The sequence below is a fragment of the Porticoccaceae bacterium LTM1 genome, from assembly GCA_030252795.1.
GTDB lineage: Bacteria > Pseudomonadota > Gammaproteobacteria > Pseudomonadales > Porticoccaceae > SCSIO-12696.
In genome coordinates, this window is sequence record CP127080.1 from 380515 (window position 1) to 495857 (window position 115343).

Annotated in this window: 97 protein-coding genes (2 of these 97 only partly in view); 66 read left to right on the forward strand and 31 right to left on the reverse strand. The window is 50.6% G+C overall.

Features of this window, described 5'->3' with window-relative positions; all coding sequences use genetic code 11:
- From mreC to QP938_01865, 12 genes are all read left to right on the forward strand, one after another.
- Positions 1-142 carry the final stretch of a rod shape-determining protein MreC gene (mreC, locus tag QP938_01810; GenBank protein ID WIO74660.1) on the forward strand. Its footprint begins 650 nt before the window's first position, so only the last 142 of its 792 coding nucleotides appear in the window; its start codon lies off the left edge, out of view; it ends in the stop codon at positions 140-142.
- On the forward strand, positions 139-618 hold the full coding sequence (gene mreD, locus QP938_01815) for a rod shape-determining protein MreD (GenBank protein ID WIO74661.1): 480 nt from the start codon (positions 139-141) through the stop codon (positions 616-618). The genes mreC and mreD overlap by 4 nt, the downstream gene beginning before the upstream one ends.
- Positions 619-699: 81 nt before the next feature.
- Complete coding sequence (locus tag QP938_01820) at positions 700-1293, forward strand: Maf family protein (protein WIO74662.1); 594 nt, start codon at positions 700-702, stop codon at positions 1291-1293.
- A 202-nt stretch (positions 1294-1495) separates the two neighbouring features.
- Positions 1496-2968, forward strand: a complete 1473-nt coding sequence (gene rng / locus QP938_01825) for a ribonuclease G (protein ID WIO74663.1) — start codon at positions 1496-1498, stop codon at positions 2966-2968.
- A gap of 228 nt (positions 2969-3196) precedes the next feature.
- Complete coding sequence (locus tag QP938_01830) at positions 3197-7099, forward strand: AsmA-like C-terminal region-containing protein (protein WIO74664.1); 3903 nt, start codon at positions 3197-3199, stop codon at positions 7097-7099.
- Entirely contained in the window at positions 7099-7911 is an 813-nt protein-coding gene (locus QP938_01835) for a carbon-nitrogen hydrolase family protein (GenBank protein ID WIO74665.1), read from the forward strand. The genes QP938_01830 and QP938_01835 overlap by 1 nt, the downstream gene beginning before the upstream one ends.
- Before the next feature lie 115 nt (positions 7912-8026).
- Positions 8027-8485 carry a (2Fe-2S)-binding protein gene (locus QP938_01840; GenBank protein ID WIO74666.1) on the forward strand — a complete coding sequence of 153 codons (459 nt, stop codon included), beginning with the start codon at positions 8027-8029 and terminating at the stop codon, positions 8483-8485.
- Positions 8486-8494: 9 nt separating this feature from the next.
- Positions 8495-10663 carry a xanthine dehydrogenase family protein molybdopterin-binding subunit gene (locus QP938_01845; protein WIO74667.1) on the forward strand — a complete coding sequence of 723 codons (2169 nt, stop codon included), beginning with the start codon at positions 8495-8497 and terminating at the stop codon, positions 10661-10663.
- Between the two features lie 254 nt (positions 10664-10917).
- Entirely contained in the window at positions 10918-11922 is a 1005-nt protein-coding gene (locus tag QP938_01850; protein ID WIO74668.1) for an XdhC family protein, read from the forward strand.
- Between the two features lie 20 nt (positions 11923-11942).
- Positions 11943-12491 carry a nucleotidyltransferase family protein gene (locus QP938_01855; GenBank protein WIO74669.1) on the forward strand — a complete coding sequence of 183 codons (549 nt, stop codon included), beginning with the start codon at positions 11943-11945 and terminating at the stop codon, positions 12489-12491.
- A gap of 297 nt (positions 12492-12788) precedes the next feature.
- On the forward strand, positions 12789-13877 hold the full coding sequence (locus QP938_01860) for an efflux RND transporter periplasmic adaptor subunit (protein ID WIO74670.1): 1089 nt from the start codon (positions 12789-12791) through the stop codon (positions 13875-13877).
- A gap of 6 nt (positions 13878-13883) precedes the next feature.
- On the forward strand, positions 13884-17054 hold the full coding sequence (locus QP938_01865) for an efflux RND transporter permease subunit (protein ID WIO74671.1): 3171 nt from the start codon (positions 13884-13886) through the stop codon (positions 17052-17054).
- A gap of 158 nt (positions 17055-17212) precedes the next feature.
- Here the strand turns inward: QP938_01865 and QP938_01870 are convergent, their stop codons facing one another.
- From QP938_01870 to QP938_01880, 3 genes are all read right to left on the reverse strand, one after another.
- A complete protein-coding gene (locus QP938_01870; protein ID WIO74672.1) occupies positions 17213-17674 on the reverse strand; it encodes a GNAT family N-acetyltransferase in 462 nt (153 codons plus the stop codon).
- A 121-nt stretch (positions 17675-17795) separates the two neighbouring features.
- Positions 17796-18089 (reverse strand): hypothetical protein, encoded by a 294-nt coding sequence (locus tag QP938_01875; protein ID WIO74673.1) that lies wholly within the window; start codon positions 18087-18089, stop codon positions 17796-17798.
- A gap of 194 nt (positions 18090-18283) precedes the next feature.
- Positions 18284-19234: a LysR family transcriptional regulator gene (locus QP938_01880; GenBank protein WIO74674.1), complete on the reverse strand. Its 951-nt coding sequence runs from the start codon at positions 19232-19234 to the stop codon at positions 18284-18286.
- 146 nt (positions 19235-19380) lie between these two features.
- Between QP938_01880 and QP938_01885 the strand changes: the two genes are divergently transcribed.
- From QP938_01885 to QP938_01900, 4 genes are all read left to right on the forward strand, one after another.
- Entirely contained in the window at positions 19381-20796 is a 1416-nt protein-coding gene (locus tag QP938_01885) for an acetyl-CoA carboxylase biotin carboxylase subunit (protein WIO74675.1), read from the forward strand.
- 27 nt (positions 20797-20823) lie between these two features.
- The gene (gene oadA, locus QP938_01890) at positions 20824-22629 is read left to right on the forward strand and encodes a sodium-extruding oxaloacetate decarboxylase subunit alpha (GenBank protein ID WIO74676.1); all 1806 of its coding nucleotides are present in this window, start codon (positions 20824-20826) and stop codon (positions 22627-22629) included.
- A gap of 59 nt (positions 22630-22688) precedes the next feature.
- The gene (locus QP938_01895) at positions 22689-23354 is read left to right on the forward strand and encodes a carbonic anhydrase (protein WIO74677.1); all 666 of its coding nucleotides are present in this window, start codon (positions 22689-22691) and stop codon (positions 23352-23354) included.
- A gap of 616 nt (positions 23355-23970) precedes the next feature.
- Entirely contained in the window at positions 23971-25377 is a 1407-nt protein-coding gene (locus QP938_01900) for an aminotransferase class V-fold PLP-dependent enzyme (protein ID WIO74678.1), read from the forward strand.
- A 234-nt stretch (positions 25378-25611) separates the two neighbouring features.
- Here QP938_01900 and QP938_01905 read toward each other — a convergent pair whose 3' ends face one another.
- The gene (locus tag QP938_01905) at positions 25612-26850 is read right to left on the reverse strand and encodes a S41 family peptidase (GenBank protein WIO74679.1); all 1239 of its coding nucleotides are present in this window, start codon (positions 26848-26850) and stop codon (positions 25612-25614) included.
- 213 nt (positions 26851-27063) lie between these two features.
- On the opposite strand from QP938_01905, the gene QP938_01910 reads away from it, so the two are divergent.
- Both QP938_01910 and QP938_01915 read left to right on the forward strand, forming a co-directional pair.
- Complete coding sequence (locus QP938_01910) at positions 27064-27408, forward strand: HopJ type III effector protein (protein WIO74680.1); 345 nt, start codon at positions 27064-27066, stop codon at positions 27406-27408.
- Between the two features lie 545 nt (positions 27409-27953).
- The gene (locus QP938_01915) at positions 27954-28823 is read left to right on the forward strand and encodes a class I SAM-dependent methyltransferase (protein WIO74681.1); all 870 of its coding nucleotides are present in this window, start codon (positions 27954-27956) and stop codon (positions 28821-28823) included.
- Positions 28824-28905: 82 nt separating this feature from the next.
- Here QP938_01915 and QP938_01920 read toward each other — a convergent pair whose 3' ends face one another.
- The 5 genes from QP938_01920 to htpX all read right to left on the reverse strand — a co-directional run bounded on the left by QP938_01920 (position 28906) and on the right by htpX (position 32126).
- Positions 28906-29196: a helix-hairpin-helix domain-containing protein gene (locus QP938_01920; GenBank protein ID WIO74682.1), complete on the reverse strand. Its 291-nt coding sequence runs from the start codon at positions 29194-29196 to the stop codon at positions 28906-28908.
- 91 nt (positions 29197-29287) lie between these two features.
- Positions 29288-29863 (reverse strand): HutD family protein, encoded by a 576-nt coding sequence (locus QP938_01925; GenBank protein ID WIO74683.1) that lies wholly within the window; start codon positions 29861-29863, stop codon positions 29288-29290.
- 112 nt (positions 29864-29975) lie between these two features.
- Positions 29976-30398, reverse strand: coding sequence for a hypothetical protein (locus QP938_01930; GenBank protein WIO74684.1), 423 nt, complete (start codon positions 30396-30398; stop codon positions 29976-29978).
- Between the two features lie 356 nt (positions 30399-30754).
- Positions 30755-31108: a Rieske (2Fe-2S) protein gene (locus QP938_01935; GenBank protein WIO74685.1), complete on the reverse strand. Its 354-nt coding sequence runs from the start codon at positions 31106-31108 to the stop codon at positions 30755-30757.
- Between the two features lie 109 nt (positions 31109-31217).
- Entirely contained in the window at positions 31218-32126 is a 909-nt protein-coding gene (gene htpX / locus QP938_01940; protein ID WIO74686.1) for a protease HtpX, read from the reverse strand.
- Positions 32127-32246: 120 nt separating this feature from the next.
- Between htpX and QP938_01945 the strand changes: the two genes are divergently transcribed.
- On the forward strand, positions 32247-33152 hold the full coding sequence (locus QP938_01945) for a cation diffusion facilitator family transporter (GenBank protein ID WIO74687.1): 906 nt from the start codon (positions 32247-32249) through the stop codon (positions 33150-33152).
- 4 nt (positions 33153-33156) lie between these two features.
- Positions 33157-33603, forward strand: coding sequence for an LEA type 2 family protein (locus QP938_01950; protein ID WIO74688.1), 447 nt, complete (start codon positions 33157-33159; stop codon positions 33601-33603).
- Between the two features lie 168 nt (positions 33604-33771).
- Here the strand turns inward: QP938_01950 and QP938_01955 are convergent, their stop codons facing one another.
- Entirely contained in the window at positions 33772-34590 is an 819-nt protein-coding gene (locus QP938_01955) for a mechanosensitive ion channel (protein WIO74689.1), read from the reverse strand.
- Positions 34591-34664: 74 nt separating this feature from the next.
- Here QP938_01955 and QP938_01960 point away from each other — a divergent pair, with 74 nt between their 5' ends.
- The 6 genes from QP938_01960 (at position 34665) to QP938_01985 (ending at position 38833) form a co-directional block, all read left to right on the forward strand.
- Entirely contained in the window at positions 34665-35363 is a 699-nt protein-coding gene (locus QP938_01960; GenBank protein WIO74690.1) for a M15 family metallopeptidase, read from the forward strand.
- Between the two features lie 34 nt (positions 35364-35397).
- Positions 35398-35898, forward strand: coding sequence for a diacylglycerol kinase (locus tag QP938_01965; protein WIO74691.1), 501 nt, complete (start codon positions 35398-35400; stop codon positions 35896-35898).
- A gap of 73 nt (positions 35899-35971) precedes the next feature.
- On the forward strand, positions 35972-36481 hold the full coding sequence (locus QP938_01970) for a hypothetical protein (GenBank protein ID WIO74692.1): 510 nt from the start codon (positions 35972-35974) through the stop codon (positions 36479-36481).
- Between the two features lie 83 nt (positions 36482-36564).
- Positions 36565-37164, forward strand: a complete 600-nt coding sequence (gene smrA / locus QP938_01975) for a DNA endonuclease SmrA (GenBank protein WIO74693.1) — start codon at positions 36565-36567, stop codon at positions 37162-37164.
- 230 nt (positions 37165-37394) lie between these two features.
- Positions 37395-38183 (forward strand): protein-disulfide reductase DsbD family protein, encoded by a 789-nt coding sequence (locus QP938_01980; GenBank protein ID WIO74694.1) that lies wholly within the window; start codon positions 37395-37397, stop codon positions 38181-38183.
- Positions 38184-38218: 35 nt separating this feature from the next.
- On the forward strand, positions 38219-38833 hold the full coding sequence (locus QP938_01985) for a redoxin domain-containing protein (GenBank protein WIO74695.1): 615 nt from the start codon (positions 38219-38221) through the stop codon (positions 38831-38833).
- Positions 38834-39040: 207 nt separating this feature from the next.
- Here the strand turns inward: QP938_01985 and QP938_01990 are convergent, their stop codons facing one another.
- The gene (locus QP938_01990; GenBank protein ID WIO74696.1) at positions 39041-39430 is read right to left on the reverse strand and encodes a hypothetical protein; all 390 of its coding nucleotides are present in this window, start codon (positions 39428-39430) and stop codon (positions 39041-39043) included.
- An 18-nt stretch (positions 39431-39448) separates the two neighbouring features.
- Positions 39449-40591 (reverse strand): histidine decarboxylase, encoded by a 1143-nt coding sequence (locus tag QP938_01995; GenBank protein WIO74697.1) that lies wholly within the window; start codon positions 40589-40591, stop codon positions 39449-39451.
- A 167-nt stretch (positions 40592-40758) separates the two neighbouring features.
- On the opposite strand from QP938_01995, the gene QP938_02000 reads away from it, so the two are divergent.
- Together QP938_02000 and QP938_02005 are read left to right on the forward strand one after the other, a co-directional pair.
- Entirely contained in the window at positions 40759-41211 is a 453-nt protein-coding gene (locus QP938_02000; protein WIO74698.1) for a YaiI/YqxD family protein, read from the forward strand.
- Positions 41212-42048: 837 nt separating this feature from the next.
- The gene (locus tag QP938_02005; protein WIO74699.1) at positions 42049-43839 is read left to right on the forward strand and encodes a DEAD/DEAH box helicase; all 1791 of its coding nucleotides are present in this window, start codon (positions 42049-42051) and stop codon (positions 43837-43839) included.
- Positions 43840-43895: 56 nt separating this feature from the next.
- Here QP938_02005 and QP938_02010 read toward each other — a convergent pair whose 3' ends face one another.
- A complete protein-coding gene (locus tag QP938_02010; GenBank protein WIO74700.1) occupies positions 43896-44117 on the reverse strand; it encodes a hypothetical protein in 222 nt (73 codons plus the stop codon).
- 154 nt (positions 44118-44271) lie between these two features.
- Here QP938_02010 and QP938_02015 point away from each other — a divergent pair, with 154 nt between their 5' ends.
- Both QP938_02015 and QP938_02020 read left to right on the forward strand, forming a co-directional pair.
- On the forward strand, positions 44272-44601 hold the full coding sequence (locus QP938_02015; protein WIO74701.1) for a hypothetical protein: 330 nt from the start codon (positions 44272-44274) through the stop codon (positions 44599-44601).
- A gap of 403 nt (positions 44602-45004) precedes the next feature.
- Entirely contained in the window at positions 45005-47851 is a 2847-nt protein-coding gene (locus tag QP938_02020; protein WIO74702.1) for an insulinase family protein, read from the forward strand.
- A 238-nt stretch (positions 47852-48089) separates the two neighbouring features.
- On the opposite strand, the gene QP938_02025 is transcribed toward QP938_02020, so the two are convergent.
- Complete coding sequence (locus tag QP938_02025) at positions 48090-48563, reverse strand: hypothetical protein (protein ID WIO74703.1); 474 nt, start codon at positions 48561-48563, stop codon at positions 48090-48092.
- Positions 48564-48816: 253 nt separating this feature from the next.
- Between QP938_02025 and QP938_02030 the strand changes: the two genes are divergently transcribed.
- The 14 genes from QP938_02030 to QP938_02095 all read left to right on the forward strand — a co-directional run bounded on the left by QP938_02030 (position 48817) and on the right by QP938_02095 (position 76544).
- On the forward strand, positions 48817-49422 hold the full coding sequence (locus QP938_02030; GenBank protein ID WIO74704.1) for a sigma-70 family RNA polymerase sigma factor: 606 nt from the start codon (positions 48817-48819) through the stop codon (positions 49420-49422).
- Complete coding sequence (locus tag QP938_02035) at positions 49422-50480, forward strand: FecR domain-containing protein (protein WIO75602.1); 1059 nt, start codon at positions 49422-49424, stop codon at positions 50478-50480. The genes QP938_02030 and QP938_02035 overlap by 1 nt, the downstream gene beginning before the upstream one ends.
- A gap of 153 nt (positions 50481-50633) precedes the next feature.
- Positions 50634-54224, forward strand: a complete 3591-nt coding sequence (locus tag QP938_02040) for a TonB-dependent receptor plug domain-containing protein (GenBank protein WIO74705.1) — start codon at positions 50634-50636, stop codon at positions 54222-54224.
- A 271-nt stretch (positions 54225-54495) separates the two neighbouring features.
- Complete coding sequence (locus QP938_02045; protein WIO74706.1) at positions 54496-56148, forward strand: hypothetical protein; 1653 nt, start codon at positions 54496-54498, stop codon at positions 56146-56148.
- Between the two features lie 7 nt (positions 56149-56155).
- The gene (locus tag QP938_02050; protein ID WIO74707.1) at positions 56156-57181 is read left to right on the forward strand and encodes a MoxR family ATPase; all 1026 of its coding nucleotides are present in this window, start codon (positions 56156-56158) and stop codon (positions 57179-57181) included.
- Between the two features lie 59 nt (positions 57182-57240).
- Positions 57241-58293 (forward strand): TlpA disulfide reductase family protein, encoded by a 1053-nt coding sequence (locus tag QP938_02055; GenBank protein ID WIO74708.1) that lies wholly within the window; start codon positions 57241-57243, stop codon positions 58291-58293.
- A gap of 54 nt (positions 58294-58347) precedes the next feature.
- The gene (locus QP938_02060; GenBank protein WIO74709.1) at positions 58348-59244 is read left to right on the forward strand and encodes a DUF58 domain-containing protein; all 897 of its coding nucleotides are present in this window, start codon (positions 58348-58350) and stop codon (positions 59242-59244) included.
- 78 nt (positions 59245-59322) lie between these two features.
- Positions 59323-61038, forward strand: coding sequence for a hypothetical protein (locus QP938_02065; protein WIO74710.1), 1716 nt, complete (start codon positions 59323-59325; stop codon positions 61036-61038).
- A 120-nt stretch (positions 61039-61158) separates the two neighbouring features.
- Positions 61159-63624 (forward strand): VWA domain-containing protein, encoded by a 2466-nt coding sequence (locus tag QP938_02070; protein ID WIO74711.1) that lies wholly within the window; start codon positions 61159-61161, stop codon positions 63622-63624.
- Positions 63625-63677: 53 nt separating this feature from the next.
- Positions 63678-69884, forward strand: coding sequence for a hypothetical protein (locus QP938_02075; protein WIO74712.1), 6207 nt, complete (start codon positions 63678-63680; stop codon positions 69882-69884).
- A 156-nt stretch (positions 69885-70040) separates the two neighbouring features.
- Entirely contained in the window at positions 70041-70919 is an 879-nt protein-coding gene (locus QP938_02080) for a serine protease (protein WIO74713.1), read from the forward strand.
- Positions 70920-71225: 306 nt separating this feature from the next.
- A complete protein-coding gene (locus tag QP938_02085; GenBank protein ID WIO74714.1) occupies positions 71226-71816 on the forward strand; it encodes an RNA polymerase sigma factor in 591 nt (196 codons plus the stop codon).
- Complete coding sequence (locus QP938_02090) at positions 71809-72849, forward strand: FecR domain-containing protein (protein ID WIO74715.1); 1041 nt, start codon at positions 71809-71811, stop codon at positions 72847-72849. The genes QP938_02085 and QP938_02090 overlap by 8 nt, the downstream gene beginning before the upstream one ends.
- 149 nt (positions 72850-72998) lie before the next feature.
- Positions 72999-76544 carry a TonB-dependent receptor plug domain-containing protein gene (locus QP938_02095; GenBank protein ID WIO74716.1) on the forward strand — a complete coding sequence of 1182 codons (3546 nt, stop codon included), beginning with the start codon at positions 72999-73001 and terminating at the stop codon, positions 76542-76544.
- 178 nt (positions 76545-76722) lie between these two features.
- Here QP938_02095 and QP938_02100 read toward each other — a convergent pair whose 3' ends face one another.
- The 9 genes from QP938_02100 to QP938_02140 form a co-directional block, all read right to left on the reverse strand.
- Complete coding sequence (locus QP938_02100; GenBank protein WIO74717.1) at positions 76723-77379, reverse strand: CoA transferase subunit B; 657 nt, start codon at positions 77377-77379, stop codon at positions 76723-76725.
- Positions 77380-77505: 126 nt separating this feature from the next.
- Positions 77506-78204, reverse strand: coding sequence for a CoA transferase subunit A (locus QP938_02105; GenBank protein WIO74718.1), 699 nt, complete (start codon positions 78202-78204; stop codon positions 77506-77508).
- A 123-nt stretch (positions 78205-78327) separates the two neighbouring features.
- Entirely contained in the window at positions 78328-79266 is a 939-nt protein-coding gene (locus QP938_02110) for a hydroxymethylglutaryl-CoA lyase (GenBank protein WIO74719.1), read from the reverse strand.
- 208 nt (positions 79267-79474) lie between these two features.
- Positions 79475-81475: an acetyl/propionyl/methylcrotonyl-CoA carboxylase subunit alpha gene (locus tag QP938_02115; GenBank protein WIO74720.1), complete on the reverse strand. Its 2001-nt coding sequence runs from the start codon at positions 81473-81475 to the stop codon at positions 79475-79477.
- Between the two features lie 215 nt (positions 81476-81690).
- The gene (locus QP938_02120) at positions 81691-82488 is read right to left on the reverse strand and encodes an enoyl-CoA hydratase/isomerase family protein (GenBank protein ID WIO74721.1); all 798 of its coding nucleotides are present in this window, start codon (positions 82486-82488) and stop codon (positions 81691-81693) included.
- A gap of 189 nt (positions 82489-82677) precedes the next feature.
- Positions 82678-84285 (reverse strand): carboxyl transferase domain-containing protein, encoded by a 1608-nt coding sequence (locus QP938_02125; GenBank protein ID WIO74722.1) that lies wholly within the window; start codon positions 84283-84285, stop codon positions 82678-82680.
- A 207-nt stretch (positions 84286-84492) separates the two neighbouring features.
- On the reverse strand, positions 84493-85662 hold the full coding sequence (locus QP938_02130) for an isovaleryl-CoA dehydrogenase (protein ID WIO74723.1): 1170 nt from the start codon (positions 85660-85662) through the stop codon (positions 84493-84495).
- Positions 85663-85755: 93 nt separating this feature from the next.
- A complete protein-coding gene (locus QP938_02135; GenBank protein ID WIO74724.1) occupies positions 85756-86142 on the reverse strand; it encodes a MerR family DNA-binding transcriptional regulator in 387 nt (128 codons plus the stop codon).
- 87 nt (positions 86143-86229) lie between these two features.
- Positions 86230-87441: a hypothetical protein gene (locus QP938_02140; protein WIO74725.1), complete on the reverse strand. Its 1212-nt coding sequence runs from the start codon at positions 87439-87441 to the stop codon at positions 86230-86232.
- Between the two features lie 89 nt (positions 87442-87530).
- Between QP938_02140 and serB the strand changes: the two genes are divergently transcribed.
- Positions 87531-88748, forward strand: a complete 1218-nt coding sequence (gene serB / locus QP938_02145; protein ID WIO74726.1) for a phosphoserine phosphatase SerB — start codon at positions 87531-87533, stop codon at positions 88746-88748.
- A 284-nt stretch (positions 88749-89032) separates the two neighbouring features.
- Here the strand turns inward: serB and QP938_02150 are convergent, their stop codons facing one another.
- The 3 genes from QP938_02150 to epmB all read right to left on the reverse strand — a co-directional run bounded on the left by QP938_02150 (position 89033) and on the right by epmB (position 93997).
- On the reverse strand, positions 89033-91132 hold the full coding sequence (locus tag QP938_02150) for an EAL domain-containing protein (protein ID WIO74727.1): 2100 nt from the start codon (positions 91130-91132) through the stop codon (positions 89033-89035).
- Between the two features lie 131 nt (positions 91133-91263).
- On the reverse strand, positions 91264-92832 hold the full coding sequence (locus tag QP938_02155; protein ID WIO74728.1) for a hypothetical protein: 1569 nt from the start codon (positions 92830-92832) through the stop codon (positions 91264-91266).
- Between the two features lie 148 nt (positions 92833-92980).
- The gene (gene epmB / locus QP938_02160; protein ID WIO74729.1) at positions 92981-93997 is read right to left on the reverse strand and encodes an EF-P beta-lysylation protein EpmB; all 1017 of its coding nucleotides are present in this window, start codon (positions 93995-93997) and stop codon (positions 92981-92983) included.
- Positions 93998-94249: 252 nt separating this feature from the next.
- On the opposite strand from epmB, the gene efp reads away from it, so the two are divergent.
- The 7 genes from efp (at position 94250) to QP938_02195 (ending at position 98971) form a co-directional block, all read left to right on the forward strand.
- The gene (gene efp / locus QP938_02165) at positions 94250-94822 is read left to right on the forward strand and encodes an elongation factor P (protein ID WIO74730.1); all 573 of its coding nucleotides are present in this window, start codon (positions 94250-94252) and stop codon (positions 94820-94822) included.
- 74 nt (positions 94823-94896) lie between these two features.
- A complete protein-coding gene (locus QP938_02170) occupies positions 94897-95238 on the forward strand; it encodes a DUF3817 domain-containing protein (protein WIO74731.1) in 342 nt (113 codons plus the stop codon).
- 16 nt (positions 95239-95254) lie between these two features.
- The gene (gene epmA, locus QP938_02175; protein ID WIO74732.1) at positions 95255-96205 is read left to right on the forward strand and encodes an EF-P lysine aminoacylase EpmA; all 951 of its coding nucleotides are present in this window, start codon (positions 95255-95257) and stop codon (positions 96203-96205) included.
- Between the two features lie 18 nt (positions 96206-96223).
- On the forward strand, positions 96224-97111 hold the full coding sequence (locus tag QP938_02180) for a DMT family transporter (GenBank protein WIO74733.1): 888 nt from the start codon (positions 96224-96226) through the stop codon (positions 97109-97111).
- Positions 97112-97412: 301 nt separating this feature from the next.
- Complete coding sequence (locus QP938_02185) at positions 97413-98102, forward strand: pseudouridine synthase (protein ID WIO74734.1); 690 nt, start codon at positions 97413-97415, stop codon at positions 98100-98102.
- A gap of 36 nt (positions 98103-98138) precedes the next feature.
- Positions 98139-98723, forward strand: a complete 585-nt coding sequence (locus QP938_02190) for a DUF1456 family protein (GenBank protein ID WIO74735.1) — start codon at positions 98139-98141, stop codon at positions 98721-98723.
- The gene (locus QP938_02195; protein ID WIO74736.1) at positions 98720-98971 is read left to right on the forward strand and encodes a VF530 family protein; all 252 of its coding nucleotides are present in this window, start codon (positions 98720-98722) and stop codon (positions 98969-98971) included. The genes QP938_02190 and QP938_02195 overlap by 4 nt, the downstream gene beginning before the upstream one ends.
- Before the next feature lie 109 nt (positions 98972-99080).
- Here QP938_02195 and QP938_02200 read toward each other — a convergent pair whose 3' ends face one another.
- The 3 genes from QP938_02200 to QP938_02210 all read right to left on the reverse strand — a co-directional run bounded on the left by QP938_02200 (position 99081) and on the right by QP938_02210 (position 100630).
- Entirely contained in the window at positions 99081-99323 is a 243-nt protein-coding gene (locus tag QP938_02200) for a hypothetical protein (protein ID WIO74737.1), read from the reverse strand.
- Positions 99324-99392: 69 nt separating this feature from the next.
- On the reverse strand, positions 99393-99785 hold the full coding sequence (locus QP938_02205) for a GFA family protein (GenBank protein WIO74738.1): 393 nt from the start codon (positions 99783-99785) through the stop codon (positions 99393-99395).
- A gap of 149 nt (positions 99786-99934) precedes the next feature.
- Positions 99935-100630: a GNAT family N-acetyltransferase gene (locus QP938_02210; protein WIO74739.1), complete on the reverse strand. Its 696-nt coding sequence runs from the start codon at positions 100628-100630 to the stop codon at positions 99935-99937.
- 142 nt (positions 100631-100772) lie between these two features.
- Here QP938_02210 and QP938_02215 point away from each other — a divergent pair, with 142 nt between their 5' ends.
- On the forward strand, positions 100773-101384 hold the full coding sequence (locus QP938_02215; GenBank protein WIO74740.1) for a CGNR zinc finger domain-containing protein: 612 nt from the start codon (positions 100773-100775) through the stop codon (positions 101382-101384).
- A 38-nt stretch (positions 101385-101422) separates the two neighbouring features.
- Here the strand turns inward: QP938_02215 and QP938_02220 are convergent, their stop codons facing one another.
- On the reverse strand, positions 101423-103336 hold the full coding sequence (locus tag QP938_02220; protein WIO74741.1) for an ATP-binding cassette domain-containing protein: 1914 nt from the start codon (positions 103334-103336) through the stop codon (positions 101423-101425).
- A 597-nt stretch (positions 103337-103933) separates the two neighbouring features.
- Between QP938_02220 and QP938_02225 the strand changes: the two genes are divergently transcribed.
- Complete coding sequence (locus tag QP938_02225; protein ID WIO74742.1) at positions 103934-104173, forward strand: hypothetical protein; 240 nt, start codon at positions 103934-103936, stop codon at positions 104171-104173.
- 13 nt (positions 104174-104186) lie between these two features.
- Here the strand turns inward: QP938_02225 and QP938_02230 are convergent, their stop codons facing one another.
- A complete protein-coding gene (locus QP938_02230) occupies positions 104187-104912 on the reverse strand; it encodes a ComF family protein (protein ID WIO74743.1) in 726 nt (241 codons plus the stop codon).
- Positions 104913-105027: 115 nt separating this feature from the next.
- Between QP938_02230 and bioB the strand changes: the two genes are divergently transcribed.
- The 12 genes from bioB to QP938_02290 all read left to right on the forward strand — a co-directional run.
- Positions 105028-106101, forward strand: a complete 1074-nt coding sequence (bioB, locus tag QP938_02235; GenBank protein WIO74744.1) for a biotin synthase BioB — start codon at positions 105028-105030, stop codon at positions 106099-106101.
- A gap of 145 nt (positions 106102-106246) precedes the next feature.
- Positions 106247-107401, forward strand: a complete 1155-nt coding sequence (gene bioF / locus QP938_02240; protein WIO74745.1) for an 8-amino-7-oxononanoate synthase — start codon at positions 106247-106249, stop codon at positions 107399-107401.
- 60 nt (positions 107402-107461) lie between these two features.
- On the forward strand, positions 107462-109045 hold the full coding sequence (bioC, locus tag QP938_02245) for a malonyl-ACP O-methyltransferase BioC (protein WIO74746.1): 1584 nt from the start codon (positions 107462-107464) through the stop codon (positions 109043-109045).
- A gap of 2 nt (positions 109046-109047) precedes the next feature.
- The gene (bioD, locus tag QP938_02250) at positions 109048-109737 is read left to right on the forward strand and encodes a dethiobiotin synthase (protein ID WIO74747.1); all 690 of its coding nucleotides are present in this window, start codon (positions 109048-109050) and stop codon (positions 109735-109737) included.
- Between the two features lie 28 nt (positions 109738-109765).
- Positions 109766-109954 carry a DUF3094 family protein gene (locus QP938_02255; GenBank protein WIO74748.1) on the forward strand — a complete coding sequence of 63 codons (189 nt, stop codon included), beginning with the start codon at positions 109766-109768 and terminating at the stop codon, positions 109952-109954.
- 132 nt (positions 109955-110086) lie between these two features.
- Complete coding sequence (locus tag QP938_02260) at positions 110087-110755, forward strand: glutathione S-transferase family protein (GenBank protein WIO74749.1); 669 nt, start codon at positions 110087-110089, stop codon at positions 110753-110755.
- Between the two features lie 1300 nt (positions 110756-112055).
- On the forward strand, positions 112056-112601 hold the full coding sequence (locus tag QP938_02265) for a hypothetical protein (protein WIO74750.1): 546 nt from the start codon (positions 112056-112058) through the stop codon (positions 112599-112601).
- Positions 112602-112714: 113 nt separating this feature from the next.
- Positions 112715-113281 (forward strand): hypothetical protein, encoded by a 567-nt coding sequence (locus QP938_02270; GenBank protein WIO74751.1) that lies wholly within the window; start codon positions 112715-112717, stop codon positions 113279-113281.
- Positions 113282-113412: 131 nt separating this feature from the next.
- Positions 113413-113955 (forward strand): DUF2846 domain-containing protein, encoded by a 543-nt coding sequence (locus tag QP938_02275; GenBank protein WIO74752.1) that lies wholly within the window; start codon positions 113413-113415, stop codon positions 113953-113955.
- 51 nt (positions 113956-114006) lie between these two features.
- A complete protein-coding gene (locus tag QP938_02280) occupies positions 114007-114435 on the forward strand; it encodes a hypothetical protein (protein ID WIO74753.1) in 429 nt (142 codons plus the stop codon).
- Between the two features lie 176 nt (positions 114436-114611).
- A complete protein-coding gene (locus QP938_02285) occupies positions 114612-115043 on the forward strand; it encodes a pyridoxamine 5'-phosphate oxidase family protein (protein ID WIO74754.1) in 432 nt (143 codons plus the stop codon).
- A gap of 68 nt (positions 115044-115111) precedes the next feature.
- Positions 115112-115343: the 5' end (the start) of a DUF1287 domain-containing protein gene (locus QP938_02290; protein WIO74755.1), read on the forward strand. The gene runs 401 nt beyond the window's last position; only the first 232 of its 633 coding nucleotides appear in the window; its start codon is at positions 115112-115114; its stop codon lies off the right edge, out of view.

A 115343-nucleotide genomic window follows, 5' to 3' on the forward strand; every position in this document is an offset into this window, starting at 1 on the left:
TGTTGAGGAGCAACCAGGGGAGCCATTCCTGAACGTCACCATTGAGCCTGCCGAACCCCTTAATCGCCGCCGCCATGTGCTGCTGGTCTTCTCCGATCAGGAGGCAAAGGTACCGGTTCCGAATGTTGAGGAGCAGCCATGAGGCGGCCCTATCAAAGCAATCAGTTGGGGGCATTATTAATTGCTCTGCTGTTGGCTACCGTGCTGCAGATTTTACCTCTACAGCAGCAGCTTTCATTCTGGCGCCCCCAGTTTGTGTTGTTGGTGCTGACCTTCTTCCTTTTATACAGGCCGCTGGATTATGGGGTGGCAACTGCCTGGTTGATAGGCTTGATGCTGGACTTCGTGTTTGGCGGAGTGGTGGGGCGATATGCTTTGGCGTTGGGAGTTTGCGCCTACCTGATTAATCTGCTGGCGAAACGCTTATTACACGCCCACATCTGGCATCAGTGCGGCGTCGTATTTCTACTGGTGGCAGCGTCCCAGCTGATTGTGGCCAGTGTAAATCTGCTAACGCATAGTAACGCCAGTTGGTCGATCATATTTTTGCCGGCAATCAGTTCGGCGTTGATTTGGCCGCTGATCTATTTTTTGATGTTCCGTTGGGTTCGTCGATAATTCCATTCATTGACAGAGCCGGTACGCCGTAGAGCTTCTGGGCGTTACAATAGTTATTAAGAATCACAGACAAGGTAGTACATGACGGCACCAGTGGATTTTATTCTCGCGTCGGGATCACCGCGGCGTCGGGAGCTTCTCGAACAGATTGGCGCTTGCTTTACCGTCGCCCCGGTCGATATTGCCGAACATCCCCTCAATTCAGAATCTCCTCGCGATTACGTGACTCGTCTGGCGCTTGAAAAGGCGCAGGCCGGGTATGTCCGCCAAAAAGAACCTCGTGTGCCGGTGTTGGGGTCTGACACGGCGGTGGTTTTAGGCGATCGAATTTATGGCAAGCCCGCGAATGAGGCTGAAGCTGTAGAGATATTGATGAGCTTGTCCGGCTGCAGTCACACCGTCATGAGTGGGGTGGCAGTAGTAGATGGCGCACATCATTCGATATGCCTTGTGGAAACTGAAGTGCATTTTCGCGAACTAACAGAACAGCAGTGTCGCCAATATTGGGCCACTGGCGAGCCCGCAGATAAGGCTGGCGGTTATGGTATTCAGGGGCTTGCAGCGGTATTTGTCGATCGTATCAGTGGCAGTTATTCCAACGTGGTAGGTTTGCCGCTGGCGGAAACGGCGGATTTATTGCGTAAGTTTGGAATTGAGGTATGGAAGGGAGTGTGAGAGTGGCTGGAGTTTGTGAGCTTAATAGTGACGGGTCGCACGTCGCACGTCTGACGTCGCACGCTGCGGAGCTTTGCTCCGCGTGGTTGTCATTTCTGGTTGCGGAAGTTTTAAGCGTGCGACGTGCGACGTGCGACGTGCGACCTCTTACAGAACGCACCGATATCTCAATGCAACGCCACCACCTGGAGACCCTCCACCAATGAGCGCAGAAATTCTCATCAATATAACTCCCATGGAGACCCGGGTAGCCATGGTTGAAAATGGTGTGCTTCAGGAAGTCACCATCGAACGCACACTCAAGCGCGGTGTGGTGGGCAATATCTATCGCGGAAAAGTGGTGCGGGCGATGCCTGGCATGCAGGCAGCCTTTGTGGATATCGGTTTGGAGAAAGCTGGCTTTATTCACGTTGACGATATTCACAAACCGGAAGGCTGTGCAACGGATGATATCCGTCAACTGCTGCACGAAGGGCAGCCTGTAGTTGTTCAGGTGGCTAAGGATCCGTTAGGCACCAAGGGGGCTCGGCTGACCACACAATTGTCAGTATGCTCCAAGTACCTGGTGTATTTGCCTCAGGAAGATCACATCAGTATTTCCCAGCGCATTGAAAATGTTGAAGAACGTGAGCGGTTAAAAGCTGAATTGGCCGCAGTGCTGGAGCAGGAAAAAGACAATAGCGAAAATCTCGGTGCGCCCGGTGGCTATATTATTCGTACCGCCGCTGAAGGTGTGGCTGTAGATGAGTTGCGAAAAGATATCGGCTTCTTGCGTCGCCTTTGGCTGGATGTGAAGGAACGCGCCAACAATACCCCAATGGCCAGCAACGTGTTTGAGGATCTTCCCCTTCACCTTCGCACCCTGCGGGAAATGACCCGCGACGGGGTGGAAAAAATTCGCGTCGATTCCCGCGAAGCATATGAAAGCATGCTCTCATTTGCCAAAAAATATCATCCGGAGTTGATGGAACTGATTGAGCATTATCCCGGTGAGCGGCCACTGTTTTACCTCTATTCGGTAGAAGACGAAATTCAGAGAGCGCTGGAACGCAAGGTACAACTTAAGTCAGGCGGTTACCTGGTGATCGATCAAACCGAAGCGATGACTACGGTGGATGTAAATACCGGTGCATTTGTTGGTCATCGCAATCTTGAAGAGACCATTTTTAAAACCAATATGGAAGCCGCTACGGCCATTGCGCGGCAATTACGATTGCGTAACCTCGGCGGCATTATCATTCTCGACTTTATCGATATGGTGGAGAAGGAGCACCAGCGGCAAGTGCTGAGGATTCTGGAAAAGTCGCTGGAAAAAGACCGTGCAAAAACCACCGTGCTGGGCACTTCTGATCTCGGCCTTGTGGAGATGACCCGCAAGCGCACCAGCGAAAGTCTCGAGCACATGCTGTGTGAACCCTGCAGTGTCTGCAACGGAAGTGGCACGATAAAATCTGCCGAGACAGTGTGCTACGAAATTCTGCGGGAAATTATTCGCGAAGCACGCGCTTATGAGTGTGAAAAGCTGCTGGTATTGGCGTCACCAATGGTGATTGACCGGCTGCTTGACGAAGACTCGGCCAATGTCGCAGACCTGGAAGAATTTATCGGCCGACCGATTCAGTTCCGTGTGGAAAACATGTACACCCAGGAACAGTACGACATTATTCCGGTTTAAAGTTCAATGGCACTTAGTTAAGCCTGATGTTGCCTATTTACAGCGGTATCCGTCATTCCCGCGCAGGCGGGCGAGGTGCTACATGGACGTAGCGCTTACCGAACCAAGGGATGTAATCCATGCAGTTCGCCGCTCGAAACCAAATGGATCCCCGCCTACGCGAGGATGACGGGCTTAACTAAGTGCCATTGGTTTAAAGTTAACAGGGCCTAGTAACAAGGTAGTTGTGTGATCGCATTAAAAGTACTGACCAAGTTGTCTCGCTGGCTGTGGCATACCGTTGCTGCAGTAGTGATTGGTTATGCGATTTTGGTGGTGCTTGGGCGATTACTGCTGCCTTCACTGGATAATTATCGCGACGATATCAGTAGTTATTTGTCCGGGTTGCTGGAGATGGATGTGCAGGTGGAGCGTCTTTCCGGCACCTGGCCGAGATTGGCACCGATCCTCTCTGCCGACGGTGTTGAATTTAAGTTGAATGACAATTCCGACGGCGGCATAGCTGTCAGTCAAATCAGCGCCGAGCTGTCGCTGTTTGAATCAATCTGGGAGCGCGAGCCTATCTGGAAACAGCTTCACCTGGGCAAAGTGTCGCTGGTTCTTGAAGAAGACGCTAACGGCCAGTGGAGTATCGCCGGTGTGCCACTGGCTGAGGGTGGCGGGGGGTTTGATCCGCTGGGAGTGCTGCTGTACAGCAGCCTTATTCAAATTGACCAGATAAAACTCGCGCTTAATTTTTATTCTGGTACTTCAATGCAATTTTCTGCCAACGACATCAAGGCGGAAAACAACAGTGATTTCCACCGCGTAGTTGCCTCCCTTAAGGATTCTCAGGGTGTCCAGTTGGCGCGTTTAGTGTTTGAGGCAACCGGTGACCACAACGTCCCTGACAGCTTTGATGCCAAAGGTTATCTCAAACTGAATCGCATCAATATTGGGGGTGGTATTAACGCTGTGGCGCGGCAGTGGTTTCCAAAGCAGATAGAAACGATTGGCAAGCAGCAAACCCAACTCAATTCCGAACTCTGGTTTGATGTAAAAGCAAATGGACAGGCGACACTGGTCGGCAAGTTAAGCGCGGATACTATTCCGCTGGCCTGGGCTAGTGACTTACCGCCGCTGACCGACCTGAGTGCCAAATTCACTGGTTGGTATCATCCGGGTACCGATTGGGGGCTGACTTTACAGGGGCTCGATTTTGGCTGGGGGGACTATCCGGTAAAACCACTGGATATTCGTTTTGGCCAGCGTGTGGGCGCACGTTGGGGTGAGTTTGGGCTGGATGTAAATCACATCAACCTGGGCGTAGCCAGTGAGCTGTTAAAGCAGACCGGATTATTACCAGAGAAAGCACTGGAAATGGCGCAAGCCATGAATCCTCGCGGCACAGCCGAACGTGTAAGTGTTGATTTTTCCCAACAGCCTGATCGTCCACCAATTCTGGTGCGCGCTCATTTACAGGATGTAGGCATTGATCCATGGCGCGGTGTGCCGGGAGCAGAAGGGCTGGACGGTTATCTGGAAATGTCCGGCGACAACGGCCTGTTCGTGATGGATGCAACTGACTTCAGTGTCGATTTTGATTCCTTGTACGATCACCGCTTTGAGGTCGGCAAGGGAAAAGGCACTGTGCAATGGGAGTGGCAGCGTGAGCGAAGTGAAATTCGCCTGGCCACCAGCGAAATGAACTTCAGCCTGGAGCCGGGTGATATTCACGCCCAGTTGATGTTGGAATTGCCACTTTCCCGACCTGATGACGCACCGCAAATGATGCTGCAATTGGGCGCACGTAATGTACATTCCCGCTACCGCAGCCACTACACGCCGGAATTACTGAGTGACAATTTACGCGCATGGCTGGATCAGGCTGTGGGTGATAGCAACGTCGACAGTTTGGGCGTTATTTTTCGAGGCTCGTTGCGCAAAGGGGATCAAGAGAATCGTACTGTGCAACTCTTTGCCGATGTAAGCAGCGGTGAGTTGACATTCCTGTCCGACTGGCCGGTACTCAGTGAATATACTGGGACCATGGTAGTTGATGATTACAGTCTATACAGCTCGGTTAGCAAGGGGAATATTGGCGGATTACCGGTATCCGGTTCCGTCACATACAAGGATCAGCGCCTGAATATTAAGGCTAACAGCGCCAGTGATATCGCAACAACTCGCAAGGCCCTGCAAGTCAGTCCATTGAACAGTTACCTGGCTGGCTTTGAACAGTGGCAAGCAAGTGGCGACATAAACGGTGAACTCAATATGGAGTTCATACTGGATGGAAATAAGGATACGAACCATTACCAGGTTTCAGGGAAAATCTCTGATGTTCGACTGTTTCGGGAGCAATTAGGTGTAGAGTTCACACGCATCAGGTCGGATTTTTTGGTAAACGAAAATGGAATTCATATTCCCGATGCACATGGCTTGTTATGGGGCGCGCCAATCAACCTCTCGTTTACCAGCGATAAAAACAATTTCAAACTGGATGCAAATGGCGAAGTGGATGTAGAAAAAATCCACCAGCATTACCAATTGCAAAATAGTGTACTGCTCAGTGGTCGCACTCGATTGTCTGGCAGTTTGAAAAAGGATCCCGAAACCAGTGAATTGGTTGGCACATTAAACAGTGATCTGGAAGGGTTGGCTATTCAGTTGCCCGCACCGTTTGGAAAGACCACTCAACAAAAACGCAGCCTGATTGCAGATATTCGCTTTAAGGACAATCTACAACTCGAGGCCAAACTGGAAGGTGGGCTGAGAGCGGGAGCCAAATGGATAGAAGGTAAGCTGAGCGGTGGTTATCTCGGTATAAATCGTTCTGATCTGACATTGCCGAATGGCAATTACCTGCAGATTGCCGCCGATATCAAAACGATAGATATCAAAGACTGGCAAGCTGAACTCAACAAAGCGTTAAAAACAGCCAAGCTGTCTGCCCAGTCCATTGATAGTTTCCCAGTGCATTTTGACGCCAGGGTTGGTGAGCTGATTTATTCCGATTGGCAGGTTCGTAAAGCACACCTCAAGGGCAGTTTTGAAGAGGGGCAAGTGGCTTTGTCGATTAATTCGGATCAGGTAGCTGGTACTGCGAGAATTCCACTCGACAGCAACCAATCGGTGGTTGTCGAGCTGGATGATTTGCGACTGCCAGAATTAAAAGAAAATGATGGATCCGAAACTGCCGATAATAAATTAGAGGATTTTGACCCACGGACATTACGGGCCATGGAAATAGCGGTTAACCACCTGTTTGTCGGTGATCGCGAACTCGGCGATGTCAGTTTTAAACTCAACCCTACGGGTACTGGATTAAAAGTCAGCAATATTGATGCAACCCTTTTCGGGCTGGATATAGGTGGTGAAGGTACTGACACGGAGATGGAATGGGTTCATGAGGCAGCGTTTCCTCGCACTCGCTTCAATGGACTTTTGCAAACTGATAATTTGGCCGCCGTGCTGGATAATCTGGGAGTTGGCGCCGTATTGGGAAGTGAAAACGCAGTATTTCGCAGTCGGTTGTTATGGCCTGGCGCACCCTGGAAAATCAGTCCAAAGAACCTCTATGGCCAGATCAGTTTCGCCATGGAAGAGGGCAGTTTTTATCAGGATACAAACGCGCCGACCAACGCCTTTATTCGCGTGGTCAGCTTGTTCAATTTTGAAACCTGGCTGCGCCGCCTTAAGTTTGATTTCAGCGATCTTTACAGTAAAGGCATCAGCTACGACACCATCAAGGGAAGCCTCTGGTTCGATGAAGGGCTTTTGTCGATTCGCGAACCTCTGGTTGCGGAGCTCCCGTCCGGTACCATGCAGATGCAAGGTGATATTGATCTGAATAACGAAAATATAGATGCGCGTATCGTTGCCACACTGCCGGTTGGCACCAACCTGCCGTGGATGGCGGCACTCGCTATCAACCTGCCAGCGGCAGCGGGTGTTTGGCTGGTGAGTAAAGTATTCGACAAGCAACTCGACAGCCTCTCCAGCATCAGTTATCGGGTTAAAGGCTCCTGGGATGAGCCGGAAGTCAGTGTCGAAAAAGTATTTCAGGACCCTAACCGCTCCGAGAAAAAAGCCGCCGAGAAAAAGGCTCGTAAAGCGGCCCAGCAATCCGACAGCAAAGGTGAAAAGTAATGACTGTTACCGTCGCCGCCGTACAGATGTGCAGTGGAAAACAGCTGGAAGAGAACCTGCAGCGCGCCGCACAATTGGTGGCTGAAGCCGTAGAACAAGGTGCCAGGTTAGTGGTGCTTCCGGAAAATTTTGCCTATTACGGCAGTAAAAACTTGCAGGAAATAGCTCAACAGGAACGTACCCCTCACGGCCCGGCAAGGCAGTTCATGGCAGAATTGGCGGCGAGCCAGGGCGTCTGGTTAGTGGGTGGAACCATACCGGTGGCGGATGCGGATTTCCAAAAAGGCTTCGCCAGCTGCTTTGTTTATGACGATACAGGTGAAGAGGTTGCTCGCTACAACAAAATTCACCTGTTCGACGTGGATGTAGGTGACACCCACAATCGTTACCGAGAGTCCGACGACTATATGCATGGTGCCAAACCAGTGGTGCTCGAAACCCCATTCGGTAAAATTGGTTTGTCTGTCTGCTACGACCTGCGCTTTGCTGAGTTGTATCGCGAATTGGCTGAGCGTGGTGCGGAAATTATCGTAGTTCCATCAGCGTTCACTGCCACCACAGGTGAAGCCCATTGGCAGTTGCTGTTACGAGCCCGTGCAGTGGAAAACCAGTGTTTTGTCATCGGTGCCAATATGGGAGAGCGTGATCATCCTCGCAAACCCACTTGGGGAGAATCGATGATTGTTCATCCCTGGGGCAAAGTCCTGAACGCTCTGGAGGGTGGTGAAGGTGTAGTTTGTGCGGAAATCGACCTCGCTGAAATCGCCCACCTCAAATCCCGCATGCCGATCGCCAGCCATCGCCGGCTTTAACCATCTCGTTACAGCCGGTTGTCGATAGTTACCGTTTGCCAGTCGTTGAGGATGGCAAAGAGTGTCTATACTTTTGAGTCATTCGTACGACAAAACAGGGCGCAAGGAGAGGAGCATGGCGGTAGAGCTAAATATTAATGGTCAGGTTAAAACCCTGGAGGTGTCCCCGGATACTCCATTACTCTGGGTGATCCGCGATCACCTCAATATGACCGGCACCAAATTCGGTTGTGGTATGTCGTTGTGCGGAGCTTGCACCGTGCAGATGAATGGCCAGGCGATTCGATCCTGCACCATGCCGGTGTCGGCAGCTCAGGGACAGGCCATCACCACTATTGAGGGGGTAGAGAGCAAGGCTGCCAAAGCGGTGCAGCAAGCTTGGGAGGAGCATGCGGTACCCCAGTGCGGTTACTGCCAGTCCGGTCAGATTATGTCCGCCTCTGCGCTGTTGCAAAGCAACCCCAATCCCAGCGATGACGAAATCGACAGTGCCATGTCCGGCAATATCTGTCGCTGTGCTACCTACATGCGTATCAAAACCGCCATCAAAGATGCCGCCAAAAAACTGGGTTAGGAGAGAGTCATGAGCGAAGTAATGCAAACCATCAGCCGTCGCAGTTTTTTGAAGCTCTCATCCACCGCTGGTGCCGGATTGGCACTGGGGGTGCACCTGTCACTCAGTGGCTGTTCGGAAAACAAGGAGCCGAGCAAGGTCACCCCTGAAGGCACCGAGTTTTCCGCCAATGCTTTTGTGCGCATCGACCCTGACAACACCGTTCATTTGGTAATGAAACATTTCGAAATGGGGCAGGGCACCTTTACCGGCCTTGCAACCCTGATTGCCGAAGAGCTGGATGCCAGCTGGGACCAAGTGGTGTGTGAAAGCGCCCCGGCCGATGGCACACGCTACAACAACCTGAGCTGGGGGCCTGTCCAAGGTACCGGTGGCAGCTCGGCAATGAACAACGCCTTTATGCAAATGCGTCGTGCCGGAGCGGCTGCTCGAAAAATGATGGTAGACGCCGCTGCTGGCCATTGGGGGGTGCCCGCCGAAGAGATTGCAGTGACCAACGGTGTTGTCAGTCACACCGGTTCTGGCAACAAGGCCACCTTTGGTGAGCTGACCGGGCTGGCAGCACTGATGCCGGTACCCGGCGATGACAGCCTCACCCTCAAACAGCCGGAAGACTTCAAACTGATAGGCACCAAACTGCCGCGAAAAGATAAGGGCAAGACCGATGGGACGGCCAAGTTCACTCAGGACGTTCAATTACCGGGCATGCTGACAGCAGTCGTTGCTCATCCACCCAAATTCGGTGCAACGGTTAAAAGCGTCGACGGCAGCCAGGCACGTTCGATGGCTGGTGTGACTGATGTCGTGACCATCTCTTCCGGTGTGGCTGTGGTAGCCAGCGATTACTGGACTGCTAAATCAGCGCGCGATGCCTTAAAGATTGATTGGGACGAGAGCAACGCATTTACCCAGAGTTCAGATGAGATCATGGCCAGCTATCGCGCCATGGCGGACAAAAACGGTGAAGTAGGCCGTTCCGATGGTGACGCCAAAAAGGCGCTTAAGCAGGCAGAGGAAGTCATCGAAAGCAGTTACGAATTTCCCTATCTAGCCCATGCCGCCATGGAGCCGATGAACTGTGTCGCTCAGGTAACCGATGAGGGTTGCGAGCTGTGGAATGCTGATCAGATTCCTACCCTCGACCAGGGGGGCATCGCCGTGATGCTGGGCATTCAGCCGGACAAGGTGAAAATAAACACTTTATACGCCGGTGGCAGCTTTGGTCGCCGCGCCAACCCCAAGTCTGATTATGTATTGGAAGCGGTGGAAATTGCCCGCAGCCAAAAAGGCACGCCAGTGAAAATGGTTTGGTCGCGGGAAGATGATACTCGCGCGGGGTATTTCCGGCCGATGTACTTCCACAAAATTCGTGGGGCACTGGATGACAAAGGCATGCCGTTGGCTTGGTACCAGACCGTTGTCGGCCAGCCAGTACTCAAGGGGACTCCGTTCCATCAGGGGGGCATTGACCAGACATCGGTAGAGGGAGCATCAACCCTGCCTTACCAGATGCCGAATCTGCAGGTCGAATTACACACTGTCACGCTGCCAGTGACAGTGCAGTGGTGGCGATCAGTGGGCCATACCCACACCGCTTACAGTACAGAAACATTTATCGACGAGCTTGCTGCAAAAGCCGGGCGAGACCCGGTGGAGTATCGTAGCGAATTGCTGCAAAACCACCCGCGTCACCTTGGTGTACTGAAATTGGCTGCGGAAAAAGCCGATTGGGGTAAGCCACTGCCAAAGGGGTGGGGACGTGGCATTGCCGTGCATGAATCCTTTAAATCCTTCGTGGCCCAGGTCGCCGAAGTATCAGTAGACGACAGCGGTAACTATCGTGTTGAACGTGTCGTGTGCGCAGTTGATTGCGGTGTTGCAATTAATCCTGACGTAATTGCTGCGCAGATGGAGGGTGGAATTGGCTACGGCCTGTCACCGGTTATGGTAAGTGAAATCACACTGGATAAAGGCCAGGTAGCCCAATCCAACTTCCACGATTACCAAGTGCTGCGTTTTAACCAGATGCCAAAAGTTGAAGTGCATATAGTGCCCTCCACCGAGCCACCAACCGGTGTCGGTGAGCCGGGTACACCGCCCATTGCGCCGGCAGTGGCTAATGCACTCAGTGCGGTAACCGGAAAGCGCTATTACAAGTTGCCAATTACTAAAGCGTAAGGGAGTCAGGAATAACAACAATGTGTAGAAAAAGCCGGACTTAATTAGTGTGAACAGGCCCTAGTAAGGCGAATTGTTCAACGTTAACAGGAACTTGTCATCCCCGCGCAGGCGGGGATCCATTTTAAAGTGCTGGTCTTGATGGATTCCCGCCTCCGCGGGAATGACGGAGTTTGTTAAGTGAATCGCAATGCCGATTGATCCAAGCTATCTCTTGGCGCACTATTCAATAAATCAAATTTCTGACGTTTTGTATGGCAAACCAACTTTCCAGCTTGTTGCAACAGTGGTATTCAAATCGGGATAACACCGAGTGGGTGCTCGGTACCGTGTATAAAACAGAAGGCCCCTGCTATCGAAAAGCGGGTGCAATGATGCTTTTTAATGGTCTGGGTCAGCAGTTTGGCCTTCTCAGCGGCGGATGCCTTGAGTCCGATATACAGCAACACGCGCGTCGAGTTATGCAAACCGGCAAAGCAATGACACTCTGTTATGACGGCAGCGACGAAGATGATCTGTCTTTTCAATTGGGCATTGGCTGTGGCGGAACCGTTTATATTCTGCTGCAACCGGTGACAGCGGAAAATAATTATCTGGAGCTATCAGCGCTTTATGAAGCCCTTTTGGCAAGACAATCCGGTACCTATCTTCAGAGGGTTTCAGAGAGTGATGGCGTTGTCGCGTCGTCTTTTAATCATGACCCTGTCATGGGAAACACCGTTACCCTGATTGAAAAAAAAGATGGCCAATGGCTAAGGACACCAATCAACCCGGATCCACATCTGCTGATTGTTGGTGGTGGTGTCGATGCCCGTCCCCTGGCGCGTCTGGCACATGAACTGGGCTGGATGGTGAGCCTCTGCGATCCACGCCCAGCCAATGCCAGGCGGGATTTTTTTCCAACCGTTGATCATATTGTTCGAGATTTCGAATTACTGGAGGAATTTGCCAACAGTCAGCGTGTTGATGCGGCAGTACTTATGGCGCACCATGTCACCATGGATGCAGAAGGATTAAAAAAACTGCAAACGGTAAATCTCAAATACCTCGCAATGCTTGGCCCACTTAGTCGCCAGGAAAAAGTTCTAAATGCAGCAGATCTAAACCTCGAAGACTTGCGTACCCCGATTGCTGGCCCGGCCGGATTGAATCTTGGGGGCGAGCTGCCGGAAAGTATTGCCCTGTCAATTTTGGCTGAGTGCCACGCGCGTCTTTTTAATCGCGATGCTCACTCGCTGAGCGGAGTTTTGACACAGTGAATTCCCTTGCGGTAATGATAATGGCTGCCGGGCAAGCAGAGCGCTTTGGCAGCTGTAAATCACTGGCACTATTGAACGGCAAACCGTTCTTGCAACATGTGATAGATGCAGTAACTCCAATTGCCAATAATCAGATCTTTGCCGTCACCGGTCGTTACCATGAGGAAATTAAAAAGCAATTTCCGAAATTATCGCTGATAGAAAATAAACAGTGGCAGCAGGGGCTTGGCAGTTCCATTTCCCGCGGTGCGAAGGCTTTAAGTGATGAATATGAAAACCTGTTAATAGTGCTGGCCGATCAGGTGGCGATAAAAACCGATGATATAAAAGCCTTGATGGAAAGCCACCAGCCTAATCAAATTACTTGCGCGTTTTATTCTGAAAAGTGTGGTGTGCCGGCAATTTTCTCTAAGTCATACTTTTCCCAGCTGTTAGAGCTGAATAGTGATCAAGGGGCTAAAGCACTGTTGAGTAACAGCGAAAATAATGTGGTCACTATTTCCATGAAAAGGGCTGCACTAGATATCGACACCCTCGATCAACTACAGCGATATTTATCCAGCAACTGAACATCATATGGTGCTCCGATCTAACACGATTGGCAGGAATCGGGTATAGCTTGCTGTGACCGTGGCCAGTATGGTCGGTTTTTGCTCCTGCAAAACCGACATTTCCACCCTCCATAGCAGTCAGGTTCTGGCGACGAGTCCCCACGTATGGGTCTACGACGTTATACCCGGTTCATGCCCAGCACCAAACTTTCACCTCCTCTAAAAGCTCTTTTCCGCCAGAAATATAGCTGTCGCCAATCTGTGCTATAAAAACCCTTACGGTTTTGAAAATTCCTATAACAACTTGAGTCGTTTATGACACAACCACCTCTTCACGTAAAAGCCTTACTTTTTCTATTGATTTGGCCAGTGCTGCCAGGCGAAGTGTTTGCCAATGAGGGTGTTCCTGTGGTGGTTACATCGCCCAAGTTACAGCCGATCTATCGCCAGGTTCAGGTTACCGGATCAGTGACCTCCCCACAGGTTTCAGAGTTGTCGCCATCATTGGATGGCCTGATTGAGGCGTGGCACGCCGATGAAGGCGATAGAGTCAAAAAAGGCCAGCTGCTGCTGTCGCTGGATGATGAGCTGGCTACCATTGAGCTGCAAAGTGATCGCGCCCAAGTGGTTCAGGCAGAAGCAACACTGGCAGATGCAAAAAGGCGTTTACGTGAAGCAGAGTCAGTTCGCCAAAAAGGTGGCATTGCCGAATCACTGATTGAAACCATTCGCACCGAAGTGATTCAACAAGAAGCGCTGTTGAATCAGCGACGTGCCGACGCCGAGCATCAGCAGGCAGTGGTCAATCGTCATCAGGTAAAAGCGCCCTACAGCGGCGTAATCAGCAAACGCATGGCAGAGCAGGGTGAGTGGGTGTCGCCTGGGCACACCGTATTTGAACTGGTGGCCACGGAAAATCTTCGCCTTGATTTTGCGGTAGCTGAAGATTTTCTTGCTGAGTTAAGTACCGGCTTGCCTGTGCAATTTTCCCTCAATGCCATGCCAGGGAAATCTTACAGTGGAGAGGTGTCCGCCATTGTTCCCATTACCACGCCGGGAGATAGAACATTTTTGGTGCGAGTCGTTCCACAAGTGTCCCTGATGGAGTTGAAACCGGGAATGTCTGCTAGTGCCACTTTGAATTTGCCCTCAGGTCAGCAGGGTTTGGTGGTGCCCCGGGATGCGATTTTACGGTATCCCGATGGCCGGACCGTAGTGTGGGTGGTGCACAGCAACAGCAGTGATATGGTGGCCAGGGAAAAGAGAGTGCAAATCGGGCAGAGTTTTGATGGTCGGGTAGAAATCCGTAGTGGCTTACAACTTACCGATCAAATCGTAGTGCGCGGAAATGAAAGTTTGCAGGAAGGCCAGCAAGTTCGAATCATTCAAGCAGGCACCGAGTAAATCATTATGTTTGAGCAGATCGTCAAACGAGGTATTTTAATTACCGTTATCGTGTTGATTATCGCGGTGCTCGGCATTGTTGCCTCGCTGCGAATTCCGGTGCAGATGATTCCCGACCTTGATGTGCGCGCCATCAGTATTCGCACCAGTTGGCCCGGTGCTACACCTCAAGATGTAGAAAAAGAAATTCTGATAGAGCAGGAACAGTACCTTCGCAACCTGCCAAACCTGTCGCGGATAGTTGCCAGTGCCGAAAGTGGCCGCGCTGAAATTGAGCTGGAGTTTCCGTTCGGTACCGATATCACCGAAATGCTAATTAGGGTGAATAATGCCCTTAGCCAAGTCCCGGATTATCCAGAAAGCGTAGATGAGCCAACTATTTACGCCAACTCCTTTTCCAGTAACGCCTTTATGTTTTTCAGCATCATCGCCCAGCCCGGAAATCCGAGAGAGCTGGACATGGACCTGATGCTGGATTTTGTCGAAGATAATGTTAAACCGTTGATGTCTCGAGTCACGGGCGTGTCGGAAGTGAATATTCGCAGCGGCAGCGAACGACAGCTCCAGGTATTGATTGATCCCGCCAGATTGGCGCAGCGGCAGTTATCGCTCAGTGATGTGCGCGAAGCCATTCGCGCACGCAATCGCGATCGTTCAGGTGGTGATATCGAATCTGGAAAGCGTCAGTATATGGTTCGAACCATAGGCCGTTTTGAATCGCCGCAGGAGTTGAGTGAGCTGATTCTGGCACGACGTGGCGATGCAGTAATTCGGCTTCAGGATGTAGCTGAAGTTCGTCTCGATCACTTCGAAAAACAGAATATCTCGCTTTACAACGGGACCCCGCAAATATTTGCCATGATCCGCCGTGAGGCTGGCTCCAATGTAATTGATATCAAGCGCGAAATGATGGCGCAGGTTGCCGAAATAAATCGCGACGTGCTGGCTCCCGCTGGTATGGAAATGCACCTGATAGCTGACGATGTTCGCTATGTGCAGGACTCTATTCGCAATGTACTGCAAAACCTCGCGCTTGGAAGTTTGCTTGCCATCGCAGTGATGTACCTGTTTTTACGCTCCGCGAAAGCCACAGCTATCGGTGTGATGGGAATTCCGCTCTGTATTATCGTGGCATTTTTAGGGTTGTTGTTGTGTGGGCGAACCATCAATGTCATTTCTTTGGCGGGTATCGCCTTCGCTATCGGTATGACCCTCGATAACAGTATTGTGGTATTTGAAAGTATCGAGCTGGAGCGGCGTCGTGGTGAAGATCGGCTTCGCGCAGCAATTCAGGGCGTCGCCAAAGTTTGGCCGGCAGTATTTGCATCCACTATGACAACAGTGTTGGTTTTTCTGCCGGTCTCATTTATCGCTCAAGAGGCCGGACAACTGTATTCTGATGTGGCGATCGGTATTTCGTCGGCCATTCTGGCCTCCATGCTGGTGGCCATTACCGTATTGCCAACAGCGGCCGCGCGCATTTCGTTTCAGCCAAACCAATCAAGGCAGACAGACATTGGCAAGCAGCCGGGCACTCATCACTGGGGTGAGCGCGCCAGAACGAAAACCTTGAATGGGGTGAGCTGGATTCTGGCCAGTGGCAAGCGACGTTGGAACTGCATTGTTGCGGTAACCGTTTTCAGCGCTGCAGTGATGGCGTTTTTAACCCCGGCAGCGGAATACCTGCCTGAGGGTGAAGAGCCAAAAATGTTTGCGCGCCTGAATGCGCCCCCAGGTTACAACCTGGCTGCAATGGAAGAAATTGGGCTGGATATTCAACGCCAGATGTTGCCCGAAGTGAATGCAGATCCGGAGAGGTTTCATCGTGGTGAGGCACCAGTGCCAGCGCTAGCCTATTTTAATTTAAGTATCGGTGTCACCTCTCTTCGAATTATTGCCGAACCGGTCGACTCTGCGGATATTGAATATCTGTTGGATGCCACCACCAAAATTTATCAGCAGTATCCAGGGATGAGGGCGTTTGCTACACGCGGTTCAATCATTACCAGTAATGATGGGGGTACGCGCAGTATTAACCTGGATATTTCTGGATCCAACTTGCAGGATATTTATCAGGTAGCCCAAGAGGCGTACCGCCGTGCCGGGACCATTTTTGATAATCCACGCATTCAGAGTTCTCCGTCTTCTTTGAATATTGCCCAACCTATGGTGGAAATTCGTCCCGACTGGCAGCGAGCGGCAGAGTTGGGTTTAAGTAGTCAGGATCTGGGTTTTACCGTCGCATCACTCACCGATGGGAGTTACGTCGATGAATTCTTTTTGGAAGACGACAAAATTGATATCTATCTGTATAGCAGTGTCGGCCAGAATGCCGAACTGGATACGCTGTCGCAGTTGCCAATTTATACGCCTGCTGGTGCGGTGCTGCCGTTGGAAGCACTGGCAAAAATCAGTGAACAGATGAGCACCACAACGGTGCGGCGAGTAAATGGTAGCCGTACCGTTACTTTAAACATCATTCCCCCACGGGATATACCGTTGGAAAGTGGTGTAGAGACAGTCCGCAATCAACTGGTTGCGCAAATGCGCGAAAGCGGGGCAATTCCTGCGGGGATAAATATCAGTATTTCCGGCGCCGCCGACCAGCTTGATGCTACCCGGGAGGCACTGACCAGTAACTACGTAGTTGCCCTGTTGGTGATCTATCTGTTGCTGGTGGCCATTTTTAATCACTGGGGTTATCCGCTGTTAATTATGACCTCGATTCCGTTGGGTATTGCCGGTGGTCTGGTGGGACTCTGGCTTCTTAACGCGGTGGGCGGCTTGTTGCCTTACCTCGGAATGGCGGCGATTGTTCAGCCGTTCGATATGATATCCATGCTCGGCTTTTTGATACTGATGGGTACGGTGGTCAATAACCCGATTCTGATTGTCCATCGCGCGGTCAGTAATGTGCGGGAAGAGGGAATGCTTGCCGTGGCAGCTGTAAAAGAAGCTGTTGAGACTCGCCTGCGCCCCATTGCCATGTCTACCATTACTACTCTGTTTGGCTTGGCGCCGCTGGTATTAATTCCAGGTGCTGGTACCGAGCTTTATCGTGGCGTGGGTGCAATTGTGATGTTTGGTATTCTCGGTGCGGCTGTGGTTACCCTGACATTGTTGCCGGCGTTGACGGTGGTGGTATTGCAGTGGGGGCAGCGACAAAAAGTTCGATAATAGGCCTCTGTTATCTCATTAGTGTTGTGGCGGGCATAAATAGAATATGGCTTGGTGTGACACGCCGTAAACCCTTCCATGCTGGCCACGGTAACATCAAGCCATATTCTGTTTATGTCTTTAAATTTGTGTGGTACGGCAGGAAATTATTTACTTTGCTATTTCTTAAGCTCTAATGTCATCGGATTGCAAAGTACCCCGTTTGTATCTTGCAGAGGTGCAGAACGCTTAAAGCCAAATGCTTCATAAACCACAACTGCATTATTAGAAGCATTAACGGTAAACTTGCCCGGGTTTCCATTATCCTGACATTCCTGTTTTGCCAGCTCCCAAAGCTTGCGTGATAAACCCTGTCCCTGATATTTGTCAGCCACAAACAGGTGGTGAATATGGCTGTTATCTCGCATGGCAATTATGCCTGCCAACTCACCAGACTCTTCCGCAACAAGATATCGATAGCTATCGGAAAAACGCTTTTTAACTGCGCTTTCTGTAAATGACTCAAGGAGGTGTTTCTTTCCTTCTACACTGAATTCGGGGGCGATATGTTTTTTAGCCAAAGCAGTAATTAACTCAGCTATGCGAGCGGCGTCTCTTATGTTGCCTTGTCGAATATTCATATTGCGCACCAAAGTTTGTAACCAAGATTATATTTTTTAATGGCAGGCCTAACAAATTCTTTCAAATGGTAATGGTTAGAGCCTGCCAGTTAAAAATCAACTACAGAGAATTGCCTTGTATTTACTTGGAAGTGTTGTCTTTTTGGGTCATGTTCTCTGTGCGAATCCTGTAGCTCTCTTCAAAAGCCACAATTGCAGCGGCGATGCCTGAGATAAATAAAAATCCCAGTGAGATACATATTGAGATTAGAACGGAATAAGTGGATCCCCAGACGGAAGCAAAGCTGCTGAAGAGGCTGCTAACAGCGAAAGCCAGTCCGATAAACAGGGCCAGTATGCCGGAAATCGCAAAGGCTCTTGCAGCAAAAAGTAATAATCCAAGGTGGTGAGTGGAGATATTCTTATAGGGTTTCATTTATGGTCCTTTTAAAGTCTTTTATCCTGGTGGAGCAAAATTTGAGTCGTTAGAACGCCATGAAGCTACCGGTTAATGGATTGATGTAATAAAAGGGGAGACCTTTCCATGGGTAGTAGTAGTTCCAGATCGGAAATAATAGCCACTTAATTTTATATGTGAAAGTTGAATGACTTCTGGTGCTGTATTTGGGTCTATTCGTTGCTTCTTTGCAAGAATATACTCTCAAACGTCTTGATATTCTCCTGAACATAACCCAAAAATGCTTTCATCGCCGAAGTGAGGTGTTTGGCTTGTGGATAAACCACACACCAGCTTCGCCGTAGCGGAAAGCCATCTATCTCGACGATTTTTAATTTTCCCAGTGCCAGCTCGGGAAGAATGCTCAATTTGGGTAGTACCGCAACGCCAAGGCCAGCTATGGCGGCGTGTTTTACGGCATCGTTGGAGCCAAGTTCCATGCTGGGTTGAATTCTCAGGCGTTGTTGCTGGCAGTGTAACTCCAGCGCCAGACGACTTCCGGAACCTGATTCCCTCAACAGCAAGCCGCTGTCCAAAAACTGCTGCGCGCTGATTTTTTTCTGCTGAAGAATTGGGTGTTCTGGCGGTGCAACCGCAACCAACTCGTTGTCGAGAAAGGGCAGCGAGGTGAGCGGTTTATCGCTGGGAACAATACCCATAATCACCAGGTCATCACTGTTGTCGTGTAATCGCTGCAATGCAGTTGCGCGGTTAACTACTTTGATGCTTACCCGAATCTGTGGGTACTGTTCGAGAAAGGCCTTCAGTAGATAGGGCACCACATACTGGGCGGTATTTACCGCCACCAATCTCAATTCGCCGGCCACCTGTCCCTTCAATGCGGCAAGGTCACTGTGCAGTTCAGACAGCTCGCTGTAGATGTTGTCGATACTCTTTGCCAGTCGCTCAGCGGCTGCTGTGCAAAACAGCCTTCTGCCCACGTACTCAAAAAGAACCTGATCCAGCGACTGTTCCAGTTGGCGAATCTGGCTACTAACCGCTGGTTGGGTCAGTCCCAGCTGGTCACCAGCCTTGCTGTAACTCTGGCACTGGTATACGGACTTGAACACCTGAAGCTGCCTGAAAGTCAGGCGATTGGCGAGTTTTTGGGTGGTCAGGGGCACAGTTTTTGAACCTTGGAAGTCAATATATAAGGTATATCTTATGGATAAACGAAAAAATATCAATTTCTACTTATTGCTAATGCCTTCTAGGATTACTGTTCCAGCATCAACACCCTTGCGTTCCTTAAATGCTCCAGGAGAGCCCAATGCTGAAAAAAGTTCTGATAGCCAACCGTGGCGAAATTGCTGTTCGCATTGTGCGAGCCTGCGCCGAAATGGGGATTCGCTCGGTGGCGATCTACACCGAGCCGGATCGCTATGCACTTCACGTAAAGCGAGCCGACGAATCCTACTCATTGGGGGAGGATCCTTTAAACGGATATCTGGATCCGCTGCGCATCGTCAATATGGCCCTGGAGACCGGTTGTGATGCTATTCACCCGGGTTACGGTTTTCTTTCCGAGAATGCCGAGCTGGCGAGACTCTGTGAGCAGGCGGGAATAACCTTTATCGGACCATCTGCCGAAGTGATTCACAGAATGGGCGACAAAACCCAGGCCCGCGACTCCATGCGCGCCGCCGGTGTACCGATTACTCCCGGTTCTGAAGGCAATCTGGAAAGCGTTGAGCAAGCGTTGGAATTGGCTGAGGAGATCGGCTATCCGGTAATGATCAAGGCCACCTCTGGTGGAGGTGGTCGAGGGATTCGCCGTTGCGACTCTGCCCAGGAATTAAAAACCCAGTATCCACGTGTAATTTCAGAAGCTACCAAGGCATTTGGCTCTGCCGAGGTGTTTCTGGAGAAGTGCATCGTCAATCCGCGCCATATCGAGGTGCAGGTTTTGGCCGACAGTCACGGAAATGTGGTGCATCTGTTTGAACGAGATTGTTCCATTCAACGCCGCAACCAGAAGCTGATCGAGATTGCCCCCAGCCCGCAGATTACCCCAGAGCAGCGCCAATACATCGGCGGCCTGGCGGTGAAGGCTGCAGAGTCCGTAGGCTATGTGAATGCCGGAACCGTGGAATTCCTGCTGGCGGGCAACGAAGTTTATTTCATGGAAATGAACACCCGCGTGCAGGTAGAGCACACCATTACCGAACAGATTACCGGCGTTGATATTGTGCGCGAGCAGCTGCGAATCGCGGCGGGTTTGAAATTGAGCTATCGCCAGGAAGACATTACCTTCCGTGGTTTTGCCCTGCAATTTCGCATTAACGCCGAAGACCCCAAAAACGATTTTTTGCCCAGCTTTGGCCGTATCTCTCACTACTACGCGCCGGGTGGCCCAGGAGTGCGGGTGGATACCGCCATCTACACCGGTTACGAAATTCCGCCCTATTACGACTCAATGTGCCTGAAACTGGTGGTGTGGGCGCTGACCTGGGATGAGGCAGTGGCACGCGGCCAGCGTGCGTTGGATGACATGCGCCTGCACGGTATCAAAACCACTGCCGCCTACTATCAGCAGATTCTCAAAAACCCGGATTTCCAAAGTGGCAAATTCGATACCAGTTTTGTGCCTGAACACCCGGAGTTGATGCAGTACTCCGAAAAACGTCACCCCAGCGAAATTGCCTTGGCCCTGGCCGCGGCATTGGCAGCCTATTCGGCAGAATAACCGGCAGCGGTTCAAGAGGAAAAAATGATGAGTAACACCAAAAAAATTGAAGTCACCGATGTGATTCTGCGGGATGCCCACCAGTCGCTGATCGCCACCCGTATGCGCACCGAAGACATGCTGCCGATTTGTGAAAAGCTCGACCAGGTCGGCTATTGGTCACTGGAAGTGTGGGGCGGCGCCACCTTTGATGCCTGCGTCCGTTTTTTGAAAGAAGACCCTTGGGAGCGTCTGCGTAAGCTCCGCGAAGCGCTGCCAAATACCCGCCTGCAAATGCTGCTGCGCGGTCAGAACCTGTTGGGTTATCGCCACTACGCCGATGATGTGGTGGAAGCCTTCGTACAAAAAAGTGCTGACAATGGCATGGATGTATTCCGGGTTTTCGACGCACTCAACGATGTGCGCAACCTTGAAGTGGCCATGAAGGCGGTGAAGAAAGCCGGCAAGCACGCCCAGGGCACCATTTCTTACACCACAAGCCCGGTACACACGCCGGAGCTGTTCGTAAAGATGGCTCACACCATGTGCGACATGGGTGCTGACTCCATTGCCATTAAAGATATGGCCGGTTTGTTGACGCCTTATGCTACCTACGATCTGGTCAAGGCGCTGAAGGAGGAACTGAAAGTGCCGGTGGTGGTACACAGTCACTCCACCGCCGGATTGGCGGAAATGTGCCAGCTCAAGGCGATCGAAGCCGGTGCTGATCGAATTGATACCGCCATCTCTTCATGGGCGAGTGGCACCAGTCACCCGGCCACTGAAGCTCAGGTAGCGGCATTAAAAGGCACGCCTTATGACACTGGCCTGGACCTGACCTTGCTTCACGAAATCTCCGAGTACTTCCGCGAAGTGCGTAAGAAGTATCACCAGTTCGAGAGTGAATTTACTCGCGAAGATGTATCGGTACAGATCAATCAGGTGCCGGGCGGCATGATGTCCAACCTCGCCAACCAGCTTAAAGAACAGAACGCCCTCGATCGTATTGAAGAGGTATTCGCCGAAATTCCCCGTGTGCGTAAAGACCTCGGTTACCCGCCGCTGGTTACACCCACTTCGCAAATTGTCGGCACCCAGGCGGTGTACAACGTGTTGTCCGGCAAGCGCTACCAGACCATCACCAACGAGGTGAAGCGCTACCTGCAGGGCGGTTACGGTGCGGCTCCGGCCGAGGTGGACCAAGAAGTGCTTAAGAAAGCCATCGGCAACGAGCAGGTCGAAACCGGTCGTCCGGCAGATCAGCTGAAACCGGAAATGGACAAACTGCGTGCAGACATCGGTGACCTCGCCAAGACCGAAGAGGACGTGCTGATCTTTGCCATGTTCCCGGATCTTGGCCGCGAGTATTTGCAGCAGCGCGCCGATGGCACCCTCAAACCGGAAGAGCTGTTGCCGCAGGATTCCGGCAAAGCCAGCAAGCTGGGGCAGCCAGGTGCATCCGAGTTCAAAGTGGTGGTGCACGGCGAGGTGTACGACATCGCAGTTACGGGTGTGGGTGACCACGGTGCTGGCAAGCGCAAGGTGTACCTGTCGCTGGATGGTATGCCGGAAGAGGTGATCTACGAGCCTCTTAATGAATTCGTTTCCGAAGGTGGCAGCGGTCGCCAGCGCGCCAGCGAGCCGGGTCATGTCACCACCACCATGCCGGGTAATGTAGTGGATGTGCTGGTGAAAGAGGGCGACACTGTAGAGGCGGGTCAGACTGTTTTGATTGCCGAGGCGATGAAAATGGAAACCGAGATTCACGCCAACATTGCTGGGACCGTCGAGGCAGTACATATCGCCAAAGGTGATCGTGTGACACCGGGCGAGGTGTTGATCGAGATTGGCTGATATAATGGGGGCAATAAAAGAGTATCGCTGTGAACTGATTGATAAGAGAGAAAATTAACGTGGAAAAAATTGTAGAAGGTGTGCTGAATTTTCGCAAGAATGTATACCCCGAGCACAAAGATCTATTTGGCACCCTCGCTACTGGCCAGAATCCAGATGTGCTTTTTATCACCTGCTCTGATTCCCGTATAGATCCAAACCTGCTGACCGGAACAGCGCCCGGCGACCTGTTTATCTGCCGCAATGCTGGGAATATCATTCCTCCACACAGTAACGAGACTGGTGGCATGACAGCTTCTATTGAATACGCTGTGGCGGTGTTGGGAGTCAAGCACATTATTGTTTGCGGTCACACCGACTGTGGCGCGATCAAAGGTGCACTCGATCTGAGTTCGGTAGAAGGATTGCCCCACGTTAAAGAGTGGTTGAGCCACTGTCGGTCAGCAATGGAGATCGTTCGCGAGCGTCACGGTATTTCGTTCGAAAAACCGGTGGATGCCGAATACCTCAACGAAGCCATTGAAGAAAACGTACTGCAACAGGTTCAGCATATGCGAACCCACCCGGTTGTTGCCGCCAAGCTCGCGACCGGTAAAGTCAAAGTTCACGGTTGGGTGTACAACATCAAAACCGGCCGCATCCGCTGCTGCCGTCACAACGATACCGAGTTTATGGATTTTGAAGAGCGCTATGCGAAGGTGATCGAGCGGTTAGAAAGCCAGTAACAGATTGGTTATTTGGAAAGCCTTGTGTTCTCGTTTTTTGAATCGGGAGCACAAGGCTTTTTTGTTTGGGTTTATAACTGACGTCTGTTTCTCGCCACGAATGTCTTCAATGCTTGTTCGGCATGTCAATGGTTAGGAAGACCGTTCAAAATAATTTGTGTTCTCAATTTCAAGTCTTCGAAAGTTAACCTTGGTTCCGCCAGGTAGTACATAGGAATTAAATGCGGCATAGCCTACAAATTCTTTGCTGACGTCTAAGTGGATGAGAAGGCGTTGGATGCGCAGGCTGTGATCAAAAATACGATCGTAATAATTGGGTATCTCACGGTTTAAGGCCTATAGTTTGAGTGTGGTGAAGACTAGCCGTGGAGGGGAGGTTGTATGCGTTGTTGGACGATATTGATACCAAAAGGAAGTGACTGAAACAGTTCTGGACGAATTAATTACGATACGCTTGGATATATTAACAGTTAGCAGGATAGCCTTTTAAGTGGTGTCGCGTTAATGGGCATATAGCGTAATGTGTGTTTGTGCCATCCTCCTTGCTGTTTCTTAATCGAGGTAGGTTTAAAACCCTATGATAGAGCGAACCTTAGGTCAGGATCTTCGTCAAGAAATGGAAGATCTTATTGGGCAGCTACAAGAATCATTGGCAATGGTTATTCGTGGTACTGACGATAGGATGGCACTGCCGCCTGATGCGGTGTCTGCATTAGCGAATCTTGATGAAGCTCTGCCAGAATCGGGCTGTGGTGCTAAAAAGACCATTGAGCGGCTACTTGAATTGAATACGGCTGCTAGCGGCAACACAGGAGGGCCACGTTGTTTTCATTTTGTCATCGGAGGGAGCACACCTGCCGCACTTGCCGCAGATCTTTTGGCGACTGCTTATGAAACGGTAACCTACACTTGGGTAAATTCACCTGTGGGCGTAAAAATGGAGCTTGTGGCCCTCAATTGGCTCAAGGAAATGTTCGGGCTTCCCAGGGGTTGGGGTGGTGTTATGGTTACAGGCGCCTCAATGGCCAATTTCACTTGCCTCGCAGCGGCGCGTCAATGGTGGGGGGAGCAACTCGGTGTTGACGTTTCCGAAACCGGTCTCTCCGGTATGCCAAAAATGCAAGTACTAACATCAGGTTTGGTGCATGCTAGCACGTTAAAGGTTATGGCGATGCAAGGTATTGGCCGTGCCAATGTGCGGCAATTTTGTCGCGATGAATTTGGTCGTGTAGATCTTGTTGCAATGGAAAATGCGCTTGATGACCTTGATGGTCAACCCGCCGTGGTGATTGTTAACGCCGGAGAGGTCAAAGCGGGGGAATTCGACCCTGTTGATAAAATGATAAGCCTGGCTCGCAAGCACAACTGCTGGGTTCATGTTGATGGGGCGTTTGGCTTGTTTGCGCGACTATCACCGCGAACCGCACATTTGGTTGCGGGCGTTGAAAAAGCGGATTCTGCCACCGTTGATGGCCACAAGTGGTTAAATGTACCCTACGATTCTGGTTATGCGTTCGTGCGCGATTGCAATTTACTTGCGCGTGCTTTTCGTTACGCTGCGGATTATTTGCCGGGTGAGAATATTGAACGCCCGACACCAGGAGCCATCGGTCCCGAAAGTTCGAGGAGAGGGCGAAGTTTTGCTGTATGGGGAACGATAAAAGCCTACGGTCGTAATGGTCATCGTGAAATCGTTGAGCATTGCCTCGATCTGGCACAACATTTTGCTGGACAGGTTAGGCGACTAGAACATCTGGAGTTGATGAATGACGTTCAGCTAAACATCGTTGCGTTTCGCTATAATCCAGGAGGGATGAGCGAAGAACAGCTGAACGTACTGAATAATCGTTTGGGAGAAGCGGTTCTTGCAGATGGCCGATTCCAGGTCGGCACGTCAAAGATCGGATCTCGAACTATTTTAAGACCTGCATTCTCAAATTGGCGAACACGCTTTTCCGATGTTGAAGACTTTGCGAAGGTTGTGTTGGAAATTGCGCAATCGCTTAGGAATGTAACGAGTTAACTTGCATTGCTTTGCGATAGAGCTAAATGTCGAAAAATACGTGGGCTCCATTGGCGAAGATTGCCACATAAAACCAAGAGATAAATGGATCTGGTTCATTGGTGATTGATAGGTTAGAAAGCCAGTAACAGATTGGTTATTTGGAAAGCCTTGTGTTCTCGTTTTTTGAATCGGGAGCACAAGGCTTTTTTGTTTGGGTTTATGATTAACGTCGGTTTTTTGCCACGAATGACCTCAATGCTTGTTCAGTATCTCAATTGCGGTCATTAAGGCCGGATCTTTACCCTGGGTATTGGTGTCTGCAGCGTCAAGTAAAGTGTCTGGTATGAAATCCTCTCGAAAGCTGCCATTAATGTGATACAAACGCTCAAATCTAAGCTCCAGCCAAGCGCCACTCTGTTTAAGCTCCACTTTCTTGATTCCCCCTAATAAATCAGCCATTGGAGAGCCAATAACAGCTTTAGCACCCAGTGCGTCTAGTCCTATTGTCATGCCTTCACCCATGCTGCCGGTCCAGCGGCCAGCCAGTACGACAAAAGGCTTATCTATATAAAATGCCTGCGGTTTTGCGATAGCTTTCTGTAGGGTAGCTTCTGTGTATGAATGGCCGGGTGTTTGAGTCTGGTAGCACTGATACACTTTTTCTGTATCGGTGAAATAGCCAAGAATAGGCTCGGCAACCCCGGTATTACCGCCACTTGGGGTGTTTCTCAGGTCCAGAATAAACGCGCGACTTTTCTTCAAGGCTTGAATGGCTTCTTCGAACTCTGTCACCGTCTCCAAATTGCCAAGGGAGTTATTAAAACGAATGTAGCCAATGCCATTGATGTCTTTGAAGCTAATGGCAGGCCCATCGTTCAATTTGTTGATGCTGTCATAACTGGCAGCCAGTGAATAATGGTTCTGGCCTTCATCAGTTGCAGTGATAAGTGATCGCTGCTGATAGCGTTTGCCACCCAGTGCAATATTCAATGCATAGTTTTTTTGTGCCAGTGAGAGCTTTTCAATGGATAGGCCTGTTACGATTTCAATGGCTTCATGGATATTTAATCCATCAATTTCCTTAATGGTCATCCCCGTCCGTAGCCCATTATTGAAAGCGTCTGAACCGGATTTTATATCAACGACTAATGCAGTATTGCCGTTCACCTCGGCGTAAATATCCGAGCCAGTGGGGTAGACGATGTAATCATCTTTATCCATGGGGCCAAGGTTGAGGTGAGGATCCCTAAAATTGCGTAAGAACGATTGGGAGACGTCAATGAACTCTTGCTTCGATGTTGTTGCCAGTGCTTTAGTGCGGAACTGTGAGTCAAGGCTGTCAAACTCACTGTTCAATCTGTCCAGATAGGCATAGTCCGATTTCAGGGTGGTAATCAATTCTTCCCAGGCACGACCAGAATCAAAAGCATTGCTGCAAGCAGATCCTAGCAGGCAGAAAGTAAGAATTAGCAGCTTATGAGTAGAGTTCATAATATTGGATTTATATAGATAATGAAGTTATTAGGGTTGAGTCATTTGTTATTGGTTTCACGAAAATGACCGTATGACCCTCTCGCCATCTTCGTGCAAGCAGTATACCCAAGTCACACTAAAAGTGACTTGATAACGGCAAAGATCTCCAAATTTTCAACATTGTTTGCTACCCTTGCGCTCTTTTAACGGCTGCCATCTCTGGAGTTATATATGGCCCTTCAAACCTTTATCGACAGGCTGAACAGTTCACCCCAATTCATTGAATTTGGCGACACAATGGCGGTAATTGACAGTCTGTACCTCTTTACCCCAACTGCCTTTCAAAACGGCGAATTGCACAACGCGGCAGATCAAAACAATGGTTCCTGCAAGCTGTTTGCATTTGCGCGTGCCCAGAATCTGAGCGAAGAACAGACTCTGGCTTGCTTCGGTGCCTTTTATCGCGATGATGTACTCAAAGATCCCGATGGCAGCTCCCACCAGAATATTCGCAACTTTATGCGCAGCGGCTGGGCAGGGGTTCAATTTGAGGGTGAGCCGTTGGCGGAGAAATAATCTTTTTCTGGGATTTATTTCAAGTGTGCCACAGTGCGTTTTTGCATTTGTGGCTCGCTGGTCCAGTATCGGGAATAAATAGTCTCGGTGTCCTTTGCAATTAGTCTCATCAAGAAGTGTTCGATCTTTAATCCTTTAATGGGATTATGCCGATAAAACTTATCACGGATTTTCTTCATTCTTAGTCTTAAAGTTGATCTCCCTATCGATAACCGGTCAATAAATCTGACCCCGGAGATCTGGCTTTTCAGTGTTGGTGTCAACTATCTGCCCCTCTGAGTTTCTTCGTTTTTTTAATTTCAAAACCTTCAAGCACAAGCTGGGGGTTTATTCTATTTGTTTCTGAAGCCTTCGTGATTCCTGGCTTGGTACACCCTTGTACACACCTTGTGGAGCAGTAATCCAGTTAGGCTTGCTGTGTTGAGTGCCCTGATTCAACCCCACATACCTCAACCCTCCAGATGGAATCTAAACAGCGGGATTTGAATTGGCGAGGGGAGGATCTAATATTGATATCAGAGCTCCCTGCTAAAGGAATCAAACCGATGTTTGCCAACGAAAACGATATCGTCATCGAAGCTTGGAATACGGTACTCTTTGATAAATTTATGCGCTTCCGTCACATCCTTGTCGCGGGACTCTCCAGTCACAGTGATGAGTTATTGTCCCGCCAGATCCATCAGCCGGGTACGCGGGTGCTTGACGTGGGCTGCGGTTTTGGCGATAGCACTCTGCGCCTAGCCAATATCGTTGGGCCGGAAGGTGAAGCTGTGGGCGTTGACTGCGCAGAGAATTTTGTAAATGTAGCCAAAAACGACGCCCGTGATGGGGGCACCGACAACGCGCGATTTTTCGTCGCCGATGTTGAGCGCGATGATTTGGGTGGCCCTTACGATAATGCGTTTGCCCGTTTTGGAACTATGTTTTTTATGATGCCCGGTGCTGCCATGCGCAATATTCGCCAGGCACTACGGCCCGGAGGGGAGTTTCATCAGATTGTCTGGCGTCAGCGCGAGGACAACCCCTGGGTGCACAAAGCTGAACTCTGTGTCCGCGAGATTGTTCCTGTTGTGGATCACAAAGATACAGATGCTGTTCATTGTGGCCCGGGACCATTTTCCATGGCAGGACCGGATATGGTGAGCGCCATGTTGAAGTCGGCAGGCTATGATCGGATCAATTTTGAACGATTTGACAGTGATATTTGTATAGGCAGAACCCTAGACGAGGCAGTTGACTTTGCTGTGGCGCTGGGCCCTGCGGGAGAAATCATCCGTCTTGCTGGAGAGCAGGGAGAAAAACTACTACCGGAAGTTACTGCTGCCTTGCGTGAAACACTGGGAGAATTTGTTCGTGACGATGGTGTCTGGGCGCCATCAAGCACTTGGTTCATTCGTGCGCGCAATCCGGGGTGAAGGTGTGCATTTTTAATCTTAAGCTTTCTCCAATTAAAGAGGGCAGATCCCTTTAATTTTCGACTTGATAGGTATGTTGACATCACTTGGTGTCAAGAGCGTGTTTGCGCTCCTCTGTATATGCCCACCAAGGCTTGGCATCCTCACCATCCATAAAGCGAGTAATTGATATGAGCACATCAATTACACAAGGGTCATGTTTGCGCCCAGTCGTATTACAGAGTTCTTCGTACATTTGGTAAGGGTCACGTCCCACAAGATCTTGTGGACTCGTGATGCCAAGCAATTGCAAATCAGAAGCACCGGCCTTGCCAATATTGGGGAGGTCAGTCAACTTTGTCGTTTTGCTGCGATCAACTTTTGTTGGATTCATGTTTGCCTGTCCAGTGGAGACGTGTCTTTTTGCGGCTAAACGAAGCTGCTTACCTTTTTCTGCAGCCTCAACGCAGAGCGCACCGGCGGCCCTATGTGACGACGCTCCCGAATGCGAATACCACGAGCCGGGCATCTGTTTCGGCATCCACAGTCAGCGGCGATGACGAGATCATCAGCGGATGATGCTCATCCAGCTGGGTATCATCAATTCGCACACTTCCTTGAATTAGCAGCACGCCATAGGTTTTTGCGTCGGGATCTGCTGCCTGCTGCCAGTTCTGGCCGCTAAAGAGCGCCATGCCATGGGCGGTTTTCATGACACCGGGACGAACGAAAAGATTGAAATCATCCACATAAGGTGAGTGCAATTCGGCGTGAACCTTATCTCCGCCATCAAAATGCCAGCCTTCATGGGCCGCAGATAAGCAAAAGATTTCGCCTCTGTGGGTTATTGTCAACTCGCCGTTTAAGATCAGTAGCAAGCGCTGGTAACCGCTGAAATCGCTGAAAGCGCCGGATTGTTCGACCCGCGCACAGCTGATCCTGACATCGAAGTCCCGCGCCGCAAGGGTACTCCCCTGGGGGCCAATAAGCAGTTCTGTGGTGGTGCCGCCATCCCAGCGATTGTGAAGAAAGCGAGTAGCCGCGATTAAGTGGCTTGGCATGGAATGGCGTCTTCAGAAGGTTCAGATAAATTTTTGTGCATACCGTAGCCCCTGCTTTTTAACGCCTCGGTTAGCGGCGAAGCACGCAGTGCTGAGTCCAGCCTAAGGCGTGCTACACCGACTTGTTAGGGCTGGCATTCCTGCCAACATAGTAAGTAGCGATTATACCGATAAGTGCCATTACTACTGTTAGAGTTACAAATCCTATGGATGGATAAACTTCCCACCACCCCAAGACAAAGTATTTATATATTGGTGGAACAACCACTCCAAATAAAAATCCAATCAACCCCACCTTGATTAGAAGGAGTGATTTCCCCCAGAAGGGCAGCGTTAATGTCCCAACCCACAATAGCATATATAAGCACGCTGAAATTAGGTTCAACGTAAAGCCAAATGGGTACTCAAGCATCAATGATAGATTGCCATCATCGTGTACGAAATGACCCATTGAAGCTTCTAAATATCTGGCATCTCTATCTCCAGATAGTAATAGAAAAATTACCATATAGAGAACAAGTAAAATTCCCTTCATTGTCCTAACTTTTGTATATCGCGCATGCGCGATTTGCCTAATAAGCTTGTTTCTCATTAGTCGGTAACTTATTGCTGGGAAAGGGTTTATCAGAAGTTACGAAGAATCCTTTCCTGTGCATGTGAGTTTTCCTGCGAACAAAGATAGCGAGGTCTCGATATTTTTGGAAGCCTGCTTTTAACGCGTTGACTTAAAAGAACTTATTTTTTCCGGCTGCCGAGAAGTCGCGCATACACCCAAAACAAAGCGAGCAAATTTCTCACCCACCGGCACCTGCCTGCCATTGGGTCAAGTACCACCGCAAAGATGGGCGCACATGAAGCTGAGTTATTCCTGAGTTATCTAAGTGAAAGGTGTTATTGATCAAGTGGCTCCGGCTGGTCAATAAACACCATCCCATTGCGCACTTCGCTTTCCACAGAATCCAGATACTCACCACTGCACGGCCCTGCAACACAAAGCCCGGTATCCGGTTGAAAGATGGCGGCATGAATGGCGCACTGGATGTATTTTCTGTCGAGGTCGAAAAACTGGTCAGGTTGCCAGTTGAGGGGCATGCCGGTGTGGGGGCAGCTGTTGCGGTAGACGTGTATCTGGTCGCCACTGCGTACGGCAAACAGCGGTTCGCCGTTGGGGTAGAACTCTTTGCTGCCGCCGTCGGGGATATCGTTCAGGTGGCAGAGTTGTATGGTGGCGGAAGTGGATGTCATGGCTGATGGGTTACCTGTGTGGTTTGGAGATGCTTTGTTGCTTCGCGCCTCAGCATGACAGTGTAAAGCATACTTCGGCGCTTGGCGCCGAAGTATGTGGGGTGTGTGATTACTGAATGCCAGCCGGGCTGTTGCGCAGGGCTTCGATGCGTTTTTCCAGCGGCGGGTGGCTCAGGAACAGTTTGCTCATGGTTTCTTTAAAGCCACCGGAAATACCAAACGCAGTCATGGTGTCCGGCATCTGGTTGGGTACATGGGCGTTGGTCTCTTCCTGCAGGCGTTGCAGGGCGCTGATCATCGCTCCGCGCCCAGCCAGGTGGGCACCGGCGGCGTCGGCGCGAAATTCACGCCAGCGGGAGAATTTAAATACGATGATCGAGGCGAGAATGCCCAGCACGATTTCGGCAACGATGGTGACGATCCAGTAACCCATGCCGTGGCCTTCTTCGTTTTTAAATACCACGCGATCCACCATGGTTCCGATAATGCGGGCGAAGAACATTACAAAGGTGTTCACCACGCCCTGAATCAGTGACAGGGTGATCATGTCGCCGTTGGCAACGTGGCCAATTTCGTGAGCGAGTACGGCGCGAATTTCGTCTTTGTTGAAACGGTTCAGCAAGCCTGCGCTCACTGCCACCAGTGCGCTGTTTTTATTCCAGCCGGTGGCAAAGGCATTGGATTGCTGAGCTGGGAAGATGCCCACTTCCGGCATGCCGATGCCGGCTTTTTTCGCCAGATCGGCAACGGTGTCTACCAGCCAGCGTTCGTCAGCGCTTCTCGGCTGGTCGATGATCTGGGTGCGGGTGGACATTTTCGCCATCCACTTGGAGATCAACAGTGAGATGAACGAGCCGCCAAAACCGAACACTGCACAGAAGATCAGCAGGCTGTTCAGGTTCAGCCCGTAGGGTGCATTAGCGTCCAGATAATGATCCACACCTAACAGGCGCAGGGTGAAACTGGCGACGATAATCACCGCCAGGTTAGTCAGCAGAAAAAGGCCGACACGTAACATACTTCCCTCCAAAGGATACTCAAATGTTTTCTAACCCCTTAAGATGTGGCCGGAAGCAAAAAATTCAACTGTCAGCCGAATAAAAAATACCCGGTCTGACGGCGACAAAAGGGAAGTGAAATGGCAGGTGCTGATTCCGTTAAAAGTATCTTTTACGCGCTGTTTGCCAACAGTGCGATTGCAGTAGCGAAAGGGGTTGGGGCCTGGTTTACCGGCTCCGGGGCAATGTTGGCGGAGGCGGTTCACTCGCTGGCCGACTGCACCAACCAGGCTCTGTTGCTGCTTGGTATCAAACGGGCCAAGCGGCCACCGTCGCCGGACTACCCGCTGGGTACGGGCAAAGAGATCTACTTCTGGTCATTTATCGTCGCGCTGCTGCTGTTCAGCGTCGGCGGGCTGTTTTCCATCTATGAAGGTGTTCACAAGCTGCACGAACCGGAACCGCTGAGTTATCCGTGGGTGGCGATCGGCATTCTGTCGTTTGCGGTCGTGGCGGAGGGGCTGTCGTTGCTGGGGTGTATGCGCGAGGTGGACAAAGTGCGCGGCAAGCGCAGCTACTGGGGCTGGTTTCGGGCCACTCGACAGAGTGATCTGATGGTGATTTTTGGCGAGGACCTGGCTGCACTGGTGGGGTTGGTATTGGCGCTGATTGCGGTCGTAGCCAGTATGATAACCGGCAACCCCATGTACGACGCCTGCGGCAGTATCGCCATCGGTGTGCTGCTGGTATTGATTGCGATTCTGATTGGCCGCGAGGTGAAAGCCCTGCTGGTTGGCGAAGGAGTCGACCCGGCAGTTAAGGCTGAAATGCGCCAGTGGCTGAGTGATCGATCAGAGGTAGATGAGGTCTATAACTTGCTGACATTGCAAATGGGTAATGATGTAATGGTGGCAGTAAAAGCAAGGATGGCGTCGGCAGGTACTGCGCAGGGGTTGGTGGCTGATATCAATCGCTGCGAAGTGGCTTTTCGGCAGGCGTTCCCCCAAATTCAATGGCTCTTCTTTGAGCCAGATTGCAAGGATTAAGCAGATGAAAGTAGTTCTATCGTTACTGTTTTTGGCATTGGCTGGCTGTGCCACGTTGTCACCGAATTTCACTGAACCCGAGGCTCGTCTGGTCTCTTTTGCGCCAATTCCGGGGCAGGGTTTGGAGCAGCGTTTCAAGCTGGGCATTCGCATTATCAACCCCAATACCCAGCCACTTCATTTGCAAGGTATGTCTTACGCGCTACAGCTGAACGGTCACAAAGTGGTGAGCGGGGTGAATGGTAATGCCCGCGAGGTACCAGCGTTTGGGGAAGAGGTAATTAATATGGAAGTGGGTGCCAGCCTGTTTGGCGGTGCGCGCTTTATTTTCGATATGGTTCAGAACAATGATGGCAAGGTGGCATATACCCTGCAGACCAAGTTGAGCGTGAATCAGTTTTTGCCACCGATTACTCTGGAGGAGAAGGGCGAGTTGGCGTTTGCGCAGTAGTTTTTCCTACAGTCCAGTAGGGTGCGCTGTACGCACCTGAAATAAGTAGAGCGGTGCGCACGGCGCACCCTACAAGTCGTCATTCCCGCGAAAGCGGGAATCCAAATAAGTATTCAAGTCTATGTGGATTCCCGCTTTCGCGGGAATGACGATGATTGGTCTCCCGTCTTACCCTTTATCCAACAGCCTTACTTCACGTTGCGGGAACGGAATAGTCACGTTGTGGCGTTTCAATTCGGCATAGATGTCGTCGTTGATTGCCATGCGGGTTTGGTGGAATTTGTCGGTAGGCACCCAGTAGCGCAGGCCGATATTGATGCTGCTGTCACCAAATTCGTCGATACCGATTTTCAGGGCGCGGTTGGTGGCGCCGTGTTTTTCAATCACCTCGGTAATGATCCGTTTTACCAGTTCAATATCTGAGCTGTAGGCAACGCCGATTCTGGCGTCCACCAGTTTTTCCTCGCCGGAGTTGTGCAATATTTCGCCGACGATATGACGATTGGGAACCAGGATGGTGACTTCGTCTTCATCCTCCAGCACGGTATATGCCAGCCGAACCTCTTTTACCAATCCGGTCACGCCCTGCACGGTGATGGTGTCACCCACCACGAACAGTCGTGTGATGATGATATTGAGCCCAGAACCATAATTGGACAGCAGGCCTTGAACGGCTAAACCGGCACCCAGTGAAATTGCACCGACTGCGGCGATAAAGGGGGTGATGCTGATGCCCAGCTTTTGGAGGCAGACAATCCCTACGCCGATCATGATGATGGCTTTCACTACACTGGCGATAAAGTGAGACAGGGTAACGTCGAGATTTTTGCGCAAACACAGGTTGTCGACCGCTTTGGCAACGCGCCCGGCAATCCACAAGCCGACCAGCAGAATGATGATGGCACCGATAATCTGCACACTGTACTCGGCAAAAAACTCCGTCATGGTGTTATAAAACACCTGTATTTGTTCGAGTTCCTGATCCATGCTCGCTCCAATCGGCAAAATTTAAGTAATTCGAAAGGTTAGAATAACAAAGTCAATTTGGTTAATCTGGTGCCATGAGCGAAATCAGTATCGAAATTATCACCGGCCAGACCCAGCGCCATCTGGCGAGACTGCCCGGCGAAGCGCAACAGCTGCACTCGGAAATGCTGCCCAGCCTGATGGCGTTGCAGCAGCGAGCAGCTCAGTGCGGTTTTACCCTGGCGGTGGCTAGTGGTTTTCGCAGTTTTGATCGCCAGTTGGCGATCTGGAACGCCAAGGCGCGTGGCGAGCGGCCGGTTCTGGATTACGACGGTAACCCCTTGAATGTGGAAAAGATGTCTCCGCTGGAGTTGGTCCATGCCATTATGCGTTGGTCGGCCCTGCCGGGAGCTTCCCGTCACCACTGGGGCAGTGATTTTGATGTGTGGGATAGAGCCGCAGTAGCTGAGGATTATCAACTTCAGCTGGTACCCGAGGAGTATCAGGACGGCGGCCCATTTGCACCGATGAGTCGGTGGCTGGATGAGCAGATGCAGGACGAGAGGTTTGAGTTCTTTCGCCCTTATCGACTTGATCGCGGCGGCATAGCACCGGAGCCCTGGCATTTGAGTTACCGTCCACTGGCCCGGCAATTTGATTCGGTACTTACTCCGGCTTTGTTGGTCAAAGTACTGACTCCGGTGGAGATGGCGCTGAAAGAGACAGTGTTGGACAATATCGACTTTCTCTTTGAGCGTTATATTCAAAATATTTGTGATAGTGTTGAGAGCTGAATTGACGTGATTCACCTCGGGAGCAATTGAGAGCGTGCCAGACTTTAAGGAAAGGGCGGATGCCGCCAAACAGGCTGTAACCGAAAGTTCGCAAGCCGCGCGCCAGGCGATGCGTGAGCGCGCCGAGCAGGCGCGGGAAACCATGCAGCAGGCGCTGGAAAAGCTGGATCGTACCGGCTGGTTCAGACGCCGTGTTCTGGGTGCTACACGGTACTCCTTGCAGGGGCTTCGCGCCTGTTTCAAAAATGAAGAGGCATTTCGCACCGAAGTGTTTCTTGGGTTGGCATTACTGCCTGCGGCTTATTTCCTGTCCACGACACTTACTCAGTTTTTGTTGATGTTTGCGTCGCTGCTGCTGATTCTGATTACCGAGCTTCTCAACTCAGCCATTGAAGCGGCTGTGGATCGCACCGGTACCGATTTTGACGAGTTTGCCAAACACGCCAAAGACCTAGGCTCCGCCGCCGTGTTTATGGCACTGCTGCTGTTTGCAGTTGTGTGGGGTAGTGTGATCTGGTTGCGGTTTTGGGGCTAGAACCTCATTTCAATAAAGTGAAATGGGTTAGGCTCGTCTGCTGTCATGAATAAAAATAGAGGGGGTAACCGGTATGTCTGACCAGTTATTCGAGATCGTTTTTCGAGGGGATATTGCCCCCGGAGCAAATTTCGCGGAAGTACGCCAGCGACTTGGTGAACTGTTCAAGGCCGATGAGCAACAGCTTGAGAGGCTGTTTAGTGGCCGTCCGTCAGTGATCCGGCGGAGTCTGGATTCAGCTACTGCAGAGCGTTACCAAAACGCCATTCAACAGACGGGGGCGTTGGTGCAGATTCGCGCCAGCAAACCGGAGATGCCAGCTCAAAAACCAGTTGAGGCTGCTTCTTCAGCAGAACCAGTACCAAGTGAACAGGCAGCAGAAACAGACCCTGGCCCTGGTTGGGGGCTGGCTCCAGTTGGTGCTGATGTCCTCAATGACAATGAAAAGCGTCCGCAAGTGGATGCCAATGTGGATACCTCTGCGTTGAATCTGGCGCCAGAAGGTAGCGACGTGCTCAAACCGGAAGAGCGCAAACCCTATGAGGAGAGAGAGGTAGACACCTCCGGTTTAACTCTTGAGTAGCCTGTTTGGTTACAATAGTGGCTGTTAGCAGTACACCCCCGCATTCTGTTTTCATACATTGTGGGGTAAACGAGGTATTTCAGATGAGTGACGACGATTTCACTTCCTTCAGCGATCTGGTCGGAGAGGTAACTCCCCTAAAAACAGACAAAAAAACCGATCAACGCGCCCCCAAAGTTATCACGCCCGGCTTACTGGAGCGCCGCTCCGCTGCCCAGAAAGTGGTTTCAGTGGATCGCAACGGGTTGGCATCGGAAGAACACATACCACTGGTGAAACCTGGCGATCATTTGAGCTTCAAGCGCGACGGCGTTCAGCACGGGGTGTTCAAAAATCTTCGACTCGGCAAGTACCAGTTGGATGCCCGCCTCGATCTTCACCACCACAATGTTGAGCAGGCCCGTCGCGCGGTGTTTGAGTTTATTCGCGATTGTGTGGAGCTGGGCATTCGCTCGGCGATCATTACCCATGGCAAAGGGGAGATGCGGGATAAGCCGGCACTGCTCAAGAGCTGCGTGAATTACTGGCTCAAAGAACTGGAGCCGGTACTGGCCTTTCACAGTGCCCAGCCGCACCACGGTGGCTCTGGTGCCACCTACGTGATGTTGCGTAAAAGTGCCGACCAAAAGGACCAGAACCGGGAGCAACACCAGACCAAGCGCAAAGGGATTCATACGCCCTGATTGGGGATCATTGTTATTTGTGAAGACGCTGGATCGCCACGCTTCGCTCGCGATCACGGCTAAATGATTGTCCACTAGCGTCATTGCGAAGGCGCGCAGCGACTGTGGCAATCCAGTGTCTTTTCAAATATGTAAAATTTGGTAAAAGCAGATCAATCTCACAGCAATCGGGAACCATACGGCTACTCTTTCATCCTAGATTATCGAAATAAGACTCTAGAGGAGTGTTTGTGAGGCGTATCCTTTTTGCTGTTTTTGTATTGCTTGCTGCTGGTTCCAGCTGGGCCTATCAGGACGAATATATTGAAGTCACGCTGGTCAGCGAGCAGCAAACGCTGCAACCGGGCAGCACTACCTGGCTGGCCGTAAAGCTGAAGCCCATTGACCACTGGCACGTGTACTGGCAAAACCCGGGCGATGCAGGCCTGGCCCCAAAAGTGTCCTTGAGCCTGCCCGAAGGTTTAACTGCTGGTGAAGTGGAGTGGCCGGTTCCCAAGCGTATGGTGGATGCGGATATTGCCACCTATGGTTATGACGAAACCCTGTTGATGTTCCCCATATCCGTTGAGGACTCCGTGAATGTAGACCAGAGTGCCACCATTGAGGCAGCTGTTCGTTGGTTGGTGTGTAAAGAAGGTTGCATTCAGGGTTCTGCCAAACTGCAACTGACCCTTCCGGTATCGGCAATGGTGCCAATGAAAACCAAGCACGCCAAAATCTTTAGCGACACCCGTCAGCACATCCCACAACCCTTGCCGGGAGTTGCCCGTTATCAGGTGGCCGATAACCAGATTAAGCTTGAGCTTGATTCACCCCTAAAAGTGGTGGATGTCTTTCCAATTACAGCTGAGCTGGTTGGCTATAACCCTGCACCGGAAGTTGCCTACGCCGGTGAAGGAATGACAATCAGATTTCCAATCAGCGAATACGCGACCGATATGAAAAAACCGTTCGATTTTGTAGTGAGCTTATCCGATGGCACGGCCCTGCAGGGGCGTGCCGAAGCAATGGATAAATAATTTTTAATGGTGCAATTAAATAAGAGGGAAAAGGTATGAAAAGCTTGATCTTAAAAAGTGGTGTGTTGAGTCTGCTGTTTGTCCTGTTACCGCTGTCAGTTAATGCAGCACCGGATGTTGGTCAGGCGGCACCGGATTTTACTTTGATGAGTGCGTCGGGAGAAAAGGTTAGCCTGAAGGACTATCAGGGAAAAACAGTGGTGCTGGAGTGGACCAACCATCAGTGCCCGTTTGTTGTTAAGCACTACGGTTCCGGCAATATGCAGGCGTTACAGAAGAGGTGGACTGATAAGGGCGTTGTTTGGCTGAGTATTCTGTCCTCTGCGGAAGGCAAGCAAGGGTATCTGAATGGACAAGAGGCAATGGATTTAGGTAAAGAGCAGGGAGTACACCGTACTCATCTGCTGATGGATGCCGACGGCTCAGTGGGCAAGGCCTATGCCGCTAAAACTACACCTCATATGTACGTGATCGACGGCAACGGTGTGTTGCAATATATGGGTGCAATTGACAGTGATCGCAGCGCCAGTCCAGAGTCGATTAAAACAGCTACTAATTACATCGATGAAGCTGTACCAGCGGTGATGGCGGGTGAAGCACCTAAAGTGGCCAAAACCCGTCCTTACGGTTGCTCTGTTAAATATAAATAGCGTTCGTTAAGCGGGAATAAAAAAGCTTCCCTATTGGATACTACGGTTCATTTAGGACAAATCGTCATTCCCGCGAAGGCGGGAATCCACTATTTTGAGTATTTTCCGGCAGTGGATCCCCGCTTTCGCGGGGATGACGGATCAATCTTTAGCACTTAAGTGAACAGCATTGTCCGTATAGGAGGTATTGTTGGCTGGCTTGTAAGGCTACACTACTACGTCGGACAGCACTTCCCGCGCCTTGTCAGGGTCGCTGCAGGTAATGGCGACAATGGAAAAATCATCCACATCGTCCACGACATTCATTCCGCGAATGTCGACTTGCTGTTCCGCTAACTGGCGAGAAATTTTAGCCAATGCGCCAGGCTGATTTTTCAGCCTAACCAGAACACTCTCTTCGGCTACCGCGTGGTAGTTGGACTCGGTAAGCGCATGCAAAGCCGCATCAACTTGCTCGGTTTCGAGGCGAATAATGCCAGTGTTGCCGAGCAGTTCCACGTTAATGTCGGATATGTTGACGGCGTGCTTGTTAAGCAGGTCAGTGACATCTGCCAGCAGACCAGTGTAGCTTTCGTTTACGATGGTTATGCTTTTCATTCAGTCCTACCCGTTATTTTAAGACTCTTCTTTTACTGATTTGGCTTGTTCCAGCTCTGCTGCCAACTCACCAATAAATTGATCAATCTGTTCCTTGGGGGTGTTGGGCATCAGGATCAGGTGGCAGATGCCATTTGAGGTGGCAAGTTGCCAGCGGTTTTGCAGGTTCTCGCTCACCTGAGGTAAGACTACAGTAATCGCATTTGGATTGCGCCATGCATCGACGCCAATTTCCTTCAGGCGTTTCTCGGTGTAGGCAGCCATTTCCAGGCTGTTCATGGCGCGTTCGCGCAACCCTTCCATGCCGTACTTGTTGATGGCGTGCCACAAAACCATCGGCGTAAAGCCGTTGCGTGAGCCGGTGATGGTGGTATCCATGGTGCCGATGTAGGAGATAGATCGGGCAATTCGCTGTACTTTGTCCTTACGGGCGATAACCACACCACAGGGAATCGGTGAGCCGATAAACTTGTGGCCACTGATGGAAACGCTGTCTGCGCCGTCGGCAAAATCAAACTTGGGGCGCGGATCCAGGAACGGGTTGATGGCACCGGCCAGCGCCGCATCCACGTGAATGTAGTACTGGGTGATCGCCAGGTCGTCGAGAATCTGGTGAATCTTGTCGAGGTTGTCGCGAGCCTCGGTCATGGTGGTACCGCTGTTCACGAACAGAATTGGCGGTACATCACGGTGTACCCGCATGGTCTCACGCAGATCCTCATAGTTCATTTCGCCGTTGGCTTGTGACTTGATCATGATGTGGCGAGTATTCAGCAGGTGCAGGTTTTTGCTGACGCTGTAGTGCGTGTCCTGCGAGAAGTAGCAGATGCCATTAGGATACAATTCGCGGGCCAGGTACAGGCCGTAGAGGTTGCCTTCACTGCCACCGTTGGTAACGTAACCCCACCAGTTATCTTCCGGTGCGCGCAGCAACTTGGCAAAAAACTCGATAACCTCCCGCTCGAATTCACGGCTACCAAACTTCAGGGTGGATTCAAGGAATGGGTCGCCAATGTTGTTCAGCGGGTAAGAGAGCAGCGGGTACAGTTCTTCCAGCGAGAAGTCCCGGCTGATCGGATAGCCGAGGTAGTTCTTGGTGTATTCACCGGCTTGAGCAATAAAGTCTTGCAGGCGCTGCTGATTAGCCTCAGAAAGTGACATGGCGTTACCTTGGGTATAGGGTTGTGGAGAGGGCGCGAAATATAAGATAGCCTATCGTCAAAGAACAGTAATTTGTTTAAAAATTGACCAAAAAACTGTACAAAAAATAACCAGATAAATTCATTCTAGTAGTTAAAATAACCTTTTCAAAAGTGAGCTGAATCACAATGCATATATGGGTTGATGCCGATGCCTGTCCCAATGTCATCAAAGAGATCCTGTTCCGGGCTTCACAGCGCACCAAAGTGCCACTGACACTGGTAGCAAACCATGCGGTAAGCACGCCACCTAACGCCTGGATCAAGTCTGTGCAGGTATCACAGGGGTTTGATGTCGCGGACAGCTTTATTGTCCAGCAGGCTACACCGGGTGATCTGGTAGTGACCGCTGATATTCCGCTGGCAGCGGAAGTGGTGGAGAAGGGCGTCGAGGCCGTTAACCCAAGAGGCGAGCACTACACCAAAGCCAATATTCGCCAGCGTCTTGCCATGCGCAATTTTATGGAAGAGATGCGCTCAATCGGCGAGGTAACCGGCGGCCCATCCAAACTTGACCAAACCAATCGCCAGCAATTTGCGAATGTACTGGACAGGTTTCTGGCCAAAGCAGCAAAAAGCTAACCCATTCCCTTTCAAAACTCGAAGATACCTTTGCCTCTCGGGAACTGTTTCTCCCGATTTGTGTGTATATGAGGGAGAGGCGGCTCCCGAGAGGCAAAGGCGGGGTGCTACTACAGACCTTCATTAATGCCAATACAAACCAGTCCAGAGCGGTCGGCAAGGCATTGCTGTTCAAAACACGCTGTGAATACATCCTTGTACGCTCGGAGCCGGCATCCATGCCGGCTACGGTTTTGAACAGCAATACCTTACCTCCTCAAAATCCAGACGTACTCCCAAAGTCAGCCTTTGATTGTCGGGAGCTGTTTCTCCCGATTTGTGTGTATATGAGGGAGGGGCAGCTCCCGAGAGGCAACGGCGGGGTGCTACTACAGGCCTTCATTAATGCCAATACAAATCGGTCCAGAGCGGCCGGCAAGGCATTGCTGTTCAAAACACGCTGTGAATACATCCTTGTACGCTCGGAGCCGGCATCCATGCCGGCTACGGTTTTGAACAGCAATACCTTACCTCCTCTAAATCCGAACGTACTCCCAAAGTCAGCCTTTGATTGCCGGGAGCTGTTTCTCCCGATTTGTGTGTATATGAGGGAGAGGCAGCTCCCGGTAAGCAAAGGCGGGTACAAGGCAGGCACCTCTGTTATAGACCACTGTATCGGGAAGATTTAACCCCCAGCCCAGATCCGGCTTTACCACCAATTCCAGTTGTACAAAAAATAAACTATCTTATTATTCGTCTGGCACGTATAATGCGCGCCCTTTTTCCCGCATGGCTATCGGATACGCGCAACAGTTGGGTCTGCGCTTGCTTCGACGGCCTCAACGAGCAATCCGATACATGTCCTCTTCCGAAAATAACAACGAACAGACCACTCTGTTCGCTGACCTTGGCCTTTCCGAAGGCGTTCTTAAAGCCATCACAGATGTGGGCTACGAGCAGCCCTCACCGATTCAGGCGCAAAGTATTCCGGTACTTTTGAATGGTGCCAACCTGCTGGGTACCGCCCAGACCGGTACCGGTAAAACCGCAGCATTTGCACTGCCGCTGTTGAGCAACATTGATCCCAAACAGCGTACTCCGCAGGTTTTGGTGTTGGCGCCAACCCGCGAACTGGCAATTCAGGTGGCCGAGGCGTTCAAAAGCTACGCCCGCTACATGAAAGGTTTCAGCGTGCTGCCAATTTACGGTGGCCAGGATATGCGCGGCCAGCTTCGTGCCCTGGATCGTGGTGTGCAGGTAGTCGTTGGTACACCGGGCCGAGTAATGGACCACCTGCGTCGTCGCAGCCTGAATCTGTCGCAACTGAAAGCCGTGGTGCTGGATGAGGCCGATGAGATGCTGCGTATGGGCTTTATCGACGATGTTGATGAAATCCTGTCCCACACGCCGGACGAGGCGCAACGTGCACTCTTCTCGGCCACCATGCCGCCCGCCATTCGCCGCATTATTGGCAAATACCTGGGTGATGCCCAGGAAGTGAAAATCGCCGCCAAGACCACCACCGTGGAGCGCATTGAACAGCGCTACCTGATCGTACACGGCAACCAGAAGCTGGACGCGTTGACGCGCATTCTGGAAGTGGAAGACTTTGATGCGATGATCATCTTTGTGCGCACCAAGCAGACCACCATTGAACTGGCGGAGAAGCTGGAAGCTCGCGGGTACGCAGCCGCTGCACTGAACGGTGATTTAAGCCAGCAACTGCGTGAGCGCACCATCGATCGCCTGAAGAAAGGCCAGATCGATATCGTTGTAGCAACCGACGTAGCGGCCCGTGGTCTGGATGTTGAACGCATGAGCCATGTGTTCAACTACGATATCCCCTACGATACCGAAGCCTACGTACACCGCATTGGTCGTACTGGCCGCGCTGGCCGTGACGGCAAGGCGATTCTGTTTGTGGCTCCTCGTGAGCGCCGTATGTTGCAAACCATCGAGCGTGTTACTCGCCAGAAATTGGCCGAATTGACTCTGCCAAGTGGCGAAGAGGTCAGCGCCCAGCGCATTGAGCAATTCAGTGCTCGCATTCAGGACACCATCGAGCAGCAGGATCTGGATAAGTTTGGTGAGCTGTTGCAGGAATTTGCCAACAACAGCCAGCTGTCCATGACAGAGATTGCTGCCGCATTGGCCTACCAGGTTCAGAAAGAGCGACCACTGTTCCCGAAATTCAAAGAGCCGGCTCCACGCAGCGAGCGCCCAGAGCGCGGCAATCGCCAGGAACGTGGTGAGCGCCAGGAGCGTGGCGAGCGCAAAGGTCGCCGTGAACTGCCCGGTGTACAAGCTGAGAAGCTGAAGGAGCATCCGGAAGTGGAGATGGTGCGTTACCGTCTGGCTGTGGGTCGTCGCGACGGTGCCATGCCTAAGGATATCGTTGGTGCGATTGCCAATGAAGCGGATATCGACAGTCGCTATATCGGTCGAATTCAGCTGTTTGACGACTTTACTGTGGTCGATCTGCCATCCGGCATGCCTAAAGAGCTGTTGAATGATCTGCAAAAAGTTCGCATTCGCCAACAACCAATCAAGATTCGCGAATGGTCAGATGCGCCTCCGCCCCCAAAAGGTGGAAAGCGTCCGCCCAGAGGCGATAAAAAGCCTGCTCGTAAGAGTAAGGGCGATAAGTAATAGTCATAAAAAAAGGGTGATTGAAAAATCACCCTTTTTCTTTTGCTGAGCGGATATCAGGCTTCAGCATCCGCTTCAATATCTTCGGCTTCCGGCTGGCTCCGGCTGCCCATAAACCACAGGGCGGCACCTACTACTGCCATGGCGATACGAATAATAATACCGGTGTCATAACCCCAATTATCTATCCAGGAAACCAACGCAAACTCATAACCAAAATAATTGAGTACAAAAGAACCCAGTCCAAACAACAACAGCAATTTTCCAAGACTTGCCATAATCTAATCCTTCATTTGTTGATTATTGTGTTCCACTGCACGGCAACCATCCCAGACTATGTGTGGGGTGTCAATTAGTGTTATCAGAATCAGGGGATTGCCAATCCTTTCAGCAAAAGCGCACAATGGGACAAAACTGTCTTAAGGAGTTGTGATGGACAGAGATGCCAAACTGCGCCGATTGGGCGTTTTACACCTTTCTTTGGGGGTGTTGGTTGCGGTCGTCGTACCGTTGCTATATTCCAGCCTTGTCGCCTTTACCGGTGATTGGGCTCTGGTTCTGGCCCTTGTTGCGGCAGTTCCACAGATTGTTGCCGGAGTTATGTTGTTGAAAGGCAAACGATACTTTTTTCCATTGGCAATGATTGCCGGTGCAATCAGTCTGGCAAGTATTCCCTTGGGAACCGTTCTTGGGCTGTACACTTTTTCGGTACTTACCACTCCCGAGGATGGTGGTGAGGACGATCTGACTGAACTTCCCTAGGGCCTGTCGACAGGCCCTAAAAATCTTCCCGGGATGAATCCGCTTCAATACGATAGAGACTCCCACCTTTCCAGGTATTTACTTGATAGTTATTAAAAGCAACTGGGCATAAGGCTGTTTTTGATCTTTTTTCGGGGAAGTGTGGCGTTGAAACGTTCTTTATCAAAGCTGATTACATTGTGCCCACTTGATTGGTGGGGGAAACGTGGCGCTGAAGTGTTTAACTTCTAGAGCTGATTACTTTGCGCCCACTACCACCGGAGCATCTGTGAAACTATTCTTGTCTGTTGTGGTCAGATCGCCCTAACATTATCCCTACACCAGCTTTTGATGAACGTTGGTCAGTTATGACCAACTCATATAGGAATTTTTTACCCCCTTAATGGGGACCTTTGGAGGAGAAATGAGAACAAAACTCAGTATTATCGCCTTGTTAGGCGCGTTAACGGCTTGTACGCCATCCGAACAGGCGGCCGATGCCAGCCGCATTGAGGACCCCTCCGCCTATGTGGTGCAGAGCTTCCCTCTGGATACAAAAGAGTATCGCTACATTGAGCTGGACAACGGTATTCGCGCGTTGCTGATTTCGGACGACAAGGCGGTTAAATCCCTGGCGTCACTGAATGTTAACGTTGGTTCTTACCAGGATCCGGAAGGCTGGGATGGTCTGGCTCACTTCCTGGAGCACATGTTGTTCCTGGGTACCGAGAAGTACCCCGAGTCAGCCGAATACAACGAGTACCTGGATTCTCACGGTGGCAGCCACAACGCTTACACCGCTTACGACATCACTAACTACCATTTCTCGGTCGACAACAACGGCTACGAAGGCGCGTTGGATCGCTTCGCCCAGTTCTTTATCAGCCCGCTATTCACAGAGAAGTATGTGGATCGCGAAAAGAACGCTGTTCACTCCGAGTACTACACCCGTATCGAGAAGGATGGCATTCGCAATATGGAGGTGTTTGAAAACACCATCAATCAGGCGCATCCGGCCTATAAATTTAACGCTGGTACCCTGGAGACCCTGTCTGACAAACCTGACCGTCCGGCTCGTGACGAGCTGATCGAGTTCTACAACACATACTACAGCTCAGACATCATGACCCTGACTCTGGTCAGCAACAAATCACTGGACGAGCTGGAGCAGCTGGCCCGTGCCAAGTTTACTGCCGTGCCCAAACTGGAAAATGTACCGGAAACCAATTTCCCTGAGTTGTTCGCCGAGGGTGAATTGCCGAAGGTAATTGAGATCAAGCCAGTTCAGGACTCACGCTCACTGACCCTGACTTTCCCGATGCCTTCCCAGAAGGACTATGATCAGGAAAATCCAGTAGGCTTTGTTGCAGCAATGCTGAATGCCAAGACTGACAACAGTCTGAGTGATCGTTTGAAGGCCAAGGGCTGGATTCAGAGATTTCAAGCTGGTCCAGGCATGGAATACGGTACCACCGATACTTTCGTGATCAGTGTCTCCCTGACCGAAAAGGGTATGGAGCATCAAGACGAAATCATCGCTGCACTATTTGACCAGGTCGCTCTGGTTAAGAAAGAGGGTGTACAGGAGTGGCGCTACAACGAGATCAAAAACCTGTCTGAGATGGGCTTCCGTTTTGCAGAAAACAGTTCGCTGGATATGCAGGGTGCAATAAGCTTTGCCAATGCTCTGCAAGACACCCTGCCGCGCGATCTGTTGGGTGCCGGATACAAGCGTTTCGACAGCAAACTTATTAACAACGTGTTGGCCGAACTGCGTCCGGACAACATGGTGGTTCAGCTGGCTGCACCAAGTGTAGTGCCTGAGAAAGAAACCAGGTTCTACGGCGCCGACTACCGCACTTACCAGCCGACCGCTGAGCGCGTAAAGTCCTGGAGCGTTTCACAGTACAGTGACCTGAAGCTGGCTGATCGGAACCCGCTGATTCCGGAAAACTTCGATCTGATGGATGTGCAGACCGCTGAAAAGCCGGTGAAACTGGACAACACAGATGGCATGGAAATCTGGCACTACCCGAATATCGAGGACAATATTCCCAAGGCCACAGTCCAACTTGCCATTGATCGTCCTGAGCGTCCGACCCTGGAGCAGGATCTGGTATCCCAGCTTTACTTTGGCATGATGGGTGAGCAGCTCGAAGAGCTGAAGTTCAACGCTAATCGTGCGGGTGTCGGTTACAGTGTGGGGCAGGGTGGTGTCAGCTTCAGTGGATACTCTGACAAACTGCCGGAGCTTGCGGATGAGGTATTGGCACAGGTTCTGAAGCCGACCTTCACCGAAGGCCAGTTCAACCGCATGATGGAAAACGTCAAACGCTACTTTGCCAATTACGATAAGGCCCAGCCTACCCAAGGCGTTAACCGCGACCTTGAGGAGCTGTTGGATGCTGACAGCCATTCGGTGGAAGAGGTGCGTGCCATGGCTGAGTCCATCACACTTGAAAAAGTGTTGGCTGCTCCGAGCTGGCTGTTCGGCGAAGGCCGCATGACCATGATGACCTCCGGTAACATTACCGAGCAGCAATCTCGCGACTTCGCTGAACAGATCAAATCGACTCTTGGTTTGAAGTCTACCGAAAAAGCGATTCCTAAGGGTCAGCGTGTTGTGAAGTTGAATCCGACAGAGAAGCCTGACGTTTACCTTTCCCAGCTGGCACATGGTGACGCCGCAGTATTTCGTTACTACCAGGGCCGCGAAAGTACTCGCGAAGAGAGAATGAAGCTGCATCTGTTGAGCCAGATCATGCACCAGCAGTACTTCAACAGCCTGCGTACCGAGCAGCAGCTGGGCTACATTGTTCAAGCTGGTGCCAAGCGCAGCGATCGTACCCCGGGAATCATCTTCGTGGTGCAGTCACCGACTGCCAGCGCTGCCGAAGTAGAAGCGGCAACCGATAAGTTCCTGCCGGAATTTCAACAGGTGTTGAATGGTATGACTGATGCAATGTTGGAGCCACTGAAGCAGGCCACCCTGGCTCAGCTGATGCAAGAGCCGCAGAACGTTGCTGAAAAAGTTGGCCGTTTCTGGCAGGACTTGCGTGATGACTATCCAAACTTCGACTCTAGAGAAAAATCGATCGAAGCGCTCAAGAACATCACTATGAAGGACGTCCAGGATGCGTACAATGAGATCATCATTGAAAATCCGCACGCAGTCTCCGTAATTGCACCGGGTGCCAAAGGTGGTGTGAAAGCCACGGTGAAAAGTGCTCAGGAGTTCCGCAACGGTAAGGAGATCATTACTCGCAGCTAATTTACTGTCAGTGAGGACATCCCAAAAAAACCCGCCATAAGGCGGGTTTTTTGTTTTTGATACGGTTGGCAATGAAACCACGAAATGGCTTTTATGAAAGTGCCTGGACCGTCAAGGTGATTCATACCTGGCACAGTATAAACCCTAAAACCTATAGATTCCCGCATTCGCGAGAATGACTAGTGACTCTTGTCTGGCAGGGCTGCTTCTCAAATTTTTCTCGATAGTGCAAATGGATTTAGTAACAAAATCGCTCTCTGGCTATTTTAATTTCGATAATAGACTGCCTGCCAGACTTGTACGAACTTAACAGCACCATCAAATCCTGATGGCGAAAATGGATGCCTGTCTTTCCAGCCACTTCCATGCGGTGTCCGGGGCCCAACTGGCTTTCGAGACTGTCCGTCAATTCCTGCCAGTGCTTGCCAAACTTGCACATCCAGAGTTTTTTCCGATAGGGGAAGTGGGCCACGAACTGGAGCAACTTACCATTGCGCTGTACAACATCCGTCTCGCCAGGCTTTACACCCTCCCAGGCAAACCGGTAGCTCTCGCGACTGGCCAGTATAGGTAGCTTGACCTGATTGGTGCTTTGTTCGAAGTCATCGCAAGGCTCAGCTCCGGACTCACGCAGAAAATCATTCAGCTCATCGCCCAGATTGCCCTGTATACAGTGCTTTGCTTTGGCGAATAGTGACATGGTATTGAGCATTAATGGTCTCCTGTGGTGTTAGTGCAAACAGTAAGAAAGATCACGCAAAGGAGCTATGACAGGGTTATCAGATCCACTGTGCGCAGTTGAAGATTTACAGGAAACTGTTCGGGTATTGCCTACTACATGACCAACTTCTGGGTTTTGGTTCCAGTTCCTGTATTTCTGGTATTGGACATTTCAAAAAGAAATTCAGGAGTTTCCGTAGGGGGAGGGGGGAGCAGTGCGTTGTCTATACTGAGAGGTGTATTCCATGGTTCCCAACTCAGCCCTCATGGTAAAAAAACAAGATAATGTAGTAGACCTGCAGGGGCGCCCGCTGGAGACTCGGGAGCAAGCGCTTGAGCGCCTGTTTCATGAGCATAGATCTGCGGTTAGCGCCTTCCTGACGGTGCGCTTGCGTGTAAGCCGTGAAGAACTCGATGACGTCGTGCAGGAGGTGTTTGCCCGACTGGCTCGAATGGAGGATCTGTTGGAGAAGTTGCCTCCCGACAATGAGTCTGCACGGTCTTACCTGTTTGCTGCAGCCAACCGCCTGGTGGTTGATATGGAGCGCAGACGAGTGGTGCGGATGCGTTATCAGCAGCAGTTAGAACAACAGGTCCGGGCTGAAAAGCCAGCTGCGGACTCGCCGGAGTCTTTAGTGTTGGCACGTGAGGATCTGGAAGTGGTGAAGGCGGTTCTGGCGGGGTTGAAGCCGCTGTGGCGTCAGGCTTTTATTCTCAGTCGATTCAAGCAGAAAAGTTATCAGGAAATTGCTGATCGAATGGGAGTCTCAATCAAGACAGTAGAAAAGTATATTTGTATGGCTTTATCCCAGTTGCGTAAAGCACTGATGGAAGGTCGAGGTGAAGAGTGATGATCGGCAAAGGTAAAAACTCGCGAGATAACAGCAGTGTCATTGAGGACAGTGTTCACCTGTATTCGGGTAGAGCCAGTGCAGCGGAGCGTCTGGAGATCAATCGGCGCCTTCAGGATGAGACTGCAGAGAAGGCATTTGTTGAAGTCAATCACCTGATTGCCGGGTTGGATGAGTGGGCGGCTGAATTGAGCTCTGACCCCGAGGTAAAGGCTTGGCTGAATGAGACGCCTGAATTGGATCGGGTGTCCGGGGCAAGAAGTTACTGGCCCAAACTGGCCGTAGCAGCTGGCCTTGTGCTGGCGGTTGGTGTGGCGATTCTGCAGCCTTGGCAGTCTGCTTTGGAATCGACTGGCAATGTCTTGCGTTATGTTACGACGGTCGGCGAGCAAAAACAGATTGCCCTGGATGATGGCAGTGTACTGACTTTGAACACTGCATCGCAGGTGCTGGTGGATATGAATGATCAGGCGCGTCGGATTGTGCTGGATCGCGGTGAGGTCTACTTTGATGTTGCCAAGGATGAATCCCGTCCATTCAGTGTTGAGGTTGGTGGACGCAATATCACCGTGTTGGGTACTGCATTTAATGTGCACCGTACAACGGAAGGATTTTCGCTGGCGCTGGTGGAGGGTGAGGTTGCCATGCATCGCCCGGGACAGGGGGATTTCGATCTGGCCCCGGAATTGGATCCACAGAACGGGGAAGAGGTGCAATTAAAAGCGGATGGCGCATTGCGAGTTCAATCCGGAACCTATTTTGAGTTCAGAGACCTAACCCAACAGCTTAGTGCTCGTCATGATCCTGGTATCGCCAAGCGCCAAGCTTGGCGTACAGGTTTGCTGAGCTTTGAGGGTGTGCCGTTGGGTGTGGTGGTGCAAGAGCTCAATCGCTATTCGGCCAAGCCCATCCGCTTGGTTGGTGACCAATTGGCGGGCATAGAAGTGTATTCCACACTCAATATCAACAATATAAAAACTGCTTTGAGTGGACTGGAGGTTTCGGCCCAGGTAGTGGTCACCCATCACGTGGACCGTATTGATATTTCGGTGAAATAAATGGCCAAAAGGGTTTTGGCTATCTGGAATTGGCGATAAAAAAATATTTAAAAATTTATTTTCATAACCGTAGGGGGGGGTGGAACAAGTGCGTTCTCTCAAGTAAGCCAGATGAATCTGGCTATACATAGAAACGCAAAAGAAGGTGGGTAAATGAAAATGAAAGCAAGTAAATTGCAGAAAACTCGACTCGCGAACAATGTGGCGGCAGCGGTTCTGTTAATCGCAGCAGCCAGCAGCCATGCCGATACCGAAAAATATTCTATAGATATCAAAGCCCAGAAAGCCGGCTCAGCCTTAGTGGCTCTTGGTGAAAGTGCCGGTGTCCAGATTTCCATTCCGAATAGCCTGGCTTCCAGAGTCAAACTCAATTCCCTGAAGGGCGAATTTACCCTGAGTGAAGCGCTGGAGCAGCTGCTTTCCGGTTCAGGGCTCGTTTATAAGTTTGTTGATGACAGCAGTGTGGTGGTCAGTGAGGCAGAGGCCGCTGAAGCTTCTACTGCCAAGAAAAAAGACACGCAGGAAGTAGAAGAGATTGTAGTTACCGGTTCTGCCCTGATTCAGGATCCGGGCAAGCTGACCCGTCAGACCACTACCTTTACCCGTGAAGATATAGAGAACAGCGGTTTGACTCGCCTTGATGATTTTTTGAATCTGCTGCCTCAAAACCTGAATGCCCCCACCAATGTCGGCTCTGGCGACTTCAAAAATCAGACCTTTGGTCTTGGTAAGAATGTTTATGGTGGCTCCTCTGCCAACCTGCGTGGTCTGGGTGCCCTCTATACGTTGATACTGATTGATGGCAAGCGACCCACCGCAGGTGGTCAGTTTGGTGAGATTACCGACATCAGCAACATCCCCATCGACAGTGTTGATCGTATTGAAATTTTGTTTGATGGTGCGGCTGCTATTTATGGCGCTGATGCTGTGGGTGGTGTAATCAATATCATCACACGTAAGAGCTACCAGGGAACCAATGTGTCGATGACCCTTACTGGGACTGAAGATGGTGGTGGCGAGCAATTGAATGCCAGTGTTGGCCACACTTTCGGCTGGGACTCCGGTCGCTTTACTACCAGTTTTAATTTTCAGGGGCAGAAGCCAATTGATGGCTCTCAGCGTGGTATCGCTTTTACTCCAGACGCTGCCGCGGACTTTCTGGTGGAGCCAGCAAAAGATGGCAACCTGGTATCCAGTTATAGTACCAGGGCATTGATGTTTATTAAGGATTTGAATGGCGACGGCGACTATGACGATGAGGGTGAACGTCTGGGAGGCGGGACTGAAAATGGTAGATATGGTATCACGGGGGGTATTCCGTACTACTCGCCTCGCAGCATATCAGGGATGGAGGCCGACGGCTGGGAGCCCATTTTTGCAATTGGCCTTCCAGAAGATGGGTTTCCGGATGATCTCTATGGCTTTGATCTGAGCAATTTTGACCCAGAGAATCCTGAGGCGTTGCTCAATCCTCGTGGAGATTTGCCGCTGCAGAACTTTAGCTTAAAGCCAAAGGACAGCACTTATGGTCTGAGTATGTCGCTGTATCAGGAGCTGTCTGATCGCCTGAGCGTAAAGCTGGACAGTAGTTACAGAGAAACAGAAAAACAGAGCTTTACCAGTAACCAGGATCGCCAAGATATCTTGGGTACCAGGAGCTTGTATCAGACATTGTTTGGCACCCCTTTTCGCCGTGCTTTCCAAGTGGACCTTCCGACCCAGAATCAGGAAATTGAGATTCGTAATTACTCGTTCAGTGCCGGATTTGACTATGAGTTGACTGATAAGTGGAATATGAGTGGTGGCCTGGCGTGGGGGCTGAGTCGCTCTGAGTCCAGAACCAATGATCGCCTTAATTCACGGGGTGTCATCTACGATACCCTTATGGATGGTATGGTAAATGTTCGTGGGGATAACCCCAATACCCCTGAAGTGGATGGTGCGGTTGTTGGTGATACTTACGAGCACCCATTGTATGGCCCTGTGACAGTGAGTTCGATATATAGAGGTTATGCAAGATTTGTAAACCCTAATGATGGTAGTCAGGACTATCTGATCGAGGCGGTGCCGGGTTACTGGGAGCCTAATATGGGCTTTAGCTCTCAGGATGAGCTTGCGGAATATATTACCGATAAGAATGTTCTAACCAGTACACGCAGTACGAACAAATCGGCCAACTTAGCTCTGCAGGGCACCTTGTTTGATACGGCTGCTGGTGGTGTGCGTGCGCGTCTTGCTGCTCGGTACAGACAGACTGAGAGTCATGCCATGAATAATAATAGTGACTTGCCTTCCTATATGTTCACTACTGGCACCAATGACAAGGCAGATGGGGCGTCGGGAATGTTCTTCCCTTCGGGTACTATACAGAAGGCATATGACAAGCGTTATGGGCGAGATACCGCTACCCTGAGTGGTGAGATCGCTGTGCCTCTGGTTAGCAGCGATATGAGTATTCCATTTGTTGATAGCTTCCTGGTTAATGCTGCGAGCAGTACTGAGGCGTATAGCAAAGTAGATATGCGCGGCAATAACTGGTCTATGGGGATGAACTGGGGTGTCAATGACTGGATGACCGTTCGTCTCAACCGCAACTACTCACTGCGTGTGCCGTCTTCAGTTCGATCAGCGACTGAAACTCAGTGGAGTTTTTACGAGTTGGGCTTGAATAATACCAGGCCAAGTGGATTCCCGGCTTTTGCTGCAATGAGGGCACTGCGTGGTGGCTCTGAAGAGTTGAGGCCAGAGCGCAACTTTGGAACCGCGCTGAGCTTTATCTTTACACCGACGTTTGTCGATGGGATGAAAATTAAAGTCAATGCACGTAAATCTGACACTTATGACCGGATTGGAACGCCGCGCGTTGGTTTGGACAACTGGCTTGACGACTACTTGAATCCAGAGTTCGTGGCTCTGCACCCGCTGTTTTTGACCGATGTCGGTGACTATACTGAAGACGCAGATGCCAATGCCAACTACAGGCTTTCATACGCCGTTATTGATGGTGCTGATTTAAGAGAGTATCCCATTGTCTTCGATGCTCGTCAGCGCAATGTGGGAGATGTTAGTAACTCCGGTATCGACTTTGAAGTTAACTACCGTGCAGATACAGACTTTGGTGATTTTGTTGCTTCCTGGCGTCATACCTACACGCTGAAAAACCTGATTACTCGGGAAAACCTGTGTGAGGGGAAACCAGAAGATGTGTGTTCCGTTCGGGCGGGTATTGTCTTTACTGAAGATACTGAGATGTATGACTACACCCAGCCGGTAGATACTGTGGATACAGTGGATCGCCGTCGCAGAGTTAAAGACTTTCCATTGCCTGCGCATCGCGGCTCCGTGCAGTTAACTTGGAACTATCGTGGGTTGAGTGTAACCGGTACAACCACTTATCAAGCGGATACTCACGCGCTTGAAGAGCTTCGAATTACAGACGAAGAAACCGGTGAGCGTCCTTTTGTGGCCTTAGAGGCTACCACTAAGGCGGCTTCTGCACTGACACTTAGTATGGGTTACGATTTCGGCAAGGGAGATTTGTTTGAGGTGCCAAGCTGGCTGGATAAAACCCGCCTGCGCCTGTCAGTAAGCAACGCCTACGTATTCCAGGAAAACGAGATTGAGCGCAAGCGTCTGGATAATGGGGGACCTGTTGGGTTTTCACGGGCTACTTACTACAATCCTCATGCGATTGATCCATACGGACGCCGCTATGTGCTGAGCCTGAACAAGAGCTTTAATTAGTCTTGCAATTACAGTGCTAACACCTCTTCAGCCGGCCCTTTGGGCCGGCTTTTTTGTTTACAGCGCTTTTAAGGCTTAACAAAAGTTAACGTATTTCTTTCTGCTTCATCATAGGGGAGACGTGGATGCGCGCGTTCTCTTATGTAGAAAAGACAAAAAAATATCGCCTACCGTAGTTGTTAGGGCGGCAGATCAAGAAGACTTCCCAACGCTGACAGTCACGAAGATGTTCAGTTGACTTGATAGTCATAGCAGTACATTGGAGGGTTTAGTGGACAATAACAGGGATAAGGCGAAACTCGCCTCCCGTGAGTTTGGTGTGCAGTTATCTTTAAACCATCTGGCTGAAGCCGGTGGTCAGTGGCTGCGCCAGTGTCATTTGAAGCGACGTGCACAGGAATTGGTTGGCTGTGCGCTGCTGTGGTTGGCGGTTTTTCCTGTGCCAATGTTGATGGCAGAGTTGGTCCGATATGCCTGGGGACAGCCCAGCTGGAATCTGTCGTTTCATCATTACGTCTCAATTGCACTGGGCTTGGCACTGCTGGTCACAGTCATTCGTTGGATCTCGCAGTGGTTCACGCTGACCATATCTCGTACCGCTGCACTGGCGCGTTATGACCGGGAACTGTCGCTCAGCGATCGGTTGGTAACGGCTGAGGAGTTTTCCCGACGGGAGACCCGTACCCCATTTATGGTGGCTGCAATTGAGGATGCTGGCCAGTTGGCACGTGCCGCCCAGCGTCACAAGCTTCATGAGACCGATCCTTCACCGACGCTTATTTCCCCTCCGGCAATCGTTTCGATATGGCTTGCCATTGTGCTGATGTTGCTGTCCGTTTGGGTCGGCGCACAACAACAGGCTCCGGGTATTGTTGTGTCTGGAGTTTCAGTCGATATCACTGGCTCGTCAGGCAGTGTTGATCTGCGTGACCAGGGGCAAAACTCAACAAATGGCAGTCAACTGGCATCTGAGCCTGCCGCAGGGGCTGGCGATATGGAGTTAGCTGGTAACCAGGATTCTCCACAACAACAAGCGAACTCGTCGGAAGGTGCTGGTCAACAGGCTGACCTGGCGTCTCAGCAGTCGTCTGAAGCGGAGGCAAGCAGTCATGGAGGCGCACCCAAGGCAACCGCTGGTAGTGAGTCTGGAAACGGACTGGCATCGGAAGGTAAAGGCGGCTTATCAAAGTCAGCATCTGGTAATCGTTCAAAGAAAGAAAAGAAAGAAAATACAAACGGTGAAAAATCATCGGCTGGTGCATCGTCTTCCGCGCATTCTGCGACATCAAATTCTGATGGGGGTGTTGGTGAAGGCAGCAATGCAGACTCTTCCGTAGAAATGGAGGAAGAAGGTGGTGATGGCGTAATGGTTGGGTCTAACCGTCTTGAGGCCGAACAGAAGCCTGAGGAAATTGAAGTTTCCGATGATGATCCGCAAGAGTTTGAAGAAGGTGGAGAGGGCGGCGAGCAAGGTGAAGAAGAGTCGCAAAACGGTCAGGCAAAAACAGCTAGCGGTGGTAAGCCGGATCCAAATGCCGAAAGCAAACGTGCCAAGCAGGAGTCTTCTGAGTCGTCTTCCAGTGAATCACAGGTCGGAAAGCCGGCAGATGGCCGCGGTGAGGGTGAAGACCCGATCAAGAAAGAGCGCGGAGCACCGAGCGCTATTTTGGGTGTGCCGATGCGGGATAAGTTAATTGGTAAGTCCGGTATTGGCCCTGAGAGCATGAAACAGGAGCAGACTCAGCCTAGCGCGGAGTCTGCGGTCAGTCTGTTGGCGCAATCGCGTATGAAGCGCTCAAACGCTATGCGCGCCCTCGAGCCGACCGCCGTTGAAACCTGGTCCGAACCCGTGGTGAAAAATTATTTCAAATCCCTGCGCCAGACGCAGGAGCAAAAAACAGAATCCAGGAAAGTTGAGAGGTAGAGAGAAAATGACTTCAGCAATTAATAATCCGGTGTTTACGTCCGAAGATGCTCGCAAAGCGGCTGAACGGTTTCGCGAAATCTACAGCAATATCAAAACACAGGTTTGCGAGATGATGGTGGGTCAGGACGAGGTGATTGACGGTGTAATGACTGCACTTTTTGCAGGCGGTCACGTACTGCTGGAAGGTGTTCCGGGCCTAGGTAAAACCATGTTGGTGAACTCTCTGTCCAAAGCGGTTGGAACAGATTTCTCACGCATTCAGTTCACCCCGGACATGATGCCTGCGGATATTCAGGGTACATCCGTGCTGATGGAAACCCCGGACGGTGGTCAGGAGCTGCAGTTCCAGGAAGGCCCGATTGTTTCCAACCTGGTGTTGGCGGATGAGATCAACCGCGCTACACCCAAAACACAGTCCGCACTGCTGGAAGCGATGCAGGAGCGTCAGGTAACCGTTGGCAAACGGACTATTAAACTGCCTGAGCCGTTCTGTGTGCTGGCCACTCAAAACCCGGTAGAGCAGGAAGGTACTTATCCGCTGCCGGAAGCACAGCTCGACCGTTTTCTATTTAAATTAGTGGTTGGTTATCCAAAAGAGCAGGATTACCACACCATTCTTGATCGCACCACAGGCGGAGCCTCTCCGGTAATTACCGCTGCGACTACCGGCCAAGAAATTATCGAAATGCGCAACATTGTCCGTCAGGTTCCGGTGTCTGATGTAGCCAAAACTTACGCTATTCATCTGGTGATGGGTACCCAGCCGGGCAGCGATTATGCCCCGGACATTGTCAATGAATTTGCAGCATTGGGTTCATCGCCTCGCGGTGCCCAGTCATTGCTGCTGGCCGGTAAGGTCCGGGCTTTGTTGAGCGGTCGATTTGCGGTGAGCTGCGACGACATTCGTGACGTGGCTATACCGGTATTGCGTCACCGCATGGTGATTAATTTCCATGGCCAGTCTGAAGGCATTAACGACGCCGATCTGGTGCGCGAAATTGTAGCCAACGTAAAACAACCAAACGAATAATTAAATAACGATATTTATTGCTGCCCCCGAGGGGCAGCCGGAGAGAGGGAGTATTTATTATGTTTAAACGAACTGCTATTGCGTCTGTTGTCGCTGGTTTGGCACTGTCCATGAGTGCGTTTAGTGGCGATTTCGATTATGTGCTGGAAGATATGGCGGCGGTGAAAAAACAAATTGAAGCTAAAATCTCAATTGTTCCAGATAAGAAAACCCAAATGACTATTGCCCAGCAATTGGATTTTGAAGTCGAATTACAATCGTTGATGGAAATGCAAGCGCAAACGGTTGGCCTGGAAGCTGAAGCCTATCGCCTGGCTGAACTCAAGCTTTACATGGATTACCAGAATAAGAAATTCAAAAAAGTTTTGAAAAAAGTTGTCAACGATGTTCCGGCGTCCAGCTATGCCTGGTCTGCATTTCCCGAATTGGCTGGTTCCGTGGCCATTCATTTACCGAAAGTCATCAACCAAAAAGCCATGCCTTACATTGACGGGTTGCGAAGCAATAGTTCTGCGGATGTGGTTGCCCATGTTGAAGGTGTTGATCTGCTGTACATGATTTTTAATGGTCAATTACCGAAAGCGGAAGCCACCTACGATCGCCTGTCAAAAACTTATCCGGATATGGCTGTTCTGGAGCAGGCCAAACAACAGCTGGAACACCTGCGCACTAAGCCACATGTTGGCAAAGAGGCTATGGATTTCAGCGTCGCCAATTTGCAAGACGAGTCAGAAACATTTTCACTGGATTCATTTAAAGGGAAGTATGTGCTGCTGGACTTTTGGGCAACCTGGTGTGGCCCCTGTGTCAAAGAGTTGCCAAATGTGTTGACTGTCTACAACCAGTATCACGATCAGGGATTGGAAATCCTGTCACTGTCCGGTGATCAGAGTCCGGAAGATGTGCTGGAGTTTCTCGACGGTGGTGAAGCGGAAATGCCCTGGAATCATGCATTTCTCGGTGCTGGCGGTAAACCACAAATGGCTAAGGACTATCAAGTTCGCGGTTTTCCAACTATGTTTCTGATCGACCCTGAAGGCAAGATTGTTGCCATGGGTGATTCGCTGCGTGGTCACAAACTCAATGAAACCATTAGCAAACTGATGAATTAATCCGTTTTTTATTGAACGAATTTTTTCTGCACGTTGAGACAAACGAGAGAGCTAATGAGTACCGCATTAACCTTTGATGAGCTTTTTGACCCGGAATTTCTATCTTCTCTGGGACACTTGAGTATCACCGCCCGGCGAGTTGCCGGCGGTGGCCGCTTTGGTGAAAAACTGTCGAAAGATCTGGGCAGTGGCCTGGAGTTTAAAGATTTTCGACCTTATTCCGCAGGAGACGATTTACGGCGTATCGACTGGAATATTTATAACCGTCTTGGGCGGATTTTTCTGCGGCTCTATGAAGAGCAACAGGACCTGCCGCTATACCTGATGCCGGATCTGTCGGAAAGTATGTACAGCGAAGGTGCAGTGCGAGCAAAAGCGGCGTTGAGAGCCAGTCTGGCAATGGCGACGATCAGCATGAATCAAAATGATTCAGCCGGTCTGGTGCCTTTTGGTGAAGACATGGAAGTGATTACCAAAGGAAAGTCCGGCAAAGCCAACATCATGAGTTTTGCCCGCCACTTGTCCGGTCTCAAGCCACAGGCTAAAACCGACCTGCCTAAATCACTGCAAAAACTCAGCAGCTTGAATCTGCGTTCGGGTTTGCTGGTAATTGTCAGTGACTTTTTTGACCCGGCCGGATTGGAAGCGATTAAAAAAGCCTTGGGCAAAGTGAAGCACAAGGTTTTACTGATTCAGATCGTTCGGCCTTCTGATTCTGATCCCACGTTGCAGGGCGAATTGCGGTTACGCGATTGTGAAACTGGTGAGGTAGCAGACATCGCCATGACCACGGCAGTTCTCAAGCGCTATCAGGAAGCTTACCAAACCTTCAGCGAACAGCTTGCGCAAGTGGCTAAAAAGCGCCAGGCGGGTCTACTGCGATTGGATGCTGAAGGCGATGTGGTCGGCCAGTTGGCCAAGCTCTTTGAGACTGGCAGTTTACATGTTTGATGGGAGAGCCCAGATGAGTCTTGTCATGCACTGCACAGCTGAGCAAGCACAAGCCGGCTCTTTTCCCGGAGGGAAAGAATGAATTTCGTCAACCTATCCCCTATGGCTGTTTTGGGCGGTGTTGCTGCTCTGGCTGCGATTCTTTATGCAGCCCAGCGTTTGCGTATTCGCTTTCAGGAGCAGGAAGTAGCTACTTTACTGTTTTGGAAGGAAGCGCTGAATGAGGCGCCGGTGCGCACCTTTAAGCATAAATTTCGTCACTTCTGGGCGTATTTGTTCTTGTTATCTATTTGCACGCTGCTCTGGCTCGCATTTGCAAAGCCGACTATAGAGGCTTCTTCAGAGGCGGATGAGTATGTGCTGCTACTGGATGGCTCGGCACTGATGACCCGTGAGGGTCGATTCCAGCAGGCTCTGGCTGCATTGGAAGCCGACTTGGCCGAGCTCCCGGAAGAACGGCGTAGAGTTATCTGGTGCGGCTCACGGTTTATGACTCTGTTGAAATCGGGCGAGCACAGTTTGCTGCTGGCTGAACGTGTCAAAGATCTTCAGCCGGAGGCCGTACCTTCCTCTCTGGCCTTACAGTTAAGTCAGCTCAATTCCGGAGCAGCTCATACACATGTACGTATCTATGGGGACTCCCCGGTCTCTAGTGCCGATTTGGAGCGACTGCCGGAAACGGTTGAAGTATCGCTTGGCTTTGGTGCCATGCCGGAAAACTTTACCAATTCCGGTATCACGTCGATTGGCGCGACGGCCGCCGCCAGTGGCGAGTGGGGACTTGTCGATCTGTTGGTTCAGGTAGAGGGTGACTTGCCTCTTAAGGCATCAGAGCTGCAATTAACCAAAGATGGTCAGTCAATACCTGCTGAATTTGTGGTTACTGATAGTGGCTATCAGTGGTGGGCGTTTAATGTCCCAGCAGATGGTTCATCGATTTCGGCACAGTTGGACACCACGGATGATCTGCTCTGCGATAACCGTGCGGATATTACCCTGCCGATTTTTGAAAAAATTCGCGTTCAATTGTCCCGTGCGGTACCAGAGTCACTGGCTATGGCGATTGCTGCAGATGTAGCAGTAGAACTGGTCACAGAGCAGCCCGATGTTGTGGTTCGTCTGCACAATGAAGCGCTGGGTGGCAATGTTCCGGCGATGGAGCTGGCTCCAGCTGAGTTGCAATCGGCAGCGTTCGTAGTGAGCTACCCCTCGGGACGAGATGGCGATGCCATTTTTGCCCAGGCAATGTCTGAAATTGGGCTGGGAAACATCGACGCCGTTGGATTGGCTGAGCAGACACAGAAGACGATTGAGGTGACTGCTGAAGCGGGCGAAGGGTGGTCATTCAGTGTCTGGCAAGAACTGATGCAGCCAAGCTATAACTTTATTCAGTCACGGGCATTTCCGTTGTTTGTGGCACACAGTATTCGCTGGTTGGCGGGTGCTCAACAGTGGTACCCCTACGCCGCTGTCGGTCGCCCGCTGCCTGCGGCTCAACCGGCTATTGAGCCTGGCTTCATCAATGATTCTGGTCAATCGGCCACGGTAGAAGGTGAGCGTTTCTTCCCGGTTCGACCCTCAGTGCTGTCTCGAGCCAATAGCCATGAACCACTGGCAGTTACTTTCCTGGATAGAGACACGACCTTGCTGACGACCGAAAGCGCACTGTTGGAAGGCAGCTTGCCGGCTTTTACACCAGCAGTGGGAGTCAATCTTTGGTGGTGGCTTGTGCTGTTGGCGTTAGTGTTGTTGACAGTGGAGTGGTGGAGTTACAACAAAGGGCGGATGCCGTAGGTTGTGAGACGAGAGACGAGAGACGAGAGACGAGTGATGTGAGAAGAGAAGTTACTTGGGTGAATCGGAGTTAATCGTCTCCCATCTCCCATCTCCCATCTCCCGAAAAAGGTTTTGATTATGCAGATCAGTTTTTTACATCCGTTATTTTTTCTGCTGCTGGTACTGGTGCCTGCGCTGTGGTTATGGCCCAAGCGTGGAAGTCGATCCATTTCAGCAGTGTGGCGTTCACTGGTATTTGTAGCACTGGTAACTGCCCTTGCTCAGCCAATTGTCATCAGCACCAGCAGTGAGTCTTTTCGGGTAGTGATACTCGACCTGTCGGAAAGTGTATCTGATGAGGCGCGCGATCAGCTGCTTGATCGGATCCCAAGCCTGCTCAGTCTTGAATCGAGCAGTGAGAACCTGTCACTGATTGAGGTTGGCGGGCAACTGCCATCTGCCGTCAATGTTGAGTCAGGGGTGGAGCGCATCGTGCTGAATGACCCGGAAAATTCCTCTGATCTGGGTCGGGCATTGGCGGTTGCCAGTGCACAGATTCCTTATCACAGCGCAGGGAGTATCACACTGGTAAGTGATGGCCTGGCAACAAACCCTGACTGGTCGCGTGCCGTACAGGCGTTGATTGAGCGTGACATACCGGTTCATGTTGTCGAGATGGCGGCGGCAGAGCTTGATGTGTATCCAACGGCGCTCAAGGCTGATGGTGAGCTGCGGGTTGGTCACAGTGGACAGGTGAGTGTGACCCTGCTTGGTAGTGGCGAGGCCAAGGTGATTTTGCTTAATGAGCAGGGCGAAAGCCTGGCCGAGAAATTGATTCAACTAAACGGAAGACGCCAGGTCAGCTTTGAATACGAGCCGACTCATCAGGGATTTGAAACGCTGTCTGTGTTGGTCGAAACCTTGAATGCACAGGACGCACCTGGCAATAACCGTCTCTCTACTGAAATAGCTGTTCTGCCACCGTTGCGAGTGCTGTATCTCGGAGACCGGATGTACGGTGGTGCCGATCGAATTCAACAATTGGTAGGCGCCGGTTTTCAGATTGAAAAGCCATCCGTGGAGCTGAATGGCGAATTTCCGCTGAGTAACTATCAGTTGGTCATATTGGATGATTTTCCGGCTGCTAAATTACCGCAGTCGTTCCAGTCGCTGCTCAATGAGCAGGTTCAGGAGCGCGGACTGGGGTTGCTCTACAGCGGTGGTAAATCCGCCTTTGGTGATGGCGGATACCTCAACACAACCGTTGCCGAACTGCTGCCAGTAACACTGCAGCAGCGTCAGGAAAAGCGTGAGCCAACAGTGGCACTTACCCTGATTATTGACTCCTCCGGGTCGATGAGTGGGCAGCGAATGGAGTTGGCCAAACAGGTGGCTATGTTGTCGCTGAAAAAACTAAATCGCAATGACCTAGTGGGCATTGTTGAGTTCTATGGTGCCAAAAACTGGGCAGTACCCTTGCAGCCTCTGGCGGATCGGAATTATGTCCAGCGTGCGATCGGGCGTATGAAGCCCGATGGTCGCACCGTATTAATGCCTGCCATTGAAGCGGCACTCTACGGCCTGAAAAATGTTCAAGCTCGTCATAAACATATTCTGGTAATCAGTGATGCCGGTGTGGAGAAGGGCGACTTTGAGTCAATTATTCGCCGCGCGTCCCGAGAGGGCATCACACTCTCCACGGTCATGACGGGTAACGGCGATGACAACGAAGTCATGAACCAGATGGCGCGTGTTGGTGGCGGTCGTTTTTATGCAGTTAATGATCGCTACAGTTTGATTGAACTGAACCTGAAAAAAGACGCGGAAACCAAACTGCCAGCCTATCAGCAGGGGACATATTCCATTGAAACACAGATGCACTCTGCTGATGGCAAAGGATGGTGGGCAGGATTGCTGACCGACGAATTGCCACCAGTACAAGGTTATATGGAAGTGCAATCGAGATCTGGTGCAGAGCAATTGTTGCAGGTCAGTAACAGTGAACATCCGTTGTTGAGTAGCTGGCGTTACGGCTTGGGAAGGGTAACTGCCCTGATGACCGAACCCGTCGGACCTGGAACACAAAGCTGGCAGAAGTGGGAGAGTTATGGTGCATGGCTGGGTCGAGTTATGCGACGCACAGCGAATGATCTGGCTCCCTTTGAAACCCGGTGGCAGCGAGAAGGTGGTCGAGTTTGGCTGGATGTGGTTGCTCGCCAACGCAGTGTGACTCCAGCTTTGACTGTGGGTAACAGCGAGATGCAGCAAACGCTACCTTTAACGGAAGCCGCACCAGGCTGGTTCCGTACTGAACTGAAGACAGATTATACAGAGTCAGTGCGATTGCAGGTAAACGGCTGGCCTCTGGCTGTGCCTAGCACTTTAAGCCCTGAGCGGCAGGTCGACCCTGTGCACGGGCTGGATCTGGTTGCACTGGCAACAGCTACTGGCGGAGAGCGCCTGGCTGCTGGCCAAGCATTGCCGGAACGGTCAATTTCGAACAGCGCATCATTGCAAATTAAAGAACTCTGGGGTTGGTTCCTACTGGCGGCGCTGCTGCTTTATCTGGTGGAAATCATCCTGCGGCGCTTGCCGCGACAATAAGATTCGCCGAGAGCGTGTGTGCGCTCCTGGCACAAGAGTGTGAGGGAAAGATAGTGTCAAAACTGATCACAAAAATGTCTGGTGGACCATTGCTGGCGACCGTGTTGACTATCGGTGGTATTTCGCCGTCGCTACTGGCTGAGACTGGTATGGTAAGCCAGTCTCCATTAACGACCGCTGTGGCGGCAGTTGTTTCGGCCCAACAGGGAAGCGAATTTGCGAACGCTGATCGTCGTTATCGCGAATCAGTACAGTCAGCTGGAGATGTGTCTCCACTGCTCAAGGAACTTCGCAAGCAGCTGAGTGATACAAAGCGCGGTGCCGATGAGCGAGCCAGAACTTCCCTGCAGCTAAGTCTGGTGCTTTGGCGCAGTGGCGATTTGAAAGGTGCCATTGATGTGGTCACTCAAGGTCTGGATCTGAAAGGTATCAGCCAGCCGAATATGGCAGTACTGCACGAGCAGTTGGGGCGATTGCTGGAAGCACAGAGTGACCACAAAGGTGCTTTGGGTGAGTATCGTCAGGCGCTGGCCTTGGCCTCTAGGGATGATCAACAGCACATTCAACAACGTATAGCCGTATTGACCGGGGATGCAGACCTGCTTCTGGAGCTGGCCAAGGGTGCCGACCAAGTAACAGCTAACCGGATTGCTGCAGTACTGGCTTTGATGGGAGAGCCGGGGCTAGGTATCCAGGTCTTTCAGATCGACCCATCGGCAAGCAAGCAGGATGAACTGGACGGTCACTTGAGGTTAGCGGACTGGGCATTGCTGGCAGAGCAGTGGCCGCTGGCTCAGCAGCATGCTTGGGCAGCAGTGAATCTGGCCGATAACGACCGGGATAGTGGTTACAGCCTGGGTGTACTGGTAGAGGCTTATCGTGCATCGGATTCCCTAGAAAAGTTGGTAGAAGAGCTACAGGCGCGCAAAACACTGAGTGGATTGGAAAAGCAGGAATTGACCAATCTGCTTCGAGAATTGGGGCGTCCGGGTGATGCTCTGGAAATGCTGTTGGCGTCTGAGCGCCGCCTGACAGCGGCTCAAAAGCGACAGTTAATTAATCTGTATCTGGAAGCGGGACGGGATTCAGAACTGCAATCCATGCTGGCAGAGCGCATGCAGGCCAAGCCTTCAGATATTGATTGGCCAGCCGGTCTCTGCCAATACCACCTCAGTAACGGCAACCAAACGTTGGCAAGACAGGTATGGCTCGACTTTATTGAGCGCAACCGAAGTGCCGAGATTCTGATTCTTGCTGCGGAAGAGATGGAGACCTTTGGTTTTGTAGATCTGGCGGTTCAGGCGGCGGAAAAGGCACAGCTGGACGATGAGTTTGTTATGACGGCGGGCCTGTTCCAGTTCGACCTGCTGATGGCCAGTAGCAATCGGGATAAAGCTGAGCGGGTACTGGACGATTTGTCTAAAAAAATTCCCGAGAGTCACTCCGGCCGTAAATCACTTGTAGATAGTTATCTTCAGTTAGATAAACGCGATAAAGCACTGAAACTGTTGACGTCGTTTGTTGAGCAGAATCCAAAAGATGTTTCCGCGAGAATTTATCTGGCAGAAGTGGCGCAAATGAATGGTGAGCATGCGCGAGCCAGAGATTTGCTTTTGGAACTGCTGCCATTAGTTTCGGCAACGCAGCTGAATATGATTGAAAGCCGCTTGCTGAAGAGTGTTGATGCTCTTGGGCAATTACCGGAACTGACAGCCGAATTAACAGAAAAAGTTAACAAGGGTACTGCAGGCAAACCTGAGCTGGGACTGCTGGTGCGTATCCAGGCTAATGCCCTGAAACCAGAAGAGGGCATTCGAGCGATCGAGGCTTATTACCGTCACCATCAGGGTGCTGGCAGTGTGGAAGCGCTAAAAGAGAAGGCCAGTCTTTATCAACAAGTGGCGGACTTTAATGGGTTCGATCGCGTTACCCGTGAACTGATAACAGCTGATCCGGCAAATGCCCTGGACCATGTTCGCGGTACCATTATTAATTACATCGAAAACCTGAGCCTTGAAGTTAAAGACGAAACGCAAGTTGCTCAAGAGCTGGAAAAACTTGCCGCATTACATGCTCGCTACTCAAAAGATCAGGCCGATCGTGAATTTGAAGCCGGCATTTTGGAGATGGTAGGACAATACGACCGAGCCAAGGCAATGTATGAAGAGGTTCTGGCTCGCCACCCAGAGCGAAGTGAAAACTATATCGCTCTGGGTGAAGTACTGAAATATCAGAAACAGCAAAATAAAGCTCGTGCGTTATACCAATATCTGGCGGAAAGTGCCGATAGCGAAGCGCTGGTGGTACTTGCCCTCGATGGCTTGATGACTCTGCAGCCAACTGCGGAAACGGTAGCGTGGGCTGAACGCCAATTGATGCTGAGATTGCTGCAGGATGCTGAAAAAAGTGGTTACTACCGAGTGATGGTGGATATGGCGGCGAGTGCTGGTAACAGTGCTCTGCAAATGAATACCTTGGTAAATATCCTGACAATTGGGCGGGATTTGCGCGGTGTCACACTGGAAGAACTGGCTCAGCTTACCAATCCGCAGTTAAATCCACCGCTGATGCCTGATCCGGAGAAATACCTCAACTATATCCGTCGACTGCTGATAATGGGGCACCAATTGCCTCCCAAGAATTACCTGAATATGGGAGCCGCATTGATGTCGATGGGGGACAGTGACGCCGCATTGCAAGCCGTTAACCTGGCAGTTGAGCAGACCGGGGATCAGGGCATGCTGGAGCGTGCTGGTGAGTTGTTTACTGCGGGTGGTCGTGATGACCTGGCTCGAGTCATGTTTCAACGAGCATTGAATGGTTATAGCAGTAACTATGAATTAAACATGAAACTGGCGGCTATCGATGAACGCGTTGGTAATTTAGCCGGTGCCCGTCAGGGATACCTAAAAGCTTTATTGTCCTTGATGGCTGAACAGCCTGCTCAAGTAAGAATGATCAGTGCCCAGTCGAGTGACGGGAAATTCAGCCGTGCCTCAGATGGACAGTTGCTGCAATGGGCAACAGAAACCAATGTGCCTGACCTCAATAATGACGGACGCATGTCTGAGGCGTACCGCGCGCTGTATTTGCCGTTGCGGGATGGTCTGGTGAGAACGCTGCAAAATGGCAATGATCGACGTGACGTTATTGCCCAATTGCAGGAAACATATCAGGCTGCCATGGAGGCTGCAAACTCTGGACGTCCGCTCAAGATGTTGAGCAACTATCCGCAGCTGGAAATGATTTCCAAGCTATTGCGCTATGTTCTTTTGCAGGGTGAGTCGTTTGAAGTATTGAGCGAATTGGATCTTTCACTGTTAAAACGTTTTCCTGAGGATAAGGTCCTGCCACAAGCCATAGTTATCTGGCGTCAGCGTTGGGGCGTTCCCGCATGGGAGCAGACCTTGGCCAAGTATCGTTCTCAATTGTCCGCCGAACAGATACAACTGTTGTCCAAAAAGTGGCAACGTATTGAAGGTGCAGATTCTGGCAATGGAAACGTGCAAAAATCTCTGCTTGTCGCACAAGCGGATGGTGATAAAAAGGCCATTACCGAAATTTGTCAGAAGATGATTGATTCGGGTGCGTACCGACAGGCAATGCAAGTCGCTCGTAATCACCTATCTGAAAGGGAGAATACAGAGCTGCTGGACAGAATAATCAGTCAGCTGCAGCAAGATGACAGTAAGCTAATAAGGGTTCTGACTAAAGGGCGAAATGGTGAGCCTTCTCTGTTGGCTGAATTGGAATCCAGTAGTGGACAATCCTTGCTATCAGAGCAGCAGTTACTGACATTAATTGGTAATCGAGATGCACTGATGAGAAATGGCGACTGGGATTATCTGTTTCCGAAGCTTTCCTCACAGGGTCAGGTTGTTTGGGTGAAGGCGATAGAGCGTCTGCAGGATCTCAATATTACAGATGCACTCCACTTTGCACTTTCAAGTCCTCTGGATGAACCCGCACAGAAGGAGCTTTTTAGGGTATATCGCGGCATAGCTAAAGCAGTTAACTCCGATTGGGCGACATTGCAGTTGGGGCTTTATACGGTTGATATTGATCCGAATAATATTGCTCTGGCAGAGCAGTTTATTGATACCTACATGAAGTTAAATCGAGTAAGGGATAACCTTTTTGAGCCCAATATTCTTCGCTTGAAAGGACAGGTTGATGCTGCTCTCGACAGCTTTTTGAATCTTTACTTCAATGCTGACTTCAAATTTGGTGTTAAGAATCCGTTTCGAATGAACATTTCACCATCGTTGTTCCTGAAAAAGTATCAGAACATTTTATTGGCACCCAATAGTCAAAAACTACTCGCTAAGCTGTCAGGAATAAAACTTGATACAGCGGATCAGGAAAACCTGCGCATGGAATTGCTGCTGAGTCAGATAGAAAACCTCAGTGGTCAGTTTTTGGAATCTCAATTGAAACAGGCGTTGCAGAGTGCGCCTGAATCAAATCGTTTGCGTCGTCAGCTATTGCAGTATTATCTAGAGCAAGGGCGTGGTGCAGATGCGGTCGATATTGCTGGTCCATTGGTTTCTGCTGGAGCACTGTGGGAAGAACAGAGAGATGCACTTAAAGCCGTTCTCGAAAAACTTGATTACCCGGAGATGTTGCAAGCTATTGTTGAACTGGAGAGGGAAGTAGGTGGGAATGTTGGAGCTGGAAGCTCTCAACGTTCGCGTTTTGGTTATATGATTAAATCTTTCATGCCAGCGGAAAGACTCTACAGAGTGCTGAGCGGTGGTACGGATGAGGCGATTATGCGTGAGGCTCGGAAGCTCTGGCAGCAGGTAAATCTCTGTGGCCAGAAAAATAAAGAGAACGAGCTTATAAACTTGGATCAGCTGCGCTTGTTGAGTGTGGGAGAGTCGGAAATCTCCGTATTGGATGCATTATTACGGCATCCCGTCAGTCTGGTATTGTTAAACGACTGGTATGAAAGCATACAAGTAGAGGCGGTTCGCGATTATCCTTGGTTCGCGGATATGTTTGCAGTGGCTATTCAGCGATACGGTGATGTTGAAGAGCGGTTTGTTGATTTGAGTGAGCGCCTTAAGCAATCTCAAGCAAGTAATAAAACATTGTATCTGTGGTTGGCACTGGCCAGTAGTGACAGTAACCTGGTCCAGTTGCCGGTCGTCGATAGCGCATTGATTAATCAAGTTCAGAATCATTCTGCACTGAATTACGAGCGTCGCAATCAGTTAGCCATAATTTTGAGCCATCGTGGAAAGCATAAGGAGAGCGAACGTATTTTCACTGCACTGGTTATGGATCTGATGACTGGTCGACCAGGCTTTGGAGAGCCTCTACAGGTGCTATCGGCTCGAGTACAGGCGCTGCTGCCTTCAGTGGAACTTAACCGTTTTGTTGATCGCATGTTGTTATTTGCAAAACCTTGGTTAGATGAGCAGCAACCATTCTATGATCTTTTTGTGTTGAACCTGTTAAAGCAAAGTCAGGATCCAGTAGATTTTTACAAGCGTCACCGCGTGTTAGTGGATGGAGCCTTTGAAACAGCAGTGCAGTCAAAAGATCCTGAATTTAATCGCTTAGCGATTCAGCAATTGAGAGTTCTGGGGCAAGATAATCGCGCTCTGGAGGCGTTGCTTCAATTACTGCGTAATAGTGATAAAGATTTTTATCAGGAATTAAGTCTTGATGTGAATCGATATCGCCGGCAGTTGATGAGTGATGGAAGTGATGAAAGTGCACGCTCAACCGGATCTGTTTTCGAGTTGCGGAGTGAGTCCTCTGAAGCGGATCTCAAGAAGGACTGGCCGAAGACTGTACTCAGCGCCACTATTATGTGGCAGCAGAATGGGCAATTGTCAGCAGAACTGGCAGTGGAGACATTATTGAAACTGGCAAAACATTACCCTGATTTGGCCGGCGATATAGTGAAGCCACTTCAGTTGATGTATTCACTAAGTGGTGTATCAGCAAAATTAAAAGCAGGCATTGCCAAGTTGTCTGAACAGTATGGTCGACCACTAAGCAGAAAGCAGCGTAAGGAAATAATGGTATTGGGAGCAACGGACATGTCACAGGCCACTGAATTGCTCCGAGAAGTTAGACAAGAAGAAGGCCTGGAGGCTGCACTCGACATAGGACAACGTTTAGCACGCTTTTCACGCCAAGATGAAATGATGACCACTTTGGTTGAATTTGCCCGCGAAGCGGGAGATAGTCAACTGGTGGCACAATGGCTACAGTTGAAAGACAAGGCTTCACAGATGCGTCTATAAAAATCCCTCTTAATCAATGCTTGGCACTGCAATTGCAGTGCCAAGATATTTCCTATTTTATCGTTCTGTTGATTTGCAAGTGTAGGGTTACCGGTAACTTGTGCGTTCTCTCCAGTATAGACCCCTGTTAGGGGCGGTTAACTGTGGAGGGAAAATATGAAAATGCGCACTTTCAAAGTGGCTCTGGCCGCTGGTCTTTTATCAGTATGTGGAATTAACTCAGTCTTTGCAGAAGACTATATTTCTGATAGTCAAAGTTTACACTCATTTGAAGTGGAGGCAACAAAACTAGTGGAAACGGGCGATATTGAAAGCCCGGAAACCCTGCTGAAAGAGCTGGAGCGCACACATTATTCACTGACATTGCCGTCCGCTAAGGATCAGGAAAAGTCGCCAGCAGAATTGTTTGAGGCTTATAAGCATGCCACTGTTGCGCTGGGCACTCTATACGATTGTGGTCGAGAGTCTTGCAGAAAAGCACATGTTCATATGGCTTCTGGCTTTGTGATTCACGAAGACGGTATCGTGGTTACCAATCATCATGTCATGATGGGCTTGGCCAAGGACGATCGGAAAATTCACTCAGCGGTAGTTCGGGACTTTGAAGGCAATGTCTATCCAATTCGTGAAGTTCTTGCTGCCCATGAAGCCGATGACCTGGCAATTATTCGAGTGGACACGAAAGGCAAGAAGCTCAAAGCGTTTTCATTGGGTGGTGATGTCGAAGTAGGGGATAACGTTAATGTTATCAGTCACCCGAAAGGCAGCTTTTACACATACACCAAAGGGGCGGTGACACGTCACACGATGGTTCCGATTGGTCCTGATTCGCCAGAGCGTAAACGTATTAATATCACTGCAGACTATGCGGCTGGATCCAGTGGTGGACCTGTTTTCGATGATTGTGGAAATGTTATTGGTGTGGTGTGTACTACCTATTCCATGTATTACCACCAGAAAGAGCAGAAAAGCTTGCAGATGGTGGTTAAGGCGATTATTCCGGTTGAGAGTTTGAAGAGCTTGATTAACGGTTGATATAACAAAAACATTCTTCAAGCATTATTGTTATACGATTTTCGCTGAAAAATTCTATTTTTTCGATCTTGAAAGTCCATTAGGAGCTACAGCACCTAATGGACTTTTTCATATCTGTGTATCTCATAAGTTGTTTCAGTAATAGTGATATCGCTTCGTGGCGACATCACAGTCATGTTTGCTTTTCATATCGTATTGATACTTACCATGATGCTTTGACAATACGCTCCTTTTGGTAGGGTGTCATGCCTTAAGGTCGTTTACTTGGCAGGGAAAGACCGTAGAGGTGCGGCTATAGTGGTGTGTATGGCAAAGAAGAAGAGCAATGTGGTTGACATGAATGGACGGCCGCTAGTGTCTCAAAAACAGGTTCTGGAACAATTGTTTCGAGAGCACGGTGCTGTTCTGCGTGCCTTTCTGGCTCCCCGCATCAGTACGGATATGGATCTTGATGACCTTGTTCAGGAAGTATTTCTCAGGTTGGCTAGAGTGGAAGACCTGACTGAGCGGATGGCGACCAATAGGGGAAGTACACTCTCATACCTGATCACTATTGGGGTCAACTTGATCCTGGATATTAAAAAGCATAATGCAGTCGTCGATAAGCATGCCTACCTTGGGGTTCAGAATAGTGAAGAAGAAACACTGCGGACTGCTCCGGACGTTATTGCTTGTGCACGGGAAGATCTTCAGCTTGTGGAGCAGGTGATTTTTCAGCTTCCCCCTGTTTGGAGGAAGGTTTTTCTGTTAAGTCGTGTTGAGGGGATGACTTATAAAGAAATCGCCCAAAAGATGAATGTATCTGTTAAACAAGTTGAAAAGTATATGAGCAAAACACTGAAAAAAATCAGGGATGCCTTTATTTATGACCAGAAACAGGAGGCCAATGATGGCTAAATTCACAGGAGCCCAGGTTTCAAGAGATCTGGCTCGGCTGTATTCCGGTGAGTTAACTGAAGATGAAGCACGTCAAATCAGTGAGTGCATGGCCTCCTGTGAAGAGTATCAGGCTGAATTTTTGAGGCTCTCTGCAGTTCTGTCGGATCCGGAGCGCCTGAAAACCATGCCAGGTCTACGCGTCTCTTGGGGGGAGTCAGCAAGCACCGGTCGAAAAGTCTGGACTTATGGTCGTGGTTATGGGGTGGCTGCAGCAGCATTTCTATTCTTAGTGATTTTTGCCACCAGCTATTTATTTGTTCCCAAGGGGGAAGATATAGAAACGAACAATCTGGGACGTTATGTAACACGTGTTGGTGAGCAGAAAACTATCAATTTGGTAGATGGAAGTTCCTTGATCCTGAATACAGGGACTCAGGTATATGTCGATATGGCTGAATCCTACCGAAAGGTTATTTTGGAAAGGGGTGAAATATATTTAGATGTGGTCGCAGATCCTATGCGTCCATTTAGTGTGGATTTGGAGTCCCACTCTGTGACAGTTTTGGGGACGTCATTCAATATCTATAAAAAATCAGATGCTTTTAATGTCTCTGTTATTGAAGGTTTGGTAGCTATTCACAAGAAAGATGATCCTGTTTCTGGAACATCTCCGTTAATTGAATCTTCTGGCGGAGCTAGGGTTCGAATCGAATCACCTGATCAGAATCGATTGCAATCTGGATGGGTAGCTGAATTTGATGCGAGTGAAAACTCAATAGTGGCTTATAAGCCACAAAACATAGAACGACTGTCTGGCTGGAGGACAGGTGTTATCCGATTTGAGGAGGCGCCATTATATGAAGTGGTTCAGGAGTTGAATCGTTACTCTGGGAAAAAAATCCTTATTGAGGATAAGTCCGTTATGGATCTTGAGTTCTATGGGTCTATACGTGTTGATCAGTTATTTACTGCCGTTAAAGCGTTTGAGGAAATATTGCCTGTCAAGGTGATCCATCATTTTGACAGGGTAATTATTGTTGGAAAACAATAATTGGAAAGCGAAATTTGTTGTGAATTTGTTGGTAGTTTAAGTTTTGTATTAATCCACCGGTAGGGTCATCTGTGAGTTTGTCGTGAACTTGATAGTCGATGTGAGAAATGTCGACACTGTTACAAGAAAACTTAATTAGAGGTGGGTAAATGATTGGCAAGCTATCTGGTCTTCGAAAAAAGCATATGACAATTGGTGTGTTAACAGCTTTAGCTGTTATTCTGTCAGGCGATATTCTGGCTGATGATCCAGTTATCAACATTGATATCAAAACACAAAAAGCTGGTACCGCATTTCTTGAGCTGGCGGAAAAATCCGGTGTTCAGATTCTGATTCCAAAAAATATTGGAAAAAATGTAGATATTGCAGGTATTTCAGGTGAGTTCACTTTGCCGCAGGCATTGGAGAAGATGCTTTCTGGAACGGGTCTTAGTTATAAATTTACAGACGAGAATCTGGTGATCATTCAGGATAAAAAATTAGAAGCATCAGATGAAAAAACAACGGAAGTTGAAGAGTTGGTAGTGACCGGTAGCCGCCTGATTCGCGATCCGGGAAAAATGACCAAGCAGATGACGATCTTTGATCGGACGGAAATTGAACGCTCGGGTGTGACTCGATTAGATGAGTTCTTGCGTCGACTTCCCCAGAATGTGAACGCCCCAACTAATGTAGGTGGTGGTTTTGTCGGTGATGGCTATGGTCAGCGTGATTTTGGCCTGGGCGGTAATGTATTTGCCGGTAGTGGTGTGAATTTGCGTGGCTTGGGCTCCCAGTATACCTTGATACTGGTTAATGGTCGTCGTCCGGCCGCCGGCGGCCAGTTCGGTGGTATTACTGATATCAGCAATATTCCTATTGATCGTGTTGAGCGTATCGAAATTTTGTTTGATGGTGCTGCCGCTGTGTATGGGGCAGGCGCTATCGGCGGGGTAGTGAATATTATTACCAATCGTGAATACGAAGGTACTAATGTCAATTTGACATACGGCGAGACAACCGAGGGCGGTAGTACAAGATATAATTTCAGTATTGGTCATACGTTCAATTGGCAATCAGGATCACTGACCGGTAGTTTTAGTTATCAGAATCAAGATGGTATCGACGGTGCTGAGCGCGATTTGGCCTTGATTTCAGACACGGCATTTACCGTTCCCCCAACCGATCCCGGATCGGTGGCAGGTAGCGTAATTAGAACCACAGGTGGCCGTCAGGCGATTATGTGGATTAAGGATATTAATGGCGATGGCCTATATGATTCCGCAGGTGAAAGAATAACAGGCGGCGTTTATGTCACAGGTGTTGATTCCAGGGGTAATAATAGAACGGCTACTGTCTATAGAGAAAATCCATCATGGTCTTTTACTTTGGATGATCCAAGCCTTGTGGATGGTTTTGATGAGTTGCCACAGGACAATGGCTATATCCCTGTCCGAGTTTTGCAAGTGCCGGAATACAATGGCCAGCCTCTCGATCTTTACGGTGTTGACCTGAGTAACTATCAGGCAGTTCCCGGCCAGGAAGGTATTTACGGTGAATCGGCGTTTGTACCCCGCAGAGGACAGTCACTGTCTCCGGAGGATACAACCTATTCATTGGGGCTGGATTTGGATCAAGAGTTGGCTGATAACCTGAAGCTTGCTATGTCAGTCAATTACAGTGCCACCGAAAAACGGAACGATACCCGTAACCGCGCAGATGAGCTTGGAATAGGTGGTAATGGTTCAAGTAACCCGTTTGGTGTTCCATTAACTTATGTATGGAATAACCAGTTTCCCCAACAGTATCAGGAATCAAAAATTAATACTTACTCATTTAGTGGCAGTCTCGACTGGCAATTGAATGATGACTGGCAGGTTTTGCTTGGTTGGGGGCTGAGTAAAAACAATCAGAGCTCAGATGTATTTAATCAGTTGTATAGAACTAATTTCTCCTCTGTGACAACCACATTGCAAGACCTGTTGAATGGTTACTATTACGATGAAAATGGTAATGAGGTTCACGGTGTTGCATTCCACGATCCACTCCTGGGGTATAACTCTGGGGAAGAGTTGGTGGCAGCAGTCGTCGATCCGTTAAGCAAAACCAAAAATAATACTTTCAGTCGGGATATGGATATCAATATTCGCGGTGTTCTGGGGCAACTGCCGGGCGGTGATCTGCGCACCAATATTACCCTGTCGCACCAGCGTAAGCGCAATGTGATCTACAACGATAATGCGTTCTACAAGCACTACGGCTTGGAAGTTACTCAGAACACAGGTGATGGCAGTAATTTTGCCACTCTGCAAGAGGACAGTTCATATACCCTCGAGTCTGCTGCTACAACGAACGCAATTGGATTTGAAATTGCTGCGCCACTGATTGGCAGTGAAAATTCTAAAGCATTGATACAGGAGTTTTTGCTAAGCGCCTCTGCCCGTGTGGAGGATTACAGTAACCTGGATGATACCGGCAAGCTCTGGTCGCTGGGCTTTAACTGGCAGATAGTGGATCAGCTGGCAGTACGCTTTAATCGAGATCACGGTATAAAAGTGCCGGAATCGGTTCGATTTGCTAACTCTCTGATAGGGAGGAACTATCAAACGGTAAATATTTATCCGGATGATATTTCGACTCGACGCAGCAGATTTATACGTCCAATCAAACTGACTGGAGGGGCCACTCATCTGACTCCGGAAATATACGATACCAACAAACTGGGTTTTATCTATACACCGGATTTTGTTGAAGGCCTCAGAGCTGAGTTGAGCTTTTCTGATACCAAGGCAAAAGACAGGGTTGGACGCCCCGGCGTTTCCACCAGGCTCACCGAGCAATTGATGGATGAGTTGTATCTTGCGTCGCAGCCAACTCTTTATTATGCAACGCCGGAAATTATTGCGCAGTTTGAGGCGCTGGCGGCAGCGGGTGAGTATGTTGGGCCTATACCGTCGCTAGAAGATACCAACAATCAGATTTCTCCCGGACTGTACGGCCCAACGCTGATTCGCGACGATAGAACTTATAATGTCGGCTCCATGATGCAACAGCAGGCTGACTTGCAGCTGACCTACAATTTCAGTAACGACTGGGGTGATTGGTTTTTTACCTGGCGTCACCAGTATATTCACGAGCAGGCTTACCTGCAGTCGGATATCTGTGCGAGTGGGAATTGTTTTAGTGCGACGAATGACACAGATCTTTTATCAGATAACTTTAACAAGTGGGTTGATATTGTTGGGGTGATGGATGAGAGAGATTTTGCTGTCCAAAGTCAAATCTTCCAGCCAGTGCCTGAACACAGCAGCACACTGGCGGTTGATTGGCAGTATCGCGGATTGGGAATTGGACTGAGAACTGATTATCGTTCAGATACCTCCATGATTCTTATGGATCAAAGCGGTGCGTTCGTAGGTGGACAATTGGTTCGGTATGAGAATATTCGCAAGGCAACTACCTCGCCAACTCGCTCCATTGATATGACGTTTACTTATGATTTTTCAGGTGACCTGTTCGACGCGCCCGGATGGCTTGAGTCCACACGGATTCAGCTGACTATTGATGATGTGTGGCGTCGCGAACAGGAAGTAACTCAGAAATATCTGAAGCAGGAATTTATACCGCTAGCTGATGAGGAGTTTGTGCAAATTAATGGATATGCTCTTGAGCCACGCGGACGTGCATTTTCGTTAAGCATAACCAGTACTTTCTAAACATTGTTGTATTGGGGGTGTTTTTCCCTAAAGAAAAGGCTCCCCTTAACCCAGGATGCCTTTTCTTTATTTTTTTGCCGTTTAACAGCTGCTTATATGGAGATTTACATTGTTAATAAAAAAAGCCCTGCATAGCATTATTGCTATGCAAGGCTTTTTTAATTAGAGCAATGCAGCGTTAAACCGTCATCTCTGGCACATTCTCCGGAATAACCAACTCGCCAGCTGTTTTGGAGGCGATCTCTTCAACACTTACACCCGGTGCTCGTTCCACCAGATGGAATTTGCCATCGTGGATTTCAATGTAGGCCAGATCGGTAACCACTTTTTTGATGCAGCCGGCACCGGTCAGTGGCAGGGTACACTTTTGCAGCAGTTTGGAGTTGCCGTGTTTGTCAGCGTGGGTCATGGTGACGATGATATTGTCGGCGCCGGCTACCAGATCCATAGCGCCGCCCATGCCTTTTATCAGTTTGCCCGGCACCATCCAGCTGGCGATGTTGCCTTCAACATCCACTTCAAATGCACCCAGAACGGTCAGGTCCACATGACCGCCGCGAATCATTGCAAAGGATTCAGCGGAAGAGAAAATAGATGCACCGGTAATAGCAGTAACGGTCTGCTTGCCGGCATTGATCATGTCGGCGTCGACTTTATCTTCAGTTGGGAATGGACCCATACCCAGCAGGCCGTTTTCAGACTGCAGCATAACTTCCATACCTTCCGGTACATAGTTGGCTACCAGAGTTGGAATGCCGATGCCGAGGTTGACGTAGTAGCCGTCCTGTAATTCTTGTGCCACTCGCATGGCGAGTTGTTCACGGGAGAGTGCCATCTTTTTGCCCTCTTTTTTACTTATTCAAAGTAACTGGAATATTAGTTGTCATCCTGAGCGTAGCGAAGGATCTCGTTGTCTCAGCAACTTGTGAGATCCTTCGCTGCGCTCAGGATGACAAGATTATTAATTGCGAACTGTGCGCTGTTCGATACGTTTTTCAAATGTGCCTTTGATCACCCGGTTTACATAAATGCCCGGTGTGTGAATCTGGCTTGGATCAAGTTCGCCCGGCTCAACAATTTCTTCCACTTCCACGACGGTAATTTTGCCGGCGGTGGCTGCCATTGGGTTAAAGTTCTGGGCGGTATGACGGTAAATTACGTTGCCGTAGCGATCGGCTTTCCAGCCTTTCACGATGGCAAAGTCGCCGGTTACTGATTCTTCGAGAATGTAATTGCGGCCGTTAAATTCGCGCACTTCCTTACCTTCGCCAATAGGCGTGCCGTAGCCGGTGGCAGTAAAAAAGGCTGGGATACCAGCACCGCCGGCGCGCATTTTTTCTGCCAGGGTGCCTTGCGGAGTCAGTTCCACTTCCAGTTCGCCGGACAGCAGTTGTTTTTCAAACAGGGCGTTTTCACCAACGTAGGAAGCAACCATTTTTTTAATCTGGCGATCTTCCAAAAGGATGCCCAGACCAAAGCCGTCGACACCGGCGTTGTTGGAATAAACGGTCAGGCCTTTGGTGCCCATTTTTTTGATCTGGGCAATCAGGCCTTCCGGAATACCGCACAGGCCAAAGCCGCCAGCGATAATGGTCATATTGTCTTCGAGGCCAGCCATTGCTTCTTCGTAGCTGGTTACGACTTTGTCAAAACCTGACATGGAGAGCTCCTGTCTTTTGTTTTCCTTATTCCGTCACCCCGGAGGGGTCCGTCATCCCCGCGCAGGCGGGGATCCATCTTTCGGATGGTGGATTCCCGCCTGCGCGGGAATGACGACCTGTAATTAATTTGAGCAAGCGGCAGTTTTTGCCTGCGCCACTTTGGAACCGTTGTTGCGATTCAGTTTTCCGGTAATGAAGTTGCCGGCGTCAATCAGCTTGTCGAGATCAATGCCGTGCTCAATACCGAGGCCATTCAGCAGGTAGACCACATCTTCGGTGGCGACGTTGCCGGAGGCCCCTTTGGCGTATGGGCAACCACCCAATCCCGCCACTGAGCTGTCCACCACGCTGACACCCATTTGCAGGGCAGCGTAGATATTGGCGACTGCCTGACCGTAGGTGTCGTGCAGGTGAACTGCCAGATGTTCAACAGGAACATCCTGCGCACAGGCCGCAATCAAGCGCTGGATTTTAGCGGGTGTGCCGACGCCGATGGTATCACCCAGAGATATCTCGTAGCAGCCCATTGCGTAAAGTGCTGTTGACACTTCACGCACCTTTTCCGGGTCCACATCGCCTTCGTACGGGCAGCCTGCCACGCAGGAGACATATCCACGCACCGGTAGGTTGTGGGCCTTGGCTGCTTCCATAATCGGCTTGAAGCGTTCCAGGCTTTCTTCGATGGAGCAGTTGATGTTTTTCTGGCTGAATGATTCGGATGCAGCGGCAAAAATTGCCACTTCGGTGACGCCAACTTCAACCGCTCGCTCAAAGCCAATCATGTTTGGGGTGAGTGCGGCGTAAGTGACACCGTCCTTGCGTTTGAAACCGCGAAATACGTCTTCACTGCCGGCCATCTGCGGAACCCATTTCGGATTCACAAAACTGCCCGCTTCGATGTAGCCGAGGCCGGCGTCTGTAAGGCGGTCAATCAATTCGATTTTGGTGGCGGCATCAATGGGCTGTTTTTCGTTTTGCAGGCCATCGCGGGGGCCGACTTCGACGATTTTTACGTGGGTAGGGAGCCCGGCGCTTGGTAAGTTGGTTGTTTGGTGTGTCATATTTCTTTGCTCTGTTTGAAAGGTCGCACGTCGCATGTCTGACGTCGCACGCTAAAAACCAACATGGCTTTGTCATTCCCACGGAAGTGGGAAGCCACCTGGTTACTTCGTCAGTTATATAGATCCCCGCCTACGCTGGGATGACCCCTACTTTTTGACAAAGGAACCGGATTTTAGCGTGCGACGTGCGACGTCAAGCGTGCGACCACTAATTCAATACTTCAAAAGCCAGCAGCTCACTACCACCATCAACCAGATCCCCTGGTTGATAGTAGAACTCCGTTACTTTACCCGCTGCCGGGGCGCGAATAGTGTGTTCCATTTTCATCGCTTCCATCACCAGCAGTGGTGTGTCGGCTTCCACTTCAGTGCCGACTTCGGCCAGCAGGGTCACTATGGTGCCATTCATCGGGGCGGTCAGGCCACCTGTTGCGGCACTGCTGTCTGCGTCACCTAGATCCGGTTTAGCGATTGAGAAGTGCAGTGCCTCATCGGCGGTAAACAAGGTGAAGATCCCGTCGTGTTCAGCGGCAGTAAGGCGCTGGCGGTAGCCGTCGATATCTGCGTACAGATCATTTCCGTTAAGTTCGCCCGCAGCCAACAGTGACTGTTCGCCAATGCGAATCATATAGCGGCTGGCACCACGTTGTTCCACCACAACGGCGTGAATCTGGCCATTGAGATCAATGTTGAGCGAGTGGCGATGTGCCTCGTTCAAGCGCCAGGCACTTGGGTCGTGCCAGGGCGAGTGCGGGTCATTACTGCCATGGGCTTTCTGCGCTGCCTGCTGTTGCTGCTTGAGCACCAGATAGAGGGCGGTCAGCGGCAGATGCTGTTCACTGTTACTGTCTCCGGTGTGGAAAATCGCATCTTGGTGTTTCTCGATAAATCCGGTGTCCAGATCGGCATCGCGGAACGCTTTGGTGCTGGCCAGGTTATAGAGAAACTCGGTGTTGGTCACCATGCCGCTGATTCGGTACTCCGAGAGGGCGCGGGTCAGGCGGCTGAGTGCACGATCGCGGTTTTCGTCCCAGACAATCAGTTTTGCAATCATCGGGTCATAGAAGACGCTCACTTCATCGCCCTGCAGTACACCGGTATCGACGCGTACATGGTCGCTTTCGGCAGGTGGCTGCAGGTAGGTGAGGGTGCCAGTCACTGGCAGGAAATCGTTGTCCGGATCCTCGGCGTAAATGCGTGCTTCAAAGGCGTGGCCATTGATTTGCAATTCGCTCTGTTGCAACGGTAATTTTTCTCCAGCGGCAACTCGCAGCTGCCACTCGACAAGATCCTGTCCGGTAATCATTTCGGTCACCGGGTGCTCTACCTGCAGACGGGTGTTCATCTCCATAAAGTAGAACGAACCGTCCACATCCAGCAGGAATTCGACGGTGCCAGCACCCTGGTAATTTATCGCCTGGGCAGCGCGTACTGCCGCATCACCCATTTGGGCGCGCAGCTCTTCGGTCATGCCTGGAGCTGGCGCTTCTTCGATAACTTTCTGGTGGCGGCGCTGCACGGAGCAGTCACGCTCAAACAGGTAGACTGCGTCGCCGTGGTTGTCGCAAAACACCTGAATTTCCACGTGACGCGGCTGGGTGAGGTATTTTTCCACCAGCATCTTGTCGTCGCCAAAAGCGTTCATCGCTTCGCGTTTGGCGGCAGCCAATGCCTCGTCAAACTCCTTGGCACTCCATACCTGGCGCATACCTTTACCACCACCACCGGCGGCAGCTTTCAGCAGTACCGGGTAGCCCATTTCGTCGGAGGTCTTGCGCAGGATTTCCGGGTTCTGGTCTTCGCCGTGGTAGCCGGGCACCAGCGGTACCTGGGCTTTCTCCATAATGGATTTTGCGGCGGACTTGGAGCCCATCGCTTCAATGGCCTCAATCGGCGGGCCGATAAACACGATGTTATTGGCGTCACAGAGTTTGCAGAATTCGGAGTTTTCCGACAGGAAACCATAGCCCGGGTGAATCGCTTGGGCACCGGTTTTCAGTGCCGCTTCAACCACCACGTCGCCGCGCAAATAGGAGTCCCGCGGCGCAGAGCCGCCAATGTGAACCGCTTCATCCGCCATGGCCACATGCAGGGCATTGCGGTCCGCGTCGGAGTACAGCGCGACGGTTTTGATGCCGAGCTTGCGCGCGGTCTTGATGATTCGACAGGCGATTTCGCCGCGGTTGGCGATTAATATTTTGTTGAACATAGTGCTAACTAGCTCGCTGTTGAGTTCTTAAGTTAGGGTCGCACGTCGCACGTCTGACGTCGCACGCTAAAAGCAGCCCGTAGCCTAAAATAAATCGTTCTTTACACTTACAATTGGCGTTCTGCATTAGCAGAGTTCACCGTAATTTTTGCGAGCAGTTTGGTTTTAGCGTGCGACGTGCGACGTCAGACGTGCGACCAAACAAGCTCAAATTATTAATCTGAAGACTGCTGCCAACTGGGTTTCCGTTTCTCAAGAAACGCCTGCAGCCCTTCCTGTCCCTCTTCAGAAACCCGAATCGCGGCGATCTGTTCACTGGTGTATTCCATCAGTTCACCGCTGAATTCTTTGTTTGCTACGTTAAATACCAGTTGCTTGGCGGCGCGAATTGCTTGCGGGCTATTGGCGAGCAAGCTGTCTACCATCCATTCCAGCTCGGTATCGAGATCCTCTTCATCCACTACCTTGCTGAGCAGGTTGAGTTGCAAGGCTGTTTTTGCGTCAAAGCGTTCGGCGGTGGTGAACAGTCGACGCGCGGCACGTTGGCCGATAGCGTTAATTACGTACGGTGAAATTGTGGCCGGGATCAGGCCGATCTTCACCTCGCTCAGACAGAAGCTGGCACGAGTGGAACCGACTGCCATATCACAACAGCTTACCAATCCGACTGCACCGCCAAAAGCGGCACCCTGTACTCGTGCGATGGTGGGCTGGGGCATGTAGTTGAGCTTGCGTAACATTTCCGCCAGTGCGGTGGCGTCGCGCAGATTCTCGTCATAGCTGTAGGTTGCCATGCGCTTCATCCAGCCGAGATCGGCACCGGCAGAAAAGCTGCGCCCTTCGGCGGCCAGAATTACTACGCGAACGTCGTCGTTTTCGGCCAGCGCGGCGAATTGGCGGTCCAGTTCGGCGATGATCACATCGTCAAAAGCGTTGTGTTTGTCGGCGTTGTTGAGGGTGACAGTTGCCACCCCGCGGGAGTCGATTTGTACTTTTACTTTGTCAGTGCTCATGGGTCGCACTCCGTAGTTTTGGGTCGCACGTCGCACGTCTGACGTCGCACGCTAAAAGCGGCCCTTCGATTCAAAATAATGTGTATTTTGCTTCTGGTTCAGCAACCTAAATGAACAGGGTATCTTGTACTGAACTCTTGCGACTTGGTTTTAGCGTGCGACGTGCGACGTCAGACGTGCGACCAAGCATTACATTCTAAATACCCCAAACTTCGTCTCTTCAATCGGCTTGTTCAACGTCGCCGAAATTGCCAGTCCCAACACATTGCGGGTTTCAGCCGGGTCGATGACACCGTCGTCCCAGAGACGGGCTGAGGCGTAGTAGGGGTGTCCCTGTTGTTCGTAATTGTCGATGATAGGCTGCTTGAACTTCGCTTCGTCTTCCTGGCTCCAGGAGTCGCCCTGGGCTTCCAGCTGGTCGCGTTTTACCTGTGCCAGTACACCGGCAGCCTGTTGGCCGCCCATCACAGAGATGCGGGCATTGGGCCACATAAACATAAAGCGCGGGTCGTAGGCGCGGCCGCACATACCGTAGTTACCGGCACCAAACGAACCGCCAATCAGTACGGTAAATTTGGGCACCTGGGCGCAAGCCACGGCAGTTACCATCTTGGCTCCGTGCTTGGCGATGCCGCCTGCTTCGTACTGTTTGCCCACCATAAAGCCGGTGATGTTCTGTAAAAAGACCAGTGGGATTTTGCGCTGTGCACAGAGCTCAACAAAGTGGGCACCTTTTTCAGCCGACTCGCCAAACAGGATACCGTTGTTGGCAACGATGCCCACCGGGTAGCCGTGAATGCGGGCAAAGCCACACACTAATGTGGTGCCGTAGAGTGCTTTGAATTCGTCGAATTCGGAGCCGTCCACCACGCGGGCGATGACTTCGCGTACATCGTAAGGCTGACGCGAATCACTTGGGATCACGCCGTAAATTTCTTTCGGGTCGTACAGAGGTGCCACCGGTTCAGCCACATCCAGTTGTGCCGGTTTGGTTCTGTTCAGCCGTGATACCGCTTGGCGAGCCAGCTGCAGGGCGTGGTGATCGTTCTGCGCGTAGTGGTCGGATACCCCTGAGGTGCGGCAGTGCACATCGGCGCCGCCGAGCTCTTCTGCGGAGACCACTTCACCGGTTGCTGCTTTCACCAATGGCGGGCCGGCCAGAAAGATGGTGCCCTGGTTTTTTACAATGATGGATTCGTCCGCCATTGCCGGCACGTAAGCGCCACCCGCGGTACAGGAGCCCATCACCGCAGCGATTTGGGGAATGCTCTTGGCAGACATATTGGCCTGATTGAAAAAGATTCGACCAAAGTGTTCGCGATCCGGGAATACCTCGTCCTGGCGTGGCAGGTTGGCGCCACCGGAATCCACAAGGTAGATACAGGGCAAATTGTTCTGGTCGGCGATCGCCTGGGCGCGCAGGTGCTTTTTCACGGTCAGCGGGTAGTAGGAGCCGCCTTTTACTGTGGCGTCGTTTGCAACGATGATGCACTCCTGCCCGGACACGCGACCAATACCGGTGATAATGCCTGCTGCCGGTACATAGTCTTCGTAGACTTCCCATGCAGCCAGCTGTGACAGCTCCAGAAACGGTGAACCGGGATCGAGCAGGGCGTTGATGCGGTCGCGGGGTAACAGTTTGCCACGGGCGACGTGCTTGTCGCGATACTTCTGCCCACCGCCGAGTTTGATTTGTTCGATCTTGGCACACAGGTCGTCGACCTGGGTTTGCATGGCTTCGGCGTTGGCGGTGAAGTCAGCAGAGCGGGTGTTGATCTTGGTTTTTATGGTAGCCAAAGTTTGCACTCCGTTTTGTTGGGTTGCACGTCTGACGCTGCACGTCGCACGCTACAACCATGCACTTTGTAGGTTGGCACTCTTTTTTCTTAAGAGGGGCCGTCAAACAACTTGCCGGTTACCACCTTTCTTGACGGGTTAAAGCCCGACCTGCATAGGATGGTGCCTTTAGCGTGCGACGTCTGACATGCGACGTGCGACCAAATCTTATTCAGTTTCTTTAAACAATTCTCGGCCAATCAGCATACGACGAATCTCCGAAGTACCGGCGCCGATCTCGTACAGCTTGGCATCGCGAAGCAGGCGGCCGGTAGGGAATTCGTTAATGTAGCCGTTTCCGCCCAGTGTCTGGATTGCTTCCAGTGCTACCTGGGTGGCTTTTTCCGCACAATACAGGATGACACCGGCTGCGTCTTTGCGAGATTCCTCACCGCGGTCGCAGGCTTTGGCTACTGCATACAGGTAGGCGCGACAGGCGTTGAGAGTGGTGTACATATCGGCGATCTTGCCCTGCATCAGCTGGAACTCACCGATAGAGCGGCCGAACTGTTTGCGGTCGTGAATGTAAGGTACCACGATATCCATGCAGGCTTGCATGATGCCAGTAGGGCCACCGGACAGAACGGTGCGCTCGTAGTCGAGGCCGCTCATCAGAACTTTAACGCCGTCACCTTCTTTGCCGAGAATGTTCTCTGCCGGTACGCGAGCATCTTCGAATACCAACTCACAGGTATTGGAGCCGCGCATACCCAGCTTGTCGAGTTTTTGCGCCTGGCTGAATCCCGGGGTGTCGCGCTCAACGATAAAGGCAGTGATACCACGTGATCCGGCTTCCGGGTCAGTTTTGGCGTAGATCACATAAGTGTGGGCATCCGGACCGTTGGTGATCCACATTTTGTTGCCGTTCAGGATGTAGTGATCGCCGTCTTTCACCGCGCGGAGCTTCAGGCTCACAACGTCGGAACCGGCATTAGGTTCGGACATTGCCAGCGCACCGATGTGCTCACCGGAACAGAGCTTTGGCAGGTACTTGAGTTTCTGTTCATGTGAGCCGTTCTTGTGAATCTGGTTCACGCACAGGTTGGAGTGAGCACCGTAGGAAAGTCCGATAGAGGCGGAGGCGCGTGAGATCTCTTCCATCGCCACTACGTGAGCCAAATAGCCCATGTTGGTGCCGCCGTATTCTTCTGCCACAGTCATGCCTAGCAGGCCCATGTCGCCAAATTTGCGCCACAGGTCATTGGGGAATTCATTTTTCAGATCGGTCTCTTCGGCGATCGGGGCGATTTCTGCCTGGGCGAATTGGTATACCGCATCGCGCAGCATGTCGATGTCTTCACCGAGGTCGAAGTTCAGGGTCGGGTAGTAAGTGCTCATATTTCTATATCTCAGTGGTTAATTCGTGAGACGGGAGATGAAAGATGTGAGATGGTGGGGCTGAGGAGCGGCCCATCTCCCATCTCACGTCTCTCATCTCTCATTTCTCAATGCTTTCAGGCACAGCTCTTCGGCGTCATCGAGGTCTTTCATTAATAGCTGAATATCTTCGATTTGTCGTTTCAGTCGTGCGCGCTGTTGTTCAATGCCCACCAGCAGGCTTTTCAGCTGGGTGACATTGCCGTGTTCCGGGTCATACATTTCAATGATGTCGCGACTCTGTTCAAGGGTGAATCCGAGTCGTTTACCACGCAGAATCAGCTTGAGCTTGGTTCTGTCAGCAGTCCGGTAGATGCGGGTCTGGCCGCGGCGTTGCGGCGAGAGGAGGCCGACCTCTTCGTAGTGGCGAATGGTTCGCGTGGTAACGTCAAACTCTTTAGCCAGGTCAGAGATACTGTAAGTGGTATTGGCATCGGCCATGTTGAGTACCGGCAGTGATCATTGAAAGGGTAAGTTTACGTTAACGTAAACTTTGTCTCAAGAGCTGACGATGACCTCAAAGGAGGGCTACTGGCTGATCAGGTAGCGGAACTGTTTCTCCAGCAGTGACTGGTGAGAGCTGGAAAAGGACTCAAGACGGTATAAATCCGAACTCTCCGACACCTCTTCGGCTGCGATGACATCCTGCAGTGTGTGGTGAAGGCTGGTGGCGCTGTCCAGCAGGATTTCGTTGCGCTCGGCAAGGCGTGCCAGGCGGATCACTTCGCTTTCGCGTTTTTCGCGATCAAAGTCGCCCATCAGTGAGCCCTGCTGGCCGGAATTGCTGAGTCGTACCGCAGCAGAGAGAGCCAGGCCAACTCCCAGGGATTGGGCGTGACGCTCGGCCAGTTTCAGCAGCAGGTGAACGCTGCAAAGGGCTCTTAACGGATGATCGCCGGATTCGCGATCTCCCGTGAATTCGATAAACAGGGTTTGCTCGCGACCCGGGCTGCGCTCGCCGTGATAGAGGGTGACGATCTGGGCGAGGTCGTCATCGAGTTGTCGCAACAGTCGCTGGAGATTCTCTTTACTCAGTTGTGCTTCCAGCCGGTCGAGGTTTTTGCAGTGCAGAGCCACGGTGGCAATTTGGCGAGTGGGCTCTGAATCCTTTTCGGCTGATAAAGATTGGGTGAGAAGTGGGGTCAGGCGATCGGACAGTTGAGTCAATTCGTCACCGCTATTTTCCGCTTCTGCGTCGCTGGGCAAACGGTTGCAGAGATTTTTCAGCTGAAGGGATAGGCGGCGACCGGTGATCAGGCTGTGGGCAGATAGGCCCGCTCCAAAAATTAACCAGACAGCAAGAATCCAGTTTAAAGGGGTGTGGTATCGAGCACTCAGTTCCGCGGTATTGATATCGACACCGGCAAAGGCAGCAGTTTTGTTTTCAATAATCAACGCTTCTCGATAGCGAGTAATTTCTTCCTGGGGGCGTTCGCTACGGATGCCGCTTTGGGCGATCAGTTTTTCCTGGGGATTGTAAACAGTGGCTCCGGCAACCTCCGCCTTGGCTACCAGCTGATCTACACTGACCTGCAGACTGACCAGATCATTGTGGATAATTGGCTGGCGAATACTCTGTGCTAATTGAGCTGCCAGTGCATTGCCCAGACGCTGCCCTTCATTTTTCGCAAGCTGATCGGCTTGCCAGCTTCCCAGTATATAAATCAGCAGCCCGGCAACCAGCACAAGAGAAATGGTGGTCAGTGGCAAGCGCAGTGCGTAGGTATTGGGAATAGCCATTGTGGATCCGTTTATGCAAATTGGTGCCATTCTATCGTAGAATTCACCTGGGTTTGTGAAAAATCCATCGACGATTCGGGGATGAAAAATTGAAAGAATTATTTTGGTTGTCAGTTTCGGGTGCAGTGGGCAGTGAAGCTGAATTAAATATTTTAGGAAAAATTTCCGAGCTGGATGCAGAGCTGCTGGATATTCGCCAGACTGCTATCCATCAGCATTTTGTGCTGGGTGCATTGCTCGGGGTTTCTGAACAGAATAACGATGGTTTAAATACCCTGGTTGCAGAGCTGTCGGAGCGGTTTGAAGTCAGCTGCGTGCGACTTGCGACAGAAGAATTTGGAATCTGGGAAAAGGGTGAGCAGTGTGCCGCTCATGTTATTACCCTGCTGGGGCGCCAGGTTGATGCATCGCAATTATCTGCAGTCACTCAAATTGTCTCCAGGCACAATCTGGCCGTTATCGGGTTGGAGAGATTAACGGGTCTCAGCGACCCTGAAAATGAAAATTCGCAACAACGCTGTTGCATTGAAATGACGCTGCAGGGTTTTGTCGCCGATGAGCCTGCACTCAGGGCCGACTTGCTCAATGCTGCCGAAAATTTACAGGTTGATATTGCCTTTCAGGTAGATGGCCCCTATCGACGCAATCGTCGACTGGTAGTGTTTGATATGGACTCGACACTGATTCAACACGAGGTGATTGATGAGCTGGCTGCGGCGGCTGGTGTGGGTGAGCAGGTAGCTGCGATAACTGAGTCTGCGATGCGCGGTGAGCTGGATTTTACCGAGAGCTTTGCTCGCAGAATGAAGCTGCTGAAAGGTCTGGATGTTTCGGTGCTGGAGCAGATTGCCCATTCGCTCAATCTTTCCGAGGGTTGTGAGCGTTTGGTGACTACCCTGCACAAGCTGGGATATAAAACTGCGATTGTTTCTGGAGGCTTTAATTATTTCGCCCGGTACTTGCAGTCAAAGTTGGGGTTCACCTATGTTTTTGCCAACGAGCTTGATGTAAAGGACGGCAAGGTAACCGGAGAAGTAATCGGGCAGGTTGTGGATGGCCGCCGCAAAGCTGAATTACTGCAAGAGCTGGCCCAGCGCGAAGGATTATCCCTGCAGCAGGTGATAGCGGTTGGCGATGGTGCCAATGATTTGCCGATGCTGGGTATTGCCGGGCTGGGTGTCGCGTTTCGCGCCAAGCCTATAGTTCGGGCAAGCGCCAGGCATTCAATAAATGCACTGGGGTTGGATGGTGTGCTTTACCTGTTGGGACTACGTGATCGTGATATAGACGCTCTACGTAGAGCATAGCTAAAAACACAGGAATTCCGCAGCGCTGTTCGCTTATATCTGTCATCCTGAGCGCAGCGAAGGATCCTGGTGCAGGCTCAGGGTTGGGGTGTTGGTTTGTGTTAGGAAGCTTATAGCGAGTCCGCTCTTGCCGCAGCCTGACAGGCGACTCCTCATAATACCCACAAATCGTCGCAGCCTGTCAGGCTGCGGCATGAGCTACTTTGGAGGGCGTGCGTTCTGAACGGATCATCGTAATCCTGAGCGCAGACAAAGCGCTCAGGATTGCGGGTGGATCGACCTAATTAATCGTCGTCGCCACTAAAGTCAAATGACATACTGGGCTGCGGCGGTTGCAGATAGTGACCCTGAATAAATTTAACCCCCATGCGCCAAAGGGTAGGCATCATGGCGGGGCTTTCAATGAACGGCACAATCACTTTTTCATTGCGATCTGTCATTTTGGCAAGCAGTGACTCGAGAGCTTTTACACCCTCTTGATCATCGTGAGCCTTCTCAACCAGAAGTCGGTCCAGCTTGACGTAATTGACGGACACTCTTTCCAGGAGCTGCATCGGGTTGATGCTCATGCCAAAGTGGGCAAGTGCAACCTCGCTGCCCATCTCTGTCAGGAGTTCAATTGTTTCCACACCCTGGTTGAGATAGCGACCAACATCAATTTCACGCAGTTGGAATATCAGGCTCTTTGGCGAAATTCCTGAAGGTGACAGATTAATTTTCAGCCATTGAATAAATTCCGGATCGCAGAAGGTGCTTTGACTGATATTTATAAACAGCCGCACATTTGGATCGCGCTCATGTATCTCGGTAAGGGCCAGGATTGCCTCATGGATAATCCAGTGGTCTATCTCTTTGGCGGCATCTGTCTTGAATACCTGGGAGATAAAGTCACTGGGAAGCTCTTCGGCGATTTCCTGGTCTTTTACTTGAATCAGTACTTCATATATTGGCAGATTGTCGCCGTGAAGGCTGATAATAGGCTGATACAACAACTCCAGCTGATCGTTGCCAAGTAGCTTGCGACCAAGGGACTCTACATTGTTATCAATCTGGTTGGCGTTGCGGGTAAACTCCATTTCATAAAGTTTGGCTCCATTGCCAACACCACTCGTATCACTCTCTTTGTGCAGTTTTTCCATTGCCTGCATGCAGCGCTCAATTGCCACTTCAAAGGTAGTTACCGCTTCGGAAATAACACTGAGGCCAATACTGAGGGTCACAGCAAAGGTCTGTGATTCCACATTGATAATTTCACTGGCCACCTTCTTGCACAACGCTTCGCACTGACTCAGGGCAGAATCAGGGTCGGTGTTGGGCAGCAGCAACAGGAAGGTGTCCTCCTGGAAGCGTCCGGTAAAGTGCTCATCGGTAATCTGGTTTTCGATGATTCTCGCCACCTGGTGCATCAGTTCTTCCGTGGTGGCCATGTTGCTCTCGGTGCGCAGTCGCTCAAATTGATCAAGTTGGATACAGATCAGCACAGAATCCTTGTGCTGCTGCGCGGCGCGATGGATGGCGCCATTAACATTTTCGATCAACTTGTTGAGGCGAATTTCGGTGAGCCCGGAAGATGGGGTAGACGCTATTCCGCCAGCAGTCACAACGGGTTCTGAGGCCTGCTCATCGGCCTTGATCATAAATTGCAGGGCTGGTTCGTCTTCATAGACGACCTGAGTTGCAGTCATTGTGACTTCTATTGGCAGGTCATCAGCCCGCTGCCCGGAAAAATGTACTTCTTGCGAGTCCCAGCTGTTCTCTTCGAACATGTTCTTCAGCAGCGACTTGATCTGGTTGCGACTGGCCTCTGCAACGCTGTCGATGACCGGCAGGCAGATCATGTCGTCACTGTCCTGATAGCCAAACAGTTGGGCAAAGCTCTCGTTGGCGTAGATGTAAGTACCTTCTTTCACCAGCGCGATGGCGTGGCGAGAACTGTCCATCAGCGTTTGGCCGCGGCTCTCTGCAGTGACATAGCGACGTTTCCAGTAGCGCAATTGCCGACGCTGCTCCAGGTTGTAGAGCGTGCGTGCTACTGCAAGCAGCAGGTGTTGATCGTTATCAACGCTGATAACGTCTGAAGCACCCATGCGCAGGCACTCGATCCTGGCAGAATCTGCATTCTCGCTGATAAATATGGTGGGGAGGTCGCGACTGAGTCGCCGAGTAGTGTGAAAGATGGTTTGAGGAGGAACTGTTTTGTTTTCAAGTTGGGCAACGATCAAGTCCCAAGCGCCATCCTGCAGCACTTTTGGCAATTCCTGCTCTGAAGTGATGTGCTTGGCCGAAACCTGATAGCTTGCATTTCGGAACAGGCTGACCAGTTTGTTGGCTTCATCAACGAAGTCATGAATCAGTAGCAGGTTTAAAGGTGTAGATGCAGACATAGGCTTTATTATTCGCTCACTCTTGATAAACAGCGTGTGATCGCGTGGCCGTGCGCTGTGTTCTTCACAAGCTTTATTGAGTAATTATTATCAATGATTGTTGATCATGCTGCCAATCGGCGGCGGGGTCGTCAATCGCTTTGTTGATAATTTGCTGCTGCCAGCACAAAACTGCAGATTGAACCGGTGCTTTCCAGTAGCGCCGTCATTTCTTCATTAGTGTTGTTTCCATGTGAATCGATCAGTTGTATTCGGTCACCCTGCTTGAATGTCAGGGTTGGAACAATAAGTTGTCGACCACTCAGCTCCTTATCTACCAGCAGTAGTGCCGGGATAAAGGTTCCGGTTTTGTCCGGTAGTTGATTGGTTCTCGATGCACAGGATGTCAATTTGCCATGCTGCAGTTCAACCCCAATCAGGGCAGATAGCCTGGGGGTGGTGTGTTTCCAGCGCACGATGCCGAGCTGCCAATGTTCGTCATCACGAATGGCAACCAGCTCTCCTGGCACTATTCTCTGCATGTGTTCACCACTGAGTTCAAAACAGAACCCATTGCTGCTGGAGTTAATCTCTTCCACTTTCAGCGGGGTGACTTCACCAACATTTGTGGTGTGGTCTTGCTCACCATCCTCGCCAAAGTAACTCAGGAAATCAGCAAAATCATTTACCCCGGAGACAACACTGTGGATAAAAGGCAGTCCGTAGATTATCTCCTGCTGTCGCTGGTTTGGTGTTCGTTCCAGCTGGCGCTTGAGTTCATAAGACCAGGCTTCGCATAAAGAGCGTATTAGCCGTGGGGGAACAGTGTCGATAACCCGGGCGTTGGGGAAATTCTGCAGTTTGGTGGCCAGGTTCTCCAGCAATGGTTCCAGGTAAATCCGGTAGTAACTTTTTTTCTGCCCCGGCTGTTCAGAAACGTACACTGGGGGCTGATTGGCATCGATATCCACCATATAGATTCCGGTGGTATGGCCGCGCGCCAGCTGAGACATGGGGGCCCACTCTTTGAGGGCGTTGTAAACCAGGGTCAGGTCGTTGCTGGACAGGTGATTTGGGTGGCCGCAAGCCAGCAGTAGTACTCGCATATACTCGGTATGAATGGTCACCGAGGGTGCCCCGCCGCGGGCTTTTCCAGGGTTGGGCACCGAATCCAGTTTGCACATCACAGCAATGCGGTGAAGGCTGTGCATGTTGATCCACAGATTCGTGGGTGCCGCGATATAGAACTGGTTGGATCGCAAATAAGAGAGGCTCAGGGCCTCCATGGCAAAAAGGATCGATTGAGCCAATAGTGGATATGGCAAAGAACGTGCACCGTTGGTCAAAAACTGCTTGATCACCGAGCGATAGTTGCCTGACAGATGCTTGAGTAGAGCCTGTGATAGAGAGATTGCCTTGGCAGTTTTGTGGCACAAAGATGTCTTTGCCAGAGCTGCAGAGCACTCCAGGGTTGCCTCGCGCACGGTGTTGAGTAGCTTGAGCTTTTCGTTGGCTGTTATGCTCAGAGTTTGTAGTTCGTTCAGGAAGCTGTACAGAAGCTTGCCGCGGTCAGAGTGTGGATACTTGGAGAGCTTTTCCACAAAGCGGGTGAAGCCTTCACCCTGATGACTGCAGATAGTGAGTTTGTCGGTTGAGAGAGGTGCAGCCGTAAGCCGACTGGCTAGCTGTTCCAGCCCCTCAAAGTTGACAACTCGTTCCATAAGATTCTCCCCCACATCCCACGATTGGCACGGCCAAAAAGCAATAAAAAAGCAAATAATAAAGACCGGCTATTAAATCATAGTTACATATCCAAAAGAATTCGAGATTCCTTGATATATGTAGCTTTGAACGAGATTTGACCAGTCGTCAGAGCAGGGGTTCAATCGGGGTTTTGGAGGGGTTGCCTGCTTCCTCCCGAGCCAGTTTTGGAACCAGGTAGCCAGGCAGACGCTTGATCAGTTCACCCACCAGCCTGCGTGCTGTTATTTCATCGACGTCAAAGTGCTGCGCTCCTTGCACGCGATCCAGAAGGTGAAGGTAGTAGGGAAGAACGCCAATTGAGAACAGTTTCTCGCTCAGTGCTTCAAGTTGCTCGGCAGTGTCGTTGACTCCCTTCAGCAGGACTGCCTGATTGAGCAGGGTTACGCCGGCACTTTTAAGCCTGGCAGCCGCCTCGGCGACAGCTGGGTCAATTTCATTACCATGATTACAGTGCAGAACCATTACCGGCTTAAGCCGGGAGCCGGTCAGCCACTGCAGGCACTCGTCGGAGATGCGCTGTGGAATTACGATCGGCAGGCGAGTATGAACCCTGAGTCTGGTGATGTGTGGAATTTGGGTGATTTGCCGGGTAAGCCATGCAAGTTGCCTGTCGCTTGCTGCGAGCGGGTCGCCACCGGAATAAATGACTTCGTTGATCTCGGTGTGGTTGGCTATGTAGTCAAGGGCCCGTTGCCAGTCCTGCCGATTGGGCTTGTTATCCTGATAGGGAAAATGACGTCGAAAGCAGTAGCGGCAGTTGATGGCGCAGTTGGGGCTTACAATCAGCAGCACTCGACTGCGGTATTTGTGAATAAGCCCCGGAATAGGGTTGGCCTCCTGTTCGGCCAGTGGGTCGGTGCTGTAGCCGGGCGCGGCCAGCAATTCATCGCCCAAAGGCAGAATCTGCTTGAGGAGAGGGTCGTTGAGGTTACCCTTTTGGATTCGCTCCAAATACGGCTTTGGCACTCGCAGTGGAAACTCTCCGCAGGCAGCGCGAGCCGAGTCCAACTGGTCGTCGGGAAGGTCGAGCAGGCGAAAAAGCTGCTCCGGGTCGCGGACGCTTTGGGTCAGTTCTTCCTGCCAGGAGAGCGGTTCAGCGAGGGTGTGTATTTGAAGGGTCATGGAGCAAAACGAATAGGGTGTAGTGAGCAGAATTGGCTGCGGAGTATAGCATGGATGCCGTTGGGGCTTATGTTCTGTATAATCGCCGCCACTCCAGTAACAGCCCGTGCAGAGGCAGCCAGAGGCCGGCTTTGAAAACGTTTCCCATCGGGGTGACTGATGTCGGCGGCCGGCTTTGCGATGTGCGGCAATAAGCCCATTTAAATCAATGGGTTGCAAAGTTTCTAAATATTGATATAGGCGAATAATCTGATGGCCAATTACTCAACCAACGAATTCCGCAGCGGTCTGAAAGTGATGCTGGACGGCGATCCTTGTTCCATCGTTGAGAACGAATTTGTAAAGCCGGGCAAAGGCCAGGCATTCAACCGCGTTAAACTGCGCAACCTGAAATCCGGTCGTGTGTGGGAGCGTACCTTCAAATCCGGCGACAGTCTGGAAGGTGCCGATGTAATGGATACGGATATGCAGTATCTCTACAACGACGGTGAAATGTGGCACTTCATGGAGCCAAACACCTTTGAGCAGTACCAGGCTGACGAGAAGGCTGTTGGCGATGCAGTGCAGTGGCTGAAAGAACAGGATATCTGCATTGTTACCCTCTACAACGGCTCGCCGCTGTCAGTAACCCCGCCCAACCACGTTGAGCTGGAAATTGTCGAAACCGATCCGGGCCTGCGCGGTGACACTGCCCAGGGCGGCAACAAGCCAGCCAAGTTGGTTACTGGCGCCGTTGTTAAAGTGCCTCTGTTCTTGAATGTCGGTGAAGTTGTTCGCGTTGATACCCGTACTGGTGAGTATCAAGGCCGCGCGAAGAGCGAGTAAGAACATTGGTTGTTCACAAAAGGCGAAGCAACTGCTTCGCCTTTTGTTTTTGTAATAGTTGCCTAGGGGAATCAGTGAAAAAAATTATTTATCAAATTTTACGCTGGACCGCGCTGGTGGAAGGGCTTTCTTTTGTCCTGTTGCTGGCGGCGATGCCGCTTAAATACCAGTTTGGTATACCTGAGCCGGTCTGGTATCTGGGGTGGACTCACGGCTATCTACTGATGGGTTTTATAGGCGCTATTCTTATTGCACTGCCGATTCTGCGCTGGTCGCTATGGCGTGGATTATTGCTGTTTTTTGCATCGCTGTTGCCATTCGGTACGTTGATCCTGGATCTGTGGGTCAAAAAGTGGTGGCAGGACGAGCAGGCTATTGAATCCCCCGAAGGGGAAGCCACAACACAGAATGCGTAAACAGTAAGAGGGCGTTATGGCTGACTGGCAACCCAGTGCAAACATCGAAACCCTGAAAAAGCGCGCTGAGCTTTTCAGGAAAATTCGTCGCTTTTTCGACTCGCGCGAAATTTATGAAGTCGATGTGCCGTTGCTGGGAGCGCGTGGTGTAACCGATCTCCATATCGATTGTATAGAGGCTCGCTGCAAAGGCGATATTCATTATCTGCAATCCTCGCCTGAATATTTTATGAAGCGCCTTCTTGCTGCCGGTAGTGGCGATATCTATTTCCTTGGCAAAGCGTTTCGCGACGGAGAAGCAGGGCGGCGTCACAATCCGGAATTTACCATGCTGGAGTGGTACCGGGTTGGTTGGGATGAGCACCGGCTGATGGATGAAGTGGTCGAGCTGATCAGGTTTTTGGCGGGTGATGAAATTGCGATAACCAAGTTGGATTACCGCAACGCATTTCATGCCGCTTTGGGTGTCGATCCACACACAGCAGAGCTGCCAGAGTTGCAGAGACTCGCTGCTGAAACCGCCGGAAGCGAAAGTTTTTATGAGGATCGCTCCACCTGTCTGGATTTGATTTTCAGCTTGAAAGTTGAGCCGAAGTTGCCTGCTGGTTTAACGCTGATTTATGGCTATCCGCAATGTCAGGCGGCATTGGCAAAAATCGAATCGGATGCGCAGGGGCAGCTGGTCGCTCGTCGCTTTGAAGCCTTTTTAAATGGTGTTGAGCTGGCCAATGGTTATTTTGAGTTAACTACCGCCGACGATCAGGCGCAGCGATTTGAAAAAGATCGCGAACAGCGCCGAGAGAGTTGCAAGCGCGATATGCAGGCCGATGAAAAGTTGCTGGCCGCGTTGCGTGCAGGGTTTCCCAATTGTGCCGGAGTGGCTCTGGGGGTGGATCGTCTGTTGATGCAGTTGCTCAATACGGACAGTATAGAGTCTGTTAATGCCTTTCCATTTTCCCGGTTGTAATAAGAGCAGTCCCTCCATATGACTCAGGATCGCACCGGTTTACTGGCACTTTATGCTTCAGCACTGCTTTTGGCGTTAAATGGCCTGTTTGCCAAATTAATTCCGTTGGACGCAACTTCCATGACGCAACTGCGCAGCGTGGTGGCTGCATTGGGATTGTTGGGGTTTTGTCTGCTGGGCAAGCGGCATTGGCGACTGGGGTGTATTCGCCAATATTTTGCCGTTTACGGACTTGGTCTGTTACTGGGATTGCACTGGATCACCTTTTTTCATGCCATGCAAATATCCACGGTAGCGGTCGGGATGTTGGCGTTGTTCAGCTACCCGGTTATTACTATTTTAATCGAACCCTTCTTTGCCCGAACCAGATTGCAGGCTGGTGATTTAATTGCCGGTTGTTTGGTGGTGCTTGGATTGGCGGTTATGGTGTGGGAGGAATTGCAGCTGGCGGCCAATAGCGACATGGTAATGGGGTGTGTATGGGGGGTGATTTCCGCGCTGTTATTTTCGCTTCGTAACCTGACCATGAAATACCGTTTTCATCACATCGCCAGTGACCGGTTAATGTTACATCAGGTGATTGCGATAGCGTTTTTATTGCTGTTGTTTGTGGATGTTTCTGCGGTCAAAGAAATGAAGTTAAGTGATTGGTCGCTGTTGGTTACACTGGGCCTGATTACAACAGCCGCCGCTCATACCTTGTTGGCATTCAGTCTCAAAAAACTACCCGCTAAAACTGTTGCTATTATTGGCTGCTCGCAACCGGTGATTGGTGCTATTGCGGCCTGGCTGGTTGTATCGGAACAGCCGGGTTGGTCGGTGGTTATAGGTGGTGCAATTATTTTGTCTGTGGCAATCTATGAAACACTCAGCAAAACTCGTCGACAAATTTCCCGGTTGGCCTAGGGCCTGTTAACACTAATTGAATATTTACTGTTGTGGCTAAAAAAGCGCCAATCAAGGCATGAGGAGAGTAGTTTGGTACTTTCGTTGAAATGGAAAGCAAATAAACGACGAATAACGAAGAGTGGCGCTTTTTTAGCCGCAACCCGAAGGGCTGAGGACACTTACTTTGAAAACGAAAGTTCGCCCAGCTGTGTTATCAGTCGCTTATGTAGAGTGACTACACTGCGCACCTTCTGCCTTGCTGGTCAAAAAAAATGACCTTCTGCAGTAGATATTCAATTAGTGTTAACAGGCCCTAATCATGAGGCTGGACCGTTTTGTTGCCAACACTACGGCTGAGAGCCGCCAATCGATACGGCGCAAGATCTCTGAAGGGCGAGTCAGTGTTGGTGGCGAGGTCACTCGTCAATTCGATGTGGAAATCGATCAATTTGTTCGAATTGAACTGGATGGCCGAGTACTTCAGGAAAAAGTCGCCTATTATTTTATGCTCAACAAGCCAGTGGGTTACTTAAGTGCCACCAGCGACCCACAGTATAAGGTCGTGCTGGAGTTATTTGAGGAAACCTACCGGAGTGAACTGCATCTTGCCGGTCGTCTGGATCGTAATACATCGGGATTGATGCTGCTCACCAATGATGGCAGGTGGTCGCGAAAAATTACCGAGCCCGGTGAAAAAATTCCCAAAACTTATTTGGTGAAAACGGAAAAGCCCGTGACTCAGGAATACGTCGACCTGTTTGCGGCCGGAATGTATTTCCCTTACGAAGATGTGCATATTCAGCCCGCACAACTTGAAATTCTTGATGCACATTTGTCGAGACTGACAATTTACGAAGGTCGCTACCACCAGGTTAAACGTATGTATGGGCGCTTGCGTAATAAAGTGGTGGCACTGCACCGCGAGCGGATGGGGCATATTGCACTTGATCGCGAACTGGTGGCTGGTGACTATCGGCCGTTGACGGCTGCCGAAGTGGCTTCAGTCTAAACTCAAAGACACCTATTTAAACAGCGATAATGATTCATGATAAATAACGACACCTTGCGCAGATTGCGCTATGCACTGAAGTTGAACGATGCCAAAGTGCAAGCGACCTTTAAATTGGCTGGAGTAGATATTCCACCGTATCACTTGGCGAATATCATGCGCAAAGAGGATGAAGAGGGTTTTGTACCTTGTCCCAATGACACACTGGTGGCATTTCTCGATGGCCTGATTATTCATCATCGCGGTGTACAACAGGGTCGTGAACCTCAGCCGTGGCCGAAAGGCCAGTATTTACCTAATAATGAGATTTTGCGAAAAATTCGTATTGCACTGAAACTGACTGATGAAGATATTATCGCGATGATGGCACTGGCAGGGTTTAAGGTGTCCAAACCGGAATTGTCGGCGCTGTTTCGTAAAGAAGGGCATCGTAATTACAAAGAATGTGGCGACCAGTTTTTACGTAATTTTATTGCCGGACTGACCATTCGCAATCGCGATGAAGCCAAGCCTAAAAAGGCTGCGCCAGCTGCGATTCACAGGGATGAGCAGGATATGGCGGATAAAACCTCGAATAAAACAATTGACCCGTGGAGCAAAAGCCGAGGGAACAAACGATGAGTCAGGCCAATAACGCCCTCCATGGTATTACCCTTGAAAAATTACTCAATGAGTTGGTAGCTCATTACGGTTGGGAGGAGTTGGGCGCACGTATCAATATACGCTGTTTTACCCACGACCCCAGCATAAAATCCAGCCTTAAGTTTTTGCGAAAAACCCCATGGGCGCGAGAAAAGGTTGAGAGGTTGTATGTGGCATTAAAAGCCAAATCTAGCCCATCAGTGAATCAGGACATCTGGAAGTCCTAATATGAGCGCTGGGCTTTTTCAGTCGCAACCCCTTCAATAGATGCAGAGGGGTCATGGCCATTTTCCCGTCCAGTTGCATTGTCAGTTGTTCATGTGGAATGACTGCACATCACTCCTTCGGGCCTGCTATTACGGTACTGTCTTTTAAATCTATCACTTGTTGTTGTTCTGTCGGGTTAGTAAAGCCCGCATCAATAGAGACAATTTTATTCTCACTGATAACAATAGAGTGATCAGCAAGTACCTTTCCGTTCACAACATCGATTAATTTTCCGGCATGAATTACGTAGTCCGCTGCTAACGCAGAATAGGGCAACAGAAGGACAAATAGGCTAAAAAGAAGTGTTTTCATGGAGAATCTCCGAGCGAATAATCAGGACATCTCTTTATTTAAGGTTGAACAGTTAATTTACATACCTGTTTACAGGTGAGGTAAATTGTCACCTACTTGGAACCAGTCCACATGAGTACCCCAATGTGCATGGCCGCTGGGTTCGCGATCCAGCTTGCCCTCTAAATTGGCCCGTGCAATATGCATTTGTCCCGGCCAACGCTCAGAACGGAAAAATAGTGTAGAGCCGCAGGTGCTGCAAAATCCACGCTGTGAATCGGAAGAAGAGCTATACCAGGTCAGGGTATCGTTGGCGATAAATGTAAGGGTTTTATCTTCTATCCCAACCCAAGTGACAAAAGCCGCACCGTGAGCGCGCTGGCAAAGGGTGCAGTGACAATGGGCGCACCAGATGCTGGGAGTCTGGAATTTGAATTTCACGGCACCGCAAAGACAGGCGCCAGTGATGGTTCCTTCATACATTGGCTGGCTCCTTAACTCTTGGACGAGGTAGTGTAAACAGTCCCTAAGTATAGGAGACTGCGGCCAGGATGGCTGGCCGCGTAGTTTCGTCTTTCGTCTTACCTGAAGATCTCCAATTATTGAAATTTATAACTTTAGTTTTGTCTGTATCAGTGGTGTTTAGGGAGACGCTCCATAAACCAGACTGTCGGCCCACCGTCAGGAAGAGACTCTTTTGCGATAACCCTAAATCCGTGGCGTTGCAGAAAGGGCAGGCTTCGCTCACAGGTATTTTCGGTATAGATTTTTACTCTCTCCCGATCACTGCGTTCTATTACTTCCTGCAGTAGAAGGGAGCCGATGCCGCGGCCTCGGAAATCCGGGCGAACACCTATGGCATGAAGGTAATAGTGGGGTTCATGTGGGTGGTGTTGCTCGAAGGATTTCCTGATACTCAAATAGTGTTTGAAACCCTGATAACCACCAGTTTTCAAAATAGTTAGTGAAAGCCCGAAAAGTTTCACAAGGTTGACTGGCTGTTCAGTTGTCATAGGGGGGAGCCACATGGCCGCTCCCTTACCATCACGGGACATATGCACCAGATCGTATTGCGCGAACAGCTTTTGGTGCATCCAGTAAAAGTAATTCCATACCTCTTTGGGGTCATTCATAACCCATTTCATTACCGGGTCGTTTCGTAATGCTGCGCCGAGAATAGAGGCAACCAGAGGGGCTTCAGTATCCCAGGCAGTGCGGACGGCTCTTGGCAATCTGGATTGACGAAGCTCCGATGGCAAAGGTGCACGTTCGGCTATCACGGTTTGATTGGAGGCGGATTCGAAGTTGGCTTTGAAAAAGGAATTCATAGTAATCACCCTGCTTTCAGTGGAACCAAAATGTTTGTCAGGAATCAAAAAACCACCTAAACTTATTTTGGTGGTTACAAACTAGTGTAAACGAACCTAACTGTCAAAATAATTTATGACGGTTAAGTCAAAAGGAGTTCTCATGTCAGTCAGAGGCATTGATCATTTAAAACTGGTAGGCGGTAATTTGGCGCTGGATTTCACCAATACAGTGCATGACAGGGCGTACGAGAAAGAGAATGACGAGTTACAGAGTTTTGGGTGCCTGGTCGAGTGGACTCAAAAGGCGGGGGCTATCAATGAGAAGACCGCTAACGCATTGAAAAAAATAGAGAAACAGGATCCGCAAGATGCCGAAGAGACTCTGCAGCGGGCCAGGGAGTTCAGGCGCTTGCTCTATAAAGTATTTTTGTCATTTGCCAATGGGGACGACCCAGACCAGCAATGTCTGGACAAGTTACGGGACAGCTGGCTTGATGCCATGAAAAACGCAAGCCTGTCGCATGCAGATTCGGGCTGTTGTTGGGTATTCAATGCCACCCCTGACAGCCTCGATAGCATACTGGCGCCAATTGCATATTCAGCCATACGATTGATTACTGGTCCGGATATCAGGCGCGTCAGGATGTGTGGTGCAAATGACTGTACATGGATGTTTGTCGACAGCAGCAAGAATCGCAGTCGCCGTTGGTGCCAGATGGAGGTGTGTGGAAACCGGGCTAAAGCGAAGCGGCACTATCATAAGAGTTGTTGAGCCGCGTTGCTCTTGTAGTGAGTGAAAGAGATGGAGGGTTATTCCCCCATCTCCTCAAGTTCCGCCCAGCGTTCAATTGCCGTATCCAGTTCTTCCTGTGCCTTGCTCAGGGTGTCCAGTATTGGTTGGGTCTGGTCGAGGGGCAGGCTGTAAAACTCAGGGTTGGAAGTCTGTGCGGTCAACTCTTCCACACGCGATTCCAGTGCCTCGATTTTGGCTGGTAATTGGTCCAGTTCGAGTTGGTATTTGTAAGACAGTTTTTTCTTTTTCGGTGCTGGTTGCGCAGCAGGTTTTAACTCGGCTTTTTTCTCTGTTTTTGGCTCCTGGGCTTTTTCCGTAGTCGCTTTTTTATTTAATGACGGCAATTCGCCACCGCGACGAATCCAGTCTGCATAGCCGCCAACGTATTCATTCACAACGCCATTGCCTTCAAATACAACGCAACTGGTAACCACGTTGTCGAGAAACTCCCGGTCGTGGCTCACCAGCAAAATTGTGCCGTCGAAATCCATTAGAATTTCTTCCAGCAGTTCCAGTGTTTCCATATCCAGGTCGTTGGTAGGCTCGTCGAGTACCAATACATTGGCGGGTTTGCTGAACAGGCGCGCGAGAATCAGTCGGTTCTGCTCACCGCCGGACAGAGCGCCGACTGGCTGGCGGCAGCGATCCGGTGTAAACAGGAAGTCTTGCAGATAACTGATTACATGGCGGTCCTTGCCGTTGATGGTGATAAATTCCCGGCCTTCGGCCATGTTGTCGATCACGGTTTTATCTGGGTCAAGCTGGTTGCGCAGCTGATCGAAATAGGCGATTTGCAGTTTGGTGCCGAGTTTTACACTGCCCTGATCCGGTTCCAGTTCACCCAGCAGCATTCGCAGTAGAGTGGTTTTACCCATACCGTTGGCGCCGATAAAGCCGATGCGGTCACCGCGTAGAATTTTGGTGCTGAAATTTTTGCAGATGGTCTGGCCGTCGTAAATTTTGCTCAGGCCATCCGCTTCAACAACGATCTTTCCAGACACGCTGGCGGTTTCCATGGCAAAGCTGGCGTTGCCCTGACGCTCGCGGCGATCGGCGCGTTCTTCGCGCATTTTTTTCAGGTCGCGTACACGGCCTTCGTTGCGAGTGCGGCGCGCTTTAATACCCTGGCGAATCCAGACTTCTTCCTGGGCGAGCTTTTTATCGAACAGCTCGTTGGCGCGTTCTTCGGCGGCCAACTGCTCGGCCTGGAATTTCAGAAAACCCTGATAGTCACCGTCCCAGCAGCGCAACTTGCCGCGGTCAATCTCGATAATGGAGGTGGCCATGCGCTGCAAAAAGGCGCGGTCGTGGGTAATAACCAGCAGTGCGCCGCGGAAGTTTTCCAGCTGTTTTTCCAGCCAGTTGATGGTTGGAATGTCGAGGTGGTTAGTGGGCTCGTCCAGCAGAAGAATATCTGGCTCACTGACCAATGTGCGCGCTACAGCGACACGGCGGCGCCATCCACCAGACAGGGATTTCATAGGCGTGTCGGCGGGCAGTGACAGAGTTTCGATAATGGCGTCGATCTTCTGGCCAAACAGCCAGCCGTCTTTGGCCTCGATTTTTTCCTGCACCCGCGCTAGCTGGGTCAGGCCTGCTTCGTCGTGTGCTTCCATGGAGAGGTGGTGGAACTGCTTCAACAGCTCACCGACTTCAGCAAGGCCGGAAGCCACCACATCGTAAACAGTGGACTCGTCCGCAGCTGGCAGTTCCTGATTCAGGTAAGTCACTACGGTGCCAGGACGCAGCCAGAATTCGCCGCTATCAGCCGGAAACTGGCCATCCAGCAGCTTCATAAATGTAGACTTGCCAGCGCCATTGCGCCCCAGAATACCGATGCGCTCGCCGCGATGGATAGTGAGATCCACGTGATCCAGCAGAATGTGATTGCCAAAAGCCAGGGAGAGGTCGGTAAGTTGCAGCAGGGGCATGGTCAAGGTCTACAGCGAATGTTGAATGAGGGCGGCATTATTTCATATTTTGGGGTTGTCGAGTGAGATACGCCAAAGTCATTTAGTGTGAACAGGCCCTAGACCCCGCTCTTTCCCTGACCTGACAGGCCACTCCTCATATAACTGACAAATCGTCGTGACCTGTCAGGTCAGGGAAAGAGCTACTCAGGATGATAGATGGTGTGTGGAAAACACATTTTCAAACGGTGCGCACAGCGCACCCTACGTTGACCAGGGCCTGCTTGGGGTTTGCACCCAAGTGAGCCCTTGCCCAACCGGAACAGGTTTGCCCGATTTGTGGGTATATGAGGGCAGGCCTGTTCCGGTTGGGTAAGGGCGGGTGCTTGGCACTTAAAGGATTTTATATAAACAAAACCTGAAAGCGGAGATAGTCGCATTGGCACTCAAAGCGCGATGTGTGTTTGCCCTCACTGTGCTCAGGATGACAGCAAGATGGTGTTTTTTTAATCAGATTCTAGTAAGGTGTGCGCTGCTTTTGATTTTCCGATGGACATAACGCTAATTATTTGAGGCTTCTAATCCAATAAAGAAGCCCACAACGGAAGACGTAGGTAAATGAAAAAAACTCCACAAAACCCTTTGATCCAGCATCTGCCGTCGATTGGCTTGATGCTTGGCGTGCTGTTTGGCTGCTTTATCGGTTTGCTGTTTAAAGCCAACCTCGGTATGGCGATGATGATCGGCATTATTGCCGGCGTCGCCTTGGGTGGTTTGGTTCGGCTGATTGCGACTGTGCATCACCCGTCTGCCAAGCTGGAAGACAGCGACCTGATCAATCCCGAATACCTGAACTGATAGCCGGTAGCCGTTAAAGGCTACCGGGAGCCGGTGTGCGTGCTACACACCACACCTGCACATCTGCCGCTCCTGCCTTGAGCAGGGTCTCTGTCAGTGCTCGTGCAGTACTGCCGGTGGTGATTACATCATCTACCACAGCCACTTTCAGTCCGTTAACCGGGCGTACCACCTCAAAGGCTCTGTTCAGGTTGCCCTGGCGCTCGCTACGGGTCAGTCCTTGCTGGGTATGTGTTGCCTGCACTTTTCGCAGCTGGTAGAGGCTTACCGGAATCTTAAGTTGCCGGCCCAGTTGTAATGCCAGTTCGTCGCTGTGATTAAACCCCCTGTAGAATCGCCGCCGCCAGTGTGAAGGTACCGGCACAATCAGATCTACGGTTGGCGCTGCTGCCGCCAGTCGTCGTGCTACCTGCTCCACCAGCATATGCCCCAAAACCCGCCCTGCAGTGAGATCGCGATGTTCCTTGAAACGGTTTATCAATTGGCTGATGGGCGGCCGGTACTCAAAACTGGCTATACAGGCCTGCCAGGGCGGCGGTTGTTGCTGGCACTGGCCACACATCTCGGCATCGTCAGGCATCGGCAGGGCACAGAGACTACAGTGGTGTTGTAGCCACGGAAGCTCCAGCATACAAGAGTTACATAAAGGAAGTGAGTGCTCACTAGGTAGCTTGCAGAGCAGGCACTCGACCGGCAACTGACGACGTATGCGGTCGCCAAATGAGGAAAGAGAAAACATCCGTTGTTAACCTCTTGAGAGAGTTTTGGTTGACAGATCCCTGTCGCTCCTTAAGATTGCTGTCCATTATCCACGTTTATTCACTATTGAATACCAGTTAATTGGGGTACCCGATATGAGCGCCAGCCAGGCTGCCGGTTTTGACCACACAGAAGTTCGTCACGACTGGACTCGTGAGCAAGTTCTCGACCTTTTCAACCTGCCGTTTAATGACCTGATGTTTCAGGCGCAGGTGGTGCATCGTCGCCATTTCAATGCCAACGAGGTGCAACTGAGTACCCTGCTGTCGATCAAGACTGGGGCTTGCCCGGAAGATTGCAAATACTGCCCGCAATCCGCCCGCTACGACACCGGCCTGGAGCGTGAGCGCCTGATGGAAGTGGAAAAGGTGATCGAGCAGGCCAAAGCGGCCAAGGCATCCGGTGCCTCGCGGTTCTGTATGGGTGCTGCATGGCGTTCCCCCAAATCCAAGGACCTGAAAGTGGTCAAGGAAATGGTCAAGGGCGTTAAGTCTCTGGGCATGGAAACCTGCATGACCCTGGGTATGCTGTCTGAAGACCAGGCTAAAGAGCTGGCGGAAGCAGGACTGGATTACTACAACCACAACCTCGACACCTCGCCAGAGTTCTACGGCGACATTATCACCACCCGCACTTATCAGGATCGCCTGAATACACTGGCTAACGTGCGCGACGCCGGTATGAAGGTATGTGCTGGCGGTATCGTTGGTATGGGCGAAGAGCAGAAAGACCGTGCCGGCCTGCTGATGCAACTGGCCAACCTGCCACAGCATCCGGAATCGGTGCCCATCAATATGCTGGTGAAAGTAGCTGGCACCCCGATGGAAGACCAGGCCGATCTCGACGATTTCGAATTCCTGCGCACCATCGCCGTGGCTCGCATTATGATGCCGAAATCCCACGTTCGCCTTTCTGCCGGCCGTGAAAACATGAACGAGCAGATGCAGGCGATGGCGTTTATGGCCGGTGCCAACTCCATTTTCTACTGCGAAAAACTGCTCACCACGCCAAATCCAAAAGCCAACAAGGATATGGACCTGTTCAACAAACTCGGCATCAAGCCGGAAGAGTATCGCGTAGAGCGTGATAACGAGCAGGAAGCCGAGCAGCTGCAACAGGCGATCACCGAAGCCAAGAACGACAAGTTTTTCTACGACGCTGCGAAATGAAATTCAGGTCGCACGTCAGACGTCGCACGTCGCACGCTAAAGCAGGTTGCTTCGTAGTTGATACGCGGGCTTGTCCCTGTGTGCGACGTGCGACGTGCGACGTGCGACCACTATTTGAATCCACCCTGGCTGGCGTTGACCACCAATGCCCATAGACGACGTACTTTTACCCGCCCTGCAACAGCGCAAAGCGGCCCATCTCTACCGTCAGCGTTTTGAGCTGCAATCCGCCACCGGCCCAGAGGTGGTGGTGGATGGCCGCAATTATCTGGCCTTTTGCAGCAATGACTATCTGGGCCTGGCCAACCACCCTGAGGTCATTGCGACGCTGCAAAAAAGTGCCGGTCAGTATGGTGTGGGCAGTGGTGCTTCGCACCTGGTTTACGGCCATTCCACTGAGCATCACGCGCTGGAGGAGGAGCTGGCAGCCTTTACGGGCCGATCGCGCGCGTTACTGTTTTCCACCGGTTATATGGCCAATATGGGCACAATCGCGGCGTTGACTGACCGTGGTGACACAGTGCTGGAAGATCGTCTCAATCACGCCTCACTGCTGGATGGCGGCTTGCTGAGTCGCGCGGACTTTCAGCGCTACCGTGATGTGACTGAGCTGGAAAAACGCCTGTCGGACACCGACAGCGGTCGCAAACTGGTGGTGACCGATGGCGTATTCAGTATGGATGGCAATATAGCTGACCTGCCTGAGCAGGCCGCTATCTGCCAGCGCCACAATGCCTGGTTGATGGTGGACGACGCCCACGGCTTTGGCGTGCTTGGCAAGCAGGGCGGTGGTTGTGCTGAACACTTCGGCCTGAACATCGAACAGCTGCCGATTTTAGTGGGAACCCTAGGCAAGGGTTTCGGTACCTTTGGCGCTTTTGTGGCAGGAAGCGAAGCGCTGATTGAGACCCTGATCCAGTTTGCCCGCCCCTATATTTTTACTACCGCCATGCCGCCATCGGTTGCGGCTGCCACACGCACCAGTTTGAAGTTACTGCAAACGGAAACCTGGCGTCGTGAAAAACTGCAGGCATTGATTGCGCAATTCCGTCGTGGTGCTGAACAACTCGGCTTACAGTTGATGGATTCGAATACCCCGATTCAACCGGTGCTAATCAATGACGATGCCCTGACTGTGGAGATCGGTCAGCGACTGCGTGAGCGGGGAATCTTAGTGGGCGCAATCAGGCCGCCGACTGTCCCTAAGGGTACAGGGCGACTGCGCATCACCTTCAGTGCCAGTCACAGTGAGCAGCAGGTGGATCAACTGTTGGAAGCGCTGGATGAAATAATTAATTAGTCACCGTGAGTGCCGGTGGAGCAGGCCTTAGATAGTTAGCGATTTAGAAAAGAGTTTTAAATGACAGAAGCGGTATTACAGATCACTCCTCCAGCGTTACACCTGCGTCACCTGCCATCGCCTGTTGATGCCGAGCCGCTGGTGATTCTGCACGGCTGGGGTGCGGCCAGTGACATTATGCTGCCGCTGGCTGAGCGTCTGGCCAATGATCGGCCTGTCTGGCTAGTCGATCTGCCCGGCTTTGGTGGCAGTGAGCAGTGGCCAGAGTTTTCGCTTGATGGGCTGCTGGAGCAGTTATCAGAACAGCTACCCAGCTCCTGTGTGTTGATGGGGTGGTCTTTAGGTGGAATGATCGCCACAGCATTTGTTGCTCGTTATTCAGGACGGGTCAGCAAATTAATTACCCTGGCAAGCAATGCCCAATTTGTAGCGGATCGCGATTGGCGGTCCGCAATGCCAGCAAAAACCTTTTCCCGGTTCTGCCAATTTTTTGCCGAATCCCCCGGCGCCTGTCTCAAGCAATTTATTGGTCTTGAGGCCCAAGGTGACCAGGCTCAGCGCGAATTAATGAAACAGCTCCGCCCATTTGTCGCCGTCGAGAGTAATTGCAACTGGAACGAAGGTTTGGAGCTGTTAGGAACACTCGATAACCGTAGTGCATTACAGTCCCTCGCTATACCGGGATTGCATCTGTTTGGTGGGGGTGATGCATTGGTTCCGGCTTTGGCAGGAGAAGCAATTGCAGATCTTAATCCTGGCCAAACGGTGGTGGTGATTCCCGAGCGAGGCCATGCCCTTCACATGTCTGCTCCTGATGAAGTTTGTGCAGCGATCAACGAGTTTTTAACCGCATCTGCGGCCAAACGTCTCGACAAACAGTCGGTGGCAGAATCCTTCAGTCGTGCCGCCAGCAGCTACGACGGTGCGGCAGCATTTCAGCGTCTGGTTGCTGATAGATTGTGGTGCATGGTGCCGGCTGAGATGAAGGTTGGGTGTGCACTGGATGTGGGCTGTGGTACCGGTTACCTCTCGGCCAAAGTACGTGATGGACTGCCTTCCGTGCATTTGACCTCCCTGGATCTGGCACCCGGTATGCTGGAATATGCCCGTGCCCAACGGCCGGTTGCGGATCGCTGGGTTTGTGGTGACGCTGAATCCTTACCCCTGGCCGATAACCAGTTCGATCTGGTGGTATCAAGCCTCGCCTACCAGTGGTGCGAGAACCCGGATGTCTGGGGCTCAGAACTGTACCGAGTCCTGAACGAGCAGGGCGTTGCCATATTCAGCACCTTTGGCGCCAACACCCTTACAGAGCTGCACGATGCATGGCGTGCGGTGGACGACTACGTTCACGTAAATGAGTTTATTGCGGTCGAAAAACTTCGTGATCAATTGCAGATTGCAGGTTTGCAGGTAGAGCTGGTGGTGGAAAAACATCAGCTTGAATATGACGACCTCAAATCACTGATGCGCGAACTCAAGGCACTGGGCGCGCACAACATCAACAGTGGTCGCAATCAGGGGATGACCGGTCGTAAAAGATTGCAGTTGTTAACCGACGCCTACGAAAAATTCCGCACCGAAACGGGTGTACTTCCAGCGAGCTATGAAGTGATTTACGGCGTGGTCAAAAAAGAGGCTTAGGTGTGAAACAAAAATACTTTATCACCGGGACCGATACCGACGCGGGAAAAACCTTTATCGCAGCAGCGTTACTGCACGGAGCCAATAACAGCGGGAAAAGCACAGCAGCCTGCAAGCCCGTGGCTGCTGGTTGCGAGCAGAGCGACGATGGCCTTCGCAACAGCGACGCACTGATACTTCAATCTGCCGCCTCCAAACAAATGCCTTACCAGCAAATTAACCCCATCGCGCTGGAACCCGCTATTGCACCGCATATAGCCGCTGAGGAGGCGGGGCAACGATTGCAGGCATCGCGTATCGCCGGATACTGTCGTGGCGTTTTAATGCAGGGCGCGGACTTTACGGTTATAGAAGGTGCTGGTGGCTGGCGAGTGCCGCTCAACTCGAGGGAAACCTTTGCCGATATTGCTCGTGAGTTGCAGTTGCCGGTTATTCTGGTGGTGGCCATGCGGCTGGGGTGTATCAATCACGCGCTGCTCACCGTCGAAGCCATTCAGCGCGATGGCCTGCCTTTGGCTGGCTGGGTGGCCAACCGGGTCGATCCCGAGATGTCTCGTTACACCGAAAACCTGGCGACACTGCAACAACTGATTCGCGCACCAATGATCGGCGAAGTGCCTCATATCGCCAGTGGTAACCCCGCTGAAGCAGCGCAGTTTTTGTCCCTTGAGACTTTAAGCCACGAGTTTTAAACTGGCTTTTTTCAGAAGAGCCAATGTCATGCGCAGTGAAGAAGAACTCTATCCCGAAGACCTGGAGCGGGTGCGTAAAGTAACCTCCAGCGGTGTCCACTCGGTACAACGTAAACCCTTTGGCGGCTGGAAACTGTTGTTGGTGATATGGTTGGTGGTATTGCTTATGGCTGGTGGCAGCTGGCTGATCGCCAAACAAGTCGGCATTTTGATCTGACTCAATTTCACTGAGAAATATGGCGGTGAGTTATCGCCATTCCCCGCTGTTTTCGACTATCTTTTTAATACTTGTGAATAAGTGGCAGATGATGCCGCTTCAGGTTTTTGACGATAGTTGCGGGGAGTCCCTATGAGTGTCTATACCGATCCGGTTCTGGTAATTGGTAATAAAAACTATTCATCCTGGTCAATGCGTGCCTGGTTGGCTTTTAGAAAAGCCAACGTACATGTCGAGCTGAAACGACTGCCGCTTGATACGCCCGAGTTTGCGAAGGAAATAAGAGATTACTCCCCATCAGGGCGCGTGCCTGTGTTGATTGATGATGGCCGCAAAGTGTGGGACTCGCTGGCAATCTGCGAATACGTCAGCGAAAACATGGACGAAGGCCACCTCTGGCCACGTAATTATGTCGAACGCGGTTACGCCCGTTCCATCAGCGCCGAGATGCATTCAGGTTTTGCCGCACTGCGAAGTCAAATGCCAATGAACGCAAGAGCCACAGGCCGGAAAGTGCCGATGACCCCGGAGCTGGAAGCGGATATCAAACGCATAAATGACATGTGGGTTGAGTGTCGTCAAAAACATATCACCCACGGCCCCTGGTTGTTCGGCTACTTTACAATTGCCGATGCCATGTACGCCCCGGTTGCACTACGCTTCCACACCTATGGCGTTCAACTGGATTCACTGGCTGAGCAGTATATGCACCATGTGTTGTCCGATGCGGATGTACAAAGCTGGATTGCCGATGCTCGGCAGGAAGAAGAAGTACTTGGGGGTGAGGAGAAGGGGGCTTAATCCAACCTTCTTTCCCTTTGTTATCCCCGGGCGGGCCAGTTTAGGTAGGGTGCGCCGTGCGCACCTCCTGTCATCCTTCGCTTAGCAAAGAGCCTCTTGGTTGTTGTTTCTTTAATGCTCTTTAAGTGCCAAAAACCCGCCCTTACCCAACCGGAACAGGCCCGCCCTCATAATACCCACAAATCGGGCAAACCTGTTCCGGTTGGGCAAGGTCTCGCTTGGGTGCTATTCATTTAAAGCTGCTCTTTGTCATCCCCGCGTAAGCGGTGATCCACATGTTAATTACTACACGAAGTAGGGTGCCCCGTGCGCACCATGAGCAAAAAGGAGCATTCTCAGCGCATCTATCTCCCATCCGTCATCCCCGCGTAGGCGGAGATCCATTTAGATTGGTACTCACTATTGATGTCGCTCTTCCGATGAGGAATATTGGTTTGCACGCCTCTTTAGTTCATCTATACCTTGATCCAGTAAAGAGATGCCTTTATTGTTTAACAACTTAGCGCCTGGTGAGCATATGCTCATGGATAGACCGAAGGAATGGCGATTGACTCATCTGAAAATCCTTTTCTGATTGCTGTATTTGTATACAGCATAATTATTTCCTTCAAAGTCAAGCGAAGAACGATTTGTATCAGGCCTGATAATAGTATCAAATAATTTTGATATAGATTTTGTTGTATATAAAACAAAGAGTTATCTAAAGGGTAGGCGGCCCGATAATATATTAAGCGGGAAGCCTGATAATAATTGTTATGAGGCCGAAGGCCTCTTAAACAGGCTGTTAGGGCTACTAGGGTGAAAATATGAGAGGACTCAAGCAAACAGTTTTAGCTCTAACTCTGGGGTCGATTGCACATATCTTGTTCACGGCCTTATCTCGACTAGGGTTTTCTGATGCTCCCTCTGAGATGCTGTTGTTTGGAGTGAATACACTACCTATATGGATTGTGGTGTATTTTTTGATGCCCACAGTGATTATGCTGTCTGTCTCACCCTTAAAAAGAAGTGTAAGTCCATCAGTCATTGTTAGTGTGTTCGCTGCTTGGTTTGTTGGTGTTTTGCTTTTTTACGCTTATCATCGACAATTTTTAAATCATGGCGTGAAAATATGGGAGTACTCGGATAAATGGTGGTACTTGAAAAGAAATCTATTATCTATAATTCCTTGTATATTTGCGGGAGTCGGATTTTGGCTGGGAGGTAGGAGTTCGGCGGCCCTAACAAGGTCATGAATTTGACGCCGCGAAAAGCACGCCGCAAATTATGGAAGCGTTAGGCAGTAAACGAGATCGAAACTATGGAAGGCTATATAAATTTTGATAGGCAAATCGATTTGCATGCCTCTCTTGAAGAGCTACTTGTTCATGCCCGAACTTCATTTGATTCAACGAGAGCCTGTAAGTGGGCCTTGATTTCCGCTCATTCCGCACTGCAAGCATCGATGTGTATGGCACTACGTGGAAGTGCGGGATTTGATACTTGGAAACCTAACCATCTCAAAAAATGGCTAGAGGCTTATGAAAAAGGTGATGAACTGCCAGATCCACAACTAGATTTCTTTATGGATCTCTTTGATAAGCTATTTTCCGAAGACTCAGGGCTTGATAGACATCTTATCAAGTGGCTCAACGAAACGCGGAATGGATTAATACACTTCAATACTGATTCATACTCAATAGAGAAGGCTTCAATCATCGCGGCAATTTCTGAATCAATGAAGGCAGTTGCCAAAACTCCTGATCTAAGCACTGGAATATTCTTTTACGAAGAAGGGCAAGTGGAGACGTTTAATAATCTTTGCAACGAAATTGCGAAGAAAATGGAAAATCATGAAATTGCCTAACAAAAACGTGCAGCCGACATTTTTTCCGTTCCGGCAATTGGGAATTGCTTCGCAATTTTTTCCCAATTGCCTCCACTCCAAAAATGCGTCTGACGTAGGCGTTAGGCATACACATGGAAACAGAATCAACACTTAGCATCAGATTTGAAAAGGTCTGGAAAGCTCTTAAGAAAGAGAGTGTCCGGGGCAGTGTCGTAATGGCATCTGCTGTAATTGAGGATATTCTTGAAGAGCTATTAAAAAACCGCTTGGAGTTATGTTGCGAGGAGCATGATCCTCTCTTCGATGGCGCCAATGCTCCAATTGGCAATATGTCCTCTAAAATTGAACTGTCTTTTCGTACTGGTTGTATTGGTCCAAAGCTCAGAAAGAGTTTTCATATATTGAGAAAGCTCAGGAACGATTTTGCTCATTTATCTCATGACATCGATTTTGAAACTCAATCTGTTAAAGATCGGACTAGGAACCTATTGAAGCTTAATTCCGAATTTGTAGAACTAATATGGAAGGAAGCTCGAAGTGAACTATTTGAAATTGCCGGTATAAACGCTCCAGAAGAATGCCAAGACTTTTTTTCAGATATGTTGAAGAATGCAGGATATAGAAACACTTTTGAAATTTGGGTTAGCGCCGTAGCTGGCTCATTGGCAGAAAAATGTAACGAGATACAACGATTATAATTTAAACCCATGCTAAAAATGCCTAACAAACGCAGCAACACGGATCCAGCAAGCATTGGCCTTGAAGAGCAGGCCAATAAACGCTTGCCGGCCCGGTTCTGCGGGCGTTATATTTTTTAGGGAAAATTACAATGCGTTTAATAGCTTTTATGCCTTTGCTTCTCTTGTTGGCTTCGTGTGCTAGCTCTCCGGTTGGAGAGCCGTTCGCAGGTATAGAGAGTCATCAATCAGATAAAGCCATTGTTTATGTCTTTAGAAAATCAGCTTTTCCGGGAAGTGCGCGAGATACAAATATCTTTGTAAATGGAAAGGTTGAATTAGCTTTGTCTAATGGCTCATACGGAATTCTGAGGTTGTCTGGAGGAGAATATACTTTTGGCGCAAAGAATATTCCAGGCTGGCAATACGTCGAAGGGCATCCAATAGAAACTAAATTCAATGTGAAGGCAGGAGGTATCTACTATCTCATGTTTACTAAGCAGTTTGATGTGAGTGCAGGAACCAAAGAAAAAGTGTTCATTACAAATTCGGAAATGGAAATTAATACCGGGGTTTTAGAAGGTGGTCTGCTTGATTCCAGTGATGTGATAGGTTTTGTTACCGAAGAGTTTGCTATAGAACAGCTAAAAAAGACTAAAAAGACTGGTCTGCAAGTTGATCAAAACAAAATATAACAAGCAAAGGTAGCGGATAAACCGCTGCTTTGGGCGTTAAAAGGAATCAGCATGATTAGGTGGGTGTCTATAGTCCTTGGTGCTCCGGCCGTTGTGCTATTGGCCTTTATCGGAGCGTATGAGCTTCATGCGAACTCAATTATTGATTGTTCCGATGATATCGATGACTGGAGCAAAGTTGAAGATATTAAGAAAAAGGTTCTAGCTATACCCTTTGTTGAAGTTAGCATGGGTGAGCCAGGTTATCTCGAGTATGAGGGTATCTGGTTTGATGGCTATGTGAAGGTCTCTAGCTCTATTTTTGGAAACTCGATTTTCACACGGCTCTATATTAGCAATGGAGTTTACGCAAATTGTCGTCGCTCGTATAGCCAATGGTGGTATGTGGCATTGGAAGAAAGTCTCTTTATAACAAGCGGTTGTAGCAAGGCCGCACAGGGCGCGGCTGAACGGCTTACACTGCGCTCCAGCCGCCACTAAACCGGGCGTTAGGGCTCCGAGTTACCCACATTTAGTAGACACCTACTATAGTTAGCTTCACGGCTAACATGGAGGTGTGAGATGGCAAGAAAAAGAAAAGAAGCCTATACCGAAGAGTTTCGTCGCGAGGCGGTTCGGCGGGCAGTGAAGGCCTTGTAAATGTCTCCCCAAAAGGCATGGATAGTTTTAGGGTTTTAAGTGGTTCTAAGGAGGCTTGGCTAAATCTTACCGGTAGTGGTAATGAAACGGCAGCTCATGTTCTTGAGAATCGTAGAATGACAATAATGTTTTGCTCATTTGATAAGCAGCCACTTATATTAAGGTTGTATGGGAAGGCAAAAGCTATTCACCCTCGAGAGGATGAATGGCGGGACCTTATGAGGCTATTTCCTGAGTACACTGGAGCACGACAAGTTTTTGAAGTGGATATAGAGCTTGTGCAAACGTCATGTGGCTATGCTGTCCCTTTCTATGATTTAGTTGGTGAGCGTCCAACATTAAGGAAGTGGGCTGATAACCGTGGGCGTGAGGGTGTCGAGGAATATTGGCAAGAGAAAAACACCAAAAGCCTGGATGGGAAAGATACTGGAATCATCGGAAATGCGTAACAATCACAAGCAGACATGGGCAAACTACCGCTGGTGCTCTAAATTTGCTCCTGTTATGGACGTTTTCAATGAATAAGCTAACTCTAGCAACCATTCTTCTGTTGCCAATAACCTGCTTCGGTAGCAGCTTTGAAGAAGAGTTGGTGTCTGCTGCAAAGGATCGAACCAAGCACCATGTGATTTACGATGGCTCTTATGTTTCGATCTCTTACCCAGGTGGAGATGTGTCACCAAATAAAGGTGTCTGTACGGATGTTGTAATTCGGTCGTATCGGGCGCTGGGTGTGGATCTTCAGGTTC

What these genes read in the sequence shown, in the direction of transcription:
- mreD (WIO74661.1), top strand. Translation starts at nt 139, where the DNA reads ATGAGGCGGCCCTATCAAAGCAATCAGTTGGGGGCATTATTAATTGCT.
- QP938_01820 (WIO74662.1), top strand. Translation starts at nt 700, where the DNA reads ATGACGGCACCAGTGGATTTTATTCTCGCGTCGGGATCACCGCGGCGT.
- rng (WIO74663.1), top strand. Translation starts at nt 1,496, where the DNA reads ATGAGCGCAGAAATTCTCATCAATATAACTCCCATGGAGACCCGGGTA.
- QP938_01835 (WIO74665.1), top strand. Translation starts at nt 7,099, where the DNA reads ATGACTGTTACCGTCGCCGCCGTACAGATGTGCAGTGGAAAACAGCTG.
- QP938_01840 (WIO74666.1), top strand. Translation starts at nt 8,027, where the DNA reads ATGGCGGTAGAGCTAAATATTAATGGTCAGGTTAAAACCCTGGAGGTG.
- QP938_01845 (WIO74667.1), top strand. Translation starts at nt 8,495, where the DNA reads ATGAGCGAAGTAATGCAAACCATCAGCCGTCGCAGTTTTTTGAAGCTC.
- QP938_01850 (WIO74668.1), top strand. Translation starts at nt 10,918, where the DNA reads ATGGCAAACCAACTTTCCAGCTTGTTGCAACAGTGGTATTCAAATCGG.
- QP938_01855 (WIO74669.1), top strand. Translation starts at nt 11,943, where the DNA reads ATGGCTGCCGGGCAAGCAGAGCGCTTTGGCAGCTGTAAATCACTGGCA.
- QP938_01860 (WIO74670.1), top strand. Translation starts at nt 12,789, where the DNA reads ATGACACAACCACCTCTTCACGTAAAAGCCTTACTTTTTCTATTGATT.
- QP938_01865 (WIO74671.1), top strand. Translation starts at nt 13,884, where the DNA reads ATGTTTGAGCAGATCGTCAAACGAGGTATTTTAATTACCGTTATCGTG.
- QP938_01870 (WIO74672.1), bottom strand. Translation starts at nt 17,674, where the DNA reads ATGAATATTCGACAAGGCAACATAAGAGACGCCGCTCGCATAGCTGAG.
- QP938_01875 (WIO74673.1), bottom strand. Translation starts at nt 18,089, where the DNA reads ATGAAACCCTATAAGAATATCTCCACTCACCACCTTGGATTATTACTT.
- QP938_01885 (WIO74675.1), top strand. Translation starts at nt 19,381, where the DNA reads ATGCTGAAAAAAGTTCTGATAGCCAACCGTGGCGAAATTGCTGTTCGC.
- oadA (WIO74676.1), top strand. Translation starts at nt 20,824, where the DNA reads ATGAGTAACACCAAAAAAATTGAAGTCACCGATGTGATTCTGCGGGAT.
- QP938_01900 (WIO74678.1), top strand. Translation starts at nt 23,971, where the DNA reads ATGGAAGATCTTATTGGGCAGCTACAAGAATCATTGGCAATGGTTATT.
- QP938_01905 (WIO74679.1), bottom strand. Translation starts at nt 26,850, where the DNA reads ATGAACTCTACTCATAAGCTGCTAATTCTTACTTTCTGCCTGCTAGGA.
- QP938_01910 (WIO74680.1), top strand. Translation starts at nt 27,064, where the DNA reads ATGGCCCTTCAAACCTTTATCGACAGGCTGAACAGTTCACCCCAATTC.
- QP938_01915 (WIO74681.1), top strand. Translation starts at nt 27,954, where the DNA reads ATGTTTGCCAACGAAAACGATATCGTCATCGAAGCTTGGAATACGGTA.
- QP938_01920 (WIO74682.1), bottom strand. Translation starts at nt 29,196, where the DNA reads ATGAATCCAACAAAAGTTGATCGCAGCAAAACGACAAAGTTGACTGAC.
- QP938_01925 (WIO74683.1), bottom strand. Translation starts at nt 29,863, where the DNA reads ATGCCAAGCCACTTAATCGCGGCTACTCGCTTTCTTCACAATCGCTGG.
- QP938_01930 (WIO74684.1), bottom strand. Translation starts at nt 30,398, where the DNA reads ATGAAGGGAATTTTACTTGTTCTCTATATGGTAATTTTTCTATTACTA.
- QP938_01935 (WIO74685.1), bottom strand. Translation starts at nt 31,108, where the DNA reads ATGACATCCACTTCCGCCACCATACAACTCTGCCACCTGAACGATATC.
- htpX (WIO74686.1), bottom strand. Translation starts at nt 32,126, where the DNA reads ATGTTACGTGTCGGCCTTTTTCTGCTGACTAACCTGGCGGTGATTATC.
- QP938_01945 (WIO74687.1), top strand. Translation starts at nt 32,247, where the DNA reads ATGGCAGGTGCTGATTCCGTTAAAAGTATCTTTTACGCGCTGTTTGCC.
- QP938_01950 (WIO74688.1), top strand. Translation starts at nt 33,157, where the DNA reads ATGAAAGTAGTTCTATCGTTACTGTTTTTGGCATTGGCTGGCTGTGCC.
- QP938_01955 (WIO74689.1), bottom strand. Translation starts at nt 34,590, where the DNA reads ATGGATCAGGAACTCGAACAAATACAGGTGTTTTATAACACCATGACG.
- QP938_01960 (WIO74690.1), top strand. Translation starts at nt 34,665, where the DNA reads ATGAGCGAAATCAGTATCGAAATTATCACCGGCCAGACCCAGCGCCAT.
- QP938_01970 (WIO74692.1), top strand. Translation starts at nt 35,972, where the DNA reads ATGTCTGACCAGTTATTCGAGATCGTTTTTCGAGGGGATATTGCCCCC.
- smrA (WIO74693.1), top strand. Translation starts at nt 36,565, where the DNA reads ATGAGTGACGACGATTTCACTTCCTTCAGCGATCTGGTCGGAGAGGTA.
- QP938_01985 (WIO74695.1), top strand. Translation starts at nt 38,219, where the DNA reads ATGAAAAGCTTGATCTTAAAAAGTGGTGTGTTGAGTCTGCTGTTTGTC.
- QP938_01990 (WIO74696.1), bottom strand. Translation starts at nt 39,430, where the DNA reads ATGAAAAGCATAACCATCGTAAACGAAAGCTACACTGGTCTGCTGGCA.
- QP938_01995 (WIO74697.1), bottom strand. Translation starts at nt 40,591, where the DNA reads ATGTCACTTTCTGAGGCTAATCAGCAGCGCCTGCAAGACTTTATTGCT.
- QP938_02000 (WIO74698.1), top strand. Translation starts at nt 40,759, where the DNA reads ATGCATATATGGGTTGATGCCGATGCCTGTCCCAATGTCATCAAAGAG.
- QP938_02005 (WIO74699.1), top strand. Translation starts at nt 42,049, where the DNA reads ATGTCCTCTTCCGAAAATAACAACGAACAGACCACTCTGTTCGCTGAC.
- QP938_02010 (WIO74700.1), bottom strand. Translation starts at nt 44,117, where the DNA reads ATGGCAAGTCTTGGAAAATTGCTGTTGTTGTTTGGACTGGGTTCTTTT.
- QP938_02015 (WIO74701.1), top strand. Translation starts at nt 44,272, where the DNA reads ATGGACAGAGATGCCAAACTGCGCCGATTGGGCGTTTTACACCTTTCT.
- QP938_02020 (WIO74702.1), top strand. Translation starts at nt 45,005, where the DNA reads ATGAGAACAAAACTCAGTATTATCGCCTTGTTAGGCGCGTTAACGGCT.
- QP938_02025 (WIO74703.1), bottom strand. Translation starts at nt 48,563, where the DNA reads ATGCTCAATACCATGTCACTATTCGCCAAAGCAAAGCACTGTATACAG.
- QP938_02030 (WIO74704.1), top strand. Translation starts at nt 48,817, where the DNA reads ATGGTTCCCAACTCAGCCCTCATGGTAAAAAAACAAGATAATGTAGTA.
- QP938_02035 (WIO75602.1), top strand. Translation starts at nt 49,422, where the DNA reads ATGATCGGCAAAGGTAAAAACTCGCGAGATAACAGCAGTGTCATTGAG.
- QP938_02040 (WIO74705.1), top strand. Translation starts at nt 50,634, where the DNA reads ATGAAAATGAAAGCAAGTAAATTGCAGAAAACTCGACTCGCGAACAAT.
- QP938_02050 (WIO74707.1), top strand. Translation starts at nt 56,156, where the DNA reads ATGACTTCAGCAATTAATAATCCGGTGTTTACGTCCGAAGATGCTCGC.
- QP938_02055 (WIO74708.1), top strand. Translation starts at nt 57,241, where the DNA reads ATGTTTAAACGAACTGCTATTGCGTCTGTTGTCGCTGGTTTGGCACTG.
- QP938_02060 (WIO74709.1), top strand. Translation starts at nt 58,348, where the DNA reads ATGAGTACCGCATTAACCTTTGATGAGCTTTTTGACCCGGAATTTCTA.
- QP938_02065 (WIO74710.1), top strand. Translation starts at nt 59,323, where the DNA reads ATGAATTTCGTCAACCTATCCCCTATGGCTGTTTTGGGCGGTGTTGCT.
- QP938_02070 (WIO74711.1), top strand. Translation starts at nt 61,159, where the DNA reads ATGCAGATCAGTTTTTTACATCCGTTATTTTTTCTGCTGCTGGTACTG.
- QP938_02080 (WIO74713.1), top strand. Translation starts at nt 70,041, where the DNA reads ATGAAAATGCGCACTTTCAAAGTGGCTCTGGCCGCTGGTCTTTTATCA.
- QP938_02085 (WIO74714.1), top strand. Translation starts at nt 71,226, where the DNA reads ATGGCAAAGAAGAAGAGCAATGTGGTTGACATGAATGGACGGCCGCTA.
- QP938_02090 (WIO74715.1), top strand. Translation starts at nt 71,809, where the DNA reads ATGGCTAAATTCACAGGAGCCCAGGTTTCAAGAGATCTGGCTCGGCTG.
- QP938_02095 (WIO74716.1), top strand. Translation starts at nt 72,999, where the DNA reads ATGATTGGCAAGCTATCTGGTCTTCGAAAAAAGCATATGACAATTGGT.
- QP938_02100 (WIO74717.1), bottom strand. Translation starts at nt 77,379, where the DNA reads ATGGCACTCTCCCGTGAACAACTCGCCATGCGAGTGGCACAAGAATTA.
- QP938_02105 (WIO74718.1), bottom strand. Translation starts at nt 78,204, where the DNA reads ATGTCAGGTTTTGACAAAGTCGTAACCAGCTACGAAGAAGCAATGGCT.
- QP938_02110 (WIO74719.1), bottom strand. Translation starts at nt 79,266, where the DNA reads ATGACACACCAAACAACCAACTTACCAAGCGCCGGGCTCCCTACCCAC.
- QP938_02115 (WIO74720.1), bottom strand. Translation starts at nt 81,475, where the DNA reads ATGTTCAACAAAATATTAATCGCCAACCGCGGCGAAATCGCCTGTCGA.
- QP938_02120 (WIO74721.1), bottom strand. Translation starts at nt 82,488, where the DNA reads ATGAGCACTGACAAAGTAAAAGTACAAATCGACTCCCGCGGGGTGGCA.
- QP938_02130 (WIO74723.1), bottom strand. Translation starts at nt 85,662, where the DNA reads ATGAGCACTTACTACCCGACCCTGAACTTCGACCTCGGTGAAGACATC.
- QP938_02135 (WIO74724.1), bottom strand. Translation starts at nt 86,142, where the DNA reads ATGGCCGATGCCAATACCACTTACAGTATCTCTGACCTGGCTAAAGAG.
- QP938_02140 (WIO74725.1), bottom strand. Translation starts at nt 87,441, where the DNA reads ATGGCTATTCCCAATACCTACGCACTGCGCTTGCCACTGACCACCATT.
- QP938_02150 (WIO74727.1), bottom strand. Translation starts at nt 91,132, where the DNA reads ATGTCTGCATCTACACCTTTAAACCTGCTACTGATTCATGACTTCGTT.
- QP938_02155 (WIO74728.1), bottom strand. Translation starts at nt 92,832, where the DNA reads ATGGAACGAGTTGTCAACTTTGAGGGGCTGGAACAGCTAGCCAGTCGG.
- epmB (WIO74729.1), bottom strand. Translation starts at nt 93,997, where the DNA reads ATGACCCTTCAAATACACACCCTCGCTGAACCGCTCTCCTGGCAGGAA.
- efp (WIO74730.1), top strand. Translation starts at nt 94,250, where the DNA reads ATGGCCAATTACTCAACCAACGAATTCCGCAGCGGTCTGAAAGTGATG.
- epmA (WIO74732.1), top strand. Translation starts at nt 95,255, where the DNA reads ATGGCTGACTGGCAACCCAGTGCAAACATCGAAACCCTGAAAAAGCGC.
- QP938_02180 (WIO74733.1), top strand. Translation starts at nt 96,224, where the DNA reads ATGACTCAGGATCGCACCGGTTTACTGGCACTTTATGCTTCAGCACTG.
- QP938_02185 (WIO74734.1), top strand. Translation starts at nt 97,413, where the DNA reads ATGAGGCTGGACCGTTTTGTTGCCAACACTACGGCTGAGAGCCGCCAA.
- QP938_02190 (WIO74735.1), top strand. Translation starts at nt 98,139, where the DNA reads ATGATAAATAACGACACCTTGCGCAGATTGCGCTATGCACTGAAGTTG.
- QP938_02195 (WIO74736.1), top strand. Translation starts at nt 98,720, where the DNA reads ATGAGTCAGGCCAATAACGCCCTCCATGGTATTACCCTTGAAAAATTA.
- QP938_02200 (WIO74737.1), bottom strand. Translation starts at nt 99,323, where the DNA reads ATGAAAACACTTCTTTTTAGCCTATTTGTCCTTCTGTTGCCCTATTCT.
- QP938_02205 (WIO74738.1), bottom strand. Translation starts at nt 99,785, where the DNA reads ATGTATGAAGGAACCATCACTGGCGCCTGTCTTTGCGGTGCCGTGAAA.
- QP938_02210 (WIO74739.1), bottom strand. Translation starts at nt 100,630, where the DNA reads ATGAATTCCTTTTTCAAAGCCAACTTCGAATCCGCCTCCAATCAAACC.
- QP938_02215 (WIO74740.1), top strand. Translation starts at nt 100,773, where the DNA reads ATGTCAGTCAGAGGCATTGATCATTTAAAACTGGTAGGCGGTAATTTG.
- QP938_02220 (WIO74741.1), bottom strand. Translation starts at nt 103,336, where the DNA reads ATGCCCCTGCTGCAACTTACCGACCTCTCCCTGGCTTTTGGCAATCAC.
- QP938_02225 (WIO74742.1), top strand. Translation starts at nt 103,934, where the DNA reads ATGAAAAAAACTCCACAAAACCCTTTGATCCAGCATCTGCCGTCGATT.
- QP938_02230 (WIO74743.1), bottom strand. Translation starts at nt 104,912, where the DNA reads ATGTTTTCTCTTTCCTCATTTGGCGACCGCATACGTCGTCAGTTGCCG.
- bioB (WIO74744.1), top strand. Translation starts at nt 105,028, where the DNA reads ATGAGCGCCAGCCAGGCTGCCGGTTTTGACCACACAGAAGTTCGTCAC.
- bioF (WIO74745.1), top strand. Translation starts at nt 106,247, where the DNA reads ATGCCCATAGACGACGTACTTTTACCCGCCCTGCAACAGCGCAAAGCG.
- bioC (WIO74746.1), top strand. Translation starts at nt 107,462, where the DNA reads ATGACAGAAGCGGTATTACAGATCACTCCTCCAGCGTTACACCTGCGT.
- QP938_02255 (WIO74748.1), top strand. Translation starts at nt 109,766, where the DNA reads ATGCGCAGTGAAGAAGAACTCTATCCCGAAGACCTGGAGCGGGTGCGT.
- QP938_02260 (WIO74749.1), top strand. Translation starts at nt 110,087, where the DNA reads ATGAGTGTCTATACCGATCCGGTTCTGGTAATTGGTAATAAAAACTAT.
- QP938_02265 (WIO74750.1), top strand. Translation starts at nt 112,056, where the DNA reads ATGGAAGGCTATATAAATTTTGATAGGCAAATCGATTTGCATGCCTCT.
- QP938_02270 (WIO74751.1), top strand. Translation starts at nt 112,715, where the DNA reads ATGGAAACAGAATCAACACTTAGCATCAGATTTGAAAAGGTCTGGAAA.
- QP938_02275 (WIO74752.1), top strand. Translation starts at nt 113,413, where the DNA reads ATGCGTTTAATAGCTTTTATGCCTTTGCTTCTCTTGTTGGCTTCGTGT.
- QP938_02280 (WIO74753.1), top strand. Translation starts at nt 114,007, where the DNA reads ATGATTAGGTGGGTGTCTATAGTCCTTGGTGCTCCGGCCGTTGTGCTA.
- QP938_02285 (WIO74754.1), top strand. Translation starts at nt 114,612, where the DNA reads ATGGATAGTTTTAGGGTTTTAAGTGGTTCTAAGGAGGCTTGGCTAAAT.